Below are 95,614 nucleotides of genomic sequence, written 5' to 3' on the forward strand. Positions count from 1 at the left end.
TCGCCAGCTCATTATTCTAAACCCCCCTCAGTCAAAAGACTGAGGGGGGTTTTTCTATACATAATTTAAAAAGCTGGAAAGTGAAATAAATAAATAATAACGAACAGCATTTGTAGGAATTTTTTAAGTTATATGCTATAAAAATATAATTAGGCATAAAAATTGCTTGTAAATAATTTTAAAAATTTAGGAATTGTATGAAGTTATCGGTTGGATTAAAAGTTGCTAACTCTTTATCGCTTACACCGCAGTTACAGCAGGCCATTCGTTTACTTCAGTTATCTAGTTTGGAACTTGAACAAGAAATTCAACTTCAACTCGATAGTAATCCGCTATTAGATAAAGTAGAGGATCAGTTAAATATTGAGAGTTTAGCTTCTTTAGAGCAGAAAGAAAATGAACATGAAAATAAAGATCTTACCAATGAATTAAATGCAAATACACTTCCTGATGAATTGGCTGTAGATACAGATTGGGATGATATTTATACCCATCAACCAACAAGTTTAGGTTCACCCGAATATGAGGAGCGTGAAGATAATCGTCACGGTCATCTGGGTTTAAAAGAACATATGCTTGAACAAATTAATTTATTACATTTTTCGCCAGTGGATAATTTAATTGCCCATTGTATTGTGGATGCTTTGGATGAAAAAGGCTTTTTAGATGCTGATCTCGATGAAATTACGACATCCGTTCAGTATTTACTGGACTCTATGGATTATGCGGCTGAAGTCGAAAATGATGAAGTTGTTGTTGTCTTAAAGCATATTCAACGACTTGATCCGCCTGGTGTCGCATCGCGTAATTTGGCTGAATGCTTATTGGTACAATTGGAAAGTTTGCCATCAGAAACACCATATCGTCGTGAAGCAATCATTTTATTGGCTCATTATGAGTTATTAATTTCAAATGAATTACAAAAATTGATCAAGCAAACAGGTTTAAATCAAGAACAATTGAAATCTTCGGTGGAATTATTAAAAACGTTAAAAGCTTATCCAGGAATGGAGTTTGAGAATAAAGATTCAGACTATCAAATACCCGATGTAGTGGTGATGAAAAAGAACAATCATTGGCAGGTTAAATTAAATCCTGATGTGATTCCAAAATTAAGAATCAATTCGTTTTATGCCAATATGATTCGACGCGCTGATCAAAGCAATGACAATCAATATTTGCGTAATCAAATGTTGGATGCCAAAAATTTTATTAAAAGTGTAGATGAGCGTCATAAAACTTTATTAAAAGTTGCGACTTGTATCGTGGAGCATCAGAAAAGATTTTTGGAAATCGGTGCTGAAGGGATGAAGCCTTTGATACTGCGTGATATTGCAGAGGAAGTAGAATTACATGAATCTACTGTTTCACGAGTCACGACCAATAAATATATGCTCACTCCGCGTGGTTTATTTGAATTAAAGTATTTTTTCTCCAGTCATGTGTCTACAACCACTGGGGGAGAGGCTTCCTCAATTGCCATTCGTGCTAAAATAAAAAAATTAATTGCTGAAGAAAATCCGCGTAAACCTTTGTCAGATAATATTATTGCTAATTTATTAAAAGATGATGGTATTGATGTCGCGCGAAGAACAGTCGCAAAATATCGAGAGTCGTTACATATTCCCTCATCATCTGAACGAAAAGTCTTGATCTAAAATTTAAAATATGGCTATTCTAGAGATTCATTATGACAACCTAATGAATCTCTTTTTACTTAAGGAATAGTTGCAATGATTTAATGTGAAGCAGATAAAATTTTACTTTCATTAACTCAGCCCGATTATTCTTTTATTATCCTAAAAGAAGGTGAGGGATAGAATTATGCAAATAACAATTCGTGGTCACCATTTAACGATTACTCCTGCCATTGAAGAAGATATTCGCCTTAAATTTGGGCAAATGATCAAACATTTAGATCAAGTTAATAGTATGCAGGTGAAGCTTTCAAAAGATCATCAGATTGATAAACATTCTAAAAAAGGCAGTGCTAACCATATTGCGGAGGCAATTATACGTTTGCCTGGGATTGAAATGTTTGCTCAGGCCAGTGCTGATGATATGTATACTTCGATTAAAAAATTAACAGATAAATTAAAAAGACAACTTCATAAGCATCGTGAAATGCAGGCTATTGTTCCCCCCTTAGTGAATATTTGATTTATTTTGAATAAAAAGAGGTTTTATAAAGACCTCTTTTTTTATATATAAAATGTAAGACATTCCTGATTTATTTTCCATATTTATAGTAAAATGGCAGGTTTTACACCGTTGATCCTATAAGAGGTCTTTGTGATGAATAGTGAACAGCTCACTGAAATTTTAAAAGCTGCTTTTCCAGAGGCTGAAGTTGCAGTTAGTGGGCAAGGCGGTAAGTTTGATCTTCGAATCGTAGATGCACAATTTGAAGGAAAGCGCCCAGTTGCACGTCAACAAACGGTTTATGCTCCGTTAAATTCATATATTGCCAGCGGCGAAGTACATGCCGTCACTATTCGTGCAATGACTCAAGAAGAATGGCGTAAAGCAAGCTTATTCGGAGCTTAAAAATAAATGGATAAATTTTTAATTCAGGGCGGTGTTACGCTCGAAGGTGAAGTGCGTATATCGGGTGCAAAAAATGCAGCCTTGCCTTTACTTGCAGCTATGATTCTGGCTGATACACCAACGACGTTGACCAATGTTCCACATTTAAAAGATGTAAGTACATTAGTCAAACTGATTGCTGGACTTGGCATTCAGATGTCGTATGAAGGTGATACGGTAAAAGCCGATACGTCAACACTGGATAATCAGTTTGCACCTTATGAGTTGGTGAAAACCATGCGTGCTTCGATTTTGGTGCTTGGCCCATTGCTTGCACGTTATGGGAGTGCGCAAGTATCACTTCCAGGCGGCTGTGCGATTGGTTCACGTCCCGTAGATCAACACTTGAAAGCCTTAGAGGCTTTAGGTGCTGAAATAGAAGTTGAAAATGGTTATGTGCATGCCAAAGTTAATGGACGTCTTAAAGGCGGTGAAGTTATTTTTGATATGGTTACTGTCGGTGGAACAGAAAATATTCTTATGGCTGCGGCTTTGGCTGAAGGTGTCACCACCATACGCAATGCTGCTCGTGAGCCTGAAATTACTGACCTTGCACAAATGCTGATTGCCATGGGTGCAAAAATTGAAGGTTTAGATACTGACACTTTGGTGGTGACTGGTGTAGAAAGCTTGCATGGTTGTGAATATGCCGTGGTGGCTGATCGTATTGAGACAGGTTCATATCTTGCTGCTGCCGCAATCACTGGTGGTAAAATTAAAACTACCCATACCGACCCATCTTTACTTGAAGCTGTTTTAGATAAATTCGAAGAAATGGGTGCAGAAGTAACGCGTGGTGATGATTGGATTGAACTGGACATGATGGGTAAACGTCCGAAAGCTGTGAGTTTTCAGACACTTCCACATCCAGAATTTCCAACGGATATGCAAGCACAGATTATGGCTGTAAATGCGATTGGTCGTGGATTTGCCACTATTTCAGAAACGATTTTTGAAAACCGTTTTATGCATGTCCCTGAATTGTCACGTATGGGCGCAAATATTCAGGTTGAAGGTAATGATGCAGTAGTGACAGGCGTAGAAAAACTGTCTGCTGCTCCTGTGATGGCAACAGATTTACGTGCTTCATTTTCTTTGGTTCTAGCGGCCTTGGCTGCGGACGGAGAAACATTGATTGACCGTATTTATCATATTGACCGCGGTTATGAAGATATTGAAGCGAAGTTACAGGGTTTAGGTGCCCGAATTAAGCGAGTAAGTGCATGAGCGATATGAGAAACGATGATCCAAACTTTGACGTAATCGGCAATTTTGATCATGGTTTAACTTTAGCATTAAGCAAAGGGCGTATCTTAAAAGAAACTTTACCATTGCTTGAAACAGCAGGCATTAACTTGCTGGAAGATCCAGATAAATCACGTAAATTGATTTTCCCCACTACGCATAAGCAAGTCCGTATTTTGATTTTACGTGCTTCTGATGTACCGACTTATGTAGAGAACGGTGCAGCTGATTTAGGTGTGGCAGGTAAAGATGTGCTGATGGAACATGGCGCGCAAAATGTGTATGAACCGCTGGATTTAAAAATTGCCAACTGTAAACTCATGACAGCAGGCAAAGTTGGCATGGTTCGTCCAAAAGGCCGTTTAAAAATTGCAACTAAGTATGTCAATTTAACGCGTCAATACTATGCGAGTTTAGGTGAACAAGTAGATGTCATTAAACTGTATGGCTCGATGGAACTTGCACCCTTAGTGGGATTGGGCGACTACATTGTTGATGTGGTCGATACAGGTAATACATTGCGTGCCAATGGTCTTGAGCCACTTGAAGAAATTTGTAAGGTTTCTTCACGCCTTATTGTGAATAAAGCCAGTTTTAAACGCAAACAAGCTTTATTAAATCCAATTTTGACTCAGCTTGAAAAAGCAGTTGAAGCGCGTGAAAGTAAAAACTAGTATTCATATATACCACTTCGAAAAACCGTCACACTGTGGCGGTTTTTTTTATACTCATTTTAAATCGACGGGTGAAAAAAATATTTGCTGTTTTCGTCCTTTTTTTTGTTAAAACAGCATGAATAGATGCGTGATTGCTACCCACAAACTTTAGGAAACAAGGTAAACTTAACTTTTCCATATTCAACCTTGTGGGTAAATTGATGCGACGTTTATCGACTCAAGATCAAAGCTTTAAGCAAATATTTGCTGAATTATTGGCTTTTGAAACAGTGAGTGACCCTGAACTTTTAAAAACTGTAGAGCAAATCATTGCTGATGTTCGTCAATATGGCGATGCTCATGTTCTTAAATTGACTCAACAGTTCGATCGAAATCCTGCGCATCAATTCTCAGAACTTGAACTGACTCAACAACAATTAGAAATTGCTTTTGATGGTTTGGATTATCACGTCCGCGAAGCTTTAGAGTTGGCAGCGAATCGAATTCGTGAGTTTCATCAAGCTCAGAAACAAGAAGGCTGGACTTATATAGATGATTTGGGGAATACCTTAGGTCAAAAAATTACAGCGCTTGACCGGGTTGGAATTTATGTACCTGGTGGTTTAGCGTCTTATCCATCCTCAGTCTTGATGAATGCAATTCCTGCTCATGTTGCGGGCGTACCTGAAATTATTATGGTGGTTCCTGCGCCAAAGGGTGAGTTAAATCCACTTGTGTTAGCTGCTGCCTATTTGGCCGGTGTAAGTCGAGTATTTACCATAGGCGGTGCACAAGCTGTGGCTGCACTGGCTTATGGAACAGAAACGATTCCAAGTGTAGATAAAATTACTGGTCCTGGGAACCGTTTTGTTGCTGCAGCAAAACGTGCCGTATTCGGTCAAGTTGGCATTGATATGATTGCTGGGCCTTCTGAAATTTTGGTTTATGCCGAAGGTCAGAATAATGCTCAATGGTTAGCGATGGACTTATTGTCACAAGCAGAACATGACACCGTTGCACAAGCGATTTTTATTACACCAGATGAGCAACTGCTAAATGAAGTTGAACAAGCGATTGAAGAACATTTAGCCAATTTACCCAAAGCTGAAATTGCTCGTACTTCTATTAAAAATCGTGGTGCTTTGATTTTGGTAAAAGATCGTCAAGAAGCCATTGATTTGATTAACCAAGTCGCACCGGAACATTTAGAACTTTGTTTAGATGAAGCCGAGCAAATGGCAGAACAAATTCGCCATGCTGGTGCAATTTTTATGGGCCGTTATACGCCTGAAGCGATTGGTGATTATTGTGCAGGGCCAAACCACGTATTACCAACCTCTGGTACAGCACGCTTTTCATCACCACTTGGCGTCTATGACTTCCAAAAGCGTTCAAGTTTAATCATGTGCTCGCAACAAGGTGTGAAGACATTGGCCAAAACAGCAGATATCTTGGCGCAAGAAGAAAACTTAGATGCGCATGCACGTTCTGCACGCTATCGTTATCAATAAGTTTTGATTGAAAAAAGGCTGATTGATCGGCCTTTTTTTAAGCCTATAACAGATTTAATCGAGATATTAAAAAATGAAAATTACAACAGAGCAAATGCGTTTTTGGAGCCCGAGCATACGTGAACTTGAACCGTATATTCCAGGTGAGCAGCCAAAAATTCAGAATTTATTGAAATTAAACACCAATGAAAATCCTTATCCACCTTCACCCAAAGTGGTTGCCGCTGTACAGGGTGTTTTAGAAAATGCAGCCGATGTTCTGCGTTTATATCCTGATTCAGATGCATCAGAATTAAAACGAGCCATTGCACAACAACAAAATGTTGATATGAGCAACGTCTTTGTCGGAAATGGATCTGATGAAGTATTAGCCCATATTTTTAAAGCATTTTTTGTACAAGATTTACCTTTGTTGTATGCAGATATTACTTATAGTTTTTATCCTGTTTATAGTCAGTTTTTTGGTGTTAAAACCAAAATTTTACCTTTAAATGAAGATTTTGAAATTGAAGTAGATGACTATAAGCAAGCCAATGGCGGCATCATTATTACTAATCCAAATGCCCCGACCAGTATTGCACTTGGTATATCTGCAATTGAACAGTTACTTCAATCAAATCCAAATTCGGTCATCGTGATTGATGAAGCCTATGTCGATTTTGGTGCTGAATCTGCAATCCAATTGACTAAAAAATATGACAATTTGGTGGTCTGTCAAACGACTTCAAAGTCGCGTTCACTTGCGGGTTTAAGAGTAGGTTTCGCGATTGCACAGCCGCATTTGATTACGGCCTTAGAAGCAGTTAAAAATAGTTTTAATTCATATCCAATCGATCGTTTCGCAATAGTAGCAGCAGTTGCTTCCTTTGAAGATCAAGCTTATTTCGAAACACAATGTCAAAGAGTGATCGATAGTCGTGAAAATTTAGTGAATGATTTGGTGGAATTAGGTTTTAAGGTTTTACCATCAAAAGCTAATTTTATTTTTGCAACACTAGCAGAAAAAGATGCCGGTGAGTTAGCTGCAGAATTAAGAGAGCATGGCATTATTGTCCGCTATTTTAATAAGCCGCGTATTAATCAATATTTACGTATTACGGTTGGTACCGATGAGCAAAATCAGCGTTTAATAGATACTTTAAAAAATAATATCTTGGTTTAATTTTATTATTCAGTATCTGATTGCAAAAAGATAAAGATTAATTTAAAGCGAACGCTCATTTGATGGTTCGCTTTTTTATTTCTTTTTTGCATAATGATTGAGTAAATCCAGCATCGCAGAAACTTTATCAAAGCATTCTTGATATTCGGCATCGGCATCGGAAGCAATAGTGATGCCGCCACCGGCCCACAATGAAACATTTTCTTGATATTTTTGAATAGAGCGAATTAAAATATTCCAAGAACCTGTCCCATCAACATTAAAATAACCCAAACTACCGCAGTAAGCACCACGTGGTGCCACTTCAAGTTCATCAATAATTTGCATGGCACGAATTTTAGGTGCACCAGTAATTGAACCACCAGGCAGTGCGGACATCAGTACATCTAACGGGGAAACAGATTCTTTTAGTGTTGCTGTAATTTCACTGACCATATGATGAACTTGCTTAAAGGACTCAATTTCAAAAAGTTGAGTTGTATTCACTGATCCTATTTCGGCATAACGGCTTAAATCATTGCGCATTAAATCGACAATCATCAGATTCTCAGCTTGATCTTTTTCAGATTGAATCAGTTTTTGTTTAGATCCTTCATCTAAAGTAGAGTCGCTATAACGAGGCATTGTTCCTTTGATCGGCCGTGTAATTATTTTCCGATCATGTTTAAAATCAATGAATAATTCGGGGGAACAACTGAGTAATTCAAAATCATCAATTTTTAAATAGCCTGAATAGGGGGCATCGGTGAGTTTCCAAAAGTCTTCAGCTGTTGCCAATAATAACCCTTCAGCTTTTGCAGTAAATTCCTGTGTTAAATTTATTTGATAGCAATCACCTGCTTGAATATATTCTTGGACCTGCATAAAAGCATTCAGATAGTTATTTTTATCCCAACTTGGCGTACATGGTTGGTTCAATAAAAAAAAAGGTTTATTTTCACGATTTAATTCTTTCTGAACACGTTCAAATATTGCTTCTCCTTCTTCTTCATCGCTAAAAAATGTCCATCCTTCAGGAGTAAGTTTTAAATAGCTATGATAAACCCCTAAAAATAAGCTGGGTTGTAGTTTTTCTTGAAGATTAACGTATTCTTGAGCCGCATGATCATAACTAATAAAACCAATTAAACCGCCCTTAAAATCATGTAAATTATTTTGGTTGAGAGGTTTGGAAACAAAATTAAAATCTGTAAATTGAGTTTGTTCTTGATATTGACAGAGTGTAATTCTTTTAAAATTTTGAGAAATTTTATTTTTAATCAAAAGATATTCAGAAGCAAAAAAAGCAATAACGGGTTGATTGTTGTTTTTTAAATAAACCAAATGGTTAAAAGATGATAAAGCTGAAAGGATTTGAGCAGCGCTAATTGATTGTTTAATTAATAATTTTTGAAAGATGTGAGAGTGGTGCATACAGATAAAAGTATCAAAGGCTATACAGATATTTGCTATTCTATAACACTATTTATGCACAAAGTACGTAAATACCGTTTGTCGGTAACATAAATATTACGACCAATAACAGTTGAATAAAACATCACACAGATATAACTTTAGTGAGGCAATAAAGATCACTCAAGGAAAATTCACTGTTGACTAAAAAAGAACAGCAATAGTGAATATCGAGTGATTCCTAATCGAAAAAAAATAATACTCTTGGGAGAGTACGAAATGAAAAAATTCACTAAACTTGCTTTAGTTTCTTCATTAGCAATTAGCGCAAACGCGATGGCAATGCAAGCAATGGATGATGCTACATTGGGCGCTACTACTGGTCAAGATGGAATTAACATCGGGATTGGTCTTTCAAAAATTGAAATTGAAAAATTATTTATTCATGACAATAATGGTTTAACTGCAGCGGGTACAGCGGGTACAGCGGGTTTTGGTGGTACATCAACTGCGGGTGCTATTTCAATTAAAGGAAATGGTGCTGGTGCGACTGCAACCAATGGTATCGTTATTTCTGCTCCAGTAAATGCTGCGGGTACTGCTTATGATACAACTCGTATGTTGGCTACTGGGCACTTGGCTGATTTGTCTATCGATTCGGATGCTGGTACAGGTACAGGAAACACTGCATTTATTAATATTGCTGCGAAAGTATCTGGTTTAGATATTGCAATTGGTGAAATTGGTGTTACAGCTTCTAATGCTGCTCCTGCTGTTGGTGCAACTTCGATTCGTCGTGGTGGTGATGATGCGAACTACAATGCAGTTCTAAGTGGTTTAACCCTTAAAACTGGTAAAATGGATGCCAACATTCAAGTCGGTGCTTCACCTCAAGGTGCGATGATTATTCTTGATACAACGATGATTGGTGGTTTAGAAATCACTAACTTGGGTATTTTGGATAATTCAACTAGACAAGGTGCGGGTGATGGTACTAGTGCGGCTAACCGTGCAGCTGGTGAAATCCATATCGATAGCATAAAAGTTGCAACTGCTAATACTACTGATTTGGCTGTAGATGCTAAAGTAAGTGTTTATGGTAAAACTGATACCAATAATGGTTACTTACAAATTGTTGCTGGGACAAAAAATACAACAGGTACAGACATTTATGTTTCTGGTGTTAAATTAGGTAGTTCAGCTGCTGCTTCAATTGGTGATATTGAAGTGCAAGGTTTGAAAACTTATTACAACCCAACTGGCGCTTTCGGTGCTAATGTGATTGGTACTGCAATCACAGTATCTGGTCACTAATTTGGTTTGAAAAAAGCGCGTGAATTCACGCGCTTTTTTTTTACAAAAATAATGTTAAATTTTTCAAAAAGGCTAAATAAAAGCTGTTTTTTTTTATAAAAAAGGTTATCTTTCTGTTACATGGATGTAGAGCATAAGCTCTAGAACAATATTATACAAAGGCGCGTCATGCCGATAAATAGAAAAGTTAAAAGATATGTTAGAGATTGCATTAGGCTCGGCATTGATGTACTACTTTGCCACTGAAGCCTTTGATATTAAGAAAAAACCAGCAGAGGCTGTGTATTACACAGAAATGCTCGATTCTCGCCAAAACTCCTTTAATCGCATGCACAGAGAGCCAGTTCTCATTAAGCCTGCTTTAGTGGATCAATTTCGCGGTATTGTTCGTCAAGCTTATGATTATAGCTGTGGATCAGCAGCATTAACGACATTACTCAATGGTTATGTTGGTACGCAGTTATCTGAGCAACAAACCATGAATGGATTGTTGAAATTTGGCGAAACAGAAAAGATTATTCAACGCCGCAGTTTTTCTCTTTTAGATATGAAACGTTTTGTTGGTGCATTGGGTTTAGAAAGCGGTGGCTTTAAGGGCGAATTTTCAGATTTAGTCAAGCAAGCTCAACCTGCAATTGTACCTATTTCTTATGCTGGGTTTAAACATTTTGTTGTCTTTAAGGCGTATAAAAATGGTCGAGTATATGTCGCCGATCCTGCCTTAGGGAATATTAGTTTTGATGAGCAGCGTTTTAAAGAAATTTGGGAAAATAATACGCTCTTTTTAATTAATGTCGCACCCGAGCAAAGAAAAAGTCTATTGGCTTTACAAGATGCTGACTTACGTCATGTCGAGGATGCAACAGTGAATCGCTATGCTTTTGTTGATATGCAATATCCTCAATTTTATAGTGAAAAAATTGCAGATAAAGCCTCAACAATTCGGTTAGATAAAAATTTAAATGAAGATTCAGCCAATTTTGGTGACCCGACATATAATTTCTTAAGACTTTATTACAAAAGTAAATAACGTTTTAACAGTGCAGATTAAAAAAATAAAAATGGTAGGATGAAATATGAATCGTAAATGGATGAACAAAACTTTATTGGCTTTGAGTATTCAAATGACAATTGGGGTTGTGTATGCAGCAGAAGATCCTGCACTTGGAGAATATGAGGTTGTAGAGCAACAAGACGTTGCTTCTACACCATCAAGTTCTGAAACTCTAGCAGCATCGCCCACGTTTGCAAAAAGTGAGGCAGCAGATCAGAAAAATACTGATACTGTGGCAGCACCATCACAATCTGAAACTCTTGCACAAACCGAAGTTCAACCTGTAGATGAGCGTTCACAAGCTTCTTCTGCCTTACAGCAGCAAGAAGGTGATGCCAGTAAAGAAGCCAATTTACAAGAAGTTTTCACCTCAAATGAAAGACAGTATTCATTGATCAAAAAGGGTGAAATTTCATCTTTTTATGATATTGATTATACGTATTATCGTGATACTCAAATTGATGCGGAAATGGCGAAAGGTCAGCTATATCAACTTCGAGTTCAAGAGAATGCAACCCATTCTATTACTAATAATTTTACTGCACAGTATGGTGTTTTAGATAATTTAACATTTACTGCTTCATTGCCCCTCGTGGCTAAAACAGATTTATTAAAAGATACTTCTACAGCAGGATTGGGTGATATTTCTTTTGGTGCGCGTTGGGAACCTTTCCCTTTAAAAGCGGGAAGACTGCCACTGATTTTATTTGGTAATGTATCGACTAAAACGGGTGATAGCCCTTATGAAATTAATGCCACAGAGGATTTATCAACAGGTAAAGGTTATTACTCTGCTGGCGTAGGTGCAAGCACGCGTAAATATATTGATCCAGTAGTGCTGTTTGCTTCTGTTTCTGCCAATTATGGTTTTAAAGAATCTGGCTTAAATCAGAAGCGTGGTTCACGTATTATTGATGAATTTGAACCTGGAATCAGTGGTGGTTTTGCCTTTGGTTTTGCTTATTCATTTAATTATGATGTATCTATGACCATGTCATATCAGCAAAGTTTTAATACCGGTTCTGAGTTCACTTATAACACTAATGGCATAATTGAATCATATTCGCCTGCTGATCAAACCAGCTCTACACTCGGAATTTCGTTGGGTGTTCGTGTTTCACCAGAAACGATTGTGAATGGCACAGTGGGTATTGGATTAACGGAGGATGCACCAGATGTTTCTCTAGGTCTATCTTTCCCGCTTGATATTTTAGGCTTCGGCAAGAAATTACGCTAAGAGGGTAGTCGTATGTACACAATTCGACTTCGCCCGCTAGCTGTAGCAATTATATTATCGGGTTGTTCAAGTTTGTCTTTTGCTCAATTGGGCACTAACTTATCAGTTGATATTCGGTCACTCAGTATGGGTAATGCTGTTACAGCAGACCCACCTGGGATTAGTGCCATTCATTTTAACCCTGCAGCTTTAACGAAAATTGAAGGTTTACAAACCGATGTGCAGGGAATTCTAGCAAATTTTGATGTAAAAAGAGAATTTTCAGTTCCTCAGGGGTTTAATGTCTTTGGCTACTCTGACGATCCCTTAGTCTGTAACGATGGTCCAGAAGTCGCGGCCGATATTTGTACTGATTTTAAAGGAACCGTCAATGGGGATGTAGAATACGTTAGCCTGTACGTTCCCATTTTAAAGAAAATGGTCGATTTGGGTGAAGGTATTCCGATGGTCGCTCCGACTGCAGGTATTGCTTATAATCCTCCTGGTTCAAAAACCACATTCGCAACTGCAATTTATGCACCCTTAGTTGCTGGTTTTGGTACAGAAAATGGAAATGCTGGTAACTACATGGGGCAACAAGTTGCTTTAGAGCGCATTACCTATTTATCACCTTCTATTGCCTATGAGGTCAATGACCATTTATCTATCGGTGCTTCCGTAGGTATGTCCTATCAAGCGATTGGACTCAAAACAGATTTACGTTTTCCCAATGAGTTAATTGGGATGTTGCGAATGATTGATGAGGTGGTTTGTACTCCTTTTAAAGAAAATCAAGATATTATTACCGACATTTTATTGCTGGGCATATGTAATACAGAAGAGGGTATGAATCCCTTTGGTCGTTTTGGACAAATGCAGGTTGCGTTAGAACAATCCTTAAGTCCAAGTTATAATTTGGGTGTACTGTGGGAACCGACTGAAGACTTTAGCTTTGGTATGGTGTATCAAAGTTCTGCGAAAATGCGTTTAAAGGGTAAATACCATATTGATAATGCGAAAGCGCCTCGTGAGTTAATCAAAGGATTGATGTCTTCACCTACAGGACAAATTCTTGCTGCGATTCTCGGCTTTCCAAACTCTATTCCTGCCAGTGAATCTGGTTTGGTTTCAATGGACTTTGAATATCCTGCGCATTTTCAAACGGGTATAAAATATAAAATTCTACCTGATTTGCAAGTAAATTTTGATATAGGATGGACCGATTATCGGGCTTGGGATAAGTTCAAGTTTGAATTTGACAGACAAATTTCAGCTTTAAAAATTGCAAAATTACTTTCTGAAAATATTGGTGATGCGTCTTTGGCCTTACCTCTGGAATTTACTTCTCCATGGAATTTTGGTATTGGTTTCGAATACTCAGCCACAGATCGTTTAAAGTTACGTGCAGGCTATGAGCCACGTACCAGTGCAATTCCTGATAATAAACGTAATACCATGATTCCTATTAACAATGCACAATTGTTTGGATTGGGTGTAGGGTATCAATTTGATGCAGATACTGATTTAGATTTATCTATCGGATTTTTACGCAGTCGAGATAAAATTCCAGCGAATACCAGTAGCTTAGCAAACCAAACAGGTGTCAATAATATTTTATTAAATCCATATGCGGGTTTAAATATTAAAACCGATACTAAAGTCACGATTCTAGGATTGAACTATAGAACACGATGGTAAATAAATTGAAAAAATTGAAAAGGATTTCTTTAAGAAAAACGATACTTACATTATGTTTGATGCAAGTATCTGTTTCATATGCAGGTGAGTTTTATACCATTATTGGACCTGATGGGCGGCCAATAGTGGTGCAACAACCGAGTCAGCCAAAAATTAAAAAAATAGAAGTGATGCAGTCAAAACCTAGCGTTGCAATCACATCAGAGAAAAAGCAGCAAGACAGTAATCATAAAGAAACTTATCCACAAAAAGACCTTCAAGAAAATATACCACCAGCAGTGGCCTCTATTCCTGAACCTGAAATAAAACGGAAGTCTCCTCAAGTAGCGGTAATTCAAGAGCCGTTAGTAAAACCTGTGAAAAAAACGACAATTGACAAGATTAAAAAAGAACCTTATCCGCAGATTCCTGTAAAGTCGCAGCCAGTTCAACCGCTACAAACAGTTACACCGATTAAAGTCGAGCAGAAGCAGAAAAAAACTGAAACTCAGGTGATTACTTCAACTGTACAACAAGATAGAAATTCACAAGCGAGTGATGCTTTTGTCATTATTGATGATGAAAAATATATTAAAAATGAATATTTAGAAGATAAAGAGTTTAATTTAGAAGGTAAGAAGCGTTTTTATGCCATGCCTGAAGGAGTGATTGATATCAAGCATGGTGCAACACGTTTGCAACTTGTTGAAAGAGAAAAAGGGGTGAGTCAGTCCATCCTACAATCACTTTTTAAGAAAAATCAAAAACAAGATACTGGACCGATTACTTTATCTTCCACTTATTATCGAATATCACAACAAAATGCTATAAATGGCTTAGGGCAACAATGTTTTCAAGATAAAAAAATTAAAAATGCCAAAGCTGTGAGTTTGAATAAAGAAGTCAATATTTGGCCTCGTGCACCACTCAAAGACCAATTTGACTTTGAGATTGTCAAAATATCTGATGCAATTCAAAATATTCAAATTAACTCTTATGCTTCACGCCAACAGAATCCAACATTTTATTGGCCATTTGTGGTTTTTTTGGATGCACAGGGCTGTGTACTTGAAGGTGCTGGTGGCTTTAAAAATCATGATACCGCTGCTTCCTTTCGCTCTCATGAAAAAATTGAAGGCGTAATTCATGTGCCTGTTAACAGTCAATATTTATTATTAACACCTTTGGCCAGTGCCATAGATTTAGAAAATAGAGCACTGACCAATCACGGTCAATTGAAATTAATTGCAATTCGCTAAAGCTATAAAAAGAGAATTTAGGATGAAAAATAAATATTTATTACCTTTTGCACTCACCAGTCTAATGGCTGCTTTAAGCGGTTGTGGTGGAGAAAGTGCCAATGTTGTCCCTGAAGAATATGACTCGAGTACCGAAAATGGTGCTTGTACGATAGGCACAGAAGGATGTGTGCAGTTCGCTTTAGATTATCCAATTGACGGATTAAATTTCACTTGTAGCAGTGACACGATCAATAGCTTTATTTCTATTATGAGTTTAAATAATGGTGCTGCAACGGGGAGTTGTCGAGTTGGGGATAAAGTGTCTTTCTTCATCAAAAGTGAAAAAGATAAAAAAATTAATTTGGGTGTAGTCGATTTAAATTCAATTGCTTTAGTCAGTACTGCTCAACCGCCACGCTTAACTATTTTAGATATTGCAATTGGCATGACCAATCAACCTGCTGCTGCTTTATCCCAAGATGATCCAACCGTCAAAGTAGCCATGAAATTAGCCAAGATTTTTCAGGCTTTGGCATTACAAGACAGTAAAATTGTTGAACCTACAGATGTTCAAGTGCTTTATATTACTGATGCAATGCGAACCAAATTAGATCTGATTTTAAGTTCAGTGACAGCACAACAAATTATTAACGATCAATATATTGGGATTATTAAGCCTTGGGTTGATGTTTCAGTAATTAGCGATGATCAAGCTTTTGAAGTGGTGAAAAAACTCATTACAATTTCAAATGCAGCCGTTTACCAACCTGAATTTTCATTATTCTCAACCAGCGGTGCATTTGGTAATTTATTGTCAGGTTCTGATGGTTTGGTGGGCTGTAACAAAGAGGATTGTACTCCGACAACGAACAGTTCTATTCAATATCTCTTTGGGCATTTCTTGTTGATTACCGACCGACAAGGTTATACTTTCGGCAGTGGATTACAGTGGAAAGGGCCTATGACAGGCTCATTATCGACCATCAGTGGAATAAATGCTGAATTAATACGCAAAGTAAAACCTGTCCGTATGACAGCGCAAGCCCAATCACATTGGATTAATCCAGTGAATAAAAGAATTGATCAAAACTATCAATTTGATATTGCAGATGTTAATTCACAACCTTTAGTTGTGACTCAAGGCAGATTGTATAATGATTATATGATTGCGGGGAAAGAGAATTTTTATAAATTACTCACGAAGAAAACCACAGTGAGTGCTGAAGATCGTAAAGATTTTGGGAAATGGCAACAGAATTTTACAACAGGTGAAGTTTATAAAGGGTCATTAGATTTATATAAAATTTTCCCAATTACTTATTTAGATAAAAGCGTTTTTAAATCTGTAAATAATGTGAAAGTAGGCGAGAGCTATGTTTTTCCTCTGTATGCAGATTTGACGTTTAAATTTACAGATACGACGGTACCCGAAGTGAAACTGGGTATTGTGATTGATGAAAATGGTGATATTCGCTCGAATATGAAGTCCGGCTTTACAGACAATGATATGTCTACTTCAAATAATGCATGTACTGAAAACAACTTTGATCGTACAACATTTATAGATGGTAATGATGTGCAGCAATATCGCTTAGGAACAGTGGCACGAGCCTTTACTGAGAATAAAACCATTTCTATGCGTATGGTTTTAGCCAATGATGTTTTTAAGAAAATAAATGGTGCTTTGGTTGGCATGAACACTACCATTAAAACTTCAACTGAATCTTCTGGTGCAGATGTCGTCATTGGAGGGGCACTTTTAAACTTATCCGAATTATTAAAAGTGAATAATGGACAAGCTGTAATCAGATTTAAACAATCAGATGGTAGTACTGATGTTAAATGGGGCAGTAGCTTAGCCAGTTTCCAAGGTGTTTATAATACCAATAATAAAGATGCAGTAACGCCTGCGGATACCGCTTTGGCGCAATTAAATGGCGGAAATTTAGAGCTTAAATTAGCATCATGTTATGGTGTAAAAATGAAGTAATTTTGAATAAAAAAAGCTCATCCATGGATGAGCTTTTTTTATACTTTATAACCGTCATTTTTTTAAAATTAGCCCGTATGATCTAAACGTGAACCTAATGTTTCCAAATGCATGTCAAAAGTATTGTTTTTTCTATCCGCAAAATAATGTTTTAGTGTGTGTTCTACACTTGGGAACGCCAATTCAGACCATGGGATTTCATGTTCTTCAAAGAGTCGACATTCGATACTTTCTTCACCTGCACCAAATGCCCCATTGATTAAATTGGCTTTAAATAAAACATAAATTTGACCAATGCGTGGAATATTGTACATACAATAAAGATGTTCAATTTCTACTTCTGCCTCTGCTTCTTCTCGTGTCTCACGAGCAGCACCTTGTTCCATGGTTTCAAATAATTCCATATAACCCGCTGGAAGTGTCCACAAACCGTAACGCGGTTCAATGGCTCGACGGCAAAGTAAAACTTTATTCTCCCAAAGTACCAGTGCGCCACAAATAACTTTAGGATTGATGTAATGAATATTGCCACAATCTGTACAAACACGACGCAATTGATGGTCGCCTAGTGGAATTTTTTCCGTTGTTTTATGTCCACAAATTACACAGAAATTCATATTCATCATCAATGATAAAGGTATGATCAGCATAACTGAAAAATCGAACTTTAGCATCATTTCTATCTTTTGGAAGAAAAATTCAGCTATGATGAATCAAAGAAGAAATAATGGAAGAATAACGTATGGATGATGATTCATTAACTCAATTATTACAGCAGAGATTACGTTTTTCTCCACGGGTTAAACCTGCTCAAGCGGCTGTATTAATTGCTATTACCAATGAATCCAATCCCAAGGTTTTACTAACACGCCGTTCTATTTATCTTTCAAATCATGCCGGCGAAGTATCATTTCCAGGTGGAAAAAGAGATCCTCAAGACACCAGTAATATCGTTGTGGCGTTACGTGAAGCCTATGAAGAAACAGCATTAAATCCCTTCGATGTGCAATTGATTGGTGATTTGCCAATGCAAAAAGCACGTAATGGAATGTTAGTCAAACCTGTGGTTGGATTGATTCCACCTGAAGTCAAATTAATTGCTCAACCTACCGAAATTGATCGGATTTTCTTTGCTTCATTAAGTAGCTTGATGAATGCACCTCCTATTCCCTATGAAGTACGTTATGCCCATCAATCTTTATATTTTCCCAGTATGCGAGTGGAAAATGAGATTGTTTGGGGATTAACAGCTCGTATGCTGGTTTCACTTTTTCAATATGGATTGAATTATCAAAAGGAGTGGCCTTTTTTATTAAATTCACCTGCTTTTCGTATAAATAAAACAAAACGTGATGAATAAGCTCAGAAAAGGAATAGAGAAAAATGTTGTATAAATTTAAAGGGCATACCCCACAAGCTTTACATCAACCTTGGGATGGTTGGGTTGCAGACAATGCAATAGTCATCGGCCAAGTAGAAATGGGTAGGCAAGTCAGTGTTTGGTTTGGTGCTGTTATTCGAGCAGATAATAGTAAAATAAAAATTGGTGACTTGACCAATGTGCAAGAAAATGCAGTGTTACATACCGATGCTGGAATTGAAATGCAGATAGGCAGTTATGTCACGATTGGACATCAAGCGATGCTGCATGGTTGTACCATTGGAGATAATACGTTAATTGGCATTAATTCGGTCATTTTAAATCATGCAGTGATTGGTAAGAATTGCATTATCGGGGCAAATGCATTAATTCCTGAAGGCAAGGTCATTCCAGATAATTCAGTCGTGATGGGATCACCGGGGCAAATAGTAAAAACTTTAGAGCCTGCCGATGAAATTAAGCTGAAAATGTCCGCGCTGCATTATGCAGAACATTTTAAGAATTTTCAGAACTTAGAAAGAGTTGAACTGTGATTTGATGACTTTATTCAGCCAAGCAAATGCTTGGCTTTTTTGTATTCCTCAGATGGAAAATCTCGCCTAGTGCGGATGAGTGGAGTATCATATGCATCGTTTTTTACATTTAAATTAATTAAGGTCGTGCATGAAATTGCTGGCGTTGGAAACTGCCAATGAGCAGTGTTCCGTCTCTATTGTAGATGAAACCCAAGAATTGTTTTTCCAATTAGATGCGCGAGCAAAAGCACAAACGCAAACGATTCTCCCGATGATTGATCAGGCATTTAAACAGCTTGGCCTATCTGCATCTGAATTAACGGCGATTGCCTTTAGTCGCGGTCCCGGTTCTTTTAGTGGTGTCCGAATTAATGCAGCTGTGACTCAGGCATTGGCATGGGCAAATGATCTTCCGGTCGTTCCTGTTTCAAGTTTACAAGCACTTGCACAAGCAGCTTATCGGGTGCTGGGATTAAAATCAGTTACGGCCGTACTCGATGCACGAATGCAGGAAGTATATATTGCGAGTTTTGAGCTTGATCAACACGGCATTATGCAAGCAGTAGATGAAGAGCAACTTCTGAATTATAGCAATGCAAGTCAAGTGGTTCAGTTTGAAATAGTCGGTTCAGGTTCAGCTTTAATTCAGCCTGAACAAATACAATACAAAGACTTAAGTGCGACTGCGCAAGATATTGCTACCATTGCTCGCTTAAACGTGCAACAACAAAAATGGGTCAGTGCTGAACAAGCATTACCTGTGTATTTACGTGATAATGCTTGGAAAAAAATTCCAGAACAGGGCAAATCATAATTAGGATTTTCTATGGATCTTTTACTGCTGCTCAAAGCGGCAATTATGGGTATTGTTGAAGGTATTACCGAATTTTTACCAATTTCGAGTACTGGACATTTAATTCTCGCTTCGGAACTGATGAATTTCTGGACCAAAGAAAAAAGTGATGTATTTGTGATTGCCATTCAAATGGGGGCAATTGCAGCAGTGATTTATGAATACTGGGCACGTCTTTGGGGTGCAGCAACGGGTATGTTTACCGGAGAACCGAAAGGTCGCCGTTTAGGGTTTAGCCTGATTATGGCTTCAATTCCGATTGTGTTGATTGGACTGACTTTGGGTCAATCCATCAAAGAGCTGTTGTTTAACGACATTGCCGTGGCGATTGGTTTAATTATCGGTGGTTTAATTATTATCTGGATTGAAAAAAATCCACCTGTTGTTAAAGCACAAGAAGTGGAAAATATTAGTTATAAAGAAGCCATTTGGATTGGTTTAATCCAAGTATTATCACTGATTCCTGGGACTTCACGCTCAGGAGCAACGATTATTGGGGCGATGTTTTTAGGCGTATCCCGTAAAGCAGCCACTGAATTTTCATTCTTCTTGGGCATTCCAGTCATTATTGGTGCAGGTCTTTTAGATTTATATCAAAGTTATGATGTGTTCAAGACTAATCAAGATTGGCTGGTGCTTGCTACAGGAACGCTTGTTTCATTTATATCTGCCTTAATTTTAATTCGAGTGTTGGTGGCGTATGTTGCAAAGCGTGATTTCATGATTTTCGCTTGGTATCGTATTGCTTCAGGCCTCCTCATTTTACTCTTTGCATTGACAGGCTGGAAATTATGGTAAGCGATATCCGCTTATTTGTAGAACCAGAATTTCAAGAGAAAGCACAGCACTATTCTGCTGTGCTTTCTGATCGTGGGGTACAGGTCAATCTAAGCGTGGTTGAAAAAATCAATGCTCGCTTCTTACGTTTGAACCCAGAATTGGGCTTATGTGTAGATCAGACTGGACTGTGGCTGTGCGCCGATGGCATGAAAATGCAACCCGACTGGAAAGCTGAAATTCCCCGCTTAAAAAGATCATCAATAAAATCTGAAATGATTGCACGAGCATGTAATTTGGGTGAGAAACCTAGTTTAATTGATGCGACTGCAGGATTGGGACATGACAGTTTACTGATGGCGCATTTAGGTGCGCAGGTCACACTCGTTGAACGGCATCCGATTTTATTTACCTTGCTGGAAGATACGCAAAAAAATGCTGAAAAAGATTCATTTTTAAGTCCAATTGTTGCGCGGATTCATTTGGTTTTTTCTGATTCTGCTGATTATTTGAAACAGCAAGCACATCAACACAATACGGTAGATGTGGTTTATCTTGATCCGATGTTTCCGCAACGTGATCAAAATCAGCAAGCCATTAAAAAACAGGCTCAGGTTAAAAAGCAAATGCAGTTACTGCATTTGCTTTTGCCAGAGGATGGAGAAATGGATCTTGGGAACAATTTATTGATTTTAGCCCAAAAAATAGCCAAACGTGTGGTGGTGAAGCGTCCACGTTTGGCTGTATTTCTTGCCGAACAGGAGCCACAACATCAATGGTCGGGAGATGCCTGCCGTTTTGATGCCTATTTTCAGCAGCATCTTATAGAGTAGTTTGGTAAATGCCTCAATATTGAGCATTAATTTGTTATATAGTGAAAAATAATATTGATAAAATGACCACTAAGCATACACTTAGGGGGTAAACCCGCGGGCGCAGCTAACTCTAAATCCTATGATTGACTTTAAACCCTCCATTAATTTTTGGCATGATTTTAAAAGTAACCAAACTGCAGGGATGTGGCTTTTTTTGGGGTCGCGCCGATCGTTACAAATTGTCCGTCCTTCGATTTTACAATTGATTTTTTGGGGGATTTTAGGCGGTAGTGCCAATAGTTTATTTAGCTGGTTAAGCTCTGGCGAGGTTGGCGATTTCAACCCGCAAGGTTTGATTAGTTATGCGTTGTGGCCTTTTATTGCTCTAATTGTTGGGATATTTCTTTCGCAACGGATTAATAATCCACGTTTAATGCTCGTGCCTGCATTGCTGTGGCTGGTGCTGGATACCCATATTGCTTTATTACAAAGTTTTATTCAGTACTTGGGCTTCATTGATATATTGCCTTATGTGTTCTATGACTATTTACCCATGATTTTTATGGTGCTATTTGTCTGGCAAAGTTTGGCTGTTGTGTGGGTTTTTTCACGTGAATTAAAATGGCCATGGTGGGAAAGAGCACTGATTGTCGCTGCTACGCTTTTTACTTTAGTCGTTTGGCAAATGTCAGTTAAAAGTCAACCGATTTGGAAAGTTGAAGAAATACCGCCAACCTTTGCTGAAGATGCTTTTTATGCGCAAAGTCGACTTTTAAATAAGTCCTTAGAAGCCGTGCAATATGGTGAGTTTGCACAATCGCACTGGTACTTTTTAGGTGTGGCAGGTGCCGGTTATCAAGATGTATTTAAATCTGAAATAGAACGAATTAAAGAACAATTTGATACACGTTTTGGGACTTTTGGTCGTTCACTTGCGTTAATTAATAATCCAGCGACACGAACTGAAACACCAATTGCTTCACGTACTAGCATGGAACTGGCATTACGCCGAATTGGTCAGCAGATGAATCGAGAAAGTGATGTTCTCTTTCTATATATGACTTCACATGGTTTATCTAACCAGTTTGAGATGGAAAATGCACCTTTAGATTTAAAGGATGTTGATCCCAAATGGTTAAAAGAAACCTTAGACAAGTCGGGTATTCGTTGGCGTGTGATTGTGATTTCAGCGTGTTATTCAGGCAGTTTTGTTCCTGCTTTACAAGATGATAATACCTTAATTATTACTGCATCTGCTGCAGATCGAGCATCTTTCGGTTGTTCAAATGAAGCCGATTATACCTATTTTGGTCGGGCTTTTTTTGATCAGGCCATGCGTGAAAACAATTCAATTGGTGCTGCATTTGAGCAAAGTAAGGCAACCGTAGCACAATGGGAAACGGCGCAAGGTTTTGAAGCATCTGAACCACAATGGTCAATCGGCAAAAATATGGAATTTATGCTGCCACAATTGGAACAACGTTTATTTCCAGCTGCAACAAACCTGACGCACAAAGTAGAAAACACGTCACTGAATGTTCAACCCCAATAAAGGACAATGACTATGCAATTAACCCAGCAGTATCGGTGTTTTGAGGGTGAGCAACGAATTTATACATTGGATTCTCAAGTCTTAAAAACTAAAACAAAATTGGGAGTATTTTTACCACCACAAGCTTTATTGGGACAGCCTTGTCCTGCACTTTTTTATTTGGCAGGTTTAACCTGCACGGAAGAAACCTTTAGCATTAAGGCACATGCACAACGTTTAGCCGCACAGCTAGGGTTAATTATGATTACCCCTGATACTTCGCCAAGAGGGGAACAGGTTGCAGAAGGTGATTCTTGGGATATTGGTCAAGGTGCAGGTTTCTATATTAATGCAACCCAAACGCCTTGGGCCGAGCATTATCAAATGGAAAGTTTTATTGCAGATGAACTGTATGATTGGGTCAACCAAAACCTGCCTATTCAAACCCAAAAAATTGGCATAATGGGGCATTCTATGGGTGGGCATGGTGCATTGACGTTGGCCTTTAAATATCCGGAAAAATTTAAGTCAGTGTCTGCCTTTGCACCGATTTGTGCGCCAAGTCAATGTCCATGGGGCGAAAAAGCATTTTCTCAGTATTTAGGTACTGAACAAAGTGATTGGAAAAAGCATGATGCAACAGCTTTGATTCAAGCCAAAGGTGCAGTATTTAAAGAAATTCTAATTGATCAGGGATTACAAGATCAATTTTATGCCCAGTTAAATCCTGCATTATTTAAACAGATGTGCGCACAAGTCAGGCAATCACTTACTTTGCGTGAACATGTCGGCTACGATCACGGCTATTATTTTATTCAAAGTTTTATTGATGAACATTTACAATTTCATATTGTACAACTCGAACATTAAAACTTAAAAATGTAGCAAATTTTGATCATAAAGGAGAATCTGATTCTCCTTTATTTATTCATGCTGCCAAGTGACGATAAACTCTTGCTGTGCCATACGGTTGAGATGGTCGAGAACTACTCTTTCCAAGTGGCTCAAATCTGTTAGGGTGCTCTCTATCGATACCAAGAGTGCATCTGATTGAGGTGTTAAGTTAACCGTTGCATCAGGCATAAAAATACTCAGTTTCTCTGCTGTTTCACTCACTTCAAACTTATGTTTCCAATGATTTAAAAGGCGTTTAGCGATACGAGCAGCTTCGGAGGTATTAATGGTTGTATTGCTTTTCATTCTCATTTACCTTGTGGTGTACAGCTAAAATAACAGATTAATGCGTTCATAAAAGTAAAAAAATGGAACGCAATGTTGCGAATTTGGAATAATCAATCTAAGGGTGTTAAACAGGATTGAATCACCGAATATGGGTACAATTTGTTATAATGTGCTAAATCAATTTGAATAGATTGTCAGGTTTTCCCTATGTCTAAGCCATATTTAATTGCACCTTCCATTTTATCTGCCGATTTTGCCCGTTTGGGTGATGAAGTTGATCGTGTCCTTGCTGCAGGCGCAGATGTAGTACATTTCGATGTCATGGATAACCACTATGTACCAAATCTAACTTTTGGTGCGGGAATATGTAAAGCCTTAAAAAAATATGGTATTCAAGCCTCGATTGATGTGCATCTCATGGTTTCACCCGTAGATCGTATGATTGGTGATTTCTTGGACGCCGGAGCAGACATTATTACCTTTCATCCTGAAGCGACGCATCATATTGATCGTTCTTTACAGCTCATCAAATCGGGTGGAGCAAAAGCGGGTTTGGTGTTTAACCCAGCGACACCATTACATTATCTGGATTATGTTCTTGATAAAGTTGATCAAGTCTTATTGATGAGTGTTAACCCTGGTTTTGGCGGGCAAAAGTTTATTCCTATGACTTTAGATAAACTGCGTGAAGCACGTAAAATTATTGATGCATCGGGGCGTGATATTCGCTTAGAAGTAGATGGTGGCGTAACACCAGCAAATATTCGCGAGATTGCCGAAGCAGGTGCAGATATGTTTGTGGCGGGTTCGGCTATTTTTGGTCAACCTGATTATAAAATGGTGATTGATGAAATGCGTTCAGAGCTTGCAAAAGTCGGTGCTATAAATATCTAGTTATTTTTATAAGCGAAATTGAGTCTGTGGATAAGTTTATGGATAACTGTATGGATATCTATGTAGATAACTATATGGATAACTTGTTTATTTTATAAACAATGCACGATCAATGGTTTAATAATTAGACGTTAAATGTATAAAAAGGATTCAAAATGAGTCCTTTTTTATGGTTTAAGTAATTCAAAAATATGGTTGTTTAATCATCGTTGTCTAAAAATAATGCTGTTTAAAAAATAGCTTTATTGTTTAATTAGGCATGATTTTATCTGAGTGTGATGGCATTCATATAAATTTAAAGAAATGTGTATAACTTAAATTTTGGTTCATTGATCAGATGAAGTAGATCAATTTTTTTGTTTAATGTTAAACTGCTTTAAATGTTGAATCGACCCATCAAGGATGAATCATTGCTGACTTCATTACGCAAACATGTTTGGTTTGTGTGCCTCATGGCTTTTGCCATTGGGTGGAGTAGCGCTGTCTTCGCCATAGTTAAACCAGTACATCAATCCATGATGACTGAGTTGAGTGTAAAACAGAGTCATGCAGAAATGTTGGCAATGTCGAATTGTCACGAGGCACAGACTTTACAAGTGCTTATACAACACGATGCTTCGCAGCATACGCAATCGCCAGTTGCTCTAGATTGTCACCTTTCAGCCAATGAGCAAATGCAGCATGCAAGTTGTCATGAGTGCGCGCAGTTGCATTGTCAAAGTTTAAGTACATGGTTAGATGTACAAACCATTAAATTATTCAATTTAGAAGAAATTCAACAATTACAACAATTCAATTTTCACTATTCAGCCCAGCATTTAAACGGTTTCTGGCAGCAAATTTTACGTCCTCCTAAAGCTTAATCTCGATTTAAAAAACATTTTCATTTTTAAATTACAGGTTAAGTCATGTCTATAAAATTAAGTCAAAGTCTCCTTGTGGGCGTATGTTTGGTGACATCCTCTTGGGTATGTGCCGCAGTTAAAGAATATCATCTGAATATTGATGAACAAACGGTCAACATTACAGGCAAGCCACTCAAGCGTATTACCGTGAATGGTCAATTTCCTGCACCGCTTTTAGAGTTTGAAGAAGGGGATGAAGCTGTTATTCATGTGCATAATAAGCTAAAAAATCAAGATTCCTCTATTCACTGGCACGGTCTATTGCTGCCTGGCTTAATGGATGGTGTACCCGGTTTTAACCAATTTAAAGGAATTAAGCCACAAAGCGATTTTATCTATCGTTTTAAAGTGCGTCAGAATGGCACCTATTGGTATCACGCTCATTCAAAAGGACAAGAACAGGACGGTTTATATGGTGCTTTGGTGATTTATCCGAAAGATAAAAAGCCCGTTGCAATACATGAACAAACAGAGCGTGATTATGTGGTGATGCTGTCCGATTTTCATGAATCGACCAGCGATCAGATTATGAAAAATCTGAAAAAATCAGCAGAGTACTATCAAAACGAGCGTGAAACCGTAGCCGATGTTTTAAAACAGGTAAAACGCGACGGTTTAAAAAGCACATGGCAGGATCGTTCCATGTGGAATCAAATGCGCATGTTGAAAACGGATTTGTCTGATGTTACTGGTTATACCTTTCTGATGAATGGTAAAACGCCTGAACAAAACTGGACGGGTATGTTTAAACCGAATGAAAAAGTCCGACTGCGTTTTGTGAATGCCTCCGCTATGTCATTTTATGATGTCAACATTCCAAATTTGAAAATGACCGTGGTAAGTGCCGATGGTCAGCCTGTTCAACCTGTTGTTGTCGATGAATTTCGTATAGGAACTGCAGAAACTTATGATGTTGTGGTGGAGCCAAAGGCCGATCACTATCAGGTTGAAGCAGAATCCATTGACCGTAGTGGATTTGCAATTGGTACATTGCATAATGGAGCCATTGCACAGGCACATGTGATGCATATGCCTAAAGCACGTCCACGTGCTTTGCTGACGATGGAAGATATGGGGCATGGTTCTTCGGATGATCATGGCAAGATGGATCATAAGCAGATGAACCATAGCCAAATGGATCATGGTCAAATGGATCACTCCATGATGAAATACGATTCTGCGCTAATAGATCGTACGAAAATGCGCCATGCCGAAGTTACTGATCATTCGCAACATCAAGTCAACTCTGATTCTACGCCACAGCAGCAGATGGATCATTCAGCACATGCAGCAGCGAAACCAACAGTGGATGATCAGGAACAGCCAGTTTATGGTTGGGCTAATGCTTCGACACCCGCAGGTCATAAAGCACTGCAATACAGTGACTTAAAATCTTTAGCCCCGCAAAAAGATATCCGTCCAGCAGAACGAGAACTCGAAGTTCGTTTAGGTGGCACAATGGAGCGTTATATTTGGACCATAAATGGAAAAAAATTTACTGAAGTAGAACCTTTACAGGTGAAATATGGTGAACGCATCCGTTTGAAATTTATCAATGACAGTATGATGGCGCATCCGATGCATTTACATGGCATGTTTATGCAGTTGGAAAATGGGCAAAGCAGCAGTCAACTGCCGAATAAACATACTTTGATTGTGCCGCCAGGTAAAACGGTAACTGCTTTGCTCACTGCAGATGAGTTAGGCGAATGGGCGATTCATTGTCACCTGCTGTATCACATGTCCTCAGGCATGATGAGTAAATTGATTGTGGCGAATGTAGATGGAAATCAAGCAGCAACGACACCCGCTACCTCAAGTCCAGTTAAGCAAGGAGACTCACATGCGCATCATTAATTTATTTACAATGAGCACATTGAGTGCATCATTCTTATTGCTCAGTGGACAGAGTTTTGCCCACGAAGACCATCAGGCCATGTCGATGTCTGAACCGCAGACTCAGCCATCAGAAGACATCCCGATGGATCACTCACAGCATCCAAAAATGTCAGCAGCATCCGAGATTTTTATTGAAGAAAAGAAAGTACCACCTCCACAGCATGCACATTTAGGCTCAGATGATTCTGCATATAAATCGGATCAGCAGTTTGATCATGCAGCGCATTTGAAAGAACATGGTGGACAAATTTATCAACAGACAACACTGGAAAGTAAGTGGTTGCGTAATGATGAGGGGCAGGGTGTATTAAAGTCCGAACTTGAGACTCGAATTGGGACGGATAAAAATAAAATTTTTATTAAAGTTCATGCCGATAAAGTGGAATCACAGCAAGCTGAATATGATACCAAACTGTTGTATAGCCGAAATGTTGCTGATTTTTGGGATGTACAGGCGGGTCTCCGTTATCGTAATGATCCAAATCGTGAAATTGATCAAGATCAAGTCGATGCCGTATTCGGTCTTCATGGTATGGCACCGTATTTTTTTGAAACGGATGCTTATCTATATATCGGGCAAGACCGTCAAGTTTCTCTTAATTTAGAAACTGAACGTGATCTGTTGCTTACGCAAAAATTGATTGTTCAGCCATATTTAGATATGAATATCATGTTGAGTGACGATTCCAACTATGCCAAAAAGAACGGTTTAAACTCAGTACAGGTGGGTGTGGAAACACGTTATGAGATCAATAAAAAGGTGATGCCTTTTATGGATCTGGCATACGGATATAACAAAGGGGTTCAAGAAACGGCATGGCAGAAATCATCGTCTTCTGAAAATGAACTATTCTATGGTGTAGGTATTCGTTTTAAATTTTAGATTAGTTTTTGTGCTGAAGAAAATACGACGGGTCAATGCCAGTCGTATTTTTAGTAGAAGAAGTGAGTCAAAAGATGTAAAAATTGTCCCCATTTAAACTCATTATTTATATAATAAGATGTTGTTGGAGGAACGACCTCCCTTGGCGTAGCTTTTGTTTAGCCAAGACAATTCGTCAGGACGACCTGACTCTAATTAAATGGAGCATAGTCGTCATGGCTTGGATTTTACTGGTACTCGCGGGAATTTTTGAAATTGTATGGGCATACACCATGAAAATTTCAGAAGGTTTTACACGGCTTACACCTAGCATTATTACCATCATTTTTATGATTTTGAGTTTTGCTTTGCTGGCCTATGCAATGCGTACTTTACCGCTTGGTACAGCGTATACAGTTTGGACAGGCATTGGTGCAGTAGGTTCATTTCTGGTGGGGATTTTTATTTTGGGTGAACCTGCATCTGCCATGCGTATGTTGGCTGCGGTTTTGATTGTTTCTGGATTAGTGTTGATGAAACTGTCATCATCATAAAACTGAATATAAATTTTACGACAGGAGAAGACAATGGAACTCGCTTTTATGGAAATGCCTTCTCCTGTTGGTATTTTAAAATTAGTCGCGACAAAAAATGCTTTAGTTGCGGTGCTTTGGGAAAATGAAAACCCAAAACGCGTTCGCTTAGCAGAATTGATTGAACAAGTGGATCATCCAATTTTGTTGGCAACCCAAAAACAATTAAGTGAATATTTTGCAGGTACACGACAGCGCTTTGATTTGCCATTAGATTTTGAAGGAACCGAATTTCAGAAGAGAGTTTGGCAAGCTTTACTGGATATTCCTTTTAGTGAAACCCGAAGTTATCGTGACATTGCTGAGCAAGTGGGAAATATCAAAGCAGTTCGTGCTGTGGGTGCAGCTAACGGGAAAAATCCAATTTCGATTATTGCGCCGTGCCATCGTGTAGTTGGTATGAATGGAAAGTTAGTCGGATTTGCAGGTGGGTTAGACAATAAAAAAATTCTACTTTGTTTAGAAAAACAATAATTTAAATCAAATAATCGTTATTATTCTATCTAAAATTAAAGATGGTAAAATAATGGAAACAATATTCGGTCAATTATTTTCAACCTTTTGGTGGATGATACTCCTTTTTGTTGGATTGGGTCTTTTTAAAGCCTTCACGCCATTTTTAAAAGGGAAATTTGGCGAATTCGCTGTGAGTGTTCATGCCAAAAAATACTTAACTAAAGATTATATTTTACTCAATAATTGTACTTTACCAGATGAGCAGTCGGGTACAACACAAATAGATCATATCTTGTTAAGCCCGTACGGCATTTTTATTATCGAAACCAAAAACTATAAAGGCTGGATTTTTTGGGGGTGAACGCCAAAAAATGTGGACACAAAAAATCTTTAAGAAGAGTTATAAATTTCAAAATCCACTGCATCCAAACTATAAACATCAAAAGGTTTTAGAAGCTGTCCTGATTGATATTGTTGCCTCTGAATATTTACATTCTGTGATTGTATTTATGCCTGATTGTGAATTTAAAACAGTGATGCCTGTGAATGTATTTAGAGGAAAGGCGTGGACTGACTATGTAAAATGTTTTAAAGATGAGGTTATTCCAGCGATAAAACTGAAACGAATTCAACTGCGAATAGAGAAAGAGATTCTGGAAAAATCTTGGAAAACAGACCGCTTACATGTTGCTAATCTGCAACAACGCAACGGAAAAAATTGATTATTGAAACATTCGGCTAGCCTATTCGAAACCTTTAAATAGGTTTTGAAGAATAGCGTCTAGGACGATCTTATTTAGCTGAATTACTTTGAAGCAGGTAAATAATTTCACTGAGTTGTTTGATACGTTTGACTTCATTCCATAGCATTTTTGCTTCAGGGTAATGCTTGGACATCATCCCAAGCCATTGTTTATAGCGTCCCACCATATTAATTTCTTTTTTATAAGGGCCATGTAAGAAACGAATTTGTAGGGCTAAAAGCTCATCCCATGTGATGAGCGGTTCATCTAAATTTTGGCGGATACATTGGGTCAAATCAGGAGTGGTGACTGCACCACGACCAATCATTAAATCGTTGCAACCTGATTCTAAACGACACTGTTTGGCATCGTTATTGGTCCAAATTTCACCGTTGGCAATTACATTAATTTTCAGTGCTTCACGAATGGGTTGGAGCTGATCCCAAAATGCAGGGGGCGTATAACCTTCGGCTTTGGTTCGCGCATGTACTGTTACCCAAGCAGCACCTGCATCTTCAATTGCATGTGCATTTTCTAAAGTAAAGTTTCTGTCCATATAACCTAACCGCATTTTTGCAGATACTGGAATGTGGCTAGGTACAGCATCCCGAACGGCTTTGACCAGTTGATAAACCACTTCAGGCTCATCTAACAGCACTGAACCACCACGGTGACGGTTCACAGTTTTGGCAGGGCAACCAAAGTTCATATCAATGGCAGGTGCGCCAAGTGCTACAGCGCGAATGGCATTGGCTGCCAGCATTTCAGGATCATTGCCTAGAAATTGTACATGTACGGGAGTGCCTGCCGCAGTTTTACCCTCAGTTAATAATTCAGGACAATAGGTGTGGTAAACGTGATCTGGTAAGACTGAATTCGTAACACGAATAAACTCAGTGACACACCAATCAAAGCTGCCAATATGGGTGAGTACATCACGCATGATCGGATCGGTTAAGCCTTCCATGGGTGCAAGGATAAGTTTCACAGAGGTGTTACCAATCAAATCAAAAAGTGGTGTTATACGTTTTTTTCAGGGAGATGTCTAGGAAAAGGGCTTTGAAATATTCTAGAGTGATATAGGTTTGACTATCGCTCTTATACTGAGGATATTGCAGGTGTTTTGTAGAGTTGAAACATTAAGTTGTTGAGACGAGTTAAAGTTTTATTTTTTATACTAAGCCCTGTTGTTTCATGCTGTTTTAAATGATTTCACCCATTTTCTAGTATCGATTTGAAAAGCCTTTGAATTTTTCGCTTGTCATTCGTTTACTAAAACCAGATAAGTAACAGTGAACCAGTTCGGGGCTAAATTCTTGAGAAGATTTAGCTATAAAAATGCATCCAGAAAATTAGAATAGAAGAGTCTAATTTTCTGGATGCAGATGAATTCTGCTGTTTTTTATTTTGCGCTCAGCTTTAATCTGATTTAAATAAGATTAAGACCAACCCCGTTGACGATGACGTATGTAAGGCAAAATTGAAACTAATGCCAACACGGCTAATACTGCACCAATCCACAAACCTGAACGTAATCCATAACCATTTGTAATCGCTAAACCACCAAGATAGGAGCCACCACCTAAACCAATATTAATTACTGAGGTGTGAACTGCATTGACCATAGGGCCTGGATGCGCAACACTGACAATTCTCGCCATCATGGCTGGATTCATTGGAACACCAGATAATCCAATCAAAATGATTGCGATGATCGCTACTGTTTTATATTCGGCAAAGATTGCAAAAGCGAACAAAGATATACTTAATACAGTGAGTCCGATGAGCATAATTTTAAGACTGTGATGATGTGCTAAGCGACCTGTAATTGTATTGCCCACAATATTTGAAAAACCAAATGCCATTAAAATAAAGGGTACGACTTGCATGCTAAACCCTGTAATATCGACCAATACAGGGACAAAATAACTAAATGCCGCAAAGCTTGCACCTAAAATTAAGCAACTTGTTGCACAGGCTTTCCAGTAGGCTTTATTTTTAAAGGCTTTGATCTCTTCTTCCATTTTGATTTGCCCACCACCAGTTACCTTAGGCAAGAGACGTACTAGAGGAATGAGACAAATAAACACCAACACAGCGACTAAGCCAAAAGTAATGCGCCAGCCCCATTGTTGATCAATCATCGTCGCAAGAGGGACACCAAACACAGTGGAAATCATAAAGCCGCCAATAACAATCGCTGCTGCTTGTGGACGATCATGATTCGGAACCATCGCCATACTGATGGCGAGTGAAAGGCTTAAACAGCCTGCACATAAAACACCCGTGACAAGGCGGATGACGACCAAAATAGCATAACTGGAGATAAAGGCACTTAAGCCTTGGATCACGACATAGAGTGCTAAAAGAATCAGTAAGACTTTTCGATATTGAACTTTATATTTGAGGAAAAAATAGGTGAGTACAGGCCCACCTAGCATGACCCCAAAGGCATAATATGAAATTAAATGTCCAACATCACCGACACTAATTCCAAAGGCATGAGATAAAGTGGCGGTCATACCAGCGACCATCAATTCTGCTGTGCCAATTGAGAAAATTGCCAGACCCAATATATATACTGCTAACGGCATTTTTTTAACGCATTCCTATTCTTTAACGATCATTACAAAATTTGAGGGTTTTATTTCATTTGTGCTGGTGATGCAGTTACAAGTTGGCTAAAAGGCCATTAACCACATCTTCCAGAAAACTTTTATCTGAAATATTTTTATTCAGTACACGTAACCCGTAGTAACCAGCTAAAAAGCCTCGCGCCATTTCAAGTGCTGAAGCTTTGCGACTGAATTCCCCATTAACTTGCCCTTCGACAAATACTGCGAGGAGAGAGTTCTCTAAGCGTTGTCGATATTCTTGATTCAGGCTAGAGACGGCCTGATCTTTATCTCCCATTTCCAAAGCAGAGAATAAGACCATAGCTTCGTGCTGTTCCGATTGTGAAAGATCTTCGGCAATCCCCCAAAGTAAAAGGGATCGTAATTGATCTTTGAACAGGCCTGACTGTTTGAGAATGGATAATTGTGCTGCCATGGTTTGTTCATGACTACGTAATAAAGCTTGTTCATATAAGGCCTGTTTGCTACCAAAAGCATTATATAAACTTCCTCGCCCTAAACCTGTACTATCACACAAATTTTGTGCAGAAGTACCTGCATAGCCATTGGTACTAAAAACGGCTACGGCGGCATCGATGATCTCTTTATCTTCAAACTGTCTAGGACGGCCTGGAAGATTTGATTTTTCATCACTCATGGATGATCCAGAGATGGGGTAAGCTGAGGGTGCATAGTAGGTATTTTGGAACGTTTTGTCAAATATTGAATCAATTTTTTTAATATTGGTTGAAATTATACTTATTTTAATATAAATCAATTGTTTATTTTTTTATAAAAGCCTTATTAAATTATGACGTTTCAGGTTTAATTAATATTTAGCCACTATTTCACAGCTTTCATTTGGTAAATCTAAACAAAAAAGCTCTATTTGCCTAAAACCATTTCTAAAATAAATTTAGAACCAATAAAACCAACCGCCAGTAAGCCAAAACCAATTAAAGTAAAACGAATGGCTTTTTGTCCGCGCCAGCCAAATTGATAATGTCCCACCAATAACGTGCCATACACAAACCATGAAATAATACTAAATACTGTTTTATGCGCTAGATGTTGTGCAAAGAAATTTTCAATTGTGAAAAAGCCAAAACCGAGTGCGATGGTGAGTAAAATAAAACCAGTAATAATCAAATCGAATAAAAGCGATTCCATAGCTTGAAAAGAAGGCAGTAAATTGACCCAAAAACGTTTCTTTTGTTTATTTTTTAGTTCGCGATTTTGAAACCATAAAATGACTGCCTGTATGGTTGCCATTAACAATACAGCGTATGCTGACAGGGACAAAATAATGTGAATGTCCAAACCCCAGCTACGTTGTTCAATAAATTGAGTCGGTTGACTGAAGGTAAAACCTAAAATCAATCCTGCGGCAGCAACGGGTACACCAATCAGATTGAGTGCTAAAATAGGGCGGTAGGTACTAAACAGCAGACTCAGAAGTAACATCAGTCCAGATGTAAATGACATCAGTACAAATACATCATAGTTAACGCCCATTGGCGTCAACATGTCATAGTATAAAACTGTGGCATGTAAGGCTAAACCTAAGCCTAGGACAAGGCCAATAAACCAATGGTTTGAATCACGTCTAGCCATGAGGTTAATAAACAAATACCAAAACGACGTGGTATAGGCAATTAACGCTAAGATCGTGTACACCAAGGGGAGACTGATCATGTCAAACCTTTTTCAGGATGATGAATATTCATTTATATAAATTCGCCTCGAACTACAGTATCCTATAGCATTCTATGCATAAATTTTCTATTTTAAGAAAGATTTTTTTGCAACAACCATTTTAAGCGGATTTTGCAATGTTTGATACCTTAACAGAACGACTCACGCAGAGTTTAAGAAATGTTACTGGCTCAGGGCAGCTAACAGAAGACAATATTAAAGATACGTTACGTGAAGTACGTATGGCACTTCTTGAAGCCGATGTTGCCTTACCTGTAACTCGTGAGTTCATCGCGAAAGTTAAGGAAGAAGCATTAGGCCAACAAGTGATGACACAGTTATCACCTGGGCAAGCATTCGTTAAAATTGTCCATGATCAACTGACAAAAATGATGGGTGAGGCCAATGAGAGCCTTGACCTTGCAGCAAAACCGCCTGTAGTCGTGTTGCTTGCGGGTTTACAAGGTGCGGGTAAAACCACCACTGCGGCAAAACTGGCACGTTTTTTACAAGAACGTCAAAAGAAAAAAGTCGCGATGGTTTCTGCCGATGTATACCGTCCAGCAGCGATTAAACAGCTACAAACGGTTGCAGGCGAAGTCGGTGCAATTTTCTTAGAATCAAGTGCTGATGAAAAGCCGATTACCATTGTTACTCGTGCGATTGAACAAGCCAAAATTCAGTTTGCTGATGTATTGATTGTCGATACCGCAGGTCGTTTACATGTCGATGATGACATGATGGACGAAATTAAAGAGCTTCACGCAGCCATTAATCCAACTGAAACTTTGTTCGTGGTCGATGCCATGACGGGTCAGGATGCGGCGAATACGGCAAAAGCCTTTAATGATGCGCTCCCGTTAACGGGTGTCATTTTAACCAAAACTGATGGTGATGCTCGCGGTGGTGCTGCACTTTCAGTACGTGCAATCACTGGCAAGCCAATTAAATTCCTAGGCATGGGTGAAAAGCTTGATGCTTTAGAGCCATTCCATCCTGAACGTGTGGCACAGCGTATTTTGGGTATGGGTGACGTACTGTCACTGGTCGAAGAGCTTGAGCGTAAAGTCGACCGCGACAAAGCCGAGAAAATGGCGAAGAAATTGCAAAAAGGCGGCAGCTTCAACTTTGAAGATATGCTGATGCAATTTGAACAAATGAATAAAATGGGCGGCATGATGGGCTTCTTGGACAAGCTGCCTGGCATGAGCAATTCCGGAATTCAGGATGCGATAGCTCAAGCGAACCCTGAAAAACAAGTGAAAAAAATGGAAGCGATTATCCAGTCGATGACGGTCAAAGAACGCCGTAATCCAGATTTGATGAATCCAAGTCGTAAGAAGCGTATTGCTTCAGGTTGTGGTATGGATGTAGTTGAAGTCAATAAATTGATTAAACAACATGCACAAATGGCCAAAATGATGAAGAAATTTGCCAATCCATCGGGTATGGCCAAAATGATGCGTTCACTTGGTGGAATGCAAAAGCAATTTGGCGGTGGTGGCGGTATGGGGCCATTGTTTGGCGGCAATGATCCAAAAAAATAATTTTTAAAATGATAAGAAGGCGCTTTGTGCGCCTTTTTTTCTTAACTAAATATAGATTTAAAATTTTCATACACAGATGTATTAAGAAAAAGCCAACATTTAGTTACCCGAAATCAGAGGGGTTTGCGGCACACTCAATGATATTTAAAATAAAAGAGCAGAATAATGACACAAGTTTATGTCATCCACGGCTATACAGCGAGTCCTGAAGAAAACTGGTTTCCTTGGATGTTAAAAAAAGCCGAACAAGAAAAGGTTGGTTTAAAAGTACTGCGACTTGATCCTTCAACTACGCCTAGACTTGAGGTGTGGGAACAACAAATGGATGAGCAGATTGAAGAAATCAATGAAAACAGTATTTTTATTGCGCACAGTTTAGGTTGTATAGCGACCCTACATTTTCTCTCAAAAAAATTGCATCAACAAAAAATAAAGCAATTGGTACTTGTGGCAGGTTTTAATGGTCGTTTAGGTCGGCTTGATGAGGTAAACCCTTTTATCGATGCGGCAGAAATTAATTTTGAGTTTCTAAAAGAGCAGATTCAACATCGTACAGTGATTTACTCTCAAGGGGATGATCGAGTGTTACCCAAATTTAGTTTGGAACAAGCACAAAGTTTAGAGGCGACGGTGATTTCTGCACAGCATCAAGGTCATTTTATTGACTCAGAAGGCTGTACAGAATTGCCCGAAGTTTGGCAGGCTATCCAGCCTTATTTAAGCTTTAGATAAGTTCTGCCGAGAGTGTTGAATATAGCGTTGTAAACCTTTGAGCAATAAATCAGTTTCTATATGTGGTTGATGATGTGATAGAAACTTGGCAAATAAAGGTGCGTCACCACCCGTTAAAATAAGTTTTCGGGGGGATTGTTGCATGACATTTTCAATGCTGCTGACCAATCCCAAGAGAATGCCATGATGAACTGCATCAATGGTATTTCGACCTGGCGTGAGTTGGTCAAAAGCCGCATCAGGAATTTTAATGCCTTTGGTATTTTGAATAAGTGAATCACGTTGCAAATACAGGTTAGGTAAAATATATCCGCCTAAATGCTGTAACCCATCGACAAGATCAATCGTTAACGCGGTGCCACAACTAATAATGCAATAGTTTTGCTGCGGATTGTGGGCGACTGCCAATACTTGCAACCAGCGGTCAATGCCCAGTTGAGTGGTATTATCATAACCACAGTTTAAACCTGCATATTCAGCATGGACTTTGGCAAAAATAATGGGAACGTTTAAGGTTTTTAAAATACGTTGAATACGGTCATTATTTTTTTGATCTTGAACTGAAGAAACACCGACATTGTTCAGGTTCAAATCTTTAAAATGGTGAATCAAGCCTAAAAGTAAATCGGCTGGAGATTGAAGATGCATTTCAGCTGCATGTTCAATAATCTGATGATTATCGGTAATCCAATATTTTAGGCGCGTATTCCCAATATCTAGCCATAAATTCTTCATTGTCTTTCTCTAAGTAGAGCTGTCTAAGCAGCGCAAACGCCCTTGATAAAATTGTTTTAAACCTGCGTGAGTATCAATATTGACCGATCCATCATCTTGAATTCCTAAAAAAATGCCTGAACAAAGACCCGCATGATGTTCAAACTCAACACCTTGATTTTTAAAAGCTGCATAGTGATTAAAACGTGCCGCCAAATTATAGCAATTATGATCAAACCAAGATTTGGCTTGTTGAATTGCCAGATAAAGTTCGGAAATTAACTGAATACGCGAAATATTGTCGAGGCCTAATTCGCGAAGCGATGTCGCATGCTGTTCAATATTGTCTTTGGGAATCGGCTCTAGATTGATTCCAACACCGACAATGACTTGATTCGGAGAGAGGGGTTCGACCAAAATTCCGCCCCATTTCCCGTGCTGGCTATACAAATCATTTGGCCATTTGACTTGTAGGTTTAAGTCTTTAATGCTCGGCATTTGTAAGATATTCAGTGCAATTTCAAGAGCCAGTCGGCCATCAATAGGTGTTTCTGTATTCAACAATGTGCTTAAATAGATGTTGCCTTCTGGCGAAACCCATTGCCGTTGGCGTTGTCCACGACCTTGGGTTTGCTTTGTACTACAAACCAAAACACTTTGAATGCCGTTGATTGCGATTTCACGCACATCATCATTGGTGGATGTTGTGACGGGTTTGAGTATTAACACTTCGGGGTTTTGCCCAGCGTCATCAAGAATTTTTTGCAGTTGACGGGTCTCTAAATCCATTTAAATCAAGCAATAGTGGAATGTGAATCATGGAGTTAATCATATATTTGTGGATTGGTGCAATGGCGGGTTTTGCTGCAGGCCTATTTGGAGTGGGTGGTGGTCTGATCATTGTACCGATTTTATATATTGTATTTACTAAACTCAATTATGATCCTTCCGTGATTATGCACTTGGCTTTAGGCACATCTTTGGCCACCATTATTGTGACTTCAATTAGCTCGGTCTCAGCACACCATAAACGTGGTGCAGTACTTTGGCAGGTTTTTCGTAATTTAGCGCCGGGTTTGGCTTTAGGTGCATTTTTAGGTGCAGGAATTGCTGATTATTTGTCTGGTCAAGGTTTACAGTTATTAATTGGTTTTTTTGCAGTTTGGGTGGCATATGGTATGTTTTTTGGTGCCAGTAAGTCTGTCGATGTGACTCAGTCTTTACCTTCTAATACCAAGCAAATGCTTGCCGGTGGCGGAATTGGCGTTGCCTCAGCAATATTTGGTATTGGTGGCGGAAGTTTGACTGTTCCATACTTACTTCGTCATGGTGTGGTCATTCAAAAAGCCGTGGCTACTTCGGCTGCAGGTGGTTTACCTATTGCCGTTGCAGGTGCAATAGGTTTTATGTGGTTTGGCTCAAATACAGCAGTTAAAGTGCCGCATAGTATTGGTTATGTCCATATTTATGCTTTTATTGGCATCAGTGTTATGAGTTTCATCACCGCGAAACTGGGTGCAAAAGTCGCGCATAAACTTTCAGCGGCCATGTTGAAAAAATGTTTTGCCGCTCTACTCACAGCGGTCGGCCTATATTTTATTTATCAAGGTGTTTCGGTCTATTTTTAAATTTAAACTGAGCTATGTATCTAGATTTTAAGGAAAATCAATCAAAAAGGGTTATAAATCAGTTTTATGAGCGAATGAAAGGTTGTTTCAAATGAAGTGCAAGATAGAAGGAGTCTGATTCTTTAATGCTCCTTTGTTCTGAATACGCTAATTGAGAACAAACAACTCGTTCAAAATACATAAATCTAGAAGTTAAAGTCTAAAATGAGCTGAAAATCGCTCAATTGATAGAATAAATTCATGATTGAGTCCTCAACCTCGGTCTAATTAAAAACTAAAATTTAGAGTTGGCTTTAAAGACTTAAAATTGTCTAACAATGTCATTTTCTTTCGCTTAAAAAATCAGTACAAAGTACGATGTCAATAATCACAGATGAAATTTTTAAATTTCATCTTATAAAAACAAAATAGGACGAATATGCCAGAACAAGAACGGGAGAGTTTGTCCGAACAGATTGCACAGCATATCAGTGAGCAAATTATTCGTGGCGAATTGGTGGAGGGTGAGCGGATTCAGGAGCTCAGAATTTCGGCTGAGCTGGATGTCAGTCGCGGTTCTGTACGTGAAGCTTTGCTTTTACTACAACGAACCCAGCTGATTGAAATTTATCCAAGACGGGGTGCGATTGTATCCGAAATGTCGGCCCAACAAATGCGTGCCTTATTTGACATGAGTGCTTTATTATTGGGTCAAATTGTTCAGCGTATGGCAGAAACTTGGCGTACCCATGAAGCGGAAAAACTTCAAGAACTTTTGGCTCAATTACATGAGGAGACCCGTCAAGGCAATACTGAAAAATTTTATGATTTAATTTTTAAAAGTATGTCCCAGCAACATGAAATGGTGGCTAATCCTTACTTGATGAAATTTTATCAAGAACTGTTGCCATCTTTGCGCCGTAGTTATTTTTTAACCTTAAATATCTCTCGACGGGAGCTTCAAGAATCATTTGATTTATTTAAGTTGGTGACTGATGCAGTTTTGATCCGAAAATCACAACAAGCTACTTTATTTATGGATGATTTTTGTCGACACTTGCGTAACCTTGTGTTGGAATCTCTGACACGGATGAAACAAATCGAACTTGCATGGGCAAGACGTTCACGACGTTGATCAGGACATTATGCGTTTAAGCAGCTTAAAACTTTCTGGCTTTAAATCTTTTGCCGATAGTACGACTTTACATTTCAAGGCGAATCGTACCGCCGTAGTAGGACCCAATGGTTGTGGTAAATCCAATGTGATTGATGCCATTCGTTGGGTCATGGGTGAATCAAGTGCACGCCAGCTTCGTGGCGGTAGCATGCAAGATGTCATTTTTACCGGTACGGCGAAACGTAAACCTGTGGGTGTGGCCAGTGTAGAATTACGCTTTGACAATACCTATGGCAAGCTGGGTGGCGCTTATAATGCTTACAACGAATTGGCAGTGCGTCGACAAGTCACTCGTGATGGAAAATCTGATTACTATTTAAATGGTACCAAGTGTCGTCGTCGTGATATTACTGATATTTTCTTAGGAACAGGACTTGGACCACGCTCCTATGCAGTGATCGAACAGGGCATGATCAACCGTTTGATTGATGCTAAACCTGAAGAAATGCGGATTTTCATTGAGGAAGCGGCAGGGGTTTCACGTTATCAAGCACGTCGTCGCGAAACTTTATTGCACTTAGACCATACCACGCAAAATTTATCGCGATTGGACGATATTGCTGCGGAACTTAAGTCACAGCTCAAAACTTTGAAACGTCAGTCTGAAAGTGCGCTTCAATATAAAGAATTAGAAACTCAGATTCGAACCATTAAAGTTGAAGTTTTGTCTTTTCAATGTGAGCAAAGTAGCCGTTTACAGCAAGAATATACTGTGCAGATGACTGCTTTAGGTGACACTTTTAAATTGGTTCGCTCTGAGTTGAATACACTCGAACACGATTTAACCGCGACTAGTGAATTATTTCAACGTCTGATTCAACAGTCGACCCCTTTGCAACAAGAATGGCAGCAGGCAGAAAAAAAGCGTTCTGAATTGAAAGTGACGGTGGAACAAAAGCAATCTTTGTTGCAGCAAAATAGTTCAATCATCACTCAGTTGCAACAACAAAAAATACAGACCAAAGAGCGTCTACAGTTGCTGGAATTACAAATAGAAAGCTTACAGGTTCAGCAGGATCAGCAAACTGAGCAATTACAACAACAAGAAAGCCAGAGTCATCAATACAGTCAAAGCAGCAGTGAGTTAAAAGCACAAAAGCAGCATGCAGAACAACAATTTGAGGGGGTTAAAACTCAAGTTGAGAAAATGCAACAACAAAAAATGCAAATGCTGGCACAAAGTGAACAATTAGCCAAAAATATTATGCGAATTGAGCAGCAAAAACAGAGTTTGCATCAACAGACTGCACAACTTCAACAGCAAGATCAGTTGAATAATATTGAACAACTGGAATTTGAAAAAAGCGAACTGAGTCAACAGATTCAACAGCTAGAACAAGATATTTTAATCCAGCAACAAGATTTGAAACATGCACAGACGCAGTATTCCCAGCAAAAAAATGATGTTTCAAACTTACAATCTGCTATTCATGTGTTGCAAGCGGAACAAAAAAATCTGACGCAATTATTGGTGAAAAATAGCCCAAAAGCGTTGGATAATGTGGTGCAATTGGCACACGTTTTGAAGTTGAAGGGGCAAGCCAAAGTACATGCCAATTTAATTGAAAAGTTTTTAGCAGAGTGGTTGGGTGCCAATGTAGTGGATGCCGACCATGGCATTATGGAAAATATACCACGTCAACTTCAAATAAATAGCTTACAACAAGATACGATTCAGTTGGCGGATTTACCTTGTTTAGCCAGTTGGATTGAATCACCACAACATTCGCTTTGGCAGCAGGTGGCTGTCGCAGAAAATTTAAATCATGCGTTGTCCTTACAAACCCAACTCAGACAGGGGCAATCCATTTTAACGCTAGATGGTTATCAGGTTGCTGCGGATTGGGTGGTAGGTTTGTTTTTCGATGAAACCAGTCAAGCGGGACAAGGGAGCTTAAGTCATCGTATTCGTTTAGATGAAATTGAAAAAATATTAAGTGTCCAGTTAGCGCAGCTTAAAAGTATTGAACAGCAATTACCTGAAGTGATACAACAGATTCAAACACTCCAACAAAATATTCAAGATCAGCAGGAAAACTTAAAGCAACAGCATACAGCCTTGCAAATGATTGATGTGGCAATGGCGAAGGCTCAAAGTACGCTGCAAGCATTTTCTATGCAGCAACAGCAGTTGCAAAGTCAACTTCAACAACTTGATGAACAGTTGGAAGAAGATGCGATGCAAAAAGATGATTTAGAAATTGATTTACATGTTTTAAATTTAAAGCTTGAGCAACTTTTACCAAATTATAAAAATTTGCAGTTTCAGCTTGAACAGTTCAGTGAACAGCTGGAACAGAATCAGCAGACAGAACAGCATGCTCAACAGGATGTAGAGTTACTGCGCCGTCAGAGTACTCAAACTCAGCAGCAAATGGCATTACTTGAAAAAGATATTTCGTTTTTAAAAATGCAATATCAACAAATTATGCTACAAATAGAACAGGCTAAAAAGTTAATTGATCCGGTTCAGTTGGAATTGCCGATATTGGAAACGCAGTTCCATCAACAAGCAGAAATGACTGAAAAATTACAAAAAACTTGGAGCGAATGGCAAGTTGAGCTGAATAATTTGCAAGAAAAACAGCAACAGTTGACCGAGCAGCGTCATCAACATCAGCAACAAGATGAAAAGTTACGTGGGCAATTAGAAGAAAAACGACTGGCTTGGCAAGTGGCAAAATCCGATTTTCAACATTATTCAGAACAACTCACCGCTTTAAATAGTGAAATGATCTGTGGCTTAAGTATTGATGTCATTTCGCATCAAAAACAACTTGAAAAAGCCCAGCAGCAATTTGACAAGTTGGGCCCAGTTAATTTGGCAGCTTCTGAAGAATATGAAGAAATTTCCACACGCTTTACGCAATTGAGTCATCAAATGCAGGATTTGGAGAAAACGGTTGATCAATTGAAAAATGCCATGAAAAGTATTGATCAAGAAACCCGTAAATTGTTCATGAATACTTTTGATCAAGTGAATTTAGAGCTACAAGATTTGTTTCCAAAAGTGTTTGATGGTGGAGAAGCGAGTTTAAGCCTCGAAGATGATTGGCAGTCAGGTGTAAAATTGATGGCACGTCCGCCAGGAAAGCGTAATAGCACTTTGGCTTTATTGTCGGGTGGAGAAAAAGCCCTGACTGCATTGGCTTTGGTATTTGCGATTTTTCGTTTAAATCCTGCACCATTTTGTGTTTTAGATGAGGTTGATGCGCCTTTGGATGATGCCAATGTCGGTCGGTTTTGTAATTTGGTAAAAGAGCTTTCTGAACACGTGCAATTCATTTACATTACTCATAATAAAGTTGCAATGACCATGGCAACCGATTTGTTAGGTGTTACCATGCCAGAAGCTGGGACATCAAAATTAGTTACTGTCGATTTGGAACAGGCAAAAGAATACGGTTTAGTCGCGGAGTCATAATATGGAAGTCACCACCATCGTTGGTATTGTTATTGCCGTTATCATTATGCTATTCGGCTTAAGAATTTTGTTTAAAAAACCTACTGATGCAGCACCGTCATTAGAATCAAACTTGCATATGGATAAAGATAGCCAGCAACCTGTGATTCCACGTCATGTTCGCGATCAATTGCACAGTAGCAAAGCTGAAGCGGTCGCACGGGTAGAACCAACTTTGGCTGAAGTACCCGTGGTGACGAATGAGAAGCTTGAACATTCTGAAGAGAAAATGACGGAAGCAGTTGGTGTTCAGCCAACAATTGCCGCAATGCCTGATTCAGTTGAAATCGAACAACAAGCGCTCAGTGACCAACAGATTCAAGATCAAAACTCTAAAAACCCAAGCGTTGTCCAAGACGGCCTGATGGCAGCTGAAACATTACAAGCTCAACCAGGAAAAGAAAATACGCTGCCAGAATTTAGTTTAAATACTCAGATTGAAAAAGCTGAAATTTCAGAATTTGATGATGAAAGCAGTATTTTAGATGAGCATTTACATGAACAGCAACGTGTGGATGAGGAAAGTGCATTATCGACTGCGGTTGATTTTATTGCCCTCAATATTTATCCAGAACGTCGAGTGCTTTCAGGTGAAAAAACCTTAAAAGTCTTGCTTAAATATGGTTTGCGCTTTGGTGAAATGGCATGTTTTCACCGCTATAGCCAAGATGAAAGTAAATTGCTTTTTTCAGTGTTGCAAATTACAGATGAAGGTGCAGCAGGTTTTGACTTAGAAACGCTCTCGACTGAACAAGTCAAAGGTTTAGCTTTTTTCTTGGCATTACCGCATAGCGATGTACAAAATGCTTTTGATACGATGGATAGTATTTCGCGTTTAATTGCCCGTGAAATTGACGGCACGGTTTATGATCAAAACAATCAGGAATTTACCCCACAGCTCCGCGAACAATGGCGTCATCAAGCGATTGATTACCGTTCAGGTCATGCAGCAGAAGTTTAATTTGAAACTGAGTGGCGTGATTTCTATAATAGCAAATAGATTGAATATTTTTTAAGGGCGGAAAATACACCGCCCTTTTTTATGGTGAAGACATGACTCAAAATTCAACGATCAAAGCGCAAATGCGTCAATTGATCCAAATTTTAGCCCAGCATAATCATGCTTATTACGTCATGGATCAACCAACCATCCAAGATAGTGAATATGATCAACTCTTTCACCAACTCAAAGCCTTAGAAGAACAATATCCTGAAGAGGTACACCCAGATTCACCTACGCGTAAAGTAGGCGGGAAAGCTTTATCTAAATTTGAAACGATTACCCATGTTGTACCTATGTTGTCTTTGGGCAATGTCTTTAATCAAGATGATTTATTTGCTTTTGCACGTCGTGCTGAAGAAAGATTACCCAATCAAAACATCCAATACGATGTTGAACTCAAATTTGATGGTTTAGCCATTTCACTTTGGTATGAGCATGGCATTCTAGTGCGTGGTGTCACCCGAGGCGATGGTGAAACAGGTGAAGTCATTACTGAAAATGTAAAAACAATTCGTAATTTACCCAAGTTTCTTTCTTCTTCTCAGATACCTGTCCCTATGCTTTTGGAGGTGCGCGGTGAAGTGCTTATGCCTAAAGCTGGGTTTGAAAAACTGAATATTGAAAATGCAGCCAAAGGTGAAAAGACCTTTGCCAATCCAAGAAATGCTGCTGCAGGCAGTTTACGTCAGTTAGACCCAGCAATTGCAGCATCAAGACCTTTGGCATTTTATGCTTATGGAATTGCACAGTGTGAGCCTCATCATAAACAAACCACGATGTTTGACAGTTTGGAATGGTTGACGCAGTTTGGTTTTGCTGTAGGCGAATGTCATTTTGTTTGCGATAGTATTCAGGATGTTCAAGAAAAATATGAACAGATTAATTTAAAACGTGCAAAGCTGAGTGTTGAAATTGATGGAATAGTCATTAAGGTCAATGACTTAAAACAACAGCAGCAATTGGGCTTTTTAAGTCGTGAACCACGCTGGGCAACTGCATATAAGTTTCCAGCAGTCGCGGCTTTAACCACGGTTGAACATATTGATTGGCAAGTTGGACGTACTGGAACGGTAACGCCAGTCGCACGTTTAAATCCTGTAGCGGTAGGTGGCGTCACTGTCTCTAATGTGACACTGCATAATATAGGTGAAATTCACCGTTTAGATGTCCGTATTGGCGATACTGTCAGTGTATATCGTAGCGGTGATGTTATTCCTAAAGTAGAAAAAGTGTGGTTAGAATTTCGTCCTGAAAATACTTTAGACGTTCATTTACCAGAAACTTGTCCTGTCTGTGAGTCACCTGTCGTTATGCCAGAAGGTGAAGCTTTAGCACGCTGTTCAGGTGGTTTATACTGTGCTGCACAGCGTATAGAAGCGATTCGTCACTTTGTATCACGTAAGGCACTGGATATTGAGGGTTTAGGTGAACGCTGGGTAGAATCTTTATTGCACCTGAATTTATTAAAAAATGTCGCCGATATTTATAGTTTGCATGAGCATCGCGCACAATTGCTCACGATAGAAAAAATGGGTGAAAAATCGGTTCAAAATTTATTTGATGCGATTGAAAAAAGTAAAAAAACAACTTTTGCTGCTTTCATTTATGCACTTGGAATTCGTGGTGTAGGTGAAACCACCGCACGCATGCTAGCCAATAATTTTCAGACGCTTGAGGCACTCAAAGCTGCTGATTTGGATACACTAAAGAAAACACCAGATGTCGGTGATATTACAGCTGAATGGATTGTCGATTTTTTTCAGGCCGAGCACAATTTAGAGGTGATTCAGCGTTTAGTGGATGCTGGAATACACTGGGATGCGCCGCTTGCGCCAACGCGTCAGCCTCTAAACGGTGAAAGTTGGGTGATTACAGGCACACTCAGTCAAATGGGACGTGATGATGCTACCCATATGTTGCAAGCCTTAGGTGCACGCGTCAGTGGGAGTATTTCGAGCAAAACAAAATGTTTGGTTGCAGGTGAAAAAGCAGGTTCAAAACTTGAAAAAGCTGAAAAGTTAGGCATACGAGTGATGAATGAAACTGATTTTTTAAGCTTAATGGCAGAATATGGACAAGTTTTATAAAATTTTATAAAAGTCTTATGCGTCTAAAAGCATCCTTGATTCAATAAGAAGTCATTATGAAGGACATAATTTATAGCATTATGTCCTTCATTTTCGATGAGTTTAACTATCGAGAAGTTTGAGTTTAATTATTTCATTTAAATGGATAAATGTGGAAAATAGAAATATTAATTTCAGTTAAATTGTTATCCAAAAATGGAGTTCAATTGAATAAACCATTTATCTTTTACAGTACAGTTTGCGCTTCATTTTTAAAATAATTTAAGACGGTGGGGTTAATATTGATTCAATCTTTTAGTAGAGTATGTAGTGTTGCTTTTGCGATCTTTTATAATGAGTAAAATCATTCAAATGATTTGGGAGTAATCATTTGTCTAGATAAGCATCCGTATAAAACTTTAATTTTAATCGCATAGTACATCTAGGTTGAGCCTACTTCATCCATAATATAAGACTCATAAAGTCTTTCTGCTCAGTCTCCCCATGAATAAGAACCATTTGTAATCGTTACAAATCTTAAAATAATAGTTTTAGATGGAAAACAGATCTATAAAAATGCTCTGAATGACGCAAAGGCTTATTTTTTATATAAAAAGTGAGATGCGGTAAAGTGAAAATGCGTATGCTTCTCATTTTTATTTTATAAAAATCATAAACTTACATAATTTATCTTTTGCATTCAGGAGCTGTTTTGGCCATACTATTGAAAAAGGGTAGGAGAATTTGAAATGCGTGGCAATCCAGAAGTCATAGACTATTTAAATATGTTGATCGGTGGCGAACTGGCTGCTCGTGATCAATATCTCATTCATTCTCGTATGTATGAAGATTGGGGTTTAGCTAAAATCTTTGAACGTATCGATCATGAGATGCAAGAAGAAGCAGCGCATGCCGATTCGATTATTCGCCGTGTTCTTTTCTTGGAAGGCACACCGAATATGAATCGTGATGATATTGAAACGGGTGAAGATGTAATCACGTGTTTGAAAGCAGATTTAAAGCTTGAATATCATGTACGTGAAAAATTAGCGATTGGCGTAAAACTTTGCGAAGAAAAGGGCGATTACGTTACTCGCGATATGTTGCGTCAGCAAATGTCGGATACTGAAGAAGACCATACCTATTGGTTAGAAAAACAAATTCGTCTGATTGAATTGATTGGTTTACAAAACTATATTCAATCACAAATGTAGAATGTAAATTTTTGAGCAAAAAGCCCAGTACATACTGGGCTTTTTGCTGAAAGCAAACTTTTAAGATTATCTATTTGACTGGTTTAACATTATTTTTTGACAGTTTTTGAATATCTGCTAAAACTTGGCCAGCATGGGATTGTGTGTTGACACTATTGTAGTGATAAACAATTGTCCCTTGAGGATCAATCAAAAAACTTTCACGTTTTGCAATTTTAGTTACGCCTAAATTACGTACTATGCCGAGTTGAGTGGCCAGATGGTGATTATTGTCGGCCAGAATCGGAAAAGGTAAACCTAATTTTTCAGAAAATTTTTGATGAGATTTAACATCATCTAAACTGGCACCGAGCACCACGGCGTTATTTTTTAAAAATTGTGGATAGAGTGCCTTGAATTGGTTGGCTTCTTGCGTACACCCGGGTGAGTTATCTTTCGGATAAAAATAAAGCACAACCCATTTGCCTTTATATTGGCTAAGTGAATGCCATTTTGAATTTTGATCTTGAAGTTTAAAGGCAGGCGCAATTTTGCCCACCCATTCTTTTTGGGAGTTTACATCTTTTTTTAAAACCGAATTTTCAGCATGACCCAGTGTTATAGCCCCAAAGGTTGTACTGATGCAAACTAGACCGATATTCAATATTTTATTGTAGTTCATCATATATACTTTATAAGATTCATCGAGAATCATTTGATTTTACCAAGATTTAAAATTGAATGTGGATAAGAATGTATGGGTATTTGTTTCTTGATGTAGATAACAACAATCGTAAAACTAAAACTTACGACAAAAATCAGAACAGCAAGGATATTGGCGCAACATGAATCAAGTGAAAACCGAATGTTGTAGCCTCGCTTGAGGCATGGCAAACACAATGAAATACTCGTAACAGTGAAGCTATCAAAACACGTCACGCGGAGGATGGACGGATAGAAACGCGATCCCAGTTAGACTTCGAAGATCAAGATTATTTATTGGTTTATGTGCGTGTAAAAATATTGCTGATGCTCAGTAAGTAGGCCGAAACAGCACGTTTGATCTGGATAAAATACAGAAATAGTTTAAAACGCACTAGCAAAAAATTATTTCTACTCAATGATTGCTAGACTGAGCAGATAGGCTCTAGTATTGAAGACTAAAAGCTAAAAATAAAAGCCGTTATACTGCGACTCAAGAGATTGAAGAAGAGCTTAGCATTGAAGCAAAAAATTTTACTGATTACAGGTTGGGGGGGCGGAATTCAGCCACTTGAACCTTTAAAAAAAGCACTAGAGCAACGAGGACATGCCGTCGAGCTATGGAATATTTTTAATGCTTTAGACCAACATATTTTACAGCAAAAAGTAGCTCTTGCTCATGGCTTTGATGTGATTGTTGGTTGGTCATTAGGTGGTCAGTTAGCAACACTCTTGGTTGAGCAAATTGAATTAAGATACACCGAGCAAAAAGTTCTCATTAGTTTGGCCTCTAATCCTTGCTTTGTTGCCGATACCACTTGGCAAACTGCAATGAGTTCACTCAATTTTCAACAATTTAAACACTCTTTTGAACAAGATCACATTGCGACTTTAAAGAAATTTGGATATATGATGTGTCAGGGCATGAGTACGCTTAAACTAGACTTCCTGACTTTACAAAATTTAATTCAACCTCAGCCAATTCCTTTATTAAAACAGGGTTTAATTTTATTGGAAAAATTAAATACCGTCAGTATCTTAAAAAAATATGCAGGTCATCAATACCATATTTTTGCAGAGCAAGATACTTTAGTTGATTACAAGATTACGCAGAAATTTGCTGAATTCGAAGCGAAGTTTTTAAAAGTGACAGGGATTAAAGGTTCACATGCATGTCCATTATTTCAAACACAGCAAATAACTGACAAAATCTGCCAATATTTACAGGAAATAAATTAAACATCAGGATAAGTGGTAAATATCGCAATTTATTTTTTATCTGTGCAGGTTTAAGATCAAGGACCTAGGTTTTTGCTGCATATACGGAGTTAAGGATGACCGAAACAACTGATCTGGAATTTGATCTTGCGCATATTTGGCATCCTTATACCTCTATGACTCAGCCTTTACCTGTGTTTAAGGTAAAGCAAGCCTATGGAGCGATTATAGAGTTAGAGGATGGCCGTCAATTAATTGATGGAATGTCCTCTTGGTGGTGTGCCATTCATGGTTATAACCATCCAGAATTAAATCAAGCCGTGACCGAACAATTACAAAAAATGTCACACATCATGTTTGGTGGGTTTACCCATGATCCTGCCATTCAATTGGGAAAATTACTGCTTAAAATAACTCCACCCAGTTTAGATAAAATTTTTTATGCCGATTCAGGTTCCGTTGCGGTAGAAGTTGCTTTGAAAATGGCAGTGCAGTATTGGGTTTCACTGGGTCAACCGATTAAAACCAATTTTGTCACGCCACGTTCGGGCTATCATGGTGATACATGGAATGCAATGTCGGTTTGTGATCCAGTCACGGGTATGCACCAAATTTTTGGCACAAGTTTGCCCAATCGTTTTTTTGTACCCGCACCTAAAGTGGGATTTTATGAAGAATGGGATCAGTCAGATATTGCCGAATTAGCGCAGATATTAAAATTGCAACACAAGAATATTGCCGGCTTAATTTTAGAACCCATCGTGCAGGGTGCAGGCGGGATGCGGTTTTATCATCCCGAATATTTACGTCAAGCCAAATTGCTCTGTGAAAAGTATCAAGTCTTGTTAATTTTTGATGAAATTGCTACGGGTTTTGGACGCACAGGAAAATTATTTGCTTGGGAACACGCTCAAGTTGAACCTGATATTATGTGTATCGGGAAAGGATTAACGGGCGGCTATATGACGCTTTCTGCAACCTTAACCAGTCAAAAAGTCGCTGAAGCCATCAGTCAGGGTGAAGCCAGTGTGTTTATGCATGGCCCAACGTTTATGGCCAATCCTTTGGCTTGTGCTGTTGCCGTAAAAAGCACCGAGATTTTATTGGCACAAGACTGGCAAGCGACAATTCAACGTATCGAAAAACAATTACAACAGCATTTATTGCCACTCTATACCCTTAATTTTGTGCAAGATGTGCGTATTTTAGGTGCCATTGGTGTGGTGGAGCTGACTTTTAGTGTTGATATGAAGACCTTACAACAGAAATTCGTCCAACGAGGGATTTGGATTCGACCGTTTGGAAAATTGGTCTATGTCATGCCACCTTATGTGATCAGTGAAACTGAATTAAACCGTTTATTAGAACAGTTGGTTGAAGTGGTCATACTGATGCAAGAAGGTGTAGCATGAACCTATTAAATCATTATGCGGCCAAGCTAGATGAACTAAAGCAGCAAGGTAATCTGCGTCAATTTACGACCAATATACAGGATGGTCGTAACATTCAGATTAATCATCAAAGTATGCTTAATCTTTCATCGAATGATTATTTGGGTTTAGCGTCAAATCTTCATCTGCGTGAACAATTTTTTGATGAAACACCGAATGAATATCGGCTGATGAGTTCTTCATCTTCTCGTTTATTAACAGGAAATTTCCCTGAATATGAGCAATTGGAAAATAGTTTAACTCATGCCTTTCGTGGTCGCGCTGCGTTATTGTTTAATAGTGGCTATCATATGAATATTGGTATTTTACCTGCACTGAGTGACAGCAAGACATTAATTTTGGCAGATAAATTGGTTCATGCCAGTCTCATTGATGGTATTCGCCTATCTACAGCAAAATATCTGCGCTATCGTCATAATGATTTAAATCATTTGATACAACTGTTACAAAAATATCATGTCGATGAAAGTTTTGATCGAATTATTGTCGTCACTGAATCGATCTTTAGCATGGATGGTGATGAAAGCGATTTATCGGAATTAGTGCGGATTAAACAGCAATTTAGTAAAGTGATGCTGTATGTCGACGAAGCGCATGCAATAGGCGTGCGCGGCGAGCAAGGTTTAGGCTGTGCTGAACAGTATGATGTTATAGATGAGATAGATTTTTTGGTTGGAACATTTGGTAAAGCTTTGGCTTCGGTCGGTGGGTATTTGATGTGTCATCCAATTATCCGTGAATATTTAATCAATGCTATGCGACCACTTATTTTTAGTACTGCGCAGCCACCGATTTGCATGGCATGGACGCATTTCATCTTTCAAAAAGCTTTAAAGCTCAGCACACAGCGTCAACACTTACACGCTATTAGTCAATCTTTACAACATACAATCCAGCACAAAGGTTTTGAATGTCCATCCACTTCACACATTGTGCCTGTGATTATTGGGGATTCACAAAAAACGGTAGAAAAAGCCAAACAGTTGCAGCATGCAGGATTTTATATCATGCCCGTTCGGCCGCCGACCGTACCAAAAAACAGTTCCAGATTACGTATTTGTCTAAATACGCAAATCGATCAGACTGATCTTGATCAGTTAGTTGAAATGCTGTGAGTTTTGTATGTTAAATATTGATAAAACTCAAGTCGCGCAGCGCTTTGCTAAAGCAGGGAAAAGCTATACGGAACATGCAGTCGTTCAAAAAAAGATTTGCCAGCAACTTCTGACCTTGATGTTGAATCATTTGCCTCAGCGCTGTTTTAACCAAACTTTTGAGATGGGTTGTGGTTCAGGCAATCTCAGTCATTTGTTGATGCAAAATTTTGAGATGAAGCACTGTGTATTCAATGATCTTTATCCACAAGTAAAAACGCATTTTTCCAATTTACAAAATATAGAATGGTTAATTGGAGATGTAGAGCAACTCGACTTTCCTCAATCGCTCGATTTGATTACTTCAAGTTCTGCTTTGCAGTGGATGAACAATATCGAGCATATTTTTAAAAAATGTTCTGAAGCGTTAATACCAGATGCTTATTTTTGTTTTTCAACTTTTGGGCCGCACAATTTAACAGAAATTAAAGCGCTCACAGGTCAAGGTTTAAGTTATTTAAATATTGAAGAGATTCAGGAAAAAATGACTGCTCAAAATTTTGAAATATTGCATCTTTCTGAACATATAGAAACTTTGACGTTCCCACATCCTAAGTATATTCTGCAACATTTAAAAGCTACAGGTGTAACTGCTACAGCATCTAAACATCGTTGGACCAAACAATCACTGCAAAAATTTTATCAAGACTATCAACAATTTTCACAGATCAATCAAGCAGGTGAATGCTTGTATACATTAAGCTATCACCCTATTTACTGTATCGCACGGAGCAAGTCATGACTGCACAAGTTTATTTTATTAGTGGTATTGATACAGGGATTGGTAAAACTTATGCAACAGGTTATTTGGCAAAATTATGGAATCAACAAGGGACGAAAACCATTACCCAAAAATTAATACAAACGGGAAATGTAGATAGATCTGAAGATATTGAGCAGCATCGAGAAATTATGCAGATGGGCTGGTTCCCTGAAGATGACAGCAAACTGACGATGCCAGAAATTTTTAGTTATCCTGCTTCCCCGCATTTAGCCACTCAAATTGATGGGCGTGAAATTGATTTTAAAAAAATAGAAAATGCCACACAGCAGCTGACCGAAAACTATTCATGTGTTTTGCTTGAAGGTGCAGGTGGTTTAATGGTGCCTTTAACGACAGAGCTATTGACCATTGATTACGTAGCAGAAAAAAAATTTCCTGTGATTTTGGTGAGTTCAGGTCGGCTAGGCAGTATTAACCATACTTTACTGAGTCTGGAAGCGATGAAACAGCGTGGTCTAGACCTTTATGCGCTGGCGTATAACTTAAATGATGAGTCTCAAGATGCGATTATTTCCAAAGATACGGCTGAATTCTTAAAGAATTATCTGATTAAACATTTTCCAAAGGCAAAATGGATCGATATTCCTGTAATTTAAAAATTCTTTTTATTTAAGGAAAAACTGTTTTGAAAATTAGAAACCATTCATTAGGTGTAAGGTTAATTCGTTCATAGTTTTTAAAATAGATCCTTTTCAGTTTGTATAAAAGACATCTTGTATTGTTTATATCTCATATTTTAAGCAGTGATGAAGAGCATTTCATGTATTAAACAAGATAATGCGTTTAAAAAATGCCAATCAATATTGAACTGATTGGCATTTAATAAAATAAACTACTTTGATTTAAAATTTTGCATCATTAAAACTTTTTAAAGCCTTTATTTATGCCAAAAGGTTTACGTTGAGCAAATTTGTTTTCACCACGGTTTTCGTTATCCATCGTGTTTCCGTTACGTTCATGCGTTACGCGATGACCACGGTCATCATTACGTTGTTCTGAACGGTCATTACGTTTGTTAAAATGGCTATTGTTCTGGCTATCTGTGCGGACAGCGCGAGCATTAAAAGGCTTATCGCTACGCGTATTCTCAGCACCAGTTTGACGTGGCTCACGACGTTGTTCTGTTTGTTGAGCTTCACCATCTGTATCACGACGTTGCTGACGTAAGTAACCACCACGACGTGCTGCCATGGGTTTATCTTGCATACGTTCGTTACGGCGTTTTGCCATACCGAAAAGACCTGTGCCCTGACGTGGCTTCAACTCAACCGATTTGGTTAAGTTGTCGATATCATTTTTATCAAGTTCTATCCATCGACCCGTACGAAGTTCGCGTGGAAGAATGACTGTACCGTAACGAGTACGCAGTAAGCGGCTGACTTTAAGACCTTGGGATTCAAAAATACGACGTACTTCGCGGTTACGTCCTTCTTTGACTACGACTTGATACCAGCGGTTAATGCCTTCACCACCAATTTCAGAGAATGATTCAAATTTGGCTGGACCGTCGTCTAGAACCACACCTTGAGTCATATTTTTTTTGATTTGTGGTGTAACTTCACCCATCACGCGCACGGCATATTCACGTTCAATTTCATTTGAAGGGTGCATTAAACGATTCGCCAATTCACCATCATTTGTGAACAGTAAAAGCCCACTCGAGTTAATGTCTAGACGACCGACCATGACCCAGCGATCACCTGGAATAGAAGGAAGCTGTTCAAATACGGTTGGACGAGATTCTGGATCATTGCGAGAGCAAATTTCACCTTCTGGTTTGTAATAAATCAGAACGCGACGACGAATTTCATCTTCAATCTGGAATTGTACCTTGCGACCATCGATGCGAAGCTCATCAGCAGGTTCAATACGTTCACCCACTTGGGCCACTTTTCCATTGATACTGACACGTCCAGCGGCAATGACTTCTTCCATATAACGGCGAGAACCCAGACCAACGCGTGCAAGCACCTTTTGTAATTTTTCACTCATGACAGCATAACCTTAGAAATTATCATCAACAGTTCACCTATTTATGACTTCGGTGCGTGAGCATCGAGCGCCATAAAAGCTTCCTTGGCATCCTGTAGGGGAGGCAGTTGGCTTAAAGACGCTAGGCCAAATGCATTTAAAAATTGTGGCGTTGTAACTAACAACGCAGGTCTTCCTGGGAGTTCTCTAAAACCAGATTCTTTAATCCAGTTCCAATCAAACAATGATCTTAAAATTTGACTATTGTTTGACACTCCACGAATTTGTTCAATATCTGCTCGAGTTACGGGTTGATGGTAAGCAACAACAGCAAGTGTTTCGAGCAAAGTTGGCGATAAACGAGTTGGTCGTTCTGGCCATACTTGAGTAATGACATTGCGATATTTAGCCCGAACTTGAAAACGGAAACCTTGTGCAGTTTCAATGAGTTCAATCGATCGACCATGTTGTAGCATGGCCAGTTGTTGTAAAAGTTGACGCAACTCAGATTTGTTGTAAGTATTTTGAAATGCTTCTTTTAAGCGTGCAAGGGAAACAGCTGTCTCACTGGCAAAAATAATAGCTTCAAGCTGCATTAAAATTTCATGCTGATTGTCTGCAACCGACAAAGATAAAACTTGATTATTGTTCATGCTAGCACACCTTGAATGCTAAGAGGTGCTTCAATACCAGTGCTAATGATATTCACTTTTTGCTGGCGTGTAAGTTCTAAAATAGCCATGAAGGTCACGACTATACCCATGCGACCTTGACTGGGTTTAAGTAGGTTTTCAAAATGTAATATTTCACCTGAGCGTAAACAACGTTCAATAAAAGCGATCCGTTCTTCAAGTAATACCGGTTCTTGTAAAATTTGATGCGTAATTGGTTCTGGACGATTAAATACACATAATAAAGCATCACGTAACTGAGCAATCTCGTAGCCTTCATTATGATGTGTACTTTGCCCTAAACTAACATTGGTTGGAAAGGTGTCACGTTCTAATACAGGAATTTGACCTAGACGTTCTGCGGCTTGTTTGACTCTTAAGTAGGTTTCTAAACGATCGATCAATTCTTGTTTAGGATCAGTTTCAAGCGCAGAAATATTTTTTGGTTTTGGAAGCAGTAAACGCGATTTTAAGTCAGCCAATAACGCTGCCATCACCATATAGTCAGCAGTTAACTCGATATTGAGCGACTTCATTGCATCCATGTAAGATAAATATTGAGCTGCAATGGGTGCAATATCAAGCTGTAATAAATCAAAACCATTTTTTTGAATCAGATAAATCAGAAAGTCGAGTGGTCCTTCGAAATGTTCAAGCAGAATTTCGAATGCAGCAGGAGGAATGTATAAATCCTCTGGAAATGATTCTTGCCACTCATCCATAACACGGATGTGTGAAGCTTGCTCCATAGGACTATGGATCGGTTGATTCATTACAGTTATAGGCCACGCGAATTTTCAAAGGCATGAAGATGCTATTTCGGATCAGCTTTCAGGATGGATAAGGGTGATGAGAAAAAGCACAGAATTAATTCGCATAGTCTAAAGGAAAATGTACTTCAAATAAATTGGCAAATTCAATAAAACGACGAAAAACCTAAAATAAATAGGGAATATTTATTGAGACAACAACAATCAGCAAAATGTTATTGTTAAATATATCTTTTCTAGTATAAAAGAAAATTTTTGTGCAAAATAAAATGAATGAAATATTTTGTGATTAGATATGAAGCATTATCAAAAAGTACAAGAAAATGAATATGGTCAAATTGTGGGTGTTCCTGTATCTAATTCTTTACCCGTCCATCTCTTAGTCGAAAATCTATATGGAAAGAATGTCACATTACATTATTTGTCAGCAACGACACTCAATGAAGAGCGTGTTCAACAAATTTGGCAGTGTGTAAAAACGGAAGAGGATCGTCGTTGTTGGACATATTTACCGTATTCAAATTTTGAGAGTGCTGAAGAACTACACATTGCTTTAGAAGACTATTTTGGCTTTAAGGGAACTGTGCATTATTTAATTGAAGTCAATCATATGATTGTTGGTTGGATTGGCTTGATTAATGAACGTTCTGCGCATCGTGCTATTGAAGTTGGAAATGTTTATTTTTCACATCAAATGAAGCAGTCAACTGCATCAACCGAAGTGATTTATCTATTATTGAAAACATGTTTTGAGCAGGGCTTTCGGCGTGTGGAATGGAAGTGTGATGAATTAAATCAACCGTCGAAACGCGCAGCTTTACGTTTTGGCTTCCAGTATGAAGGAACTTTTCGTCAAGATCGGATAGCCAAAGGTCGAAATCGCAATACGGCATGGTTTTCCATTTTAGATGAAGAATGGTCAAGCTTAGAAACGGTATATCAACAGTGGTTAAGTCCTGAAAATTTTGATATGGATGGTAAACAGAAGAAACGATTAACTGATTTAACCACTCAAGTAGCAAAATAATTTAAAAGGTTCCCCTGAGTAATTGAATGAACAAACAGGGCAAGATGGCGTGATTTTAATGATTACTGGATTATTTGGAGCATTGCATAACATGTCTGTAATTGGTTCTACAGTATTCAACAACGTAAAATAAAGCGCTTATTCAAAAGCGCTTACATCACCCACACCGCGACGAATGACTTCAGGATGCTCACCAGATAAATCGACAATGCTGGTGGTACTTAACGTACCCAGTCCGCCATCGATAAAAACATCTATCCGTTTGCCCAGTTCCATCTCAATTTCATAAGGATCGTCTAAAGGGTCTTGCTGATGGGGAAGAATCAGCGTACTGGTGAGTAAAGGCTCATCTAATTCACTTAATAACATTCGACAAATTGGATTGCTTGGAATACGTAAACCAATGGTTTTCTTTTTCGGATGCATTAAACGTTTAGGCACTTCACTGGTTGCAGGTAAAATGAAAGTGGTTACCGCAGGGGTATTGCTTTTAAGTAAGCGATACATGGCATTGTCGACTTTGGCATAAGTTGCAATATCCGATAAATCGCAACACAAAATAGCATATTGATGTTTTGGACCTAAACCACGAATTTGTGAAATACGCTCCATGGCATTTTTATTACCGATTTGACAACCAATTGCATAAGCGGCGTCGGTGGGGTAGACCACTACATCGCCTGCTCGGATACGTTCTACTGCTTGGCTGATTAAACGAGGTTGAGGATTATCAGGATGTATTCTTAGATGCAGCATATTATTTTCTCCCGATGTTTATTAGGCATTATCTACTGAGTTTACAAAGTCTTGCATTCAAGCTGTGATGGGTTTATGTAATTCAATCTAACATTTCGCGTTGAAACTCATCACTTTGTAATGTTTTGCCACTTCGTATACAGTTGCAGATACACCGAATAAAGTATGCAGTATCACGTGGAAGTTGAGCTTCGCCTTTAAAATATTGTTGAACTTGAGCATAAACATGGTCTTTAAAATGACTGCCATTGCCGCCATCGCCCGTTAAATTATCTAAAGAAACCTGAAATTTTCGACCAAAGGCTTTGGCATAGAGCCATTCAATGGCTTGCGGTTTAATTTCGACCTGTTCAAATAAAGCTTGTTGTTCCGCCGTCCGACCGTCGGGTGCATACCAATAACCTAGGTCAGGTAACAAACGCCTTTGATCGCCAGCAATGCTCCAATGACTGATTTCATGCAGAGCACTATTAAAGAAACCATGGGCAAATTGAATTCGGGCGGGATGATTTGATGTTGCAGGAAAATATTCAGGTTCACAATCTCCACGCACAAGCATCACATTTAGGTGGGAAAACCAGTGATTAAAGTGTAGTATAAGCCAATCGACTTGTTGAACTTCTTTTTGTAGATTAGCCCATGATAAAAGTTGCACATGGTCTAAACACGCTGCAAAATTTGGGGTTGAATGAGTGGTTAAATGTAATGAAGTGGTGACTTCAGGTTGCGGCTGCAACTGATGCATGACTTGTATTACCCAAATGATCTGTCTAAATAAGTACAAAATTGTATCTTAATCTTTGACAGAGTACCCATGAATTTGTAGAATTGCCGCCTTAATTATGTCAGCAAATACCTTTCCGGCACAGATTGAGCCGTTTAAATGGGCTGAGCAAGGCTTTACATGGTCAGGTACCCTGCCATTGTCTCGCTTTGTTCGCATTTCCCGTGAAGCTGTTGGATCAATTGATCATCAATTGATTAACATAGACTGTAAGCTATCAATGGATGCGTATCATCGTATCGTATGGTTAAGTGGTCATGTTGAAACGAAAGTTCCAATGGAGTGTCAACGTTGTCTAAACAGTGTTGAAATTCCGCTCGTTTCAGACTTTCATTTAGCGCTTGTGGATGATGAATCACTGATAGAGCGCTTGGATGAGGATGCTGATTTCATTGTCTTAGGTGAAAGTGAAGCAACGACAAAAGGTAGCATTGATGCGCCTGCGTCGGCTGATTTACTCGCACTGATAGAAGATGAGTTGTTATTGCTGATGCCTTTGTCGCCCAAACATGATGTTTGTAGACATAAGCACCAGCCTGCCGATGAGGAAATTGTCGAAGAAAAACGGGATAATCCGTTTGATGTTTTGGCAAATCTGAAGGGTAAACTTAACTAATTTTTGTGTTATACTGTTAAGTATAAGACAACTGAATTTGTTCTGATCCATTTTTTCGATCTTTGTAAGGAGCCATCATGGCCGTTCAGCAAAACCGTAAAAGTCGCTCTCGCCGTGACATGCGCCGTTCACATGACGCTTTAACCGAGAATGCATTAACTGTAGACCAAGCTACTGGTGAGACTCATCGTCGTCACCATGTATCTAAAGATGGTATCTACCGTGGTCGTCAATTATTCGCTAAAGCATCTGCTGAATAATTGATGAAGCATTAGGCTTAAAGCTTAGTGAAAAAAATGGGAGCGAAAGCTCCCTTTTTTTATTGCTGTTTTTTGTTGTATTTGGCAATTACCAAAACAAAAATTAAGTGTTAAATTTCGCTCCATAAACGAGCTTAGGTTCATGAAAGGATTTTTATATGTCGTCTAAACGACTCGAGCAAGCTGCTCAAGCGACGAAAACTGCATTTGTTTTTCCTGGTCAAGGTTCGCAAAAAGCGGGAATGTTAGCTGAACTCGCAGAACAATTTAGCACTGTGACTGATACTTTTGCTGAAGCATCTGAAGCGATTGGTTTTGATTTGTGGCAGATTGCGCAAAGCGGTGAAGGTTTAAACCAAACAGAATTTACACAGCCTGTATTGCTGACTGCAAGTATCGCATTATGGCGGGTGTGGTTAGAATTAGGTGGTGTTGCACCTAAATATCTTGCTGGTCATTCACTGGGTGAATACAGTGCATTGGTCGCGGCTGGTGCGATGAGTCTAGGTGATGCAGTTAAGCTGGTGAACTTGCGTGGAAAACTCATGCAAGATGCTGTTCCACAGGGGCAGGGTGCCATGGCCGCTATTTTAGGCTTAGACGATGCGCAGGTTATTGCGTTGTGCGCGCAGATCACTGCACAAGGTGCAGGCTCAGTAGATGCGGCTAACTATAATGCACAAGGTCAAGTGGTGATTGCTGGTGAAAAAGCGGCAGTTGAAGCAGTCATGGCTTTGGCGAAAGAAAACAGCGGCAAGGCAATTGCCTTACCCGTTTCAGTGCCTTCACATTGTGGATTGATGAAACCAGCTGCTGAAAAGTTTGCGCAAGCTTTGGAACAAACGGCCATTGAGCTGCCAAACCTCTCTGTAATACAAAATGTAAATGCAGAAATTGCAACAGATGTAGCAGCATTGCGTCAGGCATTGACCGCACAATTATATCAATCTGTGCAATGGACCAAGACCATGCAGTACCTTCAAGATCAAGGGGTACAATATATCGTAGAGTGTGGTCCAGGTAATGTACTTGCTAATCTTGCAAAGCGTTTACCACATATCGAAAAAGCATTGCCACTGGACAGCAAAAGCCGTCTTGAAGATGCATTAAATACCATTTTGGTGGCTGAAGGGAAAATCGCATGACACAACAAGAACGCAAAGTTGCCTTAGTGACAGGTGCGAGCCGAGGAATTGGTGCAGCCATTGCTCAGCAACTTATTTTAGATGGTTATTTTGTTGTCGGTACGGCAACATCTGAGGCAGGTGCAGAAAAATTATCTGTAGCATTTGCTGAAAATGGTGCAGGCAAAATGTTAGATGTGCGTGATGGCACTGCCATTGATGCATTGGTAACCGAAATTGAACAGCAATATGGCCCTGTTTTAGCACTGGTGAATAATGCAGGGATTACCAAAGATAATTTGTTACTTCGTATGTCTGAAGATGACTGGGATGATATTCTCAATATTCATTTGAAAGCCGTTTACCGCTTATCTAAACGTGTTTTAAAAGGCATGACGAAAGCACGTTTTGGTCGCATTATTAATATTAGTTCTGTGGTTGCACATTTTGCAAATCCAGGTCAGGCGAACTATTCTGCAGCGAAAGCAGGAATGGAAGCTTTTGGTCGTAGTCTTGCAAAAGAGATGGGCAGTCGTCAAATTACCGTAAACGCAGTTGCGCCGGGTTTTATTTCAACTGAAATGACTGAGCAATTGAGTGAAGAAATTCGCAAGAAAATGAGTGATCAAGTGGCTTTGAACCGTTTAGGTGATCCACAAGATATCGCAAATGCAGTGAGCTTTTTAGCTAGCGAGAAAGCAAGTTACATCACTGGTACTGTTTTACATGTGAATGGCGGTTTATATATGAGCTAAGCTCAAGTATAAAACTTTCCAAAAACAAGATATTCAATTAAACTAACGGCATTAAAAACGCCACAAGCAATGAGGAGAACTCCTGTGAGCGATATCGAACTACGTATCAAACAAGCGGTTGCAGAACAACTTGGTCTTAAAGCTGAAGAGATTAAAAACGAAGCATCTTTTATGGATGACTTAGGTGCTGACTCTTTAGACTTGGTTGAGCTTGTTATGTCTTTCGAAAATGATTTCGACATCACTATCCCTGATGAAGATTCTAACGAAATCACAACTGTACAATCTGCAATTGACTATGTTTCTAAGAAACTAGGTTAATTGTTGTTTCAGCCTAGCTGAAAAAAAGCCACCTTTTGGGTGGCTTTTTTATGTCTCATGTTTTAGCAAATATCAAATGGATCAGTTAAAAAATTTCTAATCAAGCTTGAAAGATCATAAAATAGCACTCTATCACTGAGAGTAAATCTAAAGTGAAGAGTGCTATACATTCAGGCATCGTGTGATGGTAAATTAATTTTCATCACGTTCAACATGTACTGGCTGAACATCCATCTCTTGATAGGGAATAAGTTTGGTCTTATATTTCCATTTATAACTGAGCCAAATCAACAAAAATAGTGGGATGCTGATATAGGTTGAAAGTAGACCTAGCCAATTAATTTTTCCACCCATTAAGGCTTCGTAATTTTGACCTAGAATAATGATAGAGCAAAGAATAAAAGCAAACCACGGTGCAAAAGGGAAGAATTTGGCGGTATAGGCTAAATCTTGAAGCTTATAACCTTGAGCCAAATAGCCTTTGCGAAAACGATAGTGTGAAATTGCAATGCCGAGCCAAACAATAAATCCACACATACCTGACATATTCAGCAACCAGTTAAAGACTTCTTTTTCACCAATAAAAGTGGTTAAGAAACATAATGCAGCAATGGCTGTGGTTGCATAAAGCGCATTCATCGGTACGCCGCGCGGGTCTAACTTAGCAAACCATCTCGGTGCACGACCTTCACGTGCCATATCAAATAACATACGAGTAGATGAATACATGCCGGAATTACCTGCCGATAGAATGGCCGTTAAAATGACGGCATTCATTAAGCTTGCTGCAAACGCAAACCCTGCTTTTTCATACAGAAGGGTAAAGGGTGAAAGAGTAATATTATCGCTGGCTGCTGCCTGTAAGAGGCGTGGATCATCATAAGCCACTAAAGTGCCAATAATAAAAATACAGACAATATAAAATAATAAAATACGCCAGAAAATTTGTTTGATGGCAATAGGAATAGTCTTTTTCGGATCTTTTGATTCACCCGCAGCAACACCCACCATTTCGGTGCCTTGGAATGAGAATCCAGCAATCATGGCGACACCAATCATGGCTTGTAAGCCACCGACAAATGGCGCATCACCTTTAGTCCAGTTGGAAAAAGTGACCAGATTGGGTGTGAGCATGATTTTTGCAATCATGGCGATACCGATAACAATAAACACAATAATGGCAATGACTTTAACCAATGAAAAGAAAAACTCAGTTTCACCAAAGCCTTTGACAGTTAGGGCATTAATCGCAAAAATTACGCCAAGAAACAGCGCACTCCAATAAAATCCGGGAATATCTGGAAACCAGAATTTCATAATAAATTGAACCGCGACCAGTTCAAAGGCAACGGTAATGGCCCAGTTATACCAATAGTTCCAACCCAAGGCAAAACCAAAACCACCTTCAACATATTTTGTACCATAGGTAAAAAATGCGCCTGAAGTGGGGTTATGTGTTGCCAGTTCGCCCAAACTCGTCATTAAGAAATAAATCATTACGCCAATCAGGACATAGGCAAGTAATGCACCTCCAGGACCTGCATTGGCAATGGTCGCACCCGAAGCCAAGAATAAACCTGTACCAATGGAGCCGCCAATGGCAATCATATTGAGATGGCGAGCACCCAGCTTACGCTGTAGCTGCATCGTTTGACCTGTATCGCTCATCAATATTCCTTAAGATTTCTTTTGTGTATGGGCGAACAGTACTTTAAAACCTTGCTGATCGGCTTTTGTAGTACATTGACCAAAATTTTGTTCGATTAAAGCGGGATAATTGAGAAAGCGGTTGGATACCATCCACAATTCACCACCTGATTTTAAATGACGACGTGCAGTTTTACACAAGTTTTCACTGACATTGTAGTCGGTGTGAATACCTTGATGAAATGGTGGATTACTGACAATCGCATGTAAAAACAGGGGAGCATCTTCAATACCAGTCACCGCAGTAATTTCCAGTTGCTCTGGTGAAAGATTATTTTTCTCAAAAGTCATTTTGGTCGAGGCCAAAGCAAAGGCATCGACATCCATCGCAAAAATTCGATTTTTGGGATTTAATTTCGCCAAATAAGCACTGATTACACCCGCACCACAACCAAAGTCAGCAATTTTACCCGATGTCACTTGAGATAAAAAAGGCAGTAAAACAGCCGTGCCAATATCTAAGCGGTTTTGACTAAACACTCCCGGTAGTGCACAAATAGTGAGCTCACCTTGAGGTGTTTGTACTGGATAATATTGTGCCCAATCTTCGAGTTTTTTCGCTGTCAACGTGGCTTTAACAGTCATTTGCCACATCTGACAATGACGCGCACTATCGAGTTTGCTGGCTTGGCCAAAAGGTAGAAGTTGTTTTGCAGCACGTTCTACGCCGCCTTTTTTTTCACCAACTAAGAAAACTGAATCACCCGCTTTTAGACGAGTCACTACACTGTGGAGTAAGTAGTTTAAAAGTTCTTTTGATTTCGGTACGAATATAATCGCTTGATCGAAATCGTTTTCTGGCAAGTTTACGCCAAAATGCACTTTGGATTGTTGTGCTTGAAAATATTGGAACTCATTAAAATTCCATGTCCATAAAGACGCAGTAATCTCTGGGTCTAAATGAGATACTAGCTCATCTGTCGGTGCATTGACCAAAAGTACTCGCCCAGAAAGATATTCGTGTTGTCGAATGACAACCTCACTTCTTGGATCCATTTTTTATCTCGCCATTGAAAAACTCTGCCCAGACAATGCTGGGCAGAGTTGATGCTGAAATGAAATTATTTCTTCGACTCTGGAAGAATAATATTTAATAACAATGCTGCAATACCGCCTGTCGCGACACCTGAGCTGAAAATATTACGGAATAGTTCAGGTAAATGTTCCAAAATTTGTGGAACTTGTGCAACGCCTAAACCTAGACCGAGAGAAATGGCAATAATCAATAAAGCGCGACGGTCTAATGCTACACCTGAAAGAATATTAATCCCAGAGGCAGCCACAGCACCAAACATCACCATAACAGCACCACCGAGTACAGCTTGTGGAACAGCTTGAATAATACCTGCAACAGCGGGGAATAAACCTAAAATGACTAAAAGTACAGCAATCCAGATTCCAACATAGCGACTGGCGACACCTGTCAGTTGAATCACACCATTATTTTGGGCGAAAACTGAACTAGGGAAGGTGTTAAAAATACCTGCTAAAAAAGAATTTGCACCATTCACCAACACGCCACCTTTAATACGCTGCATCCATGTTGGACCATCTACAGGCTGGTTAGAGAGTTTAGAAGTTGCCGTAATATCCCCAATGGCTTCTAAAGAGGTGACCAGATAAATAAATGCCATCGGAATAAATAAGCTCCAAGAGAAACTTAAACCAAAGTGCATCGGTGTTGGGACTTGAATAAGCGGAGCATCTTTTAAACCTGAAAAATCTAGATGCCCCATAAAACCTGCTAATGCATAACCAATAATCAGGGCAATTAAGATCGCTGAGCTTTTGACCCAAGTAATACGGATGCGATTTAAAATAATAATAATCGCCAGTACTGTGCATGACATGATTAAGTTATCACTATTGGCGAATGTTTTATCGCCCATGGCTTGATAACCGCCACCCATACTGATTAAACCTTCTTTAATTAAGGTTAAACCAATGAGTAGAACGACAATACCAGTCACTAAAGGGGTAATAAGTTTTTTAATCCAAGGTAAAATTTGCGATACGCCCATTTCAATAAATGAACCTGCAATTACTACCCCGAAAATAGAGGCCATAACAGCTTCAACAGGCGTGCCCGCAGCGACCATGGCTGAACCAATGCCAATAATAGGACCAATAAAATTAAAACTGGTACCTTGTACAATGAGTAAGCCTGCACCAAAAGGGCCGACTTTTTTACATTGTAGAAAAGTGGCGATTCCCGAAATGACCAATGACATGGATAAAATCATGTTGGTATCTTGTTTTGAAACGCCTAAAGCCAAACAAATCAATAAGCCAGGAGTAACAATTGGCACAATAATGGCCAGTAGGTGTTGTAGAGCCGCTAAAAAAGCGATAAATGGTTGAGGGCGATCATCTAATCCGTAAACCAGATCGAGATCATCTTTTTGCGCGGGAGAGTTTTTTAAATCAGACATTTGAGAAAGGTACAGCAGCAATTTGGCGTTATTCTAATCGAGTTACAGGACATTACAAACTGAAAAAACTCCGTTTTGTCAAAAAAACTTGTAACTGTCAATAAACTGTCACTACTAAAAGTGAGTATTTTTCTGTATAATTTGCCCTCAGATTTCAAGCATATCGAATATTTAAATGTCAGATATTAAAACTCTCCGCAACATCGCAATTATTGCGCACGTTGACCATGGTAAAACCACTCTTGTAGATAAACTTTTGCAACAATCAGGTGCTCTCGGTGATCGCGCGGGTGAGATTGAACGTGTAATGGATTCAAATGCCTTAGAGTCAGAACGAGGTATTACCATTCTTGCGAAAAATACTGCAATTAAATGGTTAGATAAACGTACAGATACTGAATACCGTATTAACATCGTCGACACCCCAGGACATGCGGACTTCGGTGGTGAAGTTGAACGTGTAATGTCGATGGTTGATTGTGTACTTCTTCTTGTTGACTCACAAGACGGCCCAATGCCACAAACTCGCTTTGTAACGTCTAAAGCGTTTGCTCGTGGTTTGAAACCAATCGTTGTATTAAACAAAGTTGACCGTCCAGGCGCGCGTCCGGATTGGGTAATGGATCAAGTATTTGATTTGTTCGATAACCTTGGTGCAACGGATGAGCAGTTAGACTTCCCAGTGGTTTATGCTTCAGGCTTAAATGGTATTGCTGGTCTTGAAGTAGATAACTTGGCGCCAGACATGACGCCATTGTTTGAAACAATTGTAGACATCGTTGAACCACCTAAAGTTGATGTTGATGGTGCGTTCCAAATGCAAATCTCATCTCTTGACTATAATAGTTTCGTAGGTGTAATCGGGATTGGTCGTATTCAACGTGGTTCTGTGAAAACAAATACCCAAGTGACTGTGATCGATAAAGAAGGCAAAACACGTAACGGCCGTATCTTAAAAATCATGGGTTACCATGGTCTTGACCGTGTAGACGTTGAAGATGCATCTGCGGGTGATATCGTATGTATTACTGGTTTGGATGCTCTTAACATTTCTGACACCATTTGTGATCCGAAAAATGTTGAAGCAATGCCACCATTGTCTGTAGACGAACCTACAGTTTCGATGACATTCCAAGTCAACAACTCACCGTTTGCTGGTCGTGAAGGTAAATTTGTAACTTCGCGTAACATTCGTGAACGTCTTGATCGTGAATTGATTCATAACGTAGCTTTACGTGTTGAAGATACTGATTCTCCAGACCGTTTTAAAGTTTCTGGTCGTGGTGAACTTCACCTTTCTGTTTTGATCGAAACAATGCGTCGTGAAGGCTTCGAGATGGGTGTTTCTCGTCCAGAAGTAATCATGAAAGAAATTGATGGTGAAATCCAAGAGCCGTATGAAAATGTAACTTTTGACGTTGAAGAACAACATCAAGGTTCAATCATGGAGCAAATGGGCTTCCGTAAAGGCGAAATGACCAATATGGAGCTTGACGGCAAAGGCCGTATCCGTATTGAAGCAACTGTTCCTTCACGTGGCTTAATCGGTTTCCGTTCTGAATTCTTAACCATTACTTCTGGTACTGGTATTATGACTTCAAGCTTCTCTCATTATGGTAAAGCGAAAGCGGGTACTGTAGCGAAGCGTCAAAACGGTGTACTTATTTCAATGGTGAACGGTACTTGCTTAGCGTTTGCATTGTTCACTTTACAAGACCGTGGTCGTCTATTTGCTGAACCGCAGTTAGAAGTATATGAAGGCATGATCGTGGGTATGAACTCACGTTCTGACGACATGACTGTGAACCCAACTAAAGCGAAACAATTAACCAATATGCGTGCATCTGGTACAGATGAAGCATTAACGTTAACCCCAGCAATTCGTTTCACGCTTGAACAAGCGCTTGAATTCATCGAAGATGACGAATTAGTTGAAGTTACACCAAAGTCAGTTCGTATTCGTAAACGTTGGTTGACTGAAAATGATCGTAAACGTAACCGTGGTAAATAATTTTTTAAATTATTAACGATAAACGTTTTGTATCAGAAGTGCCGTCAAAAATTGACGGCACTTTTTTGTTTAAAATTCGCAATTTAATATATTTAATACAGGCCATTTCAAGTAGATTATAATGGATTTTGTGCTGTGCCGAACTTATAAGAGCGCAGTCGGGTGTGTTAAGTATCTTAATAAAGAAAATTACGAAAGATAAAACTGGAGAAAATTATGAGTATTATTCAAGAATTCAAAGAGTTTGCCATTAAAGGCAATATGATGGATTTGGCTATTGGTGTCATCATTGGTGGTGCTTTTGGTAAAATTATCGACTCATTGGTGAAAGACATTTTAATGCCTTTAATTTCTGTGATTACAGGGGGCGGCGTCGATTTCACCCAGAAATTCTTTGTACTGGGTGATAACCCCAATAACTTACAATCCTTAGATGCTTTGCAAACAGCGGGTATTAATGTTTTGACTTATGGTAACTTTTTAACCATTCTTTTAAACTTCCTGATTTTGGCTTGGGTGGTTTTCTTACTGGTTAAAGTGATGAACCGTTTACGCAAACAAGAAGGGCCAGCCGAAGAAACACCGACTACACCAGCAGATATTGAATTGCTACGTGAAATTCGTGACGAACTTAAAAAACGTCCACCGTTATAATAGGCGTAAGCAAAAACGGCATGCGATGTGCCGTTTTTTATGATTTTTAACATTTCATAATGTGTAAAATAAAATATTCATTCCCAAAAAATCTAATTTTTGCAAAATGAAGCAAATGATTAATCCATTCGAAATTTAATTTCTAATAAATGCCAACCAAATTGGCTTTTAATTGGACCGTGCAATTCACGTTCAGCCAATGTAAATACTGCTTTATCAATTGAGCCGACCAATTGTCCCTTTTTTATCTCCCCGAGTTCACCACCTTTTTTCCCCGATGGACAGGTCGAATGTTGTTTGGCAATTTTGGCAAAATCTGTGCCTGCCTGAATTTTCTTTTTCAGTTGCTCTGCCAATTCTTTATTTTTGACTAAAATATGACGCACGATCGCAGATTTCATATTTTATTTCCTTTAAGTGCTCTTTGCTTCGCGATGATTTTAACCTGTTTTAAAGGCTGACATTGTGGACAGAATACACTGGCACGTTGCCCGAGCTTTAAATTTTCTAAAGTACTTTCACAGTTCACACACATTTCACCCGAACGACCATAAGCAAGTAAAGTTTGCTGAAAATAACCATTTTCTCCCATCGCATTACTGTAATCACGCAGGGTAGACCCACCCAAATCAATCGCTTGTTTTAAGATGCGTTTAATTTCAATCACCAATTTTTCGATTTGACTTGATGTCAGACTCGATGCGGGTTGTGCAGGATGAATGCCTAACTGAAATAAACTTTCGGTGGCATAAATATTTCCCACACCCACCACGACATGGTTATCCATGATTGCCACTTTAATACCGACATTTTTTTTATTCAATTTTTGTATTAAATATTCTGCATTGAACGCCTCACTTAAGGGTTCTGGCCCTAGAGTATCAATCAGTTTAGTTTGAGAATATTCATCTAGCCATAAAATACAACCAAAGCGACGTGGGTCATGGTAGCGAAGTTGCATATCGTTAAATTGAATGATCAAATGATCATGTTTTCGCAGTTCTGTATGAGCATCACAAACGCGAAAACTCCCAGACATACCCAAATGCCATAGCATCGTATCTTGCTCAAATTCCGCGATAATATATTTAGAACGACGAGTCAATTTCACTAATTTTTGTCCGCACAATTTTTGTATATTGTCAGGAATGGGCCAACGTAAACTGGATTGACGGACTTCTACAGCAATGACTTTTTGATCAATTAAAGGTAATAAGCTATTTTTAGTGGTTTCAACTTCTGGCAATTCAGGCATGCGGAATTCAAGTATTGATAGATGAGTCTAATATCGGGTTGGAGTGGCTGAAATGCAAGGCTGATTTTTAAATCTAGGAGCAATGTCTATTTAACTTTGCGTAAAGGATAAAAATAAATGACCTAGCCTTATCTTTGAATTTCAATAATTTAATCCAAATGAGAAAGTTAAATCATAAAAATACTGTCTTTATGGCTTTATAGGATCAGAGAGGCAGCAGGTATTTGAATCTAGAGCGTTGTCTAGTTTAGAATTAATTAAGTGGTTGCAAGGCCACTTTTATTTGAGGAAAACACATGTTGGCGACAGATTTTAAAATATACGCAGGCAGTTGGGCTGAATTAGAAAAGGATGCCAAACATATTCGTGAGCAAGTGTTTATTCAAGAACAGGAAATCGCTGCTCAGGATGAATGGGATACCGACGATGCTGTTTCATTACATTTTATCGTTTATGATGAAAATCAGGCAATTGCGACGGCACGTTTATTGAAAAATAACAGTGTGGGGCGTGTGGCGGTATTAAAGACCTATCGCGGCTTGGGAATTGGAAAATTATTGATGCAAGCCATCATTGAGCAAGCCAAACAGCAAGAACGTGATTTTTTAAAGTTATCTGCTCAAGTTCATGCCCTACCATTTTATGCACAATTGGGTTTTAAGCAAGAAGGTGTTGAGTATTTAGATTGCGGGATTCCACATATTGATATGCGACAAGGCTTTACCTCGTTTAAGTAATGAGTTTAGCTCTAAAATTTTCGCATAAAAAAGCCACATTGATGTGGCATTTTTATTGAATGTAGGCTGAGCTTAAATTAATGACCCTGTTCAGTCTTTTCAGCAGGTTGAGCCATATTCATGTCTGCATGTTGTTCTGCATTCATCGCATGTCCTTCAGTCATAACAGGTGCTGTTCCTGCTTCACGATTCGCCTGATCTTGTTTGGCTTTTTCTAATGCTTCTTGCGACATAGAAGGGGCATTTTTAAAAGCATGTTGTTGGGTGTTTTTTTGCTGTTGGCTTGGCATGTAATCGGGTTCATTACTTACGGCAAGATAGAAAAAACCCAAGAAAAAAGCACTCAGTATGAAAGCAATAATTAAAGCTTTCCAGCCCCATGGAGATTTTTCAGGAGAAGAATTATCAGACATGTGTACATCCTAAAATTGGATAAAAAAGAATCTAAGTAGATGTAATTTTATAACATAAATGAGCATGTTTGGCTGAATATTTTATCAATTCAAAAATATAGGAAATAAACCCTAAAAGATTAAATACAAAACGCCTGATAATCTTCATCAGGCGTTAAGTTGAAAAAGGCGTAATCTGCTTTTAAGCTTAGATCATTTGATTATTGAATGGGTTGTCCCGATGCAGCTTGAGTTTGAAGTAATTGTGGCGCATGGAACCGTTCGCCGTATTGTGCTTCTAAAGCATTGGCGCGAATTAAGGCTTTTTCTACACCATACTGATTTAAAAATTGTATTGCACCACCAGTCCAAGGGGCAAAACCGATGCCGAAAATAGAACCGATATTTGCATCAATCACCGATTCTAGTACACCTTCTTCGTAGCAGCGTAAAGTATCTAAAGCTTGAACAAACAGGAAACGATCAATCATGTCTGGTTCAGAAATTGTATTTTCTTTTGTCCAATGATTTAAGCCAGCCCATAAATATTTTTTTCCACCTTCAGGATACTCGTAAAAACCAGCACCTGCCGCTTTGCCTTTACGGTTAAATTGATGAATCATCGTTTCGATTACATCATCTGCACCTGAACGTGCTAAATTTTTGCCTTCTGCTTGTAATGCTTTGCGTGTTTCTGCAGCGACATGCTCTGAAAGTGTAAGTGAGACTTCATCTTGAATGGCAAGTGGCCCTATTGGCATACCCGCCTTGAGCGCCGCCATTTCAATTTTGGCAGGATGGACACCTTCTGCAAGTAAGCGTAAGCCCTCTTGCACAAATGTGCCAAACACGCGACTGGTAAAAAATCCACGACTATCATTGACCACAATCGGCGTTTTCCCAATTTGCTGCACATAATCGTAAGCTTTGGCTAAAGTCTCGCTTGAGGTATTTTGCCCTTTGATAATTTCAACCAGTTGCATTTTATCGACAGGACTAAAAAAATGCAGTCCAATAAAATTTGCATCATTTTGACTGGCCTTAGCCAGTTCAGTAATAGGTAAAGTAGAGGTATTGGAAGCCATCACACCACCAGGTGCTAAATAAGCTTCGACTTCTTGAGTCACTTGCGCTTTCAGTGTAGGATTTTCAAATACAGCTTCAATGATTAAATCGCAGCCTTGTAAATCTTTAGCATTGGCCGTGGCGGTAATCAAACGCAAGGTTTGATCACGTTTTTCAGCTGATAAACGACCTTGTGACACTTTTTTATCAAGTAATTTCTGACTATAGGCCTTACCTTTTTCAGCATTTTCAAGGGATACATCTTTTAGAATCACTGGAATACCTTTACTGGCAGTTGCATACGCAATGCCTGCACCCATCATACCTGCACCTAATATTCCTACTTTGGTCATGTTAGATTTTTCGATATTCTGAGGACGGCTTGCACCGCTTTTAATCGCATTTAAACCATGCCAGAAAGTTCCAATCATATTTTTGGCAATTTGGCCGGTCGCGAGATAAGTGAAGTAACGTGATTCAATCGTTAGTGCGGTATTTACATCTACTTGAGCACCTTCTACTGCTGCAGCCATAATAGCTTCAGGCGCAGGGTAACATCCTTTGGTTTTGTCGCGTAACATGGCAGGGGCAATCGCTAAAACTTGTGCTACGGCAGGAGTTTTTGGATCACCACCCGGAATTTTGTAGCCTTTTACATCAAAGGGTTGTTGTGATATTGGATTTGCTTTAACCCAAGCTATAGCTTTATCAAAAAGTTCTTGCTCGGTTTCGGCAGTATCATGAATTAAGCCTAACGCTTTGGCCTGATCAATTCCAAATTGTTTGCCTTCCATCAGAAAAGGAAATGCATTTTGTAGACCCAGTAGGCGTACCATACGTACGATTCCACCGCCACCCGGCAATAAACCAAGCGTCACTTCAGGTAAGCCGAACTTAGCCTTAGCGTCATTTAAAGCAATACGGCGATGACAACAGAGCGCCAGTTCCCAGCCACCACCCAAGGCTGTCCCATTCAACGCAGCAACAACAGGAATACCGCGAGTTTCGATATAGCGCAATTGCGCCTTCATGTCCTGAATCATGTGAAAGAAAGCGGTCGCATGTTCAGGTTGAGCTTGAATGAGCTCATCTAGATCACCTCCTGCAAAAAAAGTTTTTTTGGCAGAACGAAAAATAATCCCTGAAATTTCTGCGTCAGCTTTTAATTTAGAAACTGTATCTTCTAAAGCAGCACGAAAATCTGAATTCATGGTATTGGCAGATTGATTCGGAGAATCTAAAGTCAAAATGACGATATGATCTGTATTTTTTTCATATTGAATTGCACTCATTTTTATTCTCCTTATACCAATTCAATAATGGTTGCGATGCCCATACCGCCACCAACACATAAAGTTGCTAAGCCGCGCTTTTTGCCTTGACGTTCTAGTTCATCTAATAATGTGCCTAAAATCATTGCACCTGTTGCACCTAATGGATGCCCCATAGCAATTGCACCACCATTGACATTGACTTTAGTTGGATCGACTTTCAGCTCGGTCATAAAACGCATAACCACCGCTGCGAAGGCTTCGTTCACTTCAAATAAATCAATATCTTCTATACTTAAACCTGCTTTTTCTAAAGCTTTTCGTGCGGCAGGGGCAGGGCCTGTCAACATAATGGTGGGATCTGAACCGACTAATGCCGTTGATAATATTTTGGCACGTGGTTTTAAACCGTATTCCTTCACTGCTTTTTCTGACGCAATCAAGACTAGCGCAGCACCATCTACAATTCCTGATGAGTTACCCGCATGATGAACATGATTGATCTGTCCAACTTCAGGATATTTTTGTAGGGCAATCGCATCGAAACCCATTTGTCCCATCATGGTAAAGCTTGGGTTAAGTTTGGCTAAGCTTTCCGCAGTGGTGGTCGGTTTAATAAATTCATCATGCGCTAAAATTGTGACACCAGCTTTGTCTTTTACCGTGATGATCGATTGTTTGAAATAACCATTTGCTTGCGCTGCGGCGGCTTTTTTTTGTGAGTTCTCTGCAAAAGTATCCACATCCTGACGGCTATAACCATCTAGGGTGGCAATGAGGTCTGCACCAATCCCTTGTGGAACAAATTCGGCTGACATATTGGTTTCTGGGTCTAAAGCCCAAGGACCGCCATCCGAACCCATTGGTACGCGAGACATGGACTCAACGCCGCCTGCAACCACGATATCTTCCCATCCTGAACGAACTTTTTGCGCTGCCATATTGACCGCTTCAAGTCCAGATGCGCAGAAACGGTTGATTTGAACACCTGCGACATCATTACTCCAACCTGCCGCTATTGCAGCTGTTTTAGCAATGTCTGAACCTTGGTCACCAATAGGGGTTACACAGCCGAGTACAATATCATCGACCTTTGATGTATCTAAATCATGGCGATTCTTTAGTTCATTGAGCAAAGTGGTTAAGAGCGTAATCGGTTTGACTTCATAAAGTGAACCATCTTTTTTACCTTTTCCGCGTGGTGTGCGAATGGCGTCAATGATATATGCCTCGCTCATATTGAATCCTTTTTATGCATTTAAATTGTTATATTTTTGAGTGTAATGATAATTTTTTGAAGTGCAATGACAAGAACGAATCAGATCAAATGATTTTTTTGGCCAGTTGGAGTGTTTGAATAGAGGGTGAGATTAAGCATTCAAGTTTATTTTTTGTATTGTTTAGATCGAAAATAATAAAGCTTGAAAATTTTTAAATGTTAGCAATTGAAATAAAAAAGCCTGAGAGGTCTCAGGCTTTTTAGCAATATTTATTTTTTAATGATAACCATGCAATTGACGATATAAACCTGGAGTAACCCCAGTCCACTTTTTAAATGCGCGATGAAAAGTACTGGTCTCACTAAAACCAACTTGTTGAGCCACATCTTCTAAAGTTAACTTTGGATTTAACAAGAGATGAATAGCAGCATCACGACGTAGTGCATCTTTTACCCCTTGGTAGCTTTTGCCTTCCGCTGCTAAGCGACGACGTAAAGTTTGCGGTGAAAGATAGAGCATTGAAGCCACGTCATTAAGCGTCGGCATTTCTTCACCAATTTGACTTTTTAATACGTCACGAATACGTGAAGTTAAAGAGTTGGTATTTTTAAATTTGACCAAGAGTTGGGCTGGTGCTGCTTTTAAAAACTCTTCAAGATCTTCTTCAGTTTGACGAATGGGTAAATCGAGATAATCTGCTGCAAATGTAATTTCGGTACGTTGTGTATCGAACTGCATGACTGGTGCAAAAAATAAAGCATCATATTCATCTGCATGCGATGGACGAGCATAACCAAAATGTACACGTTCCAGTGGGATGCGGCGTTCAATTAACCAAGAAGCTAAACCATGCCAAATCATTAGCATACTTTCAGTAATAAAATGATCTGGATCAAGTTCTTTTGGAACAAAAGGAACAAGACGTGCTTCATGTTTGTCACGTTCTAATACGACAGACCACTCATCTCCAAACAATTTGTAAAACTGAGCCGAGAGCTCTAGAGCTTGGCCTAAAGTTTTCGCATGAATAATGAGTTGGCACATAATCGCGAAAGTACCCAAACGGCGGGGCTGTAAACCAAAGCCCATGTGTTCGTCTTGGGTCACCATCCACAACATTTTTATAAAACGAGTGTATTGTTCCGGGGATATTCGTGCTTTAGGTTGACGTAATAATTCCGCCTCAATGCCAACATGTGACAATAAAGTTTCAACATCCATTCCTAGACGTTTAACGCCTGCCAGAGCCGCATTGACGAAGTGGATACTAATTGTATCGCGACTCATATTAAATTCTTCTGTCTCTTTTATATTCACGGGCAATTGACCTAAATGACGCTAAAAATTGTTTGATTGGCAATTTACAATATATATTTTAACATAATTACATATTAATTTGCCTGAATTATCAAGGTAAATGGCTGAAAATGACATTGTTTTGTTGTTTGTATCTTTCTAATATCAATAAAAAACTAACACAAATAAAGTGAAAAAAATATGGATGCTGCTTTAAACGATTTAAAAGTTCTCGATTTTTCAACACTTTTACCTGGACCATTTGCTACGCTTTATTTTGCTGACTTAGGTGCAGATGTTATTCATGTAGAGTCCCCTTTACGCCCCGATTTAATTCGTTTATTTCCACCTTATGCCAACGGTCAAGCGACCTCACATAGCTATTTGAATCGAAATAAACAGTCGATTGCTTTAGATTTAAAAGATGCAGAAAATATTGAACTAATCAAAAGTAAAATTTCTGAATTTGATATTGTGGTGGAGCAGTTTAGACCGGGGGTAATGAAAAGATTAGGGCTAGACTATCAAACACTTGCAGAAATTAATCCACGTTTGATCTATTGCTCTATAACAGGCTACGGACAAACAGGAGTTTATAAAAATAAAGCAGGTCATGATATTAATTATTTGGCTCTATCAGGTATTGCGGGACAGAGTGGTCGAAAGCAGAGTGGACCTCCACCTATGGGCATTCAAATCGCTGATGTTGCTGGAGGTTCTTTACATGCCATTATTGCTATTTTAACCGCAGTGATAGAGCGTCTGCACAGCGGAAAAGGTCAATATATTGATATTTCAATGACGGATTGTAGTGCTGTTTTAAACAGTATGGCTGCGGCGGCAACATTGGCTGGAAAAAAGCCTCAGTACAGAGAAGAAGGGCTTTTAAATGGCGGTGCATTTTATGATTATTATCAAACACAAGATGCTCGTTATTTATCCATTGGAAGTTTGGAACCACAATTTATGTCTGGATTAGCCAGCATTCTTGATTTGCCTCTACTTTTGCAGCTGGGCAACTCATTCAATCAAGCAGATCAGCACCTTCTTAAACAAGCCATCCAAGAGAAAATTTCCACCAAAACATTTGCAGAGTGGTCTGCTATTTTTGCAGATCAAGACGTCTGTGTTGAGCCGGTCTTAGACTTAGAAGAAGCTTTTAATTCTGAATTGGCCAAGGAGCGACGGTGGACAGTGGAAGTTCCTCTTTCTGTCGGAAGTGATCAGACTGAAACGCAACTGGCCTGTCCGATCAAATTTTCCCGATCTAAAACAAAATATCAATATATAGGTCAAAAACTGGGCGCTGGTGAATGGTAGTTGTGATGCATAATATAAATAAATATTGATAAAAAACAATTTACTAACATTTTTTGTAAGTGTTACATAAAAAACAAGAGTACCCTATATCTATTACAAAATTTTATATAGAGTACTTATTGTGAAGAAATTAAGTAGTACTTTAGGGTTTGCTTTATCTTTAGGGTTATTCAGTGTTGCTGTGCCAAGTGTTCACGCTGCTGAAATGTTCAATTCACAAAGTCCATGGATGCTGGGCGATTGGAATGGTAAACGAACTGCATTACAGCAACAAGGTTATGATTTTAGTTTCAGTTATACAGGTGAAATGGCGACCTTATTGGATGCAAAATCTGCTTCTGATCATGGTACAGAGTATGCTGACCAATTTGCAGTCGGAGCACACTTCGATTTAAATAAAATTTTAGGTTGGCAATATACTGAAGCACAAATTAATATTACACAGCGAAATGGCCGTTCCCTGTCACAAACGTCAGATGTACTTAATGGACATTTAAGCTCGACCCAAGAAGTATGGGGGCGTGGGCAAACATGGCGCTTAACTGATTTTTGGATTAAAAAACAATTTTTTGATCAAAAGTTAGATATTAAAGTAGGGCGCTTTGGTGAAGGTGAAGATTTCAACAGCTTTGACTGTGATTTTCAAAATCTAGCACTTTGCGGTTCTCAAGTAGGAAATTGGGTCGGTGACCAATGGTATAATTGGCCAGTGAGCCAATGGGCAGTTCGAGCCAAATATCAACTACGTCCAGATCTTTATACCCAAGTCGGTGTATATGAATATAACCCTGAAAATTTAAAGCGGAGTCAAGGTTTTAATCTCAGTACTGATGGTTCTGAGGGTGCAATCATTCCAGCTGAAATAGTTTGGACACCCAAATTGGGTTTAGATCAGCTTTCTGGTGAATACCGTCTTGGCTACTATTACAGTACGGCTGATGCTCTAGACATTAATACAATTTCACAAACCTCTCACAAACATGGGATGTGGGTAGTCGCGAAACAGCAACTTACTACTCATCAAGGTGATGCAAAGCGTGGATTGACTGGTTTTGTGAATTTAACAGTTCATGATTCAAACACCAATCAAGTCGGCAATATGCAAAATATTGGATTAGCCTATACAGGTTTGATGGATACTCGTCCTCAGGATCAATTGGCTTTTGGGGTTGCACGTATTCGTATGAATGATGATCTGAACGATGGTCGTCGTGAAGAATATGATGCAGAAGTGTATTACGGTTTACATGCCAACAACTGGCTGACTATACGTCCAAATATTCAATATATTCGTCATGTAGGCGCTTATAAAGACGGCGAAAACGTGTGGGTAGGTGGGATTAAATTACAAACAGTGTTCTAGTTTCTAGATGATAAATATTTGAATGAATTCACTCAATAAAAGTGGCAGATATGCCCTTTTTATTGAGATTCACTGAGATATTTAATATCTAAAAACTCATATAAGGCACCTATAGTTTTTAAAGCTATGGGTTTTTCAAAAGAATTTTAGAAATAGGTGGTTCATATGCGTACTCCATCTTCAGGTTCAGGATTAAAAACCATTACAGTGATCGTCGCTGTAATTTTTGGTTTAGTTCTACTGATTGGGGGAATTTGGCTTGCAGTACTGGGTGGCTCTTGGTACTACATTATTGCAGGTCTATTCTTCATCGCTACTGCGGTTTTATTGCAAAAGTTACAAAGTTCGGCGCTGATTGTCTATGCTGTATTTGTGTTAGGTACAGTTATTTGGGGGCTTTGGGAAGTTGGATCAGACTTTTTTGCTTTAGCACCACGTTTAGATATTTTAGGCTTATTTGGTCTTTGGTTGCTTATTCCTGCAGTGACCCGTGGTTTTGTGAAAAGCAAAACTGCAAAGATGGTTCTAACAGGTTCATTGGCAATCACCATTGCTGTCATGATTTATTCTATTTTTAATGATCCTCAGGAAATTCGTGGCACATTAACCACGAAACAACCCGATACTACACAGGCTATTCCTGGTGTCGCGAATGAAGACTGGCCTGCATATGGTCGTACCCAATCGGGTTTGCGTTATTCCCCATTAACTCAAATTAATGCGGAAAATGTTAAAAACCTTGAAGTGGCTTGGACTTATCATACAGGTGAGATGAAAACAGAAAATGATTCTGGTGAAACCACCAATCAGGTTACTCCGATTAAAGTCGGTAACAACATGTATATCTGTACCACTCACCAGCGTTTGATTGCACTTGATCCAGCCACAGGTAAAGAAAAATGGAGTTTTGACCCAAAACTTAAAGCGGACAATACGTTCCAGCATTTAACTTGTCGTGGGGTATCTTATTATGATGCCAACAATACTGTGGGTTTCGAAGCGAGTTTACAAAATGTGAAATCATCTTCTGCACAATGTCCACGTAAAGTGATTTTGCCTGTCAATGATGGACGTTTGGTCGCGATTAATGCAGACAATGGTCAGCGTTGTACCGATTTTGGTAAAAATGGTGAAGTCGATCTTCAAAAAGATATGCCATTCCCATATCCGGGCGGTTATGTTCCAACATCACCACCAATCGTCACAGGAACTACGATTATTATTGGCGGCTCAACCACCGATAACTATTCGACTGAAGAACCATCAGGCGTGATTCGTGGTTATGATGTCAATACAGGCGAATTGCTTTGGGTATTCGACACGGGTGCAGAAGATCCGAACTTGATTCCAGCACCGGGTCAAAAATATGTTCAAAATTCACCGAATGCATGGGCACCCTTGGCCTATGATGCGAAATTGGATATTGTGTATGTGCCAACAGGTGTGGGTACGCCAGATATTTGGGGTGGTAACCGGACTGAGTTGAGCGAGCGCTATGCAAACTCGATGCTTGCTTTGAATGCTTCTACAGGCGAATTAATTTGGGATTTCCAAACCACACATCATGATTTGTGGGATATGGATGTGCCTTCACAACCGACCTTGACTGATATTAAAGACAAAACAGGTAAAATGGTGCCTGCTATTTATGTGTTGACCAAAACAGGGAATGCTTTTGTTTTGGATAGACGTACTGGTGAAGCGATTGTACCGATTACCGAGAAACCTGTTCCACAGACGGTAAAACTGGGTCCACAAACCAAAGGTGAACGTTATTCAGCAACGCAGCCGTTCTCTGATTTTGATTTGGCACCAAAAGAGAAATTAACGGATAAACAAATGTGGGGCGCAACCATGTTTGACCAATTGATTTGCCGAGTGTCATTCCATAAGTTGAATTACGATGGCATTTATACGCCACCATCTGAAAATGGCACCTTGGTATTCCCTGGTAATTTAGGGGTATTTGAGTGGGGTGGTATGTCTGTCAATCCAGATCGTCAAATTGCGGTCATGAATCCGATTGGCTTGCCATTTGTCACTAAACTTATTCCTTCAGATCCAAATCGTCAACAAACCGCGAAAGGTGCAGGGACAGAGCAAGGTATTCAACCTATGTATGGTGTACCTTATGGCGTAGAAATCAGTGCATTTCTTTCTCCATTTGGTTTGCCGTGTAAACAACCTGCTTGGGGCTATGTAGCGGGTGTGGATTTAAATACGCATGAAGTTGCATGGAAACGTCGTATTGGTACCATCCGTGACAGTATGCCAGGCATTCCTTTGCCACCTTTTAAAATGGGTGTGCCAATGCTGGGTGGTTCGATTTCGACAGCGGGTAATGTGATGTTTGTTGGTGGTACGCAGGATAATTATATTCGTGCCATTAATGTGACCAATGGTGATGAGTTATGGAAAGGTCGTTTACCTGCTGGTGGACAAGCAACGCCTATGACTTATGAAAGCAATGGTAAGCAATATGTTGTGATTATGGCAGGTGGTCACGGTTCATTTGGAACCAAAATGGGTGATGCACTCGTGGCTTATGCCTTACCTGATCAAAAATAATTGAAGTACTTAAATAGAAAAGCCTGATTCGTCAGGCTTTTTTTATATCAGCTGATTTTCAAAAATATGCTTAAAATGTTTTAAATCCGCATTTTTGAGTTACGGCTCAATAAATTATGTTTATATGATAAATAATGATAAGCAAATGAAAATAATATTGCTTTCACTGAAAGTGGCTGATTTGAACTGTTTATCTTTAACTGTAAAGGGTTTTTGCTAGCCTTATCAATAAAACCGCTATTAAATATGTAAAAAACGCATTTCGTTGATAGGTTAAATCTGGTTATGCTGTGAGCCGTTATAATGAAACTACTAGCTGTCCGCCATGTATTTATATACTGATTTTGATCAGCAACTCATCAATGAACGTGTTGCTCAATTCCGTGACCAAACAGAACGTTATTTAGCGGGTAAATTGACGGAAGAAGAATATCGTCCATTACGTCTGCAAAACGGGTTATATATTCAGCGTTATGCGCCTATGCTTCGTATTGCTGTGCCTTATGGACTGATGAATGCTCATCAGCTTCGCAAAATTGCACAGTTAGCACAAGATTATGACCGTGGTTATGCACATGTTTCAACCCGTCAAAATATTCAATTTAACTGGTCAGCTTTAGAAAATGTACCAGATATGTTGGCAGAACTTGCAACTGTTCAAATGCATGCGATTCAAACATCGGGTAACTGTATTCGTAATACTACAACTGACCAATATGCGGGTGTGGTTGCAGGTGAAGTTGCGGATCCGCGTCCAACTTGTGAATTGATCCGTCAGTGGTCAACCTTTCATCCAGAGTTTGCTTTTTTACCGCGTAAATTTAAAATCGCGGTCTCTGCATTGGCTGAAACTGATCGTGCCGCAGTTTCATTTCATGATATTGGTGTCTATATCGTGAAAAATGACGCAGGTGAAATTGGTTATAAAATTAAAGTGGGTGGTGGTTTAGGTCGTACCCCAGTGATTGGTAGCTTTATTCGTGATTTCTTGCCACGTGAAGATTTAATTGCTTACTTAGAAGCTGTACTACGTGTGTATAACCTACATGGGCGCCGTGATAATAAATATAAAGCACGAATCAAAATTTTAGTAAAAGCTTTAACGCCAGCAGTATTTGCTGAAAAAGTAGAAGCTGAATTTGCCCATACGATTCAGACTTTAAAAATTCAGCCTGAAATCTTGAAAAAATTGGATGAAGAATTTACGCCCTTTGATTATCAAGCTTATGCTGATGAAGATTTCACTGAACAGTTTGCGGCTAATCCTAAATTCAAACAGTGGTTCAATATCAACACCAATCCGCATAAGGTGACAGGCTACCGCATTGTGACTATTTCCCTGAAACGTGCGGGTATTGCACCAGGTGATATGACTGTTGAAGAAATGAACCTGATTGCAGATTTAGCAGATCAGTATACTTTTGGTGAACTTCGTACCACACATGAACAAAATATTTCATTGGTTGATGTGCCGCAAAAAGACTTATTTGAATTATGGACAATTCTTGAAAAAAATAACCTTGCCCGTGCACATATTGGTTTTATCACCGATATTATTTGTTGCCCAGGGGGTGATTTCTGTTCATTGGCAAATGCGAAATCAATTCCCATTTCAGAAGCCATTTCACGTCGTTTTGATGACCTAGATACTGTATATAACTTGGGTCATTTAGATCTGAATATTTCAGGATGTATGAACGCCTGCGGTCACCACCATGTCGGTAATATTGGTATTTTGGGTGTCGATAAAAAAGGTGCTGAATTCTACCAAATTACTTTAGGTGGTCATGCCGACCATGATGCATCAATTGGTGATATTTTAGGGCCATCATTTGCAGCCGATCGTGTGCCTGATGTGGTTGAAGAGATTTTAAATACTTATTTAGACCTTCGAAACGAGGGTGAAGAATTTATTGAAACGTATCGCCGTGTCGGCATTCAACCTTTTAAGGAGCGTGCATATGCTTAATACCGCATTACAAGTGCTCTCTAAAGAAGGCACAATTACAGACAACACTTATCAGTTAATTGCTGAAGATGGGATTTTGCCACAAGGTGATGTTGTTTTAACAACAGCTCAATTGGATCAATTGGAAAATGTCCAAGGCAAAAAAGCCTTATACATTACTGTGGATGATTCGCCTGAAGTGAATGAATTTCCACTTGATCAATTTGATACTATCTTGATTGAGTTTGCGGGCTTTAACGATGGACGTGGTTATTCATTTGCAGCACTTTTACGCCGTCAAGGATATCAAGGAGAGCTTCGTGCGACAGGCGATATTTTTAAAGATGTCTTAAATTATTTGAAGCGTTCTGGCTTTGATAGTTTTGTGGTGAAAGAAGGTAAAGATATTGTTGAAGCTGCTGCGGGTTTAAATGATTTTAAACATCCTTATCAAGCATCAACTGCAGTTACTCAAGCGAGTTATCAAACAGGGGCTTAAGTACCTTTAAGTCGAACATAAAAAAGCCGTCTGGATGTCGGCTTTTTTATTTTTAAAAGAAAATATTACATGTCTTCTAGTTGGCAATTCACCATCCATTTCACTCCAAATTGGTCGGTAAAAGCACCATATAGCGCACCCCAAAAAGCCTTTTCCAGAGGCATTTCGACTTGACCGTGAATAGATAAAGCATTGAATAAGCGTTGTGCTTCTGCTTGCTCACTGGCATCTAAATTAATCGAAATATAGTGATTAGTGCCTTTGGTAAAGACAGTATTTACTGCACAGAATTGTTCATGAATATCAGAAGCCATCAGTACCGTATATTCATTAATCGGCAATGATACATGGAGTACGGCATTCTTTTCGGTTTCAGAAAGATGGACACCTTCCTCAGGTGGTAGATCGCCATAACGCGTGATGACGGAAAATTCTCCACCAAACACTGATTTATAAAAAGTGAAAGCAGCTTCGGCTTCACCTTGAAAATTAAGATAGTGATTGAGTTGCATGTCTAATTATCCATTTTATTGTTTTTTGAGTGTTCCAATTTAACAGGCTCAGACTGAAACCTTAATAAAAAAATGTAAAGATAAAAAATCCCTCTATTTGAGAGGGATTTTTTATCTTGTTCTACAACAAGCGATTTAAAGGATTTCGATTGCTACAGCAGTCGCTTCACCACCACCAATACACAAAGCAGCAATCCCTTTTTTGCCGCCTGTACGTTTTAAAGCATGGATCAAGGTTAAGATAATACGTGAACCTGTTGAACCGACTGGGTGACCTAATGCGCAAGCACCACCGTTAATATTGACTTTGGCTGGATCAAGTTTGAAGTCATCGATTGGGCACATGGTGACCATGGCAAATGCTTCATTGATTTCCCAAAGATCAACCTCTTGTGCGTTCCAACCGGTTTTGCTTAGAACTTTTTCAATTGCACCTACAGGGGCAATGGTAAATTCTGAAGGGTGTTGTGAGTTTGATGCATAAGCCAAAATTTTTGCTAATGGCTTTAAGCCTTTTGCTGTCGCATTTTCAGCAGAAGTTAAGACTAAAGCAGATGCACCATCTGAAATAGAGCTAGCATTGGCTGCTGTAATCGTGCCATCTTTAGCAAAAGCTGGGCGTAAAGATGGAATTTTTGCAATATTCGCATTGAAAGGCTGTTCATCTTTATCAACAACCACATCACCTTTGCGTGTTGAAATAGTCACAGGAACAATTTCATTTGCAAAATAACCTTCATTCACTGCAGTTTGAGCACGTTCTAATGAACGAATTGCAAATGCATCCATCTGCTCACGTGTATAACCACGTGTATTTGCCATGTCTTGGGCAAAAGAACCCATTAAACGACCTGTTTCAGCATCTTCTAATCCATCAAGAAACATATGGTCTTTAATTTCGCCATGACCCATACGAAAACCACCACGTGCTTTAGGCAAAACATAAGGTGCGTTGGTCATTGATTCCATGCCGCCTGCAACTACAATTTCAGCAGAACCCGCTTTAATCATATCAGCAGCTTGCATCACTGCTTTCATGCCTGAACCACAAAGTTTATTAATGGTGACTGCACCTGTTGAATCAGGCAAGCCTGCTTGACGCATTGCTTGACGAGCAGGACCTTGTTTTAATCCAGCAGGAAGCACACAACCCATAATAACTTCATGAACATCTGTAGGTTGTAATCCTGAGCGTGCGATAGCTTCTTTAATAGAGGCTGCACCAAGTTCAGGTGCTGTGACATTGGCTAAGCTTCCTTGAAAACCGCCCATTGCTGTACGTGCACCATTTACAATTACGATGTCTGTCATTGTTATATCTCCGTGATTGACTTTTCTAGTGGATTATTTTTCCAACTTAAGCAGTATATTGAAAAATCCACAGGAATAAAGGCTGATTGTTCTTCAGCTTTGGACTGATGGGTTCTTAGCAATTCACTGAATGTTCAACACGGATATGTCCCATACGGCTCAATACAACCTTAGAGTGAGTGACTTGATCGCTAGAACAATAATAAAAGCTGCCATTTGAACCATTCGGCAGACCATTACTTGCTTGAAAGGTTAGACTTGGGATACTTAAAGTTCCTCGCCAATCAAGATTGCCATATTTCAAATTTATGGCACGTGTGAAAATAATTTTTTCATCTACATCGACTTGTCTATTTTTATTGATATCCATAAAACCAAGGTAGCCTGAGTTCCAGCTATTGGCTTGGCAATTTAAACCATCTGCACTTGGACAAATCACCACATTATTATGTTGAATCGCGGCATGATTTTTGGCCATGTGCATACTCATGATCAAATTGTGGGTGGTGCTTTTAATTTCTTGTTTTGCCAGTAATCCATGAAAATGGGGCAGTGCTATCGTTGTAATAATAGCTAAAATAGTGATTGTGACGATAAGTTCAATCAGGGTAAACGCTTTTATTTGTCTAAAAAACATACAAACAGCCTTCTAAGGTATTTATTTTAAGTGGTTTGTGTTATTAATATTTTGTTTTTAATAGTTTTTTTAAGAATACGATTTATTACTTCATTTTTAATAAAACTGTTAAAATAAATTGCAAGTGACAATAAGCTATTCACAACAAAAAATTGAGTAAAAAATTACCGAATTACAACGGAAATTGTAAGTAATTTTGTCAATAATTCACTTGATTAAAATTATCAAGCACTTGGAAAAAATAAAGTGCTTGTATGATTGACAGTGAATAGCTTAAGAATAAAACTGGGGTATAAGAAAGCCTATCTCAGAAATAGTCAAATTTTAGGCTTAAGTTTGAACAACAATTGTTATCTCTGGAGGATAAATCCATGAAAATGAGTCGTATTGCATTGGCAATGCTTGTAGCTGCTCCTTTAGCTGCTGCAAACGCGGGCGTAACTGTTACTCCATTAATGCTTGGTTATACATTCCAAGATTCGCAACACAACAACAGCCGTGGCAACTTAACCAACAGTGGTCAAGAGCTTCAAGACGATTTATTCGTTGGTGCTGCACTTGGTGTTGAATTAACTCCATGGTTAGGTTTTGAAGCTGAATATAACCAAGTTAAGGGTGATTCAGATTTCAATCAAGGCGAATATAAACAAACTCAAATCAATGGTAACTTTTATGCTACTTCTGATTTGATTACTAAAAACTATGACAGCAAAATCAAACCTTACGTATTGCTAGGTGCTGGTCACTATAAGTATGAGCTTGATAGCGCTGCTGGTCGTGATACACGTGGTCTTGAAGAAGAAGGTACTTTAGGTAATGCAGGTCTTGGTGCTTTCTGGCGCTTAAACGATGCTTTATCTTTACGTACAGAAGCTCGTGCTACTTATAACATCGATGAAGATTTCTGGAACTATACAGCTCTAGCTGGTCTTAACGTAGTTCTTGGTGGTCACTTGAAACCAGCTGCTCCTGTAGTTGAAGTTGCTCCAGTTGAACCTGTAGCTCCAGTTCAACCAGCTCCACAAGAGTTGACTGAAGACCTTAACATGGAACTTCGTGTGTTCTTTGATACAAATAAATCAAACATCAAAGATCAATACAAGCCAGAAATTGCTAAAGTTGCTGAAAAGTTAGTTGAATATCCAAACGCTACTGCTCGCATCGAAGGTCATACAGACAACACTGGTCCACGTGCATTGAATGAACGTTTATCTTTGGCTCGTGCTAACTCTGTTAAATCTTCACTTGTAAATGAATACAATGTAGATCCAGCTCGTTTGTCTACTCAAGGTTTTGCTTGGGATCAACCGATTGCTGACAACAAAACTAAAGAAGGCCGTGCTATGAACCGTCGTGTATTCGCGACAATTTCTGGTAGCCGTACAGTTATTGCACAACCTACAGCTCAAGCTCAATAATTTATTATTGAATTGATCGAGAAAAAGCAGCCGTAAGGCTGCTTTTTTTATAAGAAAAAATGATCAGATCATCAATTTTTATTTGCAAAAAATAATTTTAATCAAGCTAATGATGTCTTAAATACTCTTATTTATGACGAATATATAATGATGGATAAGTTTTAAAGTGGGTTAAGAAGAAATTTTCAAATTCGAATATTATATTAATAAATAAAATTACTAAATTTTCAATTACATATAATTACGTTTAATTTACTAAAGACAACCTTTCTCGTCACAAATTTTAGGTATAAAAAAGAGCAGACTTTTTAATTGCACTTATAAAAACTACGGAGAAATATAATGGGTCTTTTTGATTTTGTAAAAGGTATTGGTAAAAAGAATACAGCACCAGCTGAACAGCAAGCCGCTCCAACGACACCAGCAGAACCTTCTGCGCAAGAAATTGCGAATAAGTTGCTGGGTCATATTAAAGCTTTAGGTTTACCTGTAACAGGTTTGTCAGTCACTTATAATGGGGCTTCTGATTTAGCGACTGTAAAAGGACAAGTCCAAACTCAGGCAGATCGTGAAAAAATTATTTTAGCTGTCGGAAATGTTGATCATGTTGCACAAGTTGATGATCAGATGACAGTGGCGACACCAGAACCAGAAAGTAAGTTTTATACTGTTAAGTCTGGTGATAATTTATCTAAAATTTCAAAAGAATTTTATGGTGACAGTAACCAATATAATAAAATTTTTGAAGCAAACCGTCCTTTGTTAAAAAATGCAGATGATATTTTTCCAGGACAAGTCCTTCGAATTCCTGCTTAAACAGTAAGTATTCGCTTAGAGTAATTTTGCTTTTAATGTTTATTTCTAAATGATAAAAATAAGTAATAAAAAACCGACATAGATGTCGGTTTTTTATCGAACGTAAGACGACAAATGAAATTTCATTTTTCAAAGATATATTCAATAGCTTACGTATAAGTACGACTTTTAGAATTTCATTAAACGACATATAAGTTTTCATAAATTATAGAAAACGTCATATAACTTTTCATTTATTGGTTTTTATTAGAGTTCTTACAAAAGTCAAAAAACGATCACTCATTGGTAATAAAATGAGTGTTGAAAGTCACTTTTTTTGGGGGGAGAAGGAGAGGACACTTTCATTGTGATTTCAATACAGCTCAAAAAATGACTTATGCAAAACTCTATTAAAACCCATGTTTTGGTTTGATTGCATAAACGTCAGTTTTTAAAAAAAGTCGAATTTTTTTTGCTTGTCCAAAATGATAAGCTTTGATTAGTCCTTGTGAGTTTAAATTTGTTATATGTTGATGAGGCATACCTAAATATTTGCTTGCTTCAGCTCCTGTGAAGTAGTTTTTTCTTAAATTGTTAATATTGTTTAATTCCGAATGTGAAACATACTTATAGATTTTTAAATCAATAATTTTTAGGTATTTAGTATCAATCCAGTATTTTTTTAACCAATTAGGTGGACAGTCAATAAAAGAAGATATATTTTTAAAATTGATAAATTTGTCACTATTAAGAATATTGTTAACATAATTTATTGACTCTTCATCTATATATAAAGACTGTAGCAAAGACTTTTTATATGATTTCAATATTTTATGCTTAATAAGTTTTTTTACATCGTTAATAGGGATTTTTAGTTTTAAAGAAACTTTGCTTAACTCATTTATATCTAGGTTGTATATATAGGATTTATAACCAAATCTCGTGTCATAATTTTTTATTTCAACGATTTTTTCATGAGTCAAATGCTTTATATCCGCACGTTTAAAAACATCAATTTTAACATCATTAATTAAAGGACCATGTATAGCCTCAATACCGATAGATCTTAGTTTTGCGGTAAGATATTGAGTAAGAACACCCAAATCTTTTGCTAGGCGATGGACAGTTATAAATTCCTGATTAAATTTTAGTAAGTCCTTTTTAGTAATGACAGTATATGATTTATTGTCTTTATGAATAACCTTTTTTATTAAAATTTGATCTGTTGAAAAAAGCTTAGATGTTAATTCATAGTAAATTCCTAGAACTTCGGATGCTTCTTTTAGTGTTAAATATTTTTCTTCTTCTCTTGCATTAATTGGATCAGGATGTAAAACATCTAGCAAGAAGTTATTCACCTTTTTAGCTGAAAATCCGTATTCACCTTTTAAAAATGAAAATTCATCTGCATCTAATTTTGCACGATTAGCATTAATTAGAATAGCTGTTGTTCTTTTTGTTAACACAAAATCATCTTTCAGTGTTTCAAAATCAGAACCGTTAAATGTGTATTTTTTAAATATTTCATTTACAAATTGATGTATTTTAGGATCCATAGACGATAAAAAGTGGACTAACAATAATTTAGGGTGTCCATGAGATTTATTATTATTAATAATTTTAACAAAAATTTCTTCTGCGCTAGATAAATTTGAGAAAAATAAATAAGTTAGTAGTATTGGAGGTTCATCAATAACAAAATTTTTAAAAGTGATATAGGTGGCTTGTATAGCTGATAGAAAAATCTTTATCGATTTCACTAAATTTAAATTGTCAGATGATAATTGATCTAAAAACCATCTGTTTGCTTCAGTTTCATACTTTAATAATTTTTTCGATGTGTCTAAGATAAAAGTCTTCCGACATTTATAGCACTCATCAATTTTTTTACGATTCGCATTAATAGTATGACGGCAATAGTTACATTCGGTTATCAATTTTGTTTGATGAACTATACAACAAGTTAAGTGTTTTAATAACCATTCAGTTCTTAATATACCATTTTCATTGATACACTCAGTGCATAGTTTTGATCCATCTGCACAAAAAAAGTGATAAGAAATCGGCTTTGATTTCCACATACGTTGTGATCTTTTTGTTGGTCCATATATACTTGGAATAATATTGATACTAGATTTACAAATGCCTAATTTTAAAGCTATTTTTTCAAATTTTATTTGGTCACTTAACATACTGTTTAAGCTTTTAGTATGTACTGGAAAGCCATAAGCATTTAAAAATGATGAAAGAGACGTATAACCATTTTTATAAGATGCTCGAAGTAATAGACTCGCAGCAGATTCACTCGGAAGTGGTATAGGTATATATAAAAGTGTCATATTTTATCTAATTAATGAATTGATTTATAGAAACTGAAAAGTTCTTTTTCAGACATATTAAAAGGATTAGTTGTTGATAGACGTACTGAGCTAGTAATATCTGTTTCCCATGCCTTAGCAAAATGCTCAGGAGTTAATACTATAGAATTAGTACTTAATTGAAAAAATAGCGCGCGTTTTATCAGTGACATTAAAAAATCATGATAGCCAGCTGTCGCAATAAATAACATTAATACAAACCTATCCTCTGCTATGTCTTCCGTACAAATTTGCATTTCATTTCGAATAAACTCTTGAACTTGATAGATAAATGGTTTGATATGTGTTCTTTCTGGATCATTATTAATTGTTAATGGGTTTAAATAAAATTGATCTTTATAGCGTCGACTCTGTTGACTATCACGTAAAAATAATTCTACATATTGAGGTAATGAAACAAGGCATATACAGATCTTATTCGCATCACCTAAGGTTTTGATCCAATTCGCAATATTCTCATTACTTGTAGTGTATTTTTTGTGTGATGATTCTGTTGAATATACATGATGAAATTCATCAAAAATTATTAACTTTGTTCTACTAATTTTTAATTTTTGAGCGAGTCTTATATATCTATCAAATGTTGAACCAGTTGAAGGATTAATATCACCTAGTTTCTGCAACATTAGCTTTGTTAAATTATCGATATTCGTCTTTGCTGGTATTTGGATATAAAAAGCAGGTTTTATGACGATTGAATAGCCTTCATTGGAAATAACTTCATCAGTAAAGTTTTCTAGTATTTTATTACATATAGTGGTTTTACCGAGTCCACCTTCAGCGACTAGAAGACAATTAATTGATTTGTTTGGTGAAAATAGAGTTTCTTCCCAACACCTAAAAATACCATCAATAGCATTTTTATACTCTTTATGAGTAATAATACAATAGTCTAACTTTGCTATGGTAGATAAAATATTAGTATTCATAAGAATCCCCATTCAATGATTCATATGAGAATTCATCGAAATTTCCAAACTCTATTTTTTCCGTAATTAATTGATGATTAATTATTTTTTTAGAAGGACTAGCTTCTAAAGGCGTTAAGAATTCTAATGGATCGTGTGAATCCATAAATTTTTTTCGATTAAGTTTATTCTGTTTTTTATAGCTAATAATTAATTTATTTAACGTAATACGTGCTAACACATTTTCAGAAAATGGATAATTTTTTAGATCTTGTTCTTTTATACGTTTTTTTATATTTTGTGCTTCAATGTGATCATCTAGTGTAAGGTTATATGTATATTGTGGATCAGTTGAAATGGCTTCAATTATTTCATTACTTTCATCTGTTCTTACATAGACTTTACTTAGATCTGACTCATTTACGTAAATAGTACTATTCCTTGAATTTTTATTTTCAAGTGTTCTAAGTGCATGAGAATAATAAAATAATTTTTCATATTGAACCTGTCCGTTAGATATCATTCTGAAATATGGGATTCGGCAGATAAAATCTGCATATTCCTCATCTATTACAATCGGACGATATGATTTTATAGCTTCATGGTATTTAGCTATAGGCACACGACTAATTCCAGAATGTAAACTTTTATGATATATATCAATCCAATTTAAAATACATTCTTTAATTTGAGAAAGAGTCAGAGAAGCAAATTTTTTAGATTCATATTCTTCTACACGAAATCTATTCGAGAAAGTTGTGCCATCAATTTTCTGTATAAAGTTATGAGCTAATGTTCTAAAAAAACGCTCTACATATGGTTTATTATCAGGTGTTTTAACTTGTGATGGTTCAAGCGTTATTTGAAGTTCTCTTGCTAGTGCAAAAACTGAATTATTTATAAATTCTGATCCGTTATCAGGAATTACTATATCAGGAACACCAAATGTAGTTACCATATTTTTCATTGCTTGAAGTGTAGTGAATGAGTTTGGCGGAGATTCAGATATATAAAATCCTAAAATAATTCTTGTAAAGATATCTATAGCCACAGTGATCCAAGGTCTACATTTTATTTTTAGAGTTTCATCATCGAGTATGATTAAATCAAGCTGATGAGAATCAATTTCTACTAAATTTAAAAAACCTTCACTAGTTATTTTTTGCCCCGTAGCCTTAGAGTTATTTTGTGCAAAACGAGTTGAGTTTTTAGCTTTATCCTTACTATATTGATCAAAATGAAGTTTTTTTAATCGTTGAATCTGTCTTAAGCTATATAGTTCTTCCTTAGCATATGGCAATTGATTGTCATTTAAATATTGAACCATTTCTCTATTTATATCGTCAGCACTATCCATAAATGAACGCTCAAGCGATTGTTCTAAAGCAATGCTTAATGCTTGATTTATTATTAAAGGCTTACGAGAAGAGAGATTACCTTTTCTTTGGTCAGTCAAACTTCTAATGTCGAAATTACTAGATATATATGCATGAATCCAATTAGAAAGTGTCCTAGTGGTAGGGGGAAATAAATCATTAATATTTTGAGAAATAATAGCTATAGTATTATTTAGATTCGCCTGACTATGAGGTGAATGAGTATTTTCTAAAGCTTGTTTTACGTATCTGTATTTTCTATTTAATACTTCATATTCTTTCGAGCTTTTTAGAGTTTTACTTCTACTAAAAGTAACTGTTATTAAGTTTTTTTTGATAATTTCATCAAAAAAATCTCTGGACCAATCTTTTCTTTTACCTCCAATGACTGATGATATTCCAACTCTATCAAGATAGATTGAGACAATTTCATATTCACTATTTTTGTATATAAATTTCATACCAAAATGAGGTGTTATTAATAAGTCTGTCATAATAAGACCTCAAATATCAATATTTGATTTTATGAATTTATAGAAAACTAGATAACATATTTCATTATATGAATATTTATATTTTGATAAATATTCTAGTAAGAAGGTGAATTTTTTATTTATGCCTTCTGTTAATATTTGTGCTTGAATTATTCTATCTTTATCTATATTAACATTTTTAATATTTTTATAAATTCTTAGAATCGAGTTAACTTCTTTTTTGCTAGGTAATGCTATCTCATCAAATATTTTATAGTTAATGTTAAATGATTTTAAAACTTGTTTAGTTATTTCTAGCTTCTCAATTTTTTCATTCGAAAGAGATTTTAAGTTTGATTTAACCTCATGTACTTCATAGTTATGTAAGTTATTTAAAATTAAAAAATCTGGTATCGCATACATTGATTTTGAAAGCGTGACTTTTAGAGCTTGAGTTCTGTACTTTAGCACGCTCATATCACGCTCTAAGTTTAGTGCATGTGCTAGCTCAAGTTGGCTTTCTAATGAAAAAGCTCCCCCATTTTTATAGCTTGTAAAAATAACTGTACGTTTGTTAAATGAACCGTGATATATATTTCGGATACCCAGAAACTGCCCAGAAATGGTTATTGGTTTTTCAAAAGCCTCTTGTAGTTGGGTTTTTAAGCAATTGGATATATTGAATTTTTTTCTATGGTTTGGTTTAAATCCCATTTTAGAACCTCTAAAATAAATAAATGTATTTATCCTTCGACTGTAATTTTTTGTCGAATCTTGACTAATTAGTGCAATCAAGAGATACTAAAAATACGACTAGTTAGCTTTCTCTTGATTGCAAACGGGTAAAGCGGATTCTATGAATCCGCTTTATTTTTTATTAAGTCATTTTTCTTTCTCCTCTGAAATTAATCCAAGTTCGATAGCAATTCTTTTGCTTTCACCACGTCGTGGTAAGCGATTTGTATTTAGAATTCTGTAAACTAAATCTCTTGAAAAATTATGTTTTAAGCTCCAGTCGGAAATCGTTATTCCGGCTTTCTCAAAATCATCTTTGATTTTCTGATTAGTCTTCATAGTAGTAATAAGAATAATTTGAACATTATCTTAAAATAGTTGTTTTTTTAGATTTTGCAAGAATTTATTATATTGGATTATATTTTTTATTATAGATATAATTAATATTATTAAAACATTTTATTTGTTTTAATAAATACATGATTCTATATTTTTAATAATATTAGATATAATATTTTTCTTGTTATTGATTTTTGTAATAGTATCTTGACTGTTTTTTATATGATTTTTTAGGCAGAAATTTATCTCAGGTAATTGCTGACTAAGTTCTCGAGTTAACTGTATTTCCTGATCTTTTTTCATTATATCTAGTTCTAAAAGTCTTAATTTTTCATTTAAAACTTTTATGGCTTTTTCTTGACAATGAT

At 38.2% G+C, this 95,614-nt stretch carries 87 protein-coding genes and 2 pseudogenes; 56 read left to right on the forward strand and 33 right to left on the reverse strand.

Going from position 1 to position 95,614, the window contains the following annotated elements; all coding sequences use genetic code 11:
- Positions 1 to 197 precede the first annotated feature (197 nt).
- From GA0116959_RS12270 to hisC, 7 genes are all read left to right on the forward strand, one after another.
- A complete protein-coding gene (locus tag GA0116959_RS12270) occupies positions 198 to 1,658 on the forward strand; it encodes an RNA polymerase factor sigma-54 (protein WP_092720922.1) in 1,461 nt (486 codons plus the stop codon).
- Positions 1,659 to 1,824: 166 nt separating this feature from the next.
- Positions 1,825 to 2,160, forward strand: a complete 336-nt coding sequence (gene hpf / locus GA0116959_RS12275) for a ribosome hibernation-promoting factor, HPF/YfiA family (RefSeq protein ID WP_053578677.1) — start codon at positions 1,825 to 1,827, stop codon at positions 2,158 to 2,160.
- Between the two features lie 135 nt (positions 2,161 to 2,295).
- Entirely contained in the window at positions 2,296 to 2,547 is a 252-nt protein-coding gene (gene ibaG / locus GA0116959_RS12280) for a BolA family iron metabolism protein IbaG (RefSeq protein WP_053578676.1), read from the forward strand.
- 6 nt (positions 2,548 to 2,553) lie between these two features.
- A complete protein-coding gene (gene murA, locus GA0116959_RS12285; protein WP_092720923.1) occupies positions 2,554 to 3,813 on the forward strand; it encodes a UDP-N-acetylglucosamine 1-carboxyvinyltransferase in 1,260 nt (419 codons plus the stop codon).
- Positions 3,810 to 4,505, forward strand: coding sequence for an ATP phosphoribosyltransferase (gene hisG / locus GA0116959_RS12290; RefSeq protein ID WP_053578674.1), 696 nt, complete (start codon positions 3,810 to 3,812; stop codon positions 4,503 to 4,505). The genes murA and hisG overlap by 4 nt, the downstream gene beginning before the upstream one ends.
- Before the next feature lie 191 nt (positions 4,506 to 4,696).
- Positions 4,697 to 5,998: a histidinol dehydrogenase gene (hisD, locus tag GA0116959_RS12295; RefSeq protein ID WP_171256917.1), complete on the forward strand. Its 1,302-nt coding sequence runs from the start codon at positions 4,697 to 4,699 to the stop codon at positions 5,996 to 5,998.
- A gap of 73 nt (positions 5,999 to 6,071) precedes the next feature.
- Positions 6,072 to 7,160: a histidinol-phosphate transaminase gene (gene hisC, locus GA0116959_RS12300; RefSeq protein ID WP_092720924.1), complete on the forward strand. Its 1,089-nt coding sequence runs from the start codon at positions 6,072 to 6,074 to the stop codon at positions 7,158 to 7,160.
- 75 nt (positions 7,161 to 7,235) lie between these two features.
- On the opposite strand, the gene GA0116959_RS12305 is transcribed toward hisC, so the two are convergent.
- Positions 7,236 to 8,573: an anthranilate synthase component I family protein gene (locus GA0116959_RS12305; protein WP_092720925.1), complete on the reverse strand. Its 1,338-nt coding sequence runs from the start codon at positions 8,571 to 8,573 to the stop codon at positions 7,236 to 7,238.
- A gap of 258 nt (positions 8,574 to 8,831) precedes the next feature.
- Here GA0116959_RS12305 and filA point away from each other — a divergent pair, with 258 nt between their 5' ends.
- From filA to filF, 6 genes are all read left to right on the forward strand, one after another.
- The gene (gene filA / locus GA0116959_RS12310; RefSeq protein WP_092720926.1) at positions 8,832 to 9,866 is read left to right on the forward strand and encodes a putative pilus system protein FilA; all 1,035 of its coding nucleotides are present in this window, start codon (positions 8,832 to 8,834) and stop codon (positions 9,864 to 9,866) included.
- A gap of 196 nt (positions 9,867 to 10,062) precedes the next feature.
- Positions 10,063 to 10,896 carry a putative pilus system C39 family peptidase FilB gene (gene filB, locus GA0116959_RS12315; RefSeq protein ID WP_053578669.1) on the forward strand — a complete coding sequence of 278 codons (834 nt, stop codon included), beginning with the start codon at positions 10,063 to 10,065 and terminating at the stop codon, positions 10,894 to 10,896.
- A gap of 46 nt (positions 10,897 to 10,942) precedes the next feature.
- Positions 10,943 to 12,157: a putative pilus system protein FilC gene (gene filC / locus GA0116959_RS12320; protein ID WP_092720927.1), complete on the forward strand. Its 1,215-nt coding sequence runs from the start codon at positions 10,943 to 10,945 to the stop codon at positions 12,155 to 12,157.
- Positions 12,158 to 12,169: 12 nt separating this feature from the next.
- Complete coding sequence (filD, locus tag GA0116959_RS12325; protein WP_092720928.1) at positions 12,170 to 13,834, forward strand: putative pilus system OmpP1/FadL family transporter FilD; 1,665 nt, start codon at positions 12,170 to 12,172, stop codon at positions 13,832 to 13,834.
- Complete coding sequence (gene filE, locus GA0116959_RS12330; protein WP_141684233.1) at positions 13,828 to 15,072, forward strand: putative pilus assembly protein FilE; 1,245 nt, start codon at positions 13,828 to 13,830, stop codon at positions 15,070 to 15,072. Before filD ends, filE begins: the two co-directional genes overlap by 7 nt.
- A 22-nt stretch (positions 15,073 to 15,094) precedes the next feature.
- Entirely contained in the window at positions 15,095 to 17,044 is a 1,950-nt protein-coding gene (gene filF, locus GA0116959_RS12335) for a putative pilus system protein FilF (protein ID WP_092720930.1), read from the forward strand.
- A 68-nt stretch (positions 17,045 to 17,112) separates the two neighbouring features.
- Here the strand turns inward: filF and GA0116959_RS12340 are convergent, their stop codons facing one another.
- Entirely contained in the window at positions 17,113 to 17,661 is a 549-nt protein-coding gene (locus GA0116959_RS12340) for an NUDIX hydrolase (RefSeq protein ID WP_171250311.1), read from the reverse strand.
- A 125-nt stretch (positions 17,662 to 17,786) separates the two neighbouring features.
- On the opposite strand from GA0116959_RS12340, the gene GA0116959_RS12345 reads away from it, so the two are divergent.
- The 7 genes from GA0116959_RS12345 to fghA all read left to right on the forward strand — a co-directional run bounded on the left by GA0116959_RS12345 (position 17,787) and on the right by fghA (position 23,786).
- Complete coding sequence (locus GA0116959_RS12345; RefSeq protein WP_053578664.1) at positions 17,787 to 18,404, forward strand: NUDIX hydrolase; 618 nt, start codon at positions 17,787 to 17,789, stop codon at positions 18,402 to 18,404.
- Positions 18,405 to 18,427: 23 nt separating this feature from the next.
- A complete protein-coding gene (locus GA0116959_RS12350; protein WP_092720931.1) occupies positions 18,428 to 18,958 on the forward strand; it encodes a gamma carbonic anhydrase family protein in 531 nt (176 codons plus the stop codon).
- Positions 18,959 to 19,088: 130 nt separating this feature from the next.
- The gene (tsaB, locus tag GA0116959_RS12355; protein ID WP_092720932.1) at positions 19,089 to 19,754 is read left to right on the forward strand and encodes a tRNA (adenosine(37)-N6)-threonylcarbamoyltransferase complex dimerization subunit type 1 TsaB; all 666 of its coding nucleotides are present in this window, start codon (positions 19,089 to 19,091) and stop codon (positions 19,752 to 19,754) included.
- 12 nt (positions 19,755 to 19,766) lie between these two features.
- Positions 19,767 to 20,591, forward strand: coding sequence for an undecaprenyl-diphosphate phosphatase (locus tag GA0116959_RS12360; RefSeq protein ID WP_053578661.1), 825 nt, complete (start codon positions 19,767 to 19,769; stop codon positions 20,589 to 20,591).
- On the forward strand, positions 20,585 to 21,403 hold the full coding sequence (locus GA0116959_RS12365; RefSeq protein ID WP_092720933.1) for a class I SAM-dependent methyltransferase: 819 nt from the start codon (positions 20,585 to 20,587) through the stop codon (positions 21,401 to 21,403). Before GA0116959_RS12360 ends, GA0116959_RS12365 begins: the two co-directional genes overlap by 7 nt.
- A gap of 121 nt (positions 21,404 to 21,524) precedes the next feature.
- Positions 21,525 to 22,937 carry a C13 family peptidase gene (locus tag GA0116959_RS12370; protein ID WP_092720934.1) on the forward strand — a complete coding sequence of 471 codons (1,413 nt, stop codon included), beginning with the start codon at positions 21,525 to 21,527 and terminating at the stop codon, positions 22,935 to 22,937.
- Between the two features lie 12 nt (positions 22,938 to 22,949).
- Positions 22,950 to 23,786 (forward strand): S-formylglutathione hydrolase, encoded by an 837-nt coding sequence (fghA, locus tag GA0116959_RS12375; protein WP_092720935.1) that lies wholly within the window; start codon positions 22,950 to 22,952, stop codon positions 23,784 to 23,786.
- Positions 23,787 to 23,840: 54 nt separating this feature from the next.
- On the opposite strand, the gene GA0116959_RS12380 is transcribed toward fghA, so the two are convergent.
- Positions 23,841 to 24,116 (reverse strand): DUF2218 domain-containing protein, encoded by a 276-nt coding sequence (locus GA0116959_RS12380; protein ID WP_092720936.1) that lies wholly within the window; start codon positions 24,114 to 24,116, stop codon positions 23,841 to 23,843.
- Between the two features lie 189 nt (positions 24,117 to 24,305).
- Between GA0116959_RS12380 and rpe the strand changes: the two genes are divergently transcribed.
- The 7 genes and pseudogenes from rpe to GA0116959_RS12415 all read left to right on the forward strand — a co-directional run bounded on the left by rpe (position 24,306) and on the right by GA0116959_RS12415 (position 30,429).
- Entirely contained in the window at positions 24,306 to 24,992 is a 687-nt protein-coding gene (gene rpe / locus GA0116959_RS12385; protein ID WP_092720937.1) for a ribulose-phosphate 3-epimerase, read from the forward strand.
- Between the two features lie 410 nt (positions 24,993 to 25,402).
- Positions 25,403 to 25,855 (forward strand): hypothetical protein, encoded by a 453-nt coding sequence (locus GA0116959_RS12390; protein ID WP_092720938.1) that lies wholly within the window; start codon positions 25,403 to 25,405, stop codon positions 25,853 to 25,855.
- A 45-nt stretch (positions 25,856 to 25,900) separates the two neighbouring features.
- Positions 25,901 to 27,754, forward strand: a complete 1,854-nt coding sequence (locus tag GA0116959_RS12395) for a copper resistance system multicopper oxidase (protein ID WP_092720939.1) — start codon at positions 25,901 to 25,903, stop codon at positions 27,752 to 27,754.
- Positions 27,741 to 28,679 carry a copper resistance protein B gene (locus GA0116959_RS12400; protein ID WP_092720940.1) on the forward strand — a complete coding sequence of 313 codons (939 nt, stop codon included), beginning with the start codon at positions 27,741 to 27,743 and terminating at the stop codon, positions 28,677 to 28,679. Before GA0116959_RS12395 ends, GA0116959_RS12400 begins: the two co-directional genes overlap by 14 nt.
- Before the next feature lie 215 nt (positions 28,680 to 28,894).
- A complete protein-coding gene (gene sugE, locus GA0116959_RS12405) occupies positions 28,895 to 29,212 on the forward strand; it encodes a quaternary ammonium compound efflux SMR transporter SugE (RefSeq protein ID WP_092720941.1) in 318 nt (105 codons plus the stop codon).
- 33 nt (positions 29,213 to 29,245) lie between these two features.
- On the forward strand, positions 29,246 to 29,725 hold the full coding sequence (locus GA0116959_RS12410; RefSeq protein ID WP_092720942.1) for a methylated-DNA--[protein]-cysteine S-methyltransferase: 480 nt from the start codon (positions 29,246 to 29,248) through the stop codon (positions 29,723 to 29,725).
- Positions 29,726 to 29,777: 52 nt separating this feature from the next.
- Positions 29,778 to 30,429: pseudogene (locus tag GA0116959_RS12415) on the forward strand (nuclease-related domain-containing protein).
- Between the two features lie 70 nt (positions 30,430 to 30,499).
- Here the strand turns inward: GA0116959_RS12415 and GA0116959_RS12420 are convergent.
- The 4 genes from GA0116959_RS12420 to GA0116959_RS12435 all read right to left on the reverse strand — a co-directional run bounded on the left by GA0116959_RS12420 (position 30,500) and on the right by GA0116959_RS12435 (position 34,760).
- Positions 30,500 to 31,438 (reverse strand): tRNA dihydrouridine synthase, encoded by a 939-nt coding sequence (locus tag GA0116959_RS12420; RefSeq protein WP_092720943.1) that lies wholly within the window; start codon positions 31,436 to 31,438, stop codon positions 30,500 to 30,502.
- Positions 31,439 to 31,889: 451 nt separating this feature from the next.
- Positions 31,890 to 33,044 carry an MFS transporter gene (locus tag GA0116959_RS12425; protein WP_092720944.1) on the reverse strand — a complete coding sequence of 385 codons (1,155 nt, stop codon included), beginning with the start codon at positions 33,042 to 33,044 and terminating at the stop codon, positions 31,890 to 31,892.
- 76 nt (positions 33,045 to 33,120) lie between these two features.
- Complete coding sequence (locus GA0116959_RS12430) at positions 33,121 to 33,723, reverse strand: TetR/AcrR family transcriptional regulator (RefSeq protein WP_092720945.1); 603 nt, start codon at positions 33,721 to 33,723, stop codon at positions 33,121 to 33,123.
- 227 nt (positions 33,724 to 33,950) lie between these two features.
- The gene (locus tag GA0116959_RS12435; RefSeq protein WP_053578646.1) at positions 33,951 to 34,760 is read right to left on the reverse strand and encodes a cytochrome C assembly family protein; all 810 of its coding nucleotides are present in this window, start codon (positions 34,758 to 34,760) and stop codon (positions 33,951 to 33,953) included.
- Between the two features lie 137 nt (positions 34,761 to 34,897).
- Here GA0116959_RS12435 and ffh point away from each other — a divergent pair, with 137 nt between their 5' ends.
- On the forward strand, positions 34,898 to 36,307 hold the full coding sequence (gene ffh / locus GA0116959_RS12440; protein WP_053578645.1) for a signal recognition particle protein: 1,410 nt from the start codon (positions 34,898 to 34,900) through the stop codon (positions 36,305 to 36,307).
- A 165-nt stretch (positions 36,308 to 36,472) separates the two neighbouring features.
- Positions 36,473 to 37,039, forward strand: a complete 567-nt coding sequence (locus GA0116959_RS12445; protein ID WP_092720946.1) for an RBBP9/YdeN family alpha/beta hydrolase — start codon at positions 36,473 to 36,475, stop codon at positions 37,037 to 37,039.
- Here GA0116959_RS12445 and GA0116959_RS12450 read toward each other — a convergent pair.
- Positions 37,025 to 37,774, reverse strand: coding sequence for a pantothenate kinase (locus GA0116959_RS12450; protein WP_092720947.1), 750 nt, complete (start codon positions 37,772 to 37,774; stop codon positions 37,025 to 37,027). The genes GA0116959_RS12445 and GA0116959_RS12450 overlap by 15 nt on opposite strands.
- A gap of 9 nt (positions 37,775 to 37,783) precedes the next feature.
- The gene (locus GA0116959_RS12455) at positions 37,784 to 38,542 is read right to left on the reverse strand and encodes a biotin--[acetyl-CoA-carboxylase] ligase (RefSeq protein WP_092720948.1); all 759 of its coding nucleotides are present in this window, start codon (positions 38,540 to 38,542) and stop codon (positions 37,784 to 37,786) included.
- Between the two features lie 29 nt (positions 38,543 to 38,571).
- On the opposite strand from GA0116959_RS12455, the gene GA0116959_RS12460 reads away from it, so the two are divergent.
- From GA0116959_RS12460 to ftn, 6 genes are all read left to right on the forward strand, one after another.
- Positions 38,572 to 39,381 (forward strand): sulfite exporter TauE/SafE family protein, encoded by an 810-nt coding sequence (locus GA0116959_RS12460; RefSeq protein WP_092720949.1) that lies wholly within the window; start codon positions 38,572 to 38,574, stop codon positions 39,379 to 39,381.
- 418 nt (positions 39,382 to 39,799) lie between these two features.
- Entirely contained in the window at positions 39,800 to 40,495 is a 696-nt protein-coding gene (locus GA0116959_RS12465; protein ID WP_053578640.1) for a GntR family transcriptional regulator, read from the forward strand.
- A 10-nt stretch (positions 40,496 to 40,505) separates the two neighbouring features.
- Positions 40,506 to 43,961, forward strand: a complete 3,456-nt coding sequence (smc, locus tag GA0116959_RS12470) for a chromosome segregation protein SMC (RefSeq protein WP_092720950.1) — start codon at positions 40,506 to 40,508, stop codon at positions 43,959 to 43,961.
- A 1-nt stretch (position 43,962) separates the two neighbouring features.
- A complete protein-coding gene (locus tag GA0116959_RS12475; protein ID WP_092720951.1) occupies positions 43,963 to 44,961 on the forward strand; it encodes a cell division protein ZipA C-terminal FtsZ-binding domain-containing protein in 999 nt (332 codons plus the stop codon).
- Positions 44,962 to 45,053: 92 nt separating this feature from the next.
- A complete protein-coding gene (ligA, locus tag GA0116959_RS12480; protein WP_092720952.1) occupies positions 45,054 to 47,090 on the forward strand; it encodes an NAD-dependent DNA ligase LigA in 2,037 nt (678 codons plus the stop codon).
- Between the two features lie 728 nt (positions 47,091 to 47,818).
- Positions 47,819 to 48,283 carry a heteropolymeric bacterioferritin subunit Ftn gene (gene ftn / locus GA0116959_RS12485; protein ID WP_053578627.1) on the forward strand — a complete coding sequence of 155 codons (465 nt, stop codon included), beginning with the start codon at positions 47,819 to 47,821 and terminating at the stop codon, positions 48,281 to 48,283.
- A gap of 70 nt (positions 48,284 to 48,353) precedes the next feature.
- Here ftn and GA0116959_RS12490 read toward each other — a convergent pair whose 3' ends face one another.
- Entirely contained in the window at positions 48,354 to 48,944 is a 591-nt protein-coding gene (locus GA0116959_RS12490; RefSeq protein WP_092720987.1) for a peroxiredoxin, read from the reverse strand.
- 539 nt (positions 48,945 to 49,483) lie between these two features.
- Here GA0116959_RS12490 and GA0116959_RS12495 point away from each other — a divergent pair.
- The 5 genes from GA0116959_RS12495 to bioD all read left to right on the forward strand — a co-directional run bounded on the left by GA0116959_RS12495 (position 49,484) and on the right by bioD (position 54,167).
- Positions 49,484 to 50,203, forward strand: a complete 720-nt coding sequence (locus tag GA0116959_RS12495) for an alpha/beta hydrolase family protein (protein WP_092720953.1) — start codon at positions 49,484 to 49,486, stop codon at positions 50,201 to 50,203.
- Between the two features lie 95 nt (positions 50,204 to 50,298).
- On the forward strand, positions 50,299 to 51,594 hold the full coding sequence (gene bioA / locus GA0116959_RS12500) for an adenosylmethionine--8-amino-7-oxononanoate transaminase (protein ID WP_092720954.1): 1,296 nt from the start codon (positions 50,299 to 50,301) through the stop codon (positions 51,592 to 51,594).
- Positions 51,591 to 52,748 (forward strand): 8-amino-7-oxononanoate synthase, encoded by a 1,158-nt coding sequence (locus GA0116959_RS12505; RefSeq protein WP_092720955.1) that lies wholly within the window; start codon positions 51,591 to 51,593, stop codon positions 52,746 to 52,748. Before bioA ends, GA0116959_RS12505 begins: the two co-directional genes overlap by 4 nt.
- A 7-nt stretch (positions 52,749 to 52,755) precedes the next feature.
- Positions 52,756 to 53,529 (forward strand): malonyl-ACP O-methyltransferase BioC, encoded by a 774-nt coding sequence (gene bioC / locus GA0116959_RS12510; protein ID WP_092720956.1) that lies wholly within the window; start codon positions 52,756 to 52,758, stop codon positions 53,527 to 53,529.
- Positions 53,526 to 54,167 (forward strand): dethiobiotin synthase, encoded by a 642-nt coding sequence (gene bioD, locus GA0116959_RS12515; RefSeq protein WP_092720957.1) that lies wholly within the window; start codon positions 53,526 to 53,528, stop codon positions 54,165 to 54,167. The genes bioC and bioD overlap by 4 nt, the downstream gene beginning before the upstream one ends.
- Before the next feature lie 262 nt (positions 54,168 to 54,429).
- Here the strand turns inward: bioD and rluB are convergent, their stop codons facing one another.
- From rluB to GA0116959_RS12530, 3 genes are read right to left on the reverse strand one after another with little or no spacing between them, the layout of a single operon-like run.
- The gene (gene rluB / locus GA0116959_RS12520; RefSeq protein WP_092720958.1) at positions 54,430 to 55,563 is read right to left on the reverse strand and encodes a 23S rRNA pseudouridine(2605) synthase RluB; all 1,134 of its coding nucleotides are present in this window, start codon (positions 55,561 to 55,563) and stop codon (positions 54,430 to 54,432) included.
- Between the two features lie 41 nt (positions 55,564 to 55,604).
- Positions 55,605 to 56,195, reverse strand: coding sequence for an SMC-Scp complex subunit ScpB (gene scpB / locus GA0116959_RS12525; protein WP_092720959.1), 591 nt, complete (start codon positions 56,193 to 56,195; stop codon positions 55,605 to 55,607).
- Positions 56,192 to 56,986, reverse strand: a complete 795-nt coding sequence (locus GA0116959_RS12530; protein ID WP_092720960.1) for a segregation and condensation protein A — start codon at positions 56,984 to 56,986, stop codon at positions 56,192 to 56,194. The genes scpB and GA0116959_RS12530 overlap by 4 nt, the downstream gene beginning before the upstream one ends.
- Before the next feature lie 292 nt (positions 56,987 to 57,278).
- On the opposite strand from GA0116959_RS12530, the gene GA0116959_RS12535 reads away from it, so the two are divergent.
- Positions 57,279 to 58,010, forward strand: a complete 732-nt coding sequence (locus GA0116959_RS12535) for a GNAT family N-acetyltransferase (RefSeq protein ID WP_092720961.1) — start codon at positions 57,279 to 57,281, stop codon at positions 58,008 to 58,010.
- 138 nt (positions 58,011 to 58,148) lie between these two features.
- Here the strand turns inward: GA0116959_RS12535 and GA0116959_RS12540 are convergent, their stop codons facing one another.
- Entirely contained in the window at positions 58,149 to 58,766 is a 618-nt protein-coding gene (locus GA0116959_RS12540; RefSeq protein ID WP_053578618.1) for an L-threonylcarbamoyladenylate synthase, read from the reverse strand.
- An 82-nt stretch (positions 58,767 to 58,848) separates the two neighbouring features.
- Entirely contained in the window at positions 58,849 to 59,511 is a 663-nt protein-coding gene (locus tag GA0116959_RS12545; protein WP_092720962.1) for an elongation factor P hydroxylase, read from the reverse strand.
- 97 nt (positions 59,512 to 59,608) lie between these two features.
- On the opposite strand from GA0116959_RS12545, the gene GA0116959_RS12550 reads away from it, so the two are divergent.
- From GA0116959_RS12550 to acpP, 5 genes are all read left to right on the forward strand, one after another.
- The gene (locus GA0116959_RS12550; protein WP_053578616.1) at positions 59,609 to 60,166 is read left to right on the forward strand and encodes a YceD family protein; all 558 of its coding nucleotides are present in this window, start codon (positions 59,609 to 59,611) and stop codon (positions 60,164 to 60,166) included.
- 77 nt (positions 60,167 to 60,243) lie between these two features.
- Positions 60,244 to 60,426, forward strand: coding sequence for a 50S ribosomal protein L32 (gene rpmF / locus GA0116959_RS12555; RefSeq protein WP_004279227.1), 183 nt, complete (start codon positions 60,244 to 60,246; stop codon positions 60,424 to 60,426).
- Between the two features lie 158 nt (positions 60,427 to 60,584).
- Positions 60,585 to 61,571: an ACP S-malonyltransferase gene (fabD, locus tag GA0116959_RS12560; protein WP_092720963.1), complete on the forward strand. Its 987-nt coding sequence runs from the start codon at positions 60,585 to 60,587 to the stop codon at positions 61,569 to 61,571.
- Positions 61,568 to 62,305 carry a 3-oxoacyl-ACP reductase FabG gene (gene fabG / locus GA0116959_RS12565; protein ID WP_092720964.1) on the forward strand — a complete coding sequence of 246 codons (738 nt, stop codon included), beginning with the start codon at positions 61,568 to 61,570 and terminating at the stop codon, positions 62,303 to 62,305. Before fabD ends, fabG begins: the two co-directional genes overlap by 4 nt.
- Positions 62,306 to 62,389: 84 nt before the next feature.
- Positions 62,390 to 62,626 (forward strand): acyl carrier protein, encoded by a 237-nt coding sequence (gene acpP / locus GA0116959_RS12570; protein ID WP_004651013.1) that lies wholly within the window; start codon positions 62,390 to 62,392, stop codon positions 62,624 to 62,626.
- Between the two features lie 192 nt (positions 62,627 to 62,818).
- Here acpP and GA0116959_RS12575 read toward each other — a convergent pair whose 3' ends face one another.
- The 3 genes from GA0116959_RS12575 to GA0116959_RS12585 all read right to left on the reverse strand — a co-directional run bounded on the left by GA0116959_RS12575 (position 62,819) and on the right by GA0116959_RS12585 (position 66,765).
- Positions 62,819 to 64,294, reverse strand: coding sequence for an amino acid permease (locus tag GA0116959_RS12575; RefSeq protein ID WP_092720965.1), 1,476 nt, complete (start codon positions 64,292 to 64,294; stop codon positions 62,819 to 62,821).
- Positions 64,295 to 64,303: 9 nt separating this feature from the next.
- Entirely contained in the window at positions 64,304 to 65,329 is a 1,026-nt protein-coding gene (locus GA0116959_RS12580) for a methyltransferase (RefSeq protein WP_092720966.1), read from the reverse strand.
- A gap of 65 nt (positions 65,330 to 65,394) precedes the next feature.
- Positions 65,395 to 66,765 (reverse strand): uracil-xanthine permease family protein, encoded by a 1,371-nt coding sequence (locus GA0116959_RS12585; RefSeq protein ID WP_092720967.1) that lies wholly within the window; start codon positions 66,763 to 66,765, stop codon positions 65,395 to 65,397.
- A gap of 175 nt (positions 66,766 to 66,940) precedes the next feature.
- Between GA0116959_RS12585 and typA the strand changes: the two genes are divergently transcribed.
- Both typA and mscL read left to right on the forward strand, forming a co-directional pair.
- Positions 66,941 to 68,776: a translational GTPase TypA gene (typA, locus tag GA0116959_RS12590; RefSeq protein ID WP_053578610.1), complete on the forward strand. Its 1,836-nt coding sequence runs from the start codon at positions 66,941 to 66,943 to the stop codon at positions 68,774 to 68,776.
- Positions 68,777 to 68,992: 216 nt separating this feature from the next.
- Positions 68,993 to 69,430, forward strand: coding sequence for a large conductance mechanosensitive channel protein MscL (gene mscL, locus GA0116959_RS12595; RefSeq protein ID WP_053578609.1), 438 nt, complete (start codon positions 68,993 to 68,995; stop codon positions 69,428 to 69,430).
- 119 nt (positions 69,431 to 69,549) lie between these two features.
- Here mscL and GA0116959_RS12600 read toward each other — a convergent pair whose 3' ends face one another.
- Both GA0116959_RS12600 and mutM read right to left on the reverse strand, forming a co-directional pair.
- The gene (locus GA0116959_RS12600) at positions 69,550 to 69,831 is read right to left on the reverse strand and encodes a peptidylprolyl isomerase (RefSeq protein WP_092720968.1); all 282 of its coding nucleotides are present in this window, start codon (positions 69,829 to 69,831) and stop codon (positions 69,550 to 69,552) included.
- Positions 69,828 to 70,685 (reverse strand): bifunctional DNA-formamidopyrimidine glycosylase/DNA-(apurinic or apyrimidinic site) lyase, encoded by an 858-nt coding sequence (gene mutM, locus GA0116959_RS12605; protein WP_092720969.1) that lies wholly within the window; start codon positions 70,683 to 70,685, stop codon positions 69,828 to 69,830. Before mutM ends, GA0116959_RS12600 begins: the two co-directional genes overlap by 4 nt.
- Positions 70,686 to 70,981: 296 nt before the next feature.
- Between mutM and GA0116959_RS12610 the strand changes: the two genes are divergently transcribed.
- Positions 70,982 to 71,422 carry a GNAT family N-acetyltransferase gene (locus tag GA0116959_RS12610; protein ID WP_092720970.1) on the forward strand — a complete coding sequence of 147 codons (441 nt, stop codon included), beginning with the start codon at positions 70,982 to 70,984 and terminating at the stop codon, positions 71,420 to 71,422.
- Between the two features lie 77 nt (positions 71,423 to 71,499).
- Here the strand turns inward: GA0116959_RS12610 and GA0116959_RS12615 are convergent, their stop codons facing one another.
- From GA0116959_RS12615 to GA0116959_RS12630, 4 genes are all read right to left on the reverse strand, one after another.
- Entirely contained in the window at positions 71,500 to 71,835 is a 336-nt protein-coding gene (locus GA0116959_RS12615) for a hypothetical protein (RefSeq protein ID WP_092720971.1), read from the reverse strand.
- Positions 71,836 to 72,035: 200 nt separating this feature from the next.
- Positions 72,036 to 74,171, reverse strand: coding sequence for a 3-hydroxyacyl-CoA dehydrogenase NAD-binding domain-containing protein (locus GA0116959_RS12620; protein WP_092720972.1), 2,136 nt, complete (start codon positions 74,169 to 74,171; stop codon positions 72,036 to 72,038).
- An 11-nt stretch (positions 74,172 to 74,182) separates the two neighbouring features.
- Positions 74,183 to 75,388, reverse strand: a complete 1,206-nt coding sequence (locus GA0116959_RS12625; RefSeq protein WP_092720973.1) for an acetyl-CoA C-acetyltransferase — start codon at positions 75,386 to 75,388, stop codon at positions 74,183 to 74,185.
- A gap of 258 nt (positions 75,389 to 75,646) precedes the next feature.
- A complete protein-coding gene (locus GA0116959_RS12630; protein ID WP_092720974.1) occupies positions 75,647 to 76,657 on the reverse strand; it encodes an AraC family transcriptional regulator in 1,011 nt (336 codons plus the stop codon).
- 210 nt (positions 76,658 to 76,867) lie between these two features.
- Here GA0116959_RS12630 and GA0116959_RS12635 point away from each other — a divergent pair, with 210 nt between their 5' ends.
- The 5 genes from GA0116959_RS12635 (at position 76,868) to GA0116959_RS12655 (ending at position 84,364) form a co-directional block, all read left to right on the forward strand.
- Complete coding sequence (locus GA0116959_RS12635; RefSeq protein ID WP_092720975.1) at positions 76,868 to 77,986, forward strand: CaiB/BaiF CoA transferase family protein; 1,119 nt, start codon at positions 76,868 to 76,870, stop codon at positions 77,984 to 77,986.
- A gap of 181 nt (positions 77,987 to 78,167) precedes the next feature.
- Entirely contained in the window at positions 78,168 to 79,349 is a 1,182-nt protein-coding gene (locus GA0116959_RS12640) for a carbohydrate porin (RefSeq protein WP_244878598.1), read from the forward strand.
- A 165-nt stretch (positions 79,350 to 79,514) separates the two neighbouring features.
- Positions 79,515 to 81,917, forward strand: a complete 2,403-nt coding sequence (locus tag GA0116959_RS12645; protein ID WP_092720976.1) for a glucose/quinate/shikimate family membrane-bound PQQ-dependent dehydrogenase — start codon at positions 79,515 to 79,517, stop codon at positions 81,915 to 81,917.
- 325 nt (positions 81,918 to 82,242) lie between these two features.
- On the forward strand, positions 82,243 to 83,886 hold the full coding sequence (locus tag GA0116959_RS12650) for a nitrite/sulfite reductase (protein ID WP_053578599.1): 1,644 nt from the start codon (positions 82,243 to 82,245) through the stop codon (positions 83,884 to 83,886).
- Positions 83,879 to 84,364, forward strand: coding sequence for a DUF934 domain-containing protein (locus GA0116959_RS12655; RefSeq protein ID WP_092720977.1), 486 nt, complete (start codon positions 83,879 to 83,881; stop codon positions 84,362 to 84,364). The genes GA0116959_RS12650 and GA0116959_RS12655 overlap by 8 nt, the downstream gene beginning before the upstream one ends.
- A 65-nt stretch (positions 84,365 to 84,429) precedes the next feature.
- Here GA0116959_RS12655 and GA0116959_RS12660 read toward each other — a convergent pair whose 3' ends face one another.
- From GA0116959_RS12660 to GA0116959_RS12670, 3 genes are all read right to left on the reverse strand, one after another.
- Positions 84,430 to 84,876 carry a VOC family protein gene (locus GA0116959_RS12660; RefSeq protein ID WP_092720978.1) on the reverse strand — a complete coding sequence of 149 codons (447 nt, stop codon included), beginning with the start codon at positions 84,874 to 84,876 and terminating at the stop codon, positions 84,430 to 84,432.
- Positions 84,877 to 85,011: 135 nt separating this feature from the next.
- Positions 85,012 to 86,187 (reverse strand): thiolase family protein, encoded by a 1,176-nt coding sequence (locus GA0116959_RS12665; RefSeq protein WP_092720979.1) that lies wholly within the window; start codon positions 86,185 to 86,187, stop codon positions 85,012 to 85,014.
- Positions 86,188 to 86,302: 115 nt separating this feature from the next.
- Positions 86,303 to 86,824: a GspH/FimT family pseudopilin gene (locus tag GA0116959_RS12670; RefSeq protein ID WP_092720980.1), complete on the reverse strand. Its 522-nt coding sequence runs from the start codon at positions 86,822 to 86,824 to the stop codon at positions 86,303 to 86,305.
- Between the two features lie 371 nt (positions 86,825 to 87,195).
- Here GA0116959_RS12670 and omp38 point away from each other — a divergent pair, with 371 nt between their 5' ends.
- Together omp38 and lysM are read left to right on the forward strand one after the other, a co-directional pair.
- Entirely contained in the window at positions 87,196 to 88,242 is a 1,047-nt protein-coding gene (gene omp38 / locus GA0116959_RS12675; protein WP_053578594.1) for an outer membrane protein Omp38, read from the forward strand.
- 342 nt (positions 88,243 to 88,584) lie between these two features.
- The gene (gene lysM, locus GA0116959_RS12680) at positions 88,585 to 89,058 is read left to right on the forward strand and encodes a peptidoglycan-binding protein LysM (protein WP_092720981.1); all 474 of its coding nucleotides are present in this window, start codon (positions 88,585 to 88,587) and stop codon (positions 89,056 to 89,058) included.
- A 389-nt stretch (positions 89,059 to 89,447) separates the two neighbouring features.
- Here lysM and GA0116959_RS12685 read toward each other — a convergent pair whose 3' ends face one another.
- From GA0116959_RS12685 to GA0116959_RS14365, 6 genes and pseudogenes are all read right to left on the reverse strand, one after another.
- Positions 89,448 to 91,376, reverse strand: coding sequence for a TniQ family protein (locus GA0116959_RS12685; protein ID WP_092720982.1), 1,929 nt, complete (start codon positions 91,374 to 91,376; stop codon positions 89,448 to 89,450).
- 11 nt (positions 91,377 to 91,387) lie between these two features.
- Positions 91,388 to 92,344 (reverse strand): TniB family NTP-binding protein, encoded by a 957-nt coding sequence (locus tag GA0116959_RS12690; RefSeq protein ID WP_092720989.1) that lies wholly within the window; start codon positions 92,342 to 92,344, stop codon positions 91,388 to 91,390.
- On the reverse strand, positions 92,334 to 94,193 hold the full coding sequence (locus GA0116959_RS12695) for a DDE-type integrase/transposase/recombinase (RefSeq protein ID WP_092720983.1): 1,860 nt from the start codon (positions 94,191 to 94,193) through the stop codon (positions 92,334 to 92,336). The genes GA0116959_RS12690 and GA0116959_RS12695 overlap by 11 nt, the downstream gene beginning before the upstream one ends.
- Before the next feature lie 9 nt (positions 94,194 to 94,202).
- Entirely contained in the window at positions 94,203 to 94,886 is a 684-nt protein-coding gene (locus tag GA0116959_RS12700; RefSeq protein WP_092720984.1) for a TnsA endonuclease N-terminal domain-containing protein, read from the reverse strand.
- Between the two features lie 168 nt (positions 94,887 to 95,054).
- The gene (locus GA0116959_RS12705) at positions 95,055 to 95,246 is read right to left on the reverse strand and encodes a helix-turn-helix domain-containing protein (RefSeq protein ID WP_092720985.1); all 192 of its coding nucleotides are present in this window, start codon (positions 95,244 to 95,246) and stop codon (positions 95,055 to 95,057) included.
- A gap of 129 nt (positions 95,247 to 95,375) precedes the next feature.
- A pseudogene (locus GA0116959_RS14365) lies at positions 95,376 to 95,614 on the reverse strand (hypothetical protein); the annotation flags it as partial.

This window comes from Acinetobacter albensis, from assembly GCF_900095025.1.
Lineage (GTDB): Bacteria > Pseudomonadota > Gammaproteobacteria > Pseudomonadales > Moraxellaceae > Acinetobacter > Acinetobacter albensis.

Coding starts and splice junctions, on each gene's coding strand:
- GA0116959_RS12270 (WP_092720922.1), top strand. CDS start 198: ATGAAGTTATCGGTTGGATTAAAAGTTGCTAACTCTTTATCGCTTACA.
- hpf (WP_053578677.1), top strand. CDS start 1,825: ATGCAAATAACAATTCGTGGTCACCATTTAACGATTACTCCTGCCATT.
- ibaG (WP_053578676.1), top strand. CDS start 2,296: ATGAATAGTGAACAGCTCACTGAAATTTTAAAAGCTGCTTTTCCAGAG.
- murA (WP_092720923.1), top strand. CDS start 2,554: ATGGATAAATTTTTAATTCAGGGCGGTGTTACGCTCGAAGGTGAAGTG.
- hisG (WP_053578674.1), top strand. CDS start 3,810: ATGAGCGATATGAGAAACGATGATCCAAACTTTGACGTAATCGGCAAT.
- hisC (WP_092720924.1), top strand. CDS start 6,072: ATGAAAATTACAACAGAGCAAATGCGTTTTTGGAGCCCGAGCATACGT.
- GA0116959_RS12305 (WP_092720925.1), bottom strand. CDS start 8,573: ATGCACCACTCTCACATCTTTCAAAAATTATTAATTAAACAATCAATT.
- filA (WP_092720926.1), top strand. CDS start 8,832: ATGAAAAAATTCACTAAACTTGCTTTAGTTTCTTCATTAGCAATTAGC.
- filB (WP_053578669.1), top strand. CDS start 10,063: ATGTTAGAGATTGCATTAGGCTCGGCATTGATGTACTACTTTGCCACT.
- filC (WP_092720927.1), top strand. CDS start 10,943: ATGAATCGTAAATGGATGAACAAAACTTTATTGGCTTTGAGTATTCAA.
- filD (WP_092720928.1), top strand. CDS start 12,170: ATGTACACAATTCGACTTCGCCCGCTAGCTGTAGCAATTATATTATCG.
- filE (WP_141684233.1), top strand. CDS start 13,828: ATGGTAAATAAATTGAAAAAATTGAAAAGGATTTCTTTAAGAAAAACG.
- filF (WP_092720930.1), top strand. CDS start 15,095: ATGAAAAATAAATATTTATTACCTTTTGCACTCACCAGTCTAATGGCT.
- GA0116959_RS12340 (WP_171250311.1), bottom strand. CDS start 17,661: ATGAATTTCTGTGTAATTTGTGGACATAAAACAACGGAAAAAATTCCA.
- GA0116959_RS12345 (WP_053578664.1), top strand. CDS start 17,787: ATGGATGATGATTCATTAACTCAATTATTACAGCAGAGATTACGTTTT.
- GA0116959_RS12350 (WP_092720931.1), top strand. CDS start 18,428: ATGTTGTATAAATTTAAAGGGCATACCCCACAAGCTTTACATCAACCT.
- tsaB (WP_092720932.1), top strand. CDS start 19,089: ATGAAATTGCTGGCGTTGGAAACTGCCAATGAGCAGTGTTCCGTCTCT.
- GA0116959_RS12360 (WP_053578661.1), top strand. CDS start 19,767: ATGGATCTTTTACTGCTGCTCAAAGCGGCAATTATGGGTATTGTTGAA.
- GA0116959_RS12365 (WP_092720933.1), top strand. CDS start 20,585: ATGGTAAGCGATATCCGCTTATTTGTAGAACCAGAATTTCAAGAGAAA.
- GA0116959_RS12370 (WP_092720934.1), top strand. CDS start 21,525: ATGATTGACTTTAAACCCTCCATTAATTTTTGGCATGATTTTAAAAGT.
- fghA (WP_092720935.1), top strand. CDS start 22,950: ATGCAATTAACCCAGCAGTATCGGTGTTTTGAGGGTGAGCAACGAATT.
- GA0116959_RS12380 (WP_092720936.1), bottom strand. CDS start 24,116: ATGAAAAGCAATACAACCATTAATACCTCCGAAGCTGCTCGTATCGCT.
- rpe (WP_092720937.1), top strand. CDS start 24,306: ATGTCTAAGCCATATTTAATTGCACCTTCCATTTTATCTGCCGATTTT.
- GA0116959_RS12395 (WP_092720939.1), top strand. CDS start 25,901: ATGTCTATAAAATTAAGTCAAAGTCTCCTTGTGGGCGTATGTTTGGTG.
- GA0116959_RS12400 (WP_092720940.1), top strand. CDS start 27,741: ATGCGCATCATTAATTTATTTACAATGAGCACATTGAGTGCATCATTC.
- sugE (WP_092720941.1), top strand. CDS start 28,895: ATGGCTTGGATTTTACTGGTACTCGCGGGAATTTTTGAAATTGTATGG.
- GA0116959_RS12410 (WP_092720942.1), top strand. CDS start 29,246: ATGGAACTCGCTTTTATGGAAATGCCTTCTCCTGTTGGTATTTTAAAA.
- GA0116959_RS12425 (WP_092720944.1), bottom strand. CDS start 33,044: ATGCCGTTAGCAGTATATATATTGGGTCTGGCAATTTTCTCAATTGGC.
- GA0116959_RS12430 (WP_092720945.1), bottom strand. CDS start 33,723: ATGAGTGATGAAAAATCAAATCTTCCAGGCCGTCCTAGACAGTTTGAA.
- GA0116959_RS12435 (WP_053578646.1), bottom strand. CDS start 34,760: ATGATCAGTCTCCCCTTGGTGTACACGATCTTAGCGTTAATTGCCTAT.
- ffh (WP_053578645.1), top strand. CDS start 34,898: ATGTTTGATACCTTAACAGAACGACTCACGCAGAGTTTAAGAAATGTT.
- GA0116959_RS12445 (WP_092720946.1), top strand. CDS start 36,473: ATGACACAAGTTTATGTCATCCACGGCTATACAGCGAGTCCTGAAGAA.
- GA0116959_RS12450 (WP_092720947.1), bottom strand. CDS start 37,774: ATGAAGAATTTATGGCTAGATATTGGGAATACGCGCCTAAAATATTGG.
- GA0116959_RS12455 (WP_092720948.1), bottom strand. CDS start 38,542: ATGGATTTAGAGACCCGTCAACTGCAAAAAATTCTTGATGACGCTGGG.
- GA0116959_RS12460 (WP_092720949.1), top strand. CDS start 38,572: ATGGAGTTAATCATATATTTGTGGATTGGTGCAATGGCGGGTTTTGCT.
- GA0116959_RS12465 (WP_053578640.1), top strand. CDS start 39,800: ATGCCAGAACAAGAACGGGAGAGTTTGTCCGAACAGATTGCACAGCAT.
- smc (WP_092720950.1), top strand. CDS start 40,506: ATGCGTTTAAGCAGCTTAAAACTTTCTGGCTTTAAATCTTTTGCCGAT.
- GA0116959_RS12475 (WP_092720951.1), top strand. CDS start 43,963: ATGGAAGTCACCACCATCGTTGGTATTGTTATTGCCGTTATCATTATG.
- ligA (WP_092720952.1), top strand. CDS start 45,054: ATGACTCAAAATTCAACGATCAAAGCGCAAATGCGTCAATTGATCCAA.
- ftn (WP_053578627.1), top strand. CDS start 47,819: ATGCGTGGCAATCCAGAAGTCATAGACTATTTAAATATGTTGATCGGT.
- GA0116959_RS12490 (WP_092720987.1), bottom strand. CDS start 48,944: ATGAACTACAATAAAATATTGAATATCGGTCTAGTTTGCATCAGTACA.
- bioA (WP_092720954.1), top strand. CDS start 50,299: ATGACCGAAACAACTGATCTGGAATTTGATCTTGCGCATATTTGGCAT.
- GA0116959_RS12505 (WP_092720955.1), top strand. CDS start 51,591: ATGAACCTATTAAATCATTATGCGGCCAAGCTAGATGAACTAAAGCAG.
- bioC (WP_092720956.1), top strand. CDS start 52,756: ATGTTAAATATTGATAAAACTCAAGTCGCGCAGCGCTTTGCTAAAGCA.
- bioD (WP_092720957.1), top strand. CDS start 53,526: ATGACTGCACAAGTTTATTTTATTAGTGGTATTGATACAGGGATTGGT.
- rluB (WP_092720958.1), bottom strand. CDS start 55,563: ATGAGTGAAAAATTACAAAAGGTGCTTGCACGCGTTGGTCTGGGTTCT.
- scpB (WP_092720959.1), bottom strand. CDS start 56,195: ATGAACAATAATCAAGTTTTATCTTTGTCGGTTGCAGACAATCAGCAT.
- GA0116959_RS12530 (WP_092720960.1), bottom strand. CDS start 56,986: ATGAATCAACCGATCCATAGTCCTATGGAGCAAGCTTCACACATCCGT.
- GA0116959_RS12535 (WP_092720961.1), top strand. CDS start 57,279: ATGAAGCATTATCAAAAAGTACAAGAAAATGAATATGGTCAAATTGTG.
- GA0116959_RS12540 (WP_053578618.1), bottom strand. CDS start 58,766: ATGCTGCATCTAAGAATACATCCTGATAATCCTCAACCTCGTTTAATC.
- GA0116959_RS12545 (WP_092720962.1), bottom strand. CDS start 59,511: ATGCATCAGTTGCAGCCGCAACCTGAAGTCACCACTTCATTACATTTA.
- GA0116959_RS12550 (WP_053578616.1), top strand. CDS start 59,609: ATGTCAGCAAATACCTTTCCGGCACAGATTGAGCCGTTTAAATGGGCT.
- rpmF (WP_004279227.1), top strand. CDS start 60,244: ATGGCCGTTCAGCAAAACCGTAAAAGTCGCTCTCGCCGTGACATGCGC.
- fabD (WP_092720963.1), top strand. CDS start 60,585: ATGTCGTCTAAACGACTCGAGCAAGCTGCTCAAGCGACGAAAACTGCA.
- fabG (WP_092720964.1), top strand. CDS start 61,568: ATGACACAACAAGAACGCAAAGTTGCCTTAGTGACAGGTGCGAGCCGA.
- GA0116959_RS12575 (WP_092720965.1), bottom strand. CDS start 64,294: ATGAGCGATACAGGTCAAACGATGCAGCTACAGCGTAAGCTGGGTGCT.
- GA0116959_RS12580 (WP_092720966.1), bottom strand. CDS start 65,329: ATGGATCCAAGAAGTGAGGTTGTCATTCGACAACACGAATATCTTTCT.
- GA0116959_RS12585 (WP_092720967.1), bottom strand. CDS start 66,765: ATGTCTGATTTAAAAAACTCTCCCGCGCAAAAAGATGATCTCGATCTG.
- typA (WP_053578610.1), top strand. CDS start 66,941: ATGTCAGATATTAAAACTCTCCGCAACATCGCAATTATTGCGCACGTT.
- mscL (WP_053578609.1), top strand. CDS start 68,993: ATGAGTATTATTCAAGAATTCAAAGAGTTTGCCATTAAAGGCAATATG.
- GA0116959_RS12600 (WP_092720968.1), bottom strand. CDS start 69,831: ATGAAATCTGCGATCGTGCGTCATATTTTAGTCAAAAATAAAGAATTG.
- mutM (WP_092720969.1), bottom strand. CDS start 70,685: ATGCCTGAATTGCCAGAAGTTGAAACCACTAAAAATAGCTTATTACCT.
- GA0116959_RS12610 (WP_092720970.1), top strand. CDS start 70,982: ATGTTGGCGACAGATTTTAAAATATACGCAGGCAGTTGGGCTGAATTA.
- GA0116959_RS12615 (WP_092720971.1), bottom strand. CDS start 71,835: ATGTCTGATAATTCTTCTCCTGAAAAATCTCCATGGGGCTGGAAAGCT.
- GA0116959_RS12620 (WP_092720972.1), bottom strand. CDS start 74,171: ATGAGTGCAATTCAATATGAAAAAAATACAGATCATATCGTCATTTTG.
- GA0116959_RS12625 (WP_092720973.1), bottom strand. CDS start 75,388: ATGAGCGAGGCATATATCATTGACGCCATTCGCACACCACGCGGAAAA.
- GA0116959_RS12630 (WP_092720974.1), bottom strand. CDS start 76,657: ATGAGTCGCGATACAATTAGTATCCACTTCGTCAATGCGGCTCTGGCA.
- GA0116959_RS12635 (WP_092720975.1), top strand. CDS start 76,868: ATGGATGCTGCTTTAAACGATTTAAAAGTTCTCGATTTTTCAACACTT.
- GA0116959_RS12645 (WP_092720976.1), top strand. CDS start 79,515: ATGCGTACTCCATCTTCAGGTTCAGGATTAAAAACCATTACAGTGATC.
- GA0116959_RS12650 (WP_053578599.1), top strand. CDS start 82,243: ATGTATTTATATACTGATTTTGATCAGCAACTCATCAATGAACGTGTT.
- GA0116959_RS12655 (WP_092720977.1), top strand. CDS start 83,879: ATGCTTAATACCGCATTACAAGTGCTCTCTAAAGAAGGCACAATTACA.
- GA0116959_RS12660 (WP_092720978.1), bottom strand. CDS start 84,876: ATGCAACTCAATCACTATCTTAATTTTCAAGGTGAAGCCGAAGCTGCT.
- GA0116959_RS12665 (WP_092720979.1), bottom strand. CDS start 86,187: ATGACAGACATCGTAATTGTAAATGGTGCACGTACAGCAATGGGCGGT.
- GA0116959_RS12670 (WP_092720980.1), bottom strand. CDS start 86,824: ATGTTTTTTAGACAAATAAAAGCGTTTACCCTGATTGAACTTATCGTC.
- omp38 (WP_053578594.1), top strand. CDS start 87,196: ATGAAAATGAGTCGTATTGCATTGGCAATGCTTGTAGCTGCTCCTTTA.
- lysM (WP_092720981.1), top strand. CDS start 88,585: ATGGGTCTTTTTGATTTTGTAAAAGGTATTGGTAAAAAGAATACAGCA.
- GA0116959_RS12685 (WP_092720982.1), bottom strand. CDS start 91,376: ATGACACTTTTATATATACCTATACCACTTCCGAGTGAATCTGCTGCG.
- GA0116959_RS12690 (WP_092720989.1), bottom strand. CDS start 92,344: ATGAATACTAATATTTTATCTACCATAGCAAAGTTAGACTATTGTATT.
- GA0116959_RS12695 (WP_092720983.1), bottom strand. CDS start 94,193: ATGACAGACTTATTAATAACACCTCATTTTGGTATGAAATTTATATAC.
- GA0116959_RS12700 (WP_092720984.1), bottom strand. CDS start 94,886: ATGGGATTTAAACCAAACCATAGAAAAAAATTCAATATATCCAATTGC.
- GA0116959_RS12705 (WP_092720985.1), bottom strand. CDS start 95,246: ATGAAGACTAATCAGAAAATCAAAGATGATTTTGAGAAAGCCGGAATA.